Source organism: Caulobacter sp., from assembly GCF_017744445.1.
Classification (GTDB): Bacteria; Pseudomonadota; Alphaproteobacteria; order Caulobacterales; family Caulobacteraceae; genus Caulobacter.
The window spans coordinates 1-112,201 of record NZ_JAGIBH010000009.1 but is presented as its reverse complement, the minus strand read 5'-3'; the positions used below and the strand labels follow the sequence as shown (position 1 = coordinate 112,201).

The window sequence follows — 112,201 nt, the reverse complement described above, 5'->3', positions numbered from 1 at the left end:
AGACGGCGGAGATCGTGCGCCGGCGCGCGGCGGCGGCGATCGCGGCGTAACAGCCTTCAATCCCATCCAATAATCCTGCCTTCCTAGGCCTTGTGCCTAGGACCCATCGTTCCGCTGGCTTTGTGTGTCGGGGATGAGCGCCCACGCTGGCGGCGGTTTGCTGTCGACATCGCACCAAGTCGCGCCATGGGTCCTAGGCACAAGGCCTAGGAAGGCCGTGGAGGTTTAGTGTTGGAGCCACTGGACGAGCGCTGAATTCACCACCTCGGGCCGCTCCAGCGTGATCACGTGGCCGCATTGCTCGGCAACGACCAGCTTCGCGCCTGGGATCGCGGCGGCCATCTCCTCCGACAGCACCGCTGGCGTCAGCGGATCCGCATCACCCACGACGATCACCGTCGGGACCTTGATCTCGCTGAGCAGCGGCCGGCTGTCGGCCCGGGCGATCACCGCCTCGATCTGGCGCGCGAAACCTTCCAGCCCCACGGCGCGGCCCATGCGGATGCTGATCGCGTTGAGCTCGGGCTCGCCCTTGCGGCTGGGGTGGGTGAGGGCGTCGGCGCCCAAGGCGAGCAAGCGCTCGAAGCCGACGGCGCGGGCCTGGTCCAGCATCTTGCGGCGAGCGGCGGTCTGTTCGGGCGTATCCGGCCTCGCCGAGGTGCAGACCAGGGCCAGCTTCGCCACCCGTTCCGGCGCCTGGCGCATGATCTCCAGCGCCAGATAGCCACCCATCGAGACGCCGACGAGGGCGAAGCGCGGCGGGGCGGCGGCCAGGATCAGGGAGGCCATCTCGGGCAGGGTCTCGCCTTCCAGGGTGTTGGCGATCTGCACCGCGCCGCGCGGCCACAGGGCGGGCAGTTGCGGGGCGAAGATCTCTTCCGAGCACAGCAGCCCCGGAACCAGCACGATCGGCGTCATCGTCACTCCCTGCGCATCACGCGACATCTCCGTCCTTAAGCGCTTTTTCCGCTAACGGCGAAGGCCGGAACACGCTACCACGCGGCCATGATCGCTTTCTGGATCGCCGCGACGGGGCTGTCGGCCGTGACGGCCGGGCTGGTGCTGCGCGGAGCCGCGCGCGCCCGGCCCGTCGATGACGCCCAGGCGCGGCTGGAGCCGCATCGCCGCCGCCTGGCCGAGGTCGAGCGCCTGTCCATGGACGGCCTGCTGGCGGAAGGCGAGCTGAAGGCCGCCCGCGCCGAAGCCGCCCGGGGCCTGCTGGCCGCCGCCGACCAGACCCAGGTGTGGGAGCGTGACGGCGCCGGCCCGCGCAAGGCCGTGGTCGCCGCCGTGGGCGCGGCCTGCGTCGCCGCTGTCGGCCTGTATGTCGCCATCGGCCGCCCCGAATTCGCCGACCAGCCCTTCGCCAAGCGCGTCGCCGCCTGGAAGGCCGCCGATCCGGCCACCCTCGCCCCCGAGCAGATCGCCGCCGTGCTGGAAGGCGTCGTCGCCGAGCGTCCCAAGGATCCCGAGCCGCTGGTGTTCCTGGCCAAGGCGCGCGCCGCCGCCGGCGACCTGACCGGCGCCGAGGCCGCCCTGCGCAAGGCCGTCCACGTCGCCCCCAAGCGCGCCGACATCTGGAGCCTGCTGGGCGAGACCTTTGTGATGGAAGCCAAGGGGCAGGTCGGGACCGACGCCAAGCTGGCCTTCGGCGAGGCCCTGAAAGTCGATCCCGCCGACCTGCGCGCCCGCTACTATCTGGGCCGTGGCAAGATCGCCGACGGCGACGTCCAGGGCGGCCTGACCGACTGGCGCGCCTTGGTCGCCGGCCTGCCTGCCGCCGATCCGGGTCGCGCCGCGCTGGCGCAAGAGATCGCCCAGGTCGAGGCCAAGGGCGGCCTGCCCAGCGCCGAACCGGCCGCCCAGGCCAATCCGCAGGTCCAGGGCATGATCGCCGGCATGGTCGAGGGCCTGGCCGCGCGCCTGGCTCAATCGCCCGACGATCCCGACGGCTGGGTGCGCCTGGTCCGCGCCTATGCCGTGCTGGGCGAGACCGCCAAGCGCGACGCGGCGCTGGCCTCGGCGTCCGCCCGCTTCAAGGACCAGCCCAAGGTGCTGTCGGCCCTGCGCCAGGCCGCCGACACGCCAGCCCAAGCTAAGACACAATGAGTTTCTGGCCCAAATCCCGCAAGGCGCGCCGTCGCCTGACCATCCTGCTGGCCATCGCGCCGGTTCTGGCCCTGGCCGTGGGCCTGGCGCTCTATGGCCTGCGCGACAGCATCTCGCTGTTCTACACCCCCGCCCAGGCCAAGGCCGCCAATGTCGCGCCGGGCCGCAAGGTGCAGCTGGGCGGCCTGGTGCAGCACGGCAGCGTGGTCAAGCACCCCGGCGGCGACGTCGAGTTCGTGGTCGCCGACCAGCAGGCCACGGCGAAGGTCAGCTATCACGGCGACCTGCCCGACCTGTTCCGCGAAGGGCAGGGGATCGTGGCCGAAGGAACCTTCGATGCGAACGGGACCTTCGTCGCCAAGCAGGTGCTGGCCAAGCACGACGAGCGCTACATGCCGCGCGAAGTGGCCAAGGCGCTGAAGAAGCAAGGCGAGTGGCGTGGTGAGGGCTCTGCGCCTCCGGCCTACGGAAAGCCCACGACATGATCACCGAACTGGGCGCCTTCGCCCTGATCCTGTCGCTGGCCTTGTCCGTCGCCCAGACCGGTTTGTCGGCCGTCGGCGGTGCGCGGCGCTCGCCGGTGCTGGCCGGCGCCGGACGCGGCGCGGCGGTCGCGACGTTCCTGGCCGTGGCCGTGGCCTTCGCGGCGCTGATCCACGCCTTCGTCACCTCGGACTTCTCGGTCGCCAACGTGGCGGCCAACTCGCACACGGCCAAGCCGCTGTTCTACAAGGTGGCCGGCGCCTGGGGCAGCCACGAGGGCTCGATGCTGCTCTGGTGCCTGGTGCTGACCGGCTACGGCGCGGCCATGGCCTTCTTCGGCGACAGCCTGCCGCCGCGCCTGCGGGCCTATGCCATCGCCATCCAGGGCGCGCTGGGCGTGATGTTCCTGGCCTACACCGTCTTTGCCTCGAACCCCTTGGCGCGCCTGCTGGACGTTCCGGTCGAGGGCCGCTCGCTCAATCCGCTGCTGCAGGACTGGGCGCTGGCCGTGCACCCGCCGTTCCTCTACGCCGGCTATGTCGGCTTCTCGGTGGTCTATTCGCTGTCGCTGGCGGCGCTGATCGAGGGCCGGATCGACGCGGCCTGGGCGCGCTGGGTGCGGCCCTGGACCCTGGCGGCCTGGAGCCTGCTGACCATCGGCATCACCCTGGGCGCCTTCTGGGCCTATTACGAGCTGGGCTGGGGCGGCTGGTGGGCCTGGGATCCGGTCGAGAACGCCAGCTTCATGCCCTGGCTGATCGGCGCTGCTCTGCTGCACTCGGCCATCGTCACCGAGAAGCGCGGGGCGCTGCCGGGCTGGACGGCCTTTCTGGCCCTGGCGGCCTTCACCTTCTCGATGCTGGGCGCCTTCCTGGTGCGGTCGGGCGTGCTGACCAGCGTCCACGCCTTCGCCGTCGACCCGACGCGCGGCGTGCTGCTGCTGATGATGATGGGCCTGGCCGCCGGGGCGGGGTTCCTGCTGTTTGGCCTGCGCGCCGGCAGCCTCAATCCGGGCGGCCAGTTCCGGCCGATCAGCCGCGAGAGCGCCATCGTGCTCAACAACATCCTGCTGTCGACGGCGACGGCGGTGGTGCTGCTGGGCACGCTGTACCCCCTGATCCGCGAGGCCATGGATGGCGAGGCCGTCTCGGTCGGCGCGCCGTTCTTCAGCCTGACCTTCGTGCCGCTGATGTTGCTGGCCTTCGCCGTGTTGCCTGCCGGGCCGCTGCTGGCCTGGAAGCGCGGGGACGCCAAGGGCGTGGCCCGCAAGCTGTGGATCGTGCTGGCCGCCGCCGCCCTGCTGGGCCTGGTGGCCTATGGCCTGGTGCAGCCGCGCAAGGCCCTGGCCAGCGGCGGTCTCGTCATCGGCTTCTGGCTGCTGGGCGGCGCGCTGCTGGAGATGGCCGACCGCCTGAAGCTGTTCCGCGCTCCGGCCGGTGAGAGCGTCCGCCGGGCCCGTGGCCTGCCGCGTGGCGCCTGGGGCACGACCCTGGCCCATGCCGGCCTTGGCCTGTTCGTGCTGGGCGCGGCCTTCGAGACCGCCTGGAAGGTCGAGGCCGCCCAGGCGCTCAGCCTCAACGACACCCAGCAGTTGGGCGCCTACACCCTGACCCTGACAGATGTTGGCACGGTCGAGGGCCCGAACTACCTGGCCGAGCGCGGCATCGTGTCGGTGAAGAACAAGGCCGGGACCGAGGTCTGCCACGCCGAGCCCGAGCGCCGCTTCTATCCGACCGGCGGGCAGACCACCTCGGAAGTGGCCATCTGCCCCAGCCTGCTGGACGATATCTACATCGTGCTGGGCGAGCGTCGGGCGGGTGAGGGCGGCAAGCCGGCCTGGCTGGTCCGCGCCTATGTGAACCCGTGGGTGCGGCTGATCTTCCTGGGCCCGCTGATCATGGCCATCGGCGGCCTGATCTCGCTGTCGGACCGCCGCGTGCGCCTGGGCGTGGGCCGCCGGGCGCAGGAGGTGGTGTCGTGAGGCGCGCGCTGCTGATCGGCCTGGCCTCCGTCGCCCTGATGGCCGGCGCGGCCGAGCCGACCGAGCGCCTGCCCGATCCGGCCCAGGAGGCCCGCGCCCGCCACCTGTTCAAGGAAGTGCGCTGCCTGGTCTGCCAGAACGAGTCGATCGACGACTCCGAGGCCCAGCTGGCCGGCGACCTGCGACAGATTGTCCGCGAACAGGTCAAGGCCGGTCGCACCGACAGCCAGATCCGGGCGTTCCTGGTCGAGCGCTACGGCGAGTTCGTGCTGCTGAAACCGGCCTTCTCGGCCGGCAACGCCGTGCTGTGGCTGGCCCCGATCGGGGTTCTGCTGGTCGGCGGCGGTCTGATGTTCGGTCTGCTGCGTCGTCGCGAGGAGCAGCCCGTTGAGCTTTCGCAGGACGAAGAAGAGCGCGTGAAGCGCCTTCTGGAAGACGATTGACACGATTGCGCCGAAAAAGAGCCTCAAGAAGCGCCTTTCGGATGACGGAAAGATAATTCGAGAACCATTGCACCTTTTATTGTCGGGACTAGGTTCTCAGATCGACTGGGACGTCGCGCCGGGCGCGAGGTTGATGCGAAAGGGACCGCGCGCGGGTCGCGCGGGTGAGGAAGAGACGAATGACCGCTAGGAAGTCGGGATTCATTGTGGGCGCCGTCGCGGGCGCGGGCGTGGCCTGTGCGGCCTTGGCCGGCGTGGGCATGCGCATGGGCGGGGCAGACGCCGCCGAGGCGCCGGCCATCCGTCCGGTCAGCGCCGGGGCGCCGGCCTTCGCGCCGCCGCCGGGCGCGCCGATGTCGTTCGCCGACATCTTCGAGAAGGTCTCGCCCGCGGTCGTCCAGATCAACGTGACCTCCAAGGCTTCGCCGCCGTCGCTGCGCATCCCGGGCCTGGAAGGCTTCGACATCGTGCCGCGCGGACAAAAGGGCAAGCCGGGCCAGGGCCAGGGCCAGGGCCAGGACGGCGAGGACGGCGATTCGCCGGCCACGCCGAAACAGCAGTCGGCCGGTTCGGGCTTCTTCATCTCGGCCGACGGCTACATCGTCACCAACAACCACGTCGTGGCCGACGCCGACGACATCCAGGTGGTGCTGAAGGACGGCCGCGAGCTGAAGGCCACTCTGGTCGGCCGCGACGAAGGCACCGACCTGGCGGTGATCAAGGTCATCGACCCCAAGGCCAAGGGCGCCGACTTCCCGTATGTGAACTTCGAGAACCAGGCCAAGCCGCGCGTTGGTGACTGGGTCATCACCATCGGCAACCCGTTCGGCCTGGGCGGTACGGCCACGGCCGGCATCATCTCGGCCTATAACCGCGACCTGGGCGACAACACCTCGTCGTTCGTGAACTACATCCAGATCGACGCGCCGATTAACCGCGGCAACTCGGGCGGTCCGTCGTTCGACATCTATGGCCGCGTGATCGGCGTCAACAGCGCCATCTACTCGCCGTCGGGCGGCTCGGTCGGCATCGGCTTCGCCATCCCCGCCGACATCGCCGAGGACACCGCCAAGCAGCTGATCGCCGGCGGCAAGGTCGTGCGCGGCTATATCGGCGTGACCATCCAGGACTTCAGCGCCGAGTCGGCCGAGGCCCTGGGCCTGAAAGACGTGAAGGGCGCGATCATCGCCGAGGTCACGGCCGGTGGCCCCGCCAACAAGGCTGGCCTGCTGCCGGACGACATCCTGACCGCGGTCAACGGCGTGGCCGTGGCCAACCGTTCGGAACTGACCCGCGAAGTCGCCAAGGCCCGTCCGGGCGAAGGCGTCAAGCTGTCGATCATCCGCGACGGCAAGCCGCGCGTGGTCACCGTCGTGTCGGGCACCCGTCCGGCCGAAGGCTCGCTGCTGGGCAATGACGACCAGGATCAGGACAACGGCGCGCCGGCGACCCCGGACAAGCCGGCCAGCCAGCGCGTCGACGCCCTGGGCCTGACCCTGGGTCCGATCGATCCGGCCTCGCGCCAGACCTACAAGATCGACAGCGAGATCAAGGGCCTGCTGATCACCGGCGTGAAGGGCGACAGCGACGCGGGCGAGAAGGGCCTGGCCAAGGGCGACGTGCTCTCGACCATCAACGGCGCTCCCGTCGTCAGCGTGGCCGAGGTCAACAGCGCCATCGCCACCGCCAAGAAGGCCGGCCGCACCAGCGTGCTGGTCAAGGTGATCCGCCAGAACCGCCCGGTCTTCGTCCCGCTGAAGATCGCGCCGTAAGCTGACGGACTAGCGAACAGATGAGCCCCGTTCCGGACCTCCGGAGCGGGGCTTTTTCGTATCTGTCCAAGGTTTAAGTTACGCCGGTCGTCGAAACGGCTATCAACCTCACAACTGTCGCGCGATGGCAGGAATCGGGAGAACGTCGAGCGTTCCGCCATTCCGCCCGAGCGCATGAGGGGCTCTGACGATGCGTATTCTGATTATCGAGGACGACCTGGAAGCCGCCGCCGCCATGGCGCACGGCCTGAAGGAAGCTGGCTACGACGTCGAGCACGCGCCCGATGGCGAGGCTGGCCTGGGCGTGGCCCAGAAGGGCGGCTTCGACGTGCTGGTCGTCGACCGGATGATGCCCAAGATGGACGGCGTCACCGTCGTCGAGACCCTGCGCCGCGAGGGCGACCAGACGCCGGTGCTGTTCCTGTCGGCCCTGGGCGAGGTCAATGACCGCGTCGTGGGCCTGAAGGCCGGCGCCGACGACTACCTGGTCAAGCCGTACGCCTTCCCCGAGCTGATGGCCCGCGTCGAGGCCCTGTCGCGTCGCCGCGAGACCGGCGCCGTGGCGACTACCCTCAAGGTGGGCGAGCTGGAAATGAACCTGATCAACCGGACGGTCCATCGCCAGGGCAAGGAGATCGACCTGCAGCCGCGCGAATTCCAGCTGCTGGAGTTCATGATGCGCCACGCCGGCCAGTCGGTGACCCGCACCATGCTGCTGGAGAAGGTCTGGGAATACCACTTCGACCCCCAGACCAACGTCATCGACGTACACATCTCGCGCCTGCGTTCGAAGATCGACAAGGGCTTCGACCGTCCGATGCTGCAGACCGTGCGCGGCGCCGGCTACCGGCTGGATCCGTAGGCGGTTCGGCGCGGGCGTGGTAGGATCAGACCATGAACAAGCCTGCCAAGCCCGAGGCTGATGACGTCGACGACCTGTCGGACCTGTACGGCGGCCCGCCGCCGACGGAGGCCGAGTGGGACGCCTGGATGGAAGCCAACCGCGATGAGATCAATGCATCGCTGGTGCGTGCGCGTCAGGAGTTCGCGGAAGGCAAGGCTACGCCTTGGGATCCCGAGGCCATCATGAGCGAGGTCCGCGAGCAACTGCGCAAAGAAGGCCGATAGCGTCCGCATGACGGGGGCGAGGGTCGAATTCAGCGTCGATGCGCAGGCAGATGTTGCTCGGTTGGCGCTCTGGGTCGGCCTCGACTCGGGTGAGGCGCGGGCGCAAGCGGTCATCGACAGGATTGATGCGACCCTTGCTCGCCTTGCCCGGCGCCCGCGGTTAGGCCGCATTGAACTGAGTTTCAAAGGCGAGCCACGCGTGTTCAGTGTTTACCCTTGGAAAATTGTCTATGAGCCGCTTCCGGAGACGGACGGCATCTACGTTCTCCGTATCCTCGACAGTCGCCAGAACCTCTCGGCGCTGCTCGGCAAGAAGACCTGAACCATGCGTCTGCCGCGCCTTCTCCGCACCACGCCGTTCCGGCTGACCCTGCTGTTCCTGACCCTGTTCGCGGCGGCGGCCAGCGCCTTCCTGGGCTACATCTATGTGGCCACGGCGGGCGAGGTGAACCGCCGCTCGCAGGCCGAGATCAGCCGTGAGTTCGAGAGCCTGGAGGCCGCCTATCGCCAGGGTGGCGTCGACGCGCTGAACCAGACCATCGTCGAGCGGGCGACGGGCGAGCGACCGTTCCTGTATTTCCTGGCCGACAAGACCGGCAAGCGGATCTCGGGCTCGATCGAGGAGTCGCCGGTCAGCAATTTCACCGGCGACGGCCCCGAATGGGCCAGCTTCAAGGTCACCGAGACCGACCTGGACGGCGCCGAGGTCAAGGCCGCCGCGCGCGGGGTGCAGCAGCGGCTGGAGCGCGGCGAGATCCTGTTCGTCGGGGCCGATGTCGACGCCTCCGAGGCCTATGTCCGCAAGATCGTCCGGGCTCTTTGGGGCGCCGGGACCCTGGTCATTCTGCTGGGCCTGGCCGGTGGGGTCTTGATCAGCCGCAATGTCAGCCGCTCGATGCAGGGGCTGGTCGACGTGGTCAACGACGTGCGCGCCGGCGACCTGCATGCGCGGGCGAAAGTGCGGGGCACGCGCGACGAGTATGACGAGCTGGCCGAGGGCCTGAACGACATGCTCGACCGGATCGAGCGCCTGATGGGCGGCCTGCGCCACGCCGGCGACGCCATCGCCCACGACCTGCGCTCGCCGCTGACCCGTCTGCGCGCGCGCATGGAAGTCGCCCTGATCGACGCCGAGAACGGCAAGGGCGATCCGGTGGCGGCGCTGGAGACGGCCCTGTCCGACGCCGACGGGGTCTTGAAGACCTTCAACGCGGTGCTCGCCATCGCCCGCCTGCAGGCGGCCGGCTCGGCCCCCGACCAGCGCGCCTTCGACGCCTCGGAACTGGCCACCGACATGGCCGAGCTCTACGAGTTCTCGTGCGAGGACAAGGGCCTGGACTTCAAGGCCGAGATCACGCCCGCCCTGAACATCAAGGGCAACCGCGAGTTCCTGGCCCAGGCCCTGGCCAACATCCTGGACAACGCCATCAAATATACGCCCGAGGGCGGAGCGATCATGCTGCGCGCGCGCCGCACCTCGTCGGGCGAGCTGGAATTCTCGGTCACCGACACCGGTCCCGGCGTGCCCGAGGCCGACCGTCCTCGCGTCGTCCAGCGCTTCGTGCGCCTGGAAAACAGCCGCAGCGAGCCGGGCGCCGGTCTGGGCCTGTCCCTGGTCAGCGCCGTGGCGACCTCCCACGGCGGCCGGCTAGAGCTGGCCGAGGGGCCGGGCGAGTACAACGGCATGGGCCCGGGCCTGCGGGTCGCACTGGTGCTGCCGCGGGTGGAGTAGGGGTGACCTTCCGCCCCCTCCGGGGGCGGACGACCGCGCAGCGGTCAGGGTGAGTTCGCGCTTCACTTGCCCCCTCCGGGCTTTCAGCCCTCCTCGCCCGGAGGGGGAAGAAGGAGAAGAGATGCACCGCCGTCAATTTCTCGTCGGATCGCTGGCCTTGGCGCCTGCCGTCGCCTTCGCCCAAACCCCGCCGCCCGCCTTCCCGCCCGTCGACGCCCGCAGCGTCTGGCTGCTGGGCGACAGCGCGCCGCCCGATCCCGTGAAGACCGCCGCCCGTCTGGCCGAGCTGGTCCAGAAGGGCAAGCCGCGCGACAGCTACCTGGCCGGCGGCGCGGTGACCGAGCTGGAGCAGCGGTTCGCGACGATGCTGGGCAAGGAGGACTGCGCCTTCCTGCCGACCGGAACCCTGGCGAACCATGTCGCCGTGCGCATCCTGGCGGGCGAGGCCACGCGGGTGATCGTCCAGCACGAAAGCCACCTCTATCGCGACGAGAGCGACGCGACCCAGCTGCTGTCTGGCCTGAACCTGATCGACCTGGCCCCCGGCAAGGCCGCTCCCTCGCTGGACGAGATCAAGGCCGCCGTCGACGAGGCCGAGAACGGACCCTATCCGCTGAAGGTCGGGGCGATCTCGCTGGAAAGCCCGGTGCGCCGCGCCAAGGGCGAGATGCTGGATCCGGCCGCGCTGCAGGCCATCGCCGCCTACGCCAAAGGCAAGAACATCCGCCTGCACCTGGACGGTGCGCGGCTGCTGCTGGCCCCGCCCAGCTATGACATCGCCGGCACGACCGCCCTGTTCGATACGGTCTATGTCTCGCTCTACAAGTATCTGGACGCGCCGTTCGGGGCGGTGCTGGCGGGCAGCAAGGCCGACATCGCCAAGGCCCGCGCCCTGCGTCACCAGTTCGGCGGGACGATCTACCAGGCCTGGCCGTGCGCGGTGCTGGCCCTGGCGGCGCTGGACGACTTCCAGGCCCGCCACAAGGCCGCCTTCGCCACGGCGGAGCAGGTGTTCGCGGCGCTGGAGAAGGCCGGGGCGGCCAAGGTTGCGCCCGCGTCCAACGCCTCCAACATCCGTCAGCTCGTCTTGAAGCCCAAGGTCGCCGAGGGCGTCTTCGACCGCATGCGCGACGCCGGCGTGCGCCTGGCCAAGCCCGGTCCGGACGGCGCAATCGACTTCTGGGTCAACGACACCCTCAACCGTCGCCCGGTCGACGAGTACGTGAAGCTGTTTCTAGGCTAGGGCCTACTGTCCCTGAACCCAGGTGATCGCGCCGGTATAGGGGTCCATCTGGGCGGCCATGCCGGGGCGCAGGTCGCTGGCGTCGGGGCCGCGCGGCGAGACGCTCCAGACGATGACCATGGCCATGATCGCCAGAAAGGTCATCGTGAGAAAGCCGGCGATGTCGCGGTGCAGGCTGGGCTCGCGCCGGTTCAGCAGCGACACGCGCAGGATCAGCGGATGCGTGGCCCAGCCGCAGGCCAGGGGCGAGGTGGCGACGCTCATCTGCGCCTTCATCAGGGTCTTGGCGTAGTCGGCGCGGATGTCGCCGCGCAGGGCCACGACGGTGGCGTCGCAGGCCAGCTCCTGGTCGATGCGCACCAGGCGCGTGGCCAGAGCGATCATCGGGTTGCACCAGCCCAGGACGCCGGCCCCGGCGATGATCAGGTTGGCGATCGGGTCGCCGCGATGGATGTGGGTGCGCTCGTGCAGGGTGATCATCTCGCGCTCGCGGGCGTCGAAGCGCTGGTTGAAGTCGGAGGGCAGCACCACGCGCGGCCACAGGGCGCCCATGACGGCCGGGCCGGCCAGGCCTTGCTCGACCTTGTTGCGGAAAAGGCGCTCGCGCAGGACCAGGACGCCGGTGGCGACCGCGCAGCCGGCCAGCCACAGCAGGATCAGCTTGGAGGCCCACTCGCCCAGCGGCCGGGCGGGTGAGCCGAAGTCCATGGTCTCGGCCAGGCTGGGCAGGAAGGCGGCGGCGGCGGCGGCCGGCACGATGGCCCACAGGCCATAGGCCCGGCGCGGTCCGAACAGCTGGCGCGCGGACGGCCGCAGGATGATAACCAGCAGCACCGCGGCGGCGGCGGCGATCTGGGCCCGGATCAGGGCGAGGGCGAAGAGCTCGGTCATTCTTGAGCGGTTCCTGGCCGTTTCCTCGAATGCAATGGTTACAACTGTAATTTAGCGCGTCAAGCGGGCGTGACGGCTGTCGACGATCATTCTCCCAGGAAGCGAGCGGCGTAGAGGGCGTCCGGCGCGAAGGCGTGCTGGTCGAAACCGCGCGGCGCGGCGCTCCACACGGCGACGAAGGTCGCGACCGCCAGCGCGGTCAGGGCCAGGAAGCCGACGATCTCGCGGGCGCGGCTGGGCTCGGTCCTGCCCAGGAAGCCGACGCGCAGGATCAGCGGATGCGTGCCCCAGCCGCAGGCCAGCGGCGAACTGGTCCCGCTGGTCGACACCTTCAGCAGCGTTCTGGCGTAGTCGGCGCGCATGTCGCTCTTCAAGGCCAGCACGGTCGCGTCGCAGGCCAGTTCCTGGTCGACACGCAAGAAGGCCGCGCCGACGTGGACCAGCGGATTGAACCAGCTCAGCGCCCGGCAGCCGGCCACGACCAGGTTGGCCATCGGATCGCCGCGCCGGATGTGGGTGCGCTCGTGCAGCACGATCAGGTGGCGCTCGTGGGCGCTGAAGCGCTGTTCGAAGTCGGCCGGCGTCACCAGGCGTGGCCACAGCGCGCCCATCACGGCGGGACCGGCCAGGCCCAGGTCGGCGAGGCGGCGGAAGGCGCGCTCCTGCCGCACGATGAAGGCGGCGAACAGCGCCGCGCCGGCCAGCCAGACGCACAGCGCGACCAGAGCCGAGCCGAGAGCAGGCGGCGGGGTCGTCGCGCCGATCTCGAAGGTCTCGGACAGGCTGGGCATCAGGCTGGCGATCGCCGCGACCGGGGGCAGCGCCCACAGCCCGTAGGCCTGGCGCGGACCCAGCAGATGGCGGACCGGCAGACGCAGCAGTAGCACCAGGATCACACCCAGGGCGGCGGCGATCTGCGCGCGGACTACGGCAAGGACCAGCAGTTCGATCATGGAGCCTTCCCGTTGTCGTCCGGGTTGTGATCTGCAACAGTTACAAGTGTAAAATTCGACGTCAAGCTGCGACTTGTTCACGAACGCTAGGCAGGCCACGGTGCCCGCCATGACTCAGCTCGCCGACCGCCTCGTCCCCTGCGGCCCGATCCTCGACGCCAAGGCCGCCGAACGGGCGCATGAGGCGATCGCCAAGCGGGTAGGCGAGGCCATGGCCGGCGTCGACGCCGCCTGGGCCGCCCTGGCCCCGGTGTTCGCCGCCTCGCCGTACCTGGCCAGCCTCGCCCGCAAGGACGGCCAGCGCTTGCCCAGGATCCTGGGCGGCGATCCCGGCGAAAACTTGACCATGATCCTGGCCGCCGCCGAGGCCGTCGCCGCCGAGCCGGACTTCGAGACCGCCCGCAAGACCCTGCGCGAGCTGAAGGCCGACCTGCACCTGCTGACCGCCCTGTGCGACCTGTCCGGCGTCTGGGATCTGGACGCGGTGACCGGCGCCCTGACCCGCTTCGCCGACGCCACCCTGCGCGCCGCTCTGGCCCAGGCCGTGCGTCAGGAGGTCGATCGCGGCGCCCTGACCCATGTGGGGGCGGGCGAGGACGGCCCCGCGCCGGGCCTCTTCTGCATCGCCATGGGCAAGCACGGCGCGTTCGAGCTGAACTATTCCAGCGACATCGACTTCTCGATCTTCTACGCGCCCGAGAAGCTGCAGGTCGCCGACGGCGTCGAGCCCCAGGCCGTGGCGGTGCGCATCGCCAACCACCTGGGCCGGGTGCTGCAGGAGCGCACCGCCGACGGCTATGTCTTCCGCATCGACCTGCGCCTGCGCCCCGATCCGTCCTCGACGCCGCCCGCCATGCCGGTCGACGCGGCCATGGATTACTACGAGAGCGTCGGTCAGAACTGGGAGCGCGCCGCCCACATCAAGGCCCGGATCGCGGCCGGCGATTTCGCCGAGGGCCAGGCGTTCCTGGAGGGGTTGCAGCCCTTCATCTGGCGCAAGAACCTGGATTTCGCGGCCATCGCCGACATCCACTCGATCAAGCGTCAGATCCACACCTACAAGGTCGATGACCGCCTGACCGCCAAGGGCGCGGACCTGAAGCTGGGCCGGGGCGGGATCCGCGAGATCGAGTTCTTCGTCCAGACCCAGCAGCTGATCCTGGGCGGCCGCCAGCCCGACCTGCGCGGGCCGCGCACGCTGGACGCGCTGCTGGCGCTGGCGACGGCCGGCCACGTGACCCTGGAGGACGCCGGCTGGCTGTCCCAGGCCTATCAGGACCTGAGGGCGCTGGAGCACCGCGCCCAGATGATCGCCGACGACCAGACCCACAAGCTGCCGGAGTCCGATACCGACCGGAAGAAGGTCGCGGCCCTGTGGGGGCAGGACAATCTGCGCAGCTTCGACGCCGCCGTCGGTAAGATCCTCAAGGGCGTCAACGCCCGCTATGGCCGCCTGTTCGCCGGCGAGGAAGAGCTGTCCTCGCGCTTCGGCAGCCTGGTCTTCACCGGCGTCGAGGACGATCCCGAGACCCTGGCCACCCTCAAGCGCATGGGCTTTTCCAGCCCCGAGCGCGTGGCCGCCACCATCCGCGGCTGGCACCACGGCCACATCGCCGCGACCCGCACCGAACGGGGGCGCGAACTCTTCACCCGCCTGGCCCCGCGCCTGCTGGATGCCGCCAACGCCACGGGCGCGCCGGACCAGGCCTTCAACCGCTTCGCCGACTTCTTCGCGTCCTTGAGCTCAGGCGTGCAGATCCAGTCGTTGTTCCTGGCTCAGCCACGCCTGTTCGAGCTGATCGTCGAGGTCATGGCCTTCGCCCCGAGACTGGCGACCACCATGGCCAAGCGGCCGACGGCCCTGGACGCCCTGCTGGACCCCAGCTTCTTTGGCCCCATCGAGACGCCGGCCGTCGCCCCGTGGGATCCGGCCGACTTCGAGGGGGCGATGGACGCGGCCCGGCGGCTGTTCCGCGACCAGAGCTTCCGCATCGGCGTGCGGGTGATGAGCGGCAGCGCCGACGCCCGCGACATCGGCCGGGCCTTCGCAGAGCTGGGGGACCTGATCATCAGCGGCCTGGCCCCGGCGGCCCTGGCCGAGACCGAGCGCCTGGGCGGCGCCTTCCCTGGCCAGGTGGCGGTGGTCGCGCTGGGCAAGGCCGGCTCGCGCGAGATGACGGCCAAGTCGGATCTCGACCTGATGACGCTGTACGCGGCCGACGATCCGCGTGGCATGTCGGCCGTCAAGGAATGGGGCGCCGAAACCTTCTATGCCCGCTTCACCCAGCGCATGGCCTCGGCCCTGTCAGCGCCGACGGGCGAGGGGACGCTGTACGAGGTGGATCTCAAGCTCCGCCCCTCCGGCACCAAGGGGCCGGTGGCGGTCAGCTTCGGAGCGTTCGGCGAGTACTACGAGCGCGAGGCCGAGACCTGGGAGCTCTTGGCCCTGACCCGCGCCCGGGTGGTCTGGGCCAGCAGCCCCGCGTTCAAGGCTCGCGCCGAGGGGGCGATCGAGGCGGCCCTGCGCCGGCCGCGCGAATGGAAGAAGACCGCCGCCGACGTCATCGACATGCGCGAGCTGATGGAGCGCGAGCGGCCCGGCAAGGGCGACTGGGACCTGAAGCTGGAGCCCGGCGGCTTGGTCGATATCGAGTTCGCCGCCCAGTTCCTGCAACTGGCCCATGCGGCTAACGGCGGTCCCCTGCGTCAGAACACCGGCGAGGCCCTGGCGGCCCTGCGCGAGGCGGGCCTGGCCGATGAAGGGGCGCTTTCGCGGCTGGAGACGGCGTGGCGGCTGGAGCAGGACCTGTCGCAGCTGATCAAGGTGGCGCTGGAGGACGGCCTGGACGTCGAAGCCGAACCCAAGGCCTTCAAGGCGCTGCTTGCCAAGGCGGGTCATGTGAGCCAGTTCAAATCGCTGAAACCCAAGCTGGCCAAGGCGAAGGCCGAGGCGCGGGCGGCGTATAAGGCGATCGTGAAGGCGGCGGGATAGGTCTCCCTTCACCCGTTTCCCCGGCGAAAGCCGGGGCCCAGATCGAACCCGCGAGCTTCTGGTTCGTGGCCAGAGTGGTAGGCGAAAACACCCAAAACTCTCCGGATGTATCTGGGTCCCGGCTTTCGCCGGGAAAACGGATTTTTGGTGCGACGGAATCCCCACCGCCGCGCGTTCATCACTCCATGGGACGGGCCTTCCACCCTTGGAGACCTAAAGACCGATGATCGTACGCACCCTGATCGCCGCCGCCGTGCTCGCCGTCGCGGCGCCGGCTCTGGCGCAAAACGCCGCCCCTAGCGCGACGCCGCAGGGCATGACCCTGCAGCAGTTCCAGGCCTCGAACGGCGACAAGCTGTTCGCGCGGCTGGATGCCAACAAGGACGGCAAGATCTCGCCTGACGAGTTCACCGCCTTCCGCAAGGAGAACCCCGAGGTCGACGCTAAGGCGACCAAGGCCGGCAAGCGTGGCCAGCGGGTGTTCAACCGCTTCGACAAGGACAAGGACGGCTTCCTGTCGCGCGCCGAGGCCGACGACGTGCTGGCCTGGCGCTACAAGCGGATGGATACCAACAACGACGGCATCCTGACGCTCGAGGAGTTGCAGGCCAAGAAGGGCAAGGCCAAGGTCGGGGTCTAATGACGACGTGCGCGGCGGGTTGAAGCTTGGCGTCCGACGGGAACGATCCCGACGAAACCTTGCTGTCGGGGGTGGGACGGGGCGACCCGACCGCTGTGCGACAGCTATTGGATCGACGCCTGCCGCGCATTCTCGCCCTAGCCCGGCGCATGCTGAACGACGCCGGCGAGGCCGAGGACGTCGCCCAGGAGACCTTTCTGCGCGCCTGGAAGCAGGCGCGGTCGTGGACGCCGGGGCATGCCAGGTTCGACACCTGGCTGCACCGGGTGGCCCTGAACCTCTGCTACGACCGCCTGCGCCGCCGGCGCGAGGTGGTCACCGACACACCGCCCGAACAGGTCGACACCGGCCCGGCGCCGGACGCCGGCCTGATGCGGGCGGACCTCTCCAAACGCGTCGAGGCGGCCTTGGCGGCGCTGCCGGCGCGCCAGCGGGAGGCGATCGTGCTTTGCCATCACCAGGGCTTGGGCAATATCGAGGCCGCCCGATTGATGGAGATCAGCGTCGAGGCGCTGGAGAGTCTGCTGGGGCGGGGGCGTCGAGCGCTCAAGGCGTCGCTGGCGGATCTGCAGGGGGCAGGGGGATGAAGGAGTTTTGGTCATGATGGACTTCGAGAGGTTCGAGGACCTGGCCGAGATCTATGGCGGCGAGATCGCCCGCTGGCCGGAAGGCCAGCGCGAGGCCGCGCGCGCCCTGCTGGCCGCCAACCCCGAGCGCCTGTCGCCAGTGCTGGCCAGCGCCGCGCAGCTGGATCGCCTGCTGGACCTGGCGCCGGCCCAGAGCGTCGACGCCGCTCTGCTGGGCCGCCTGATCGCCGCCGCGCCGCAAGCGACAGGCGCCGCGCGTCGCTGGATCGCGGGCCTGGGCGCGGCGCTAGGCCTGTCGGCCGCCGCCTTCGCCGGCGTGCTGGTCGGCGTCTCGCTCGCGGGGCAGGCCCAGCCGCCGGTCGCCGCGCCCGCGGTGGTCACCGCCCGCGCCGATAGCCCGATCACCGCCGTCGACGTCTCCACCGACCTGCAGGACGCTCTCGAGGAGGCCTCGGAGCTATGAGCCTGTCTCGTCCGCTGCTGATCGGCCTGATCGCCTCGGCGGCCCTCAATGTGTTCCTGATCGGCGGTGTGGCCGGGGCGGTCTATGTGCGGATGTCCAGTCCGCCGCCGCTCGCGCCTCAGGCAGCGCCGCAACCGCAGACGGTCTATGTCCCGCAGGCGACGCCGCAGCCCACTGAGCCCGTCGAGACGCCGACCCGTCCGGCCAAGCCGGCTGCCACCACCCCGCCGCCCGTCGCGCCCGTCCAGGCGGTCGATCCCGAGCGCCAGGCTCGCCCGCCGCTGTGGACCGCCGGTGATCGCCTCTCGCCGGAGAGCCGCCGCGCCCTTCGTCAGGCCCTGCACGCGGCCAACCAGAAGAACAAGCCGATCACCCGCCAGGCCCGCGCCGAGCGGCAGGCGGCCCTGGACGCCCTGGCCTCGCCGGGCTTCGACCCCGCCGAGGTCTCGCGTCGCCTGAACACGGCCCGCACCCTGGACATCCAGGCGCGCGGCAATGTCGAGGCCGCGCTGTCCGCCTATGCCGCCACCCTGTCGCCGCAGGAGCGGGCGGTGCTGGCCCAGGGCCTGTCGCGCATCTACGCCCCGCGCAAGGCTTTGCGGCAGGGCCAGGAATAATCGCGGCCGGATGTAACCAATCGCGCCGCGCCGTCGTATCAGTCTGCGTAGCCCCGGAGCGTTCCCATGCTGATCCGCCAAGCGCCTGACCTGACCGACAACGACGTCACCGACCACGGCCTCTATTTGAAGCGCCGCACGCTGATGGCCGGACTGGCGGGGGCGGGGCTGTTCGGCGCGGCGAGCGAGGCGCGAGCCGGGCTGACCTACAGCAAGGGCTTCTCCACGCAGGAGAAGGCGACCTCGAAAGAGGACATCACGACCTACAACAACTTCTATGAGTTCGGCGTCGACAAGGGCGATCCGGCCGAGAACTCCGGCAAGTTCAAGCCGCGGCCCTGGACGGTGCGTATCGACGGCGCCTGCGAGGCCCCGCGCACGGTCGGCATCGAGGACCTGATCGGCAAGAACAAGCTGGAAGAGCGCATCTACCGCATGCGCTGCGTCGAGGGCTGGTCGATGGTGATCCCGTGGGTGGGCTTTCCGCTCAAGGACCTGATCGCCTCGGTCAAGCCGACCTCCAAGGCCAAGTACGTGGCGTTCGAGACGGTGATGCGGCCCTCGGAAATGCCGGGGCAGGGGTGGAACACCCTGGACTGGCCCTATCGCGAGGGCCTGCGCATGGACGAGGCCATGCACCCGCTGACCGTGATGGCGGTGGGCCTGTATGGCGACGTGCTGCCCAACCAGAACGGCGCGCCGCTGCGGCTGGTCGTGCCGTGGAAATATGGCTTCAAGGGCATCAAGTCGATCGTCCGCATCAGCCTGGTCGAGAACCAGCCGACCACCTCGTGGAACAAGCTGGCGGCGCGGGAGTACGGCTTCTTCGCCAACGTCAATCCGGCCGTGGACCACCCCCGCTGGTCGCAGGCCACCGAGCGCCGCATCGGCGAGTTCCGCCGTCGCGACACCCTGCCGTTCAACGGCTATGGCGAGTGGGTCGGCGACCTTTATCGCGGCATGGACCTGAAGCGGTTCTACTGATGGCTTTCCCAATCCCCACACGATCTTCCCGGCGAAAGCCGGGATCCAGCTGGAAGAGCGCTGGGGCGGCCGCTACGGGCTCAGCGCCTTTCCAATCAGCCTCCGCGCTCAGAGATCTGGGCCCCGGCTTTCGCTGGGGAGACGGGTTTGGGTTCGAGGTCGTTTGGTGAACAGTCCACCTCGCAAACGCCCGTCCAAAACACAGGACAACCTCGTCTACGCCCTGGTCTGGGCGGCCTGTTTCGCGCCGATCGTCTGGCTGGCCTGGAAGGGCTTCAACGGCGACCTGGGCGCCAATCCGATCGAGAAGCTGATCCGCCAGCTGGGCGTCTGGGGGCTGCGCCTGCTGCTGGTCGGTCTGGCCATCACGCCGGCCGCGCGGATCCTGAAGAAGCCGCGCCTGGTGCGTTTCCGGCGCACGATCGGCCTTTTCGCCTTCAGCTACATCCTGCTGCACCTGGCCAGCTATATCGGCGTCGACCTGTTCTTCGACTGGGGCCAGCTGTGGAAGGACATCCTCAAGCGGCCGTTCATCACGCTGGGCATGCTGGGTTTCGTGCTGTTGATCCCGCTGGCGGTGACCTCGACCAACGGCTGGATCATCCGCATGGGCCGCGCGGCCTGGAGCCGGCTGCACAAGCTGATCTACCTGATCGTGCCGCTGGGGGTCGTGCACTACTACCTTCTGGTCAAGGCCGACCACCGGCCGCCGCTGGTCTATGGCCTGGTGTTCGTCCTGCTGATGGGCTGGCGGCTGTGGGAAGCCAGGCGACAGACTGCCTCTAGACAACCATGAGGCGATAAAGCGTAATGCTCGCCTGGAGTCGAGGGCGGCATGGTCAGCGTCAAATCCCTGGGCGTCTCGGATGCCGAGCTCTTTGCGGTCGTCCCGGTCGAGGCTCCGAAGAAGCGCTCGGCCCACGCCCACCATGCCGGCCATCGCGAGCGTTTGCGCCAGCGGGCCAAGGTCGGCGGGTTCGTGGCCCTGCCGGACTATGAGCTGCTCGAACTCTACCTCTTCCGCACCTTCCCGCGCGGCGACGTCAAACCCCTGGCCAAGAGCCTGCTGACCCGCTTTGGCTCGCTGGGCGCGGTGCTTGGGGCGACGATCGAGGAGCTTGCCACGGTGCCGGGCGTCGGCGAGGCGGCGGCCATGGATATCAAGCTGCTGCACGAGGCCACCTTGCGGGCGGGCCGTGACAAGATCGTCAAGCGGCCGGTGATCAGCTCGTGGAGCGCCTTGCTGGGCTATGTCCGCGTCGCCCTGGCCAACGAGTCGCGCGAGCAGTTCCGGGTGCTGTTCCTGGACAAGAAGAACCAGCTGATCGCCGATGAGGTGATGAACCGCGGCACGGTCGACCACGCCCCGGTCTATCCGCGCGAGGTGATGCGGCGGGCGCTAGAGCTCTCCAGTTCCAACATCATCATCCTGCACAACCACCCGTCCGGCGACCCGACGCCCTCGCGCCCGGACATCGAGATGACCAAGCAGATCGTCGAGGCCGGCAAGGCGCTGAAGATCGCCGTCCACGACCACCTGGTGGTCGGCCGCGAGGGCGTGGCCAGCTTCAAGGCGCTGGGCCTGATGTAGATCGGATCAGGACGAGAATTTTCTCATCAGGACGAGCCGCCTCGGCTTGACGCCCCGCATTGAAACCTTGAGCGTCGCGGCCTTGGTTTCGTCCGGAGTCTGCTCATGCGTCGCCTGCTCACCGTTCTCCTCGGATCGGCCGCCCTGCTCGGCGGCATCGCTCATGCCGCCGACAAGAAGGCGACTGAGAAGCCGGGTGATGTCCCCAAGGCCATCAAGGCGCTGCACGACAGCTTCCTGGTGCTGGACACCCACCTGGACACGCCCGAGCACTTCTCGCGCCACGGTTGGTCGATGCTGGACGAGCACGGCGTGGCCAAGGACGGCAGCCAGGTCGACCTGCCGCGCATGAAGGCCGGCGGCCTGGATGGCGGCTTCTATGTGATCTACACCGGCCAGGGCGACCTGACCGCCGAGGGCTATCGCAAGGCCCGCGACTTCGCCCTGAACCGCGCGACCGAGATCCGCGAGATGGTCGCCGCCCACCCCGACCAGTTCGAGCTGGCCTATACCGCCGAGGACGCGGTGCGGATCAACAAGGCCGGCAAGAGCTTCGTCTTCCAGAGCATCGAGAACTCCTGGCCGATCGGCGAGGACCTGACCCTGCTCCAGACCTTCTACGCCACCGGCGTGCGCATGGCCGGGCCGGTCCACTTCCGCAACAACCAGTTCGCCGACAGCTCGACCGACCCCAAGGGCAAGATCTGGAATGGCTATTCGCCGCTGGGCCTGCGCTGGCTGGCCGAGGCCAACCGCCTGGGCATCCTGGTCGATGTCAGCCATGCCAGCGATGACATCGTCGACCAGTCGGTGGCCTTGTCCAAGGCGCCGATCATCGCCTCGCACTCGGGCGCCAAGGCGATCTTCGACCATCCGCGCAATCTGGACGACGCGCGCATCAAGAAGATCGCCGACAGCGGCGGCGCGATCTGCATCAACTCGGTCTATCTGCGCGCCAGCGCCGACAGCCCTGAGCGCAAGGCGGCCCTGGAGGCCATCGGCCGCCCGCCGCGCGACGAGGCCAGCCAGGCCGACGTCGTGGCGTGGATGGCCAAGAAGGTGGCGGTCGACAAGCAGTACCCGCCGGTGCGCGCCAATTTCGAGACCTTCATGGCCAGCATGCTGCACACGCTGAAGATCGCGGGGCCGAAGGGCGTCTGCGTCGGGGCCGACTGGGACGGCGGCGGCGGCGTCGAGGGCTTCGAGGACGTGGCCGACCTGCCCAAGATCACCGCGCGGCTCAAGGCCGAGGGCTATTCGGACGCGGATATCCAGAACATCTGGAGCGGGAATGTGCTGCGGCTGATCGCCGGCGCGCAAGCGTATGCCAAGAGCGTGGCGGGGAAGTAGGGGGCGGTTAGGTCGAATAGATCCTCCCCCGCGATGCGGGGGAGGTGGCCCAGAGGGCCGGAGGGGGCTCGTGCTGACTAGGCCGAGCTCGCCCCCTCAGTCGCTCCGCGACAGCTCCCCCGTATCACGGGGGAGCATCTTCAAGGCATCAGCCCAAGATCGCCGGCTGGAACAGCCCGGCCGGCGAGGCGGTGAAGACCTCATAGCCATCCTCGGTCACGCCGATCGAGTGTTCGCACTGGGCCGACAGCGACTTGTCGCGGGTCACGGCGGTCCAGCCGTCGTTCAGCACCTTCACGGCCGGCTTGCCCAGGTTCACCATCGGCTCGACGGTGAAGAACATGCCCGGCTTCAGCACCGCGCCCTGGCCGGGACGGCCAAAGTGCAGGATGTTCGGGGCGTCGTGGAACACCCGGCCCAGGCCGTGGCCGCAGAAGTCGCGGACCACCGAGCAGCGCTGGGCCTCGACGTAAGACTGGATGGCGTGGCCGATGTCGCCCAGCGTGGCGCCCGGCTTCACGGCTTCCAGGCCGCGCTTCATGCCTTCATAGGTGATCTCGACCAGGCGACGAGCGCGGGGGCCGACTTCGCCGACGCCGTACATGCGCGAGGTGTCGCCGTGCCAGCCGTCGACGATGGCGGTGACGTCGATATTGACGATGTCGCCTTCCTTCAGGTTCCAGTCGCCCGGGATGCCGTGGCAGACGACGTGGTTGCGCGAGATGCAGACCGTCTTGGGATAGCCGCGATAGTACAGGCAGGCGGGCAGGGCGCCGTGGTCCAGGATGAACTCGCGAGCCAGGGTGTCCAGGTGGTCGGACGAGACGCCCGGCTGCACGTGCGGGATCAGCATGTCCAGGCACTCGGCGGCCAGCTTGCCGGCCTTGCGCATGCCTTCGAAGTCCTCGGCCTTGTGGATCTTGATCTGACCCGTGCGGGTCTCGGCTTCGATCTCGAGGGTGTTGTCCAAGGTCATGCTCTACTCGGGCGGTCGCCGCCGCGTGCGCGCGACGATCAATCAGGAAGGGGCGTATCTCGCAATCCTAGCACGGATTTCAAGCCCTTGCCCCTCCTTCAACGCTCACTGGCCCGGGTTGATGCGTCGCACCGTGTCGGTCGCCGGGCGGATTTCCTTGATGAAGGTCGCGTCCAGGCTGGTGGGCTTGTCGCGGCGCACATGGCAGACGCCCTGGTAGCGCGTGACCCGGCCGCTCTCCTTCTCGGTGACGTCGGCGGTGAAGCTGACGTCCCACTCGCCCGGCTTGCCGGCGGGGGAGGGCTTCATGTCGTTGGAGGTGACGCTGCCGATCTCTTTCAGGCCGAAGCGGTCCTCCAGCTTGCCGGTGCAAGCCTTGAACGCGAACACGGCCCGCAGACCGGTCATGAAACCGTTCTCGGGCTTGCCCGGATCGGTCCGTCCGCAGGCGGACAGGCCAAGCGCCAGAACGGCGAGCACCAAAGCGGCCTTCCTCATGCGATCCCCTCAGTTCGCGTGCGGGCGAATGGGTAACCGAAGCCGCGACGATTGCAGCTTAAATCGCTGTTAGGTGGCGTGAGCCCACAGGACGCGGATAGAACACTTCCGTCTTTGGAGCGCGACGCAGTTCGCTCGTCTGACTACCTGATTGCTTCGGCAATGGTTTTAACCAACAGAAGCAAGGCAAATACGTAGATGGTAGTCAGAGCCACCCTCACCCCTGTGGTGCCAATTCCTTCGACTTTTAGGAAGAGAAACGACACCGTTAGGCGTTCCTTAGCGGACTCGCTTGGCGGTTTTGGTTCAAGATTTTTGGAGGTGGGCACCGACGGATTCCTTCATTGAATAAGAAGAAATCCCTTCGGGTATGGGGCTCAGATCGATGGAGGAGGTCAACCCCTCCGTCCACAGGAACCTTGTTCTAAATGCTGTTCGGATTGAACATCATTGAAAACGCTGAGAATTTTCGACGCGAAAAAATGCAGCTTCTTATTTTGTTGACAACGGGGCGGCCTGCCAGGTGATCCGCCGATCGATCCGCACCGCCTGCGTGCTCATCGCGCAAGCATAGACCAGCACCTCGACCCCCGCCGCGGCCGCCGCATCCAGGCCCGCCGCGAACTTCGGGTCCAGGTCGGCGCAGGCCTGGAAGGTCTCGCAATCCTCGCGCTGGACGACGAACAGGGCCACGGCGCGGTCGCCTTGCGCGACCTGGGCGGCGAGGTCGGAGAGGTGGCGGGTCGAGCGGTCGGCCTTGCAGTCGGGGAACTCGGCCAGACCTGGCGTGCGGGAGAAGTGCACGTTCTTGACCTCCAGCCAGCAGGGCGGGCGATCGGGGTGGGTCAGCAGGAAGTCGACGCGGCTGGCCTCGGCGTATTTCACCTCGGGCTTGATGGTGGCGTAGCCGGTCAGCTCCGGGATCGCGTCGGCCGCCAGGGCCTCGGCGACCAGCTTGTTGGGCAGCAGGGTGTTGATCCCCACCAGCGCGTTGCCCTGTTCCACGCATTGCAGGGTGTAGGCCAGCTTGCGCTTGGGATCGTCCGACCACGACACCCAGGCGCCCTGGCCGGCGTCCTTGACGCCCAGCATCGCGCCGGGATTGGGGCAGTGGGCGGTGATCGCCCGCCCGTCGTCCAGGATCAGGTCGGCGAAGAACCGCTTGTAGCGGCTGACCAGGCGGCCATGAACGAGCGGTTGCGGGAGCAGCATGCTGAGCCTAAGTCGGGAGCGTAAGACGCAAGCGACATAAGGGATCGAAACGATGACGACCAGCGAGCGCGTGACGGCTGCGGTGATGATCATCGGCGACGAGATCCTGTCGGGCCGGACCCAGGACGTGAACCTGTCGGCCATCGCCAAGTACCTGGCGACCTACGGCGTCGACCTGTGCGAGGCCCGCGTGGTGCCCGACATCGAGGAAGAGATCGTCGACGCGGTCAACGCCCTGCGCACGCGCTACGACTACGTCATCACCACGGGCGGCATCGGCCCGACCCACGACGACATCACCGCCGACTCGATCGCCAAGGCCTTTGGCGTCACGGCCCCCGAGCATCCCGAGATCATGGCCATGCTGCGCGAGCGCTGGGGCGAGCCCAATGCCGCTCGCCGCCGCATGGCGCACGTGCCCGAAGGCGGCAGCCTGGTGAAGAACCCGGTGCAGGGCCCGCCCGGCTTCCAGAAGGAGAACGTCTTCGTCCTGGCGGGTGTGCCGGCGATCATGCGCGGCATGCTGGAGGACGTGGGTCCGCGCCTGCGCACGGGCGCGGTGGTGCTGAGCAAGACGGTGCGGGTCACCGGCACGGGCGAGGGTACGATCGCCGCGCCGCTGGAGGCTGTCGCGAAAGCCCATCCGGACATGTCGCTGGGCAGCTATCCGTTCTTCAGCCCGCCGGACGTCTACGGCGCCAACCTGGTGCTGCGCGGTCGCGACGCGGCCGAGCTGGACGCGGCGGCAGCTGAGCTGATCACGGCGCTGACGGAGGCGGGGGCCAGCAACATCGAGCTGCTGGCCGACCCGACTTAAATCCTATTCCTCACCGGCGACGGCGCGGGCCAGGTCGACCAGGTGCTTGCGCATGCCGGCCGACTTGATGCCGGTGAAGGCGCGGGCCAGTTCGGGCGCGCCGGGCAGCGACCAGAAGTCGGCCATCTCGTTGGCCAGGTCGGCGGCGGTGGTGTCGGCGCCTTCCGGATCGTCCAGGCCCTCGAAGAAGAAGCCGATCGGCGTCTTCAGGAACATGGCCGTGGCCTGCAGCTTGCTGGCGCTGATGCGGTTGGAGCCGCCTTCATACTTCTGCACCTGCTGGAAGGTCAGGCCCAGCGCGTCGGCCAGGGCCTGCTGGGAATAGCCCAGGTCCTTGCGCCGCATGCGCAGGCGACGACCCACGTGGATGTCGACGGGATCGGGGGTCTTGTCTTCAGCCATGATCACTTACTCGAACGCGACGGATGGGAGGTAGCTCATCGAGCCGTCGCGCGCGAACGATCGTCCTGCGTGACGCGGGCGCGATCCTGGCGGGAGTCGAGGCGTGGAGAAACGTTTATTCCTGTGCGGAATGTTTATTCCCGAATGGCGGGAATTGCGGTCGCGCTTGCGCCCAAGGGTAGATCGCCCTGATTCCGAGGGTTTTGGTAGGGACGGTGGGACTCGAACCCACACGGATTGCTCCAACGGATTTTAAGTCCGGTTTATATTGTTGAATTTAAAGGAGGATTTCAGCTTTTGTGTTAGGCGATTGTGCTAAGCACGGCCTTGCTAACGATAGTCGCGCTTTCGGCGCAGACTGTCCAGATGTTACCGGGTTAGTTGTCAGGCGGGCCTAAGCTGCGATCGGCGACCTTGAAAGAGTCCGCTTACCGGGTGGCTATGCGCGTCCGAGGGCATCGGCCACACCTGGTACCGTTGAGTCACGCGCCCCTTTCACTCCAGGCGAGAACCGATCTATGGTCACGCTTCAGGGTGGCGGTGAGGCGACGCGTGTTTGAGACCATTTCGAAGTATTGGGCCGGGCCGATCTCGAACGCGGTGATGGTGCTGCTCGCCGTGCTAATCCTGCGCCCCATCATCAAGAAGGTAGCGCTGGAGCAACTATCGGCAGCCATCGCCGCAATGAACGAGGCCAAGAACCTGCCAAATCATATCGCTGGCCTAGTGAAGGCCGCCGAAGAGTTGCGCGGGGTCAATCGCGAACTGGTGTCGCTGAACGACCGGATTGGGCAATTCGATCTGATCACCGAGCAGCTCGATATCGTGAGCCGCCGGATCGACGATCTTCAGAAGATCACGGAGGAAAGGCCGGCGGAAGTGATCGTTGAAGCAGATGGAGCGGGCGAAAATCCGGTTGAAATCGACCGTTTTGAAGCCGCCGCTGAACTGTGGTTCTCCGCCAAAGCACATATTGAAGGATTGATCGAGGCTATCGTAGATGGACGAGTCCGGCGCAAATACAGCAGCATTCCGCGCTATCGTTACGACGACATCACCAGTCTCTTGGTTCGTGACCACTTGATCACAAGAGATCAGGCTGACGCAGTCAACGCAATGGACGCTGCATTCCGCTCGATCAGAAATCGCAAGCGAGCAGTTACCCAGGAGATGCTGGGTTCGTTTGGGGCGTGGCGCAATCGCATCTTGATCGAGGCGGCTCCAAATGTTCACGTGCCGGACGCAGACTGACCTAGTATAGTTAGGGCATGCCCGTCGGTTGCCGTGAGCCCCGGGACAAAGGCATCGAGGTGTTTTGCCTTAAGGCCAGCAGCATGGTCCAAGGACTCGCGAAACTTTGGGCGCAGAAAAAAGCCGAGGAGGAGCTGATCGGTGCCTATCGCCGGCTCCCCAATCACTGGAACGCGCTGCCGGACTTGATCTTGCGGGACTAAGTTGAGCTGGATCTCCGAGTTACTGACCGCGCGGCGCGAGACGCGCTCGAAATCGATGACGCCGCGGACTGATTGAGGGCGCCCGATCCGCACCCCCCGGGCAAGGCTCAACGCCACGGGCAACCGAAACAAGGCGACAAGCGAGGTTCGCTCACATGGCGGTGTTCATGACCAAAGTCTGGGGCTTCGGGGCCCCAGTGGGACCGCTACAGTTTAGTAGCACGGGCTGGCGGGAGAACGCGCTCGCGGCCCTTGAGCCTGGCGACGTTGTGGTCTTGGTCGGGACCCTTGGGGCTGAGACGCAGCCGCACGAGCAGGGCCGGATCCTCGGCATGATGGAGCCCACCGACAAGCGCGTGGCGGCGCTCGATTTCCTTAAGCCCGATCGCCCCGAGGATTTCGGTCCCGATGGCGAATACAAGTGGCCCTTCGCCCTTCTCAACCGGAGGGCCTGGACCTTCGACGAGCCGCGGGTTCGTCTGGCCGATGTCTCTTCGCGGACCTTCAGCATGGATTCCGCTCAAGGGATCGTGCCCCTGACGGACGATGAGGCCGCCACGATCCTGAAGTTACCTCGTACAGAGGTGGCGCTACGAACCTCCTTCAAGACCGAGCAACGCCTGGAAGGGTCCGAAGTCGTACGTCGTCGTGGTGCGCCCCCGCCCAGTACCATGCGCCGGGGCGTAATGCACATGCGGCGCGCGCCGGCCTATACCTACGCCTTCAAGCTAGCCGGAGCCCGCCCTAGCGGCTTCAAGATTGGTTGGGCGTTCGACTGGAGCGCCCGAATGGCGGGCTTCAACCAAGCGGCTATGCCCAGTCTCGGCGGGCTGGAATACAAGCAGCTCATCGTCGAGTTATGGCCGACAGCGATGGACGCCTTCCGGATGGAGCAGGCCATATTGAAAGCTTACAATGGCCGGCGTCATCCGCGGAACCGGGAGATCATCACCGGTCTGGGCGATGGCGACTTCCTGGCAAAATGGGCCGAGGTGCTGGCGGGCCAGATCAAGGCGCGACGACAGGCCTAACCTTGTTCTCGTGCGGGTAGGCCAGCTTGGCCAGTGCTACGCGGGCGCAGGCAATGACGAGTGCTTCCAGATCTCCATGGAACAACCGGGCGGTAGGCTGGTCACGGTCAAGGTCTAGGACGTCGAAACTCGCGACGACGCTGAGTTTCACCGAGCATGGCAGACCCAGGCAACCAATCCTCGACGTCACACTGGACGCAGCGTGGGAGCAAATCGCCGAGTGGTCCAGGAGACCTTGAAGCAGCGCTGTTGACTGGTGTCCGCTTTACCACCCAACCAGGAACTTGACGACGTCGGCTTACAGGACCTAGGTCGCCGCGGTCCCTACCGGATACGTTCTGAAGCCTAGCGCCCATCCGCTCATGACTCGAGAAGAACTCCACGAGCAGGTCTGGTTGAAACCGATGCGGACGGTTGCTGAGTCGATCGGAATTTCCGATGTGGCGTTAGCTAAGCGCTGCCGCGCCGCTGACATCCCGGTTCCGCCTCGCGGCTGGTGGGCCCGCAAGCAAGCGGGCAAGATGGTAAATGTGCAGCCGCTGCCTCGGGCACCTTTCGTCCTGGCCAATTATTTCCCAGCTATGGAAGTGAATCTCGCAGTTCCAGGGGATAGTTGCGGCGGCGGGCGTGCAGAACAAGCATCTTCGGGTGCGCCGCATTTCAGGGATATTGCGAAGGTTCGCGATGAGATCCGGGCTGCAGTCAAGCCGATCAAAGTCCCCAGCGACCTGAGCGCGCCGCATGCGGCAGTTGCAAGACTTCTCCGACAGGACGCTGAGCGCAAGACGACTGCGGAGCCGGACCTCTGCTACGAGCGGAACGCGAAGAAGTTTGCCTCGCCGATCCAACAGCGGCGGCTGCGGATCTTGTCGAGCATCTTTCGGGAGCTCGAGCGCCTCGGATGCAAGATCAGCGGCGCTACCCACGCAGGAGAGCGCTTCAGCATTAATGTCGGTGGTGCGTGGACCTACATACTTTTCGGGATCGAGGGCGGGCCGGCTTCGACCTACTTCTACCCCGACCGCAAAGGTCCCAAGGCTTCCGACCGGCCCCAGCTAAGGTTTGATCTTGTCGAGTTCGACGATCGAAGCCCTCCGCTGCAGACCTGGCGCGAAAGCCAAGAACCTCTCGAGCGACAAGCGTCCGAGATCGTGCGGGGGCTTCTGATACGGACCGAGGACGAGACTCGGCGTTTCGCCCTCCAGAAGCAGAAGTGGAAGCTAGAAGAGGACGAACACAAGCGAGCCGAGCCGGCTCGTCCTGCCAAGCCGATTGAAACCAAGTCGAGCGTGGTTGCTGCGCCCCCCGCCACACCAAGTCTGGAAGCGCTGCTCAATGGAGCCGATGCTTTCGAGAGGGCCGCTCGCATCCGACGCTACGTGGCGGCTGTGAAAGCTGCGTTCTCGGAAGAAGGCTCGGCCGAGCAAGTCGCAGAGCGCGAGAGGTGGGCCGAATGGGCGTTGCAGCAGGCAGATCGAATCGATCCTGTCGTCTCACGCATCTTCATGTCGGAGAGCAAGCTCTGAGAGGACGCTCAGTAAGCGTAGCCGTTTTAAGTCCGGTGTTGGCGTCGATTTTAAAGAGGAATTTCGATCTGTGTGCTAATCGCCAGCTTAAGCCCACTATCGCCCCTCTGCCCACGAGTGTTGATCACTTTGGTCACTGGACAGTAGGAATGGGTCCCCGTACCTCGGCGGCGCGCTTGTACATCAAGGCGCCCAGGCGCAACGCCATCTCCTGATCAGGTCCGGAATCGCTTCTGGCGAGGAAAACTGTCGCAAGCGCCTCCCACTGATCGGGGCTGCTCGCGTCGATCTCAGCGTCGCCGATTTCCAGAACGAACGTTTCCAATTCACGGCGATCCGGGCCAGGAATCTGAGCCACGATCGCCTCCCACCAAGTCAGGTTCGTGAGTTCGTCTGTCATGGATTTGGCTCCAGGCTTTCTATGAAGTCGACTATCCGGAAGAGCCGTAGGATCGCAGCAGCGAAGCGGGTTTCGACTTCCTCCGCCGTGAGGCCTAGGTGTCGACCGATTTGAAGGTAGTCCCACGCGCGAAACCTGTTCAGGACAAAAACGTCCCTTTCCGCCTCAGGCAGCCGGAGCAGGGCGTACTTGATCGTGCTGGCCTGATCCGCGCGGTCAAAGGAGCCGCCTGGCCAGAGATGCGGATGGCGCAGCCTCCACAGTTGAGACTGGTGCGTCCACCAAGGTCTACGTAAGCGGAGAGCTAGACCGGGCAAACCAAGTACTCTGGCCGCACCCGTGCCAACTCCCTGTGGACTTCGATGTGCACGTCCCCAAGCAGGATCGCGATCAGCGCATGGGCGACCGTCCAGTCGATCGACGCAGCCAGTTCAGTTGGCATGTCGGGGATAGAATGAGACTTGTAGTAGGGGCTGAGGACCGCCGCGACTTCCGCGAGCTTTGGTGAGCCTCCCTTGAACCCAGCGCGTGTCGCGCTTTTCAGCGCCTTGGACAGGTCGTGGCGCACGTGGATGCGATTCCAGTCATCGCTGATCCCTCGGCCTAGCAAGTACGCCTTCAGCGCCAATTCCGTGGCGATGGCCATGAAGTGCAGGGCATTGTCCGGAAACCGAGGAAGCAACTTGTCAGTACCGTGGAAAAAGCCCTCGGCATTGCGGAGGAACGGTCGAGCAAGAGCACGGTCGTCGCCCCGGTGCCGGCGGTGAATGGCGTCGATCCTCATGGCAGTCTTGCCAGTAGCTTAAGATCGCGGACCGCCCGTGTAACGAGGCCATGGACGCCGGGATAATCCTCCGGGAGGAGGATGGCTGCGGCTAGCGAGAGGCTGGCAATGACGGTGACGGTGTCGGTAGCCGGGGCTTCCGGGAGCGCATCGAAAAGAGCGGCCTGCTCATCGCCTATTTCTTCGAACCGCCTATCGATCTCGTCAAAGCGTTTGGCTTCCGGGATCGCGCGTTGCTGTTCGGGTGTCAGGTTGAGCCAATCGTAGTGCGCGACAAGCCAGCTCTCATGATCGCCCCACGCGGTGTGCAGGCTCTCGCGCTCGGCCTCGAGCATCATCCATCGCTGGATGATCTGAAGCGTGGAACCGTGGGTCATCTCGGAAAGCCCTCAGGCAGGTGTGTCGCGCCACATCCAGGGCAGCGACCTTCCGAGAGGTAGGACCAGGCCTTTTGAATGTAAGGCCAGGCATCGCCTTCTTCGAACTTGAGGATGTGATAGGCGATGGAGAGCAGGGCGACCGCATCCTGCACGCTATGCGGCTTCGCCTTTTTCAGCGGGCCAAGTGCGGTCTCACGAGCTGCATGCAGGCGCCTGCACTCGGCATCGACCACGGCCATTTCGCGACCGGTGGGGAAGGCTAGCCGATCCGTGTCCGAAAGATTGAAGTAGTCGAACTCGCGGATGGCCACCTTTTCGAGATCGGTCCACCGATTGCTCGATTGGTCGATTAAGCCCTCTAACCTGACGACCGCAGCGCACTGTGCGGGGATGTGGGCCGCGCTCGGCGCTGGCGATCCCCGCACAGGCCCCGCTAGCGGTAACCCTGCTACGCCGAGCAAAAGTCGGCGGGAAACGGCTGTCGAAGCTTCCTTGTGTGTAGGCATGCGGGGGCTCCCGGCGCAGGCGCTCGGTCCGATCAGCACGCTAATCGGTGGAGTTTTGGAGGTTTCTGCTTAGACTTCAGCGAATTTCTCCGACTGAGTCAACAGAAATTCGCAAGAACTCGGAGGATTTCTCTAAAAATGGTGTCGCCGGCTCAAATTCGAATGGCACGTGCAGCCCTTGGCATCAGTGTTCGAGAGTTGGCTGACCGCGCCGACGTCGCGGATTCGACCATTCATCGGTTTGAGTCGAATAAGGGAGGGATGCAGACTGGCACCCTCGAACGGATTCAATCCGCCTTAGAAGCGGAGGGCATCGTTTTCGTCAGCGCAGATTTCAGTGGCGGTCCTGGAGTGCGCTTCAAGGGCTGACTCAACGCTGACCTTGGGAATGTCCGCACCTATCTGGCGAAGGGCGTCCGCCTACGGCCTTGAAACTCGATTTTCATCGGCAGGAGACCGCTGACGCGGGCCCCATCCAGTGACGAAGAGCGAACCGTCCTTGCGGAGCTCGTTGGCCATTTGATTGATCTTGGCCTTTCCGACCACGTGCCGTTCCATCACGGCAGGCCACACATCGCGCCAGCGTATGCTGGACGGCGCCTTTGGGATCGCTTCTAGCAGCGTCGCCTTGGCCGAGCGCTCCTCTCCATCGAGGATCGCCTTTGAAGGGGCAGGCGCTAGGTCGCCCAACGACGACCAGAGCTCGGTCTGCTTAGTGGCTTTGACAGCCGCGTCGAGTTTAGCGACGCCGCGCGCCTCATCTTGCTTGGCCAGGGCTTTGATCTGGCTGTTTCGAAAAACCTCCAGGCCGATCGCGTTTCGCGTACCGTAGACGAGGCTATAGAGCGGCCGATCCATTGTCGGCCTCAAGACGGTCGTCTCGGCCACATGCCGATATCCGCCGATCTTACGTAGCGAGCTCGAGAATATATCGACGAGGACCGTCTTTCGATGGTCCGTAGGATCCATGCCAGGCGGCGGCACTTCGTCGAGCCTAATGCGCCATCCGTCATCGGCAAACAGCAAATCGAGACTGGCGGCGGTCTTGGGGTCCAGCGCTTTAGCAAACCGGTTGATGAAATCGAACATGAAGTTGAACACGACTTCGCTATCGGCCCGCTTCAGCAGGGGCGCGATGCGGCGCATGTCGACCTTCCAGCCCTTGGGGTCGATGAAGAAAAAGGCGAAGGCGCTTTTGGGGATATCGCGCAGGATCGTCGGTGCCTGATCGATAAAGGAGCCTAGGTAGGTTTTGATCTCGACTTCTGGAAAATGCGCCCGAACCTCTTGAAGCCGCTGATAGGAACCTGGGTCCTTCTCGACGAGGTAGGCCGAGACCTTTCGCGGCCGACCCAGGCCCGCCCAAGTCGCTTTCGCCCGCGTCAGGGCGCCCAAAGCAATACCGAACGAGGTGTCGGCGAACCCTTCGTCCGCGTTCTGCCAGGGACCGGAGAAGCCATCGACGTAGGCCAGCTCGGTCCATTGGCTTCCGACCTTGTGCGCCCACGTCTCGACGTATTCGCTGAGCAGGAAGTGCTTCACATAGGCCTGCTCGCGACCTCGGTAGAGCTCTAGATCGCCGATCATCACGTGCTCGTGGCAGCCCGCCGTCCACCTGCGGCGCGATTCACCATTGCAAAGCCGCGTGTGGGCGTCGAGAAAAACTCGCCAGGGTCGAGCGACCATGGCGTCCGCTCTTGACGTGGGGCTCTCCCACAGTGGTCGCCAGAAGAACTTGCGGTGCATAGTTATGCTTAACGAGTTCTTTCCGCTTGAAGTTGGAAGGTGGGCCACGGCAGCACGTCTCGTTTGAGGCGCGACACGAGAGTTTGACCTATGGCTGAGACGCAAATCGAGTGGACCGACGCCACCTGGAATCCCGTGGCGGGCTGCTCAATCGTCACCGCTGGGTGCACCAACTGCTACGCCATGCAGATGGCGCGACGCCTCGAAGCTATGGGCGTGCCGAAGTATGATGGACTAACCCGTAAGAGCGGTAAGCGCGCGATTTGGAACGGCGTCGTGCGTGAAGACCGCTCGGCGCTTGAGATCCCGTATAGCTGGCGCAAGCCCAGGAAGATCTTCGTCAACTCGATGAGCGATCTGTTCCATGACGCCGTCAGCGAAGAGTTCATCGTCGATGTCTGGCGCGTGATGCGCGAGACGCCGCATCACAACTACCAGATCTTGACCAAGCGACCCGAGCGCATGGCCGAGGTCGTTTCGCGCGCGATCCCGGAGGTCCTCCCTAACGTTTGGCTGGGTACCAGCGTGGAAAACGCCGACGTCGCCGGACGCATCGACCATCTGCGCGCCGTGCCGGCCGCCATCCGCTTCATCTCGTTTGAGCCCCTGATCGGCCCGGCCGGCCGGACGGATCTCACCGATATTCATTGGGCGATCGTCGGCGGCGAGAGCGGGCTCAATGCGCGTCCGATCCGGGAGGACTGGATCGACGAGATTTACGCGCAATGCGATATCTACGGCACAGCTTTCTTTTTTAAGCAGTGGGGCACTTGGGGCAAGGATAACAAGAAACGTTCCAAGAAGGCCAACGGCCGCGTGTATCGCGGGCAGACCTGGAACGAGATGCCAGCGGCGCCGGAGATCTAACTTCGCGCCCGCGTTCGACGGGGTTGGAGCTTGAAGACAGCGGGTTACGACGACTGGGTCGAAAAGGCCAATCTGGACGACCATTCCCGACGTAAGCATAAGATTCTGCGGGAGTACTTCCGCCAGTATCTGCTTGTCCGATGCCAGCTCCCCTCGCAAGAGCGTTTCCGCATCGCCATCGTCGATGGCTTCGCCGGCGGCGGTCGCTACAACTGCGGCGCTTCTGGATCACCACTAATCTTTCTCGAGGAACTCGAAAGCACTCTCGAACAGATCAGTATTCAGCGAGCCATTAAGGGCATGAAGCCCATCGAGATCGAGGCGATGCTCGTATTCAACGACGCATCGCCTGACGTCGTTGAGCTACTCCGATCACGATGTGAGCCTCTGGTGGCGGCCATCAAAGACAAGCCCTCCAAGCTTCACATTCGGACGCAGTACTTCTCCGACCCATTCGAGCTGGCCTATCCCGCCATGAAGGCGATCGTCGAGGGCGGCCGCTACCGAAGCGTCATCTTCAACCTAGATCAATACGGCCACGCTGATGTCCAGGTCGCCACCGTCCAGGACATCATGCGCATCACTGCGTCGACGGAGGTCTTCTACACCTTCGCGGTCCAGACGCTGATGACTTACCTCAGCAAACGTGACCCGGCGCTGCTCGAACGCCAACTTCGGCATTTGAGCATCACGTCAGAGCAATTGCGTCATCTGGACGAAAAGCTGATGTCCAAGAAGGAGTGGCTCGGAGCGGCGGAGAAGACGGTCTACGAGGCGCTCAAGGTGTGCGCGCCCTTCGTCAGCCCATTCTCGATCCGCAATCCCGACGGCTGGCGCTACTGGATGCTGCACCTGGCCAACAATTACCGAGCTCGCCAAGTCTATAACAACGTCCTGCACGACAATGGCGAACTAGACCATTTCGGCCGCTCTGGCTTACGGATGTTCAATTACAACCCCGCCAATGAAGGCCGTCTCTACCTGTTCGAGGAGAACGATCGGGTCGCCGCGCGTGATCAGTTGCACGCCGACATCCCTAATCTCGTAATGGAGGCCGGCGACGTTATGACGATGAGCGAGTTCTATGAAACCGCTTACAGCGCGACGCCTGCCCACAAGGACGATATTCATGCCGCCATGCTCGAGAATGAAGATCTCGAGGTCCTGACCCCCGAAGGCGGCGTCCGCCGCAAGGGCAACACCATTTCGGTCGAGGACACGCTTCGCCTCAAGAAGCAGCGGTCGTTTTTTCCGATGTTCGGCCCCAAGCCGAAAGTCTAGCCGCGCGCCCCGCCCCATCGCGCCACAGCGATATATCGCTCGTTCATGGATAAGGTCGAGCGCGAGCCCGGTTCGCCATCGCCGCGAGGCTTAAGCCCCAAGTCCTCGGACGGGCCAAGATAGAGGTCGGGCCGCAGTGTAAAGTCGGCGTCGGCCGTCGAGTGTGGCGGATGAACCCAGCGCTCCTCTTGCGAACATCGCGTTCCTGGGAGGGCGTCAACGTCCGTTCTTGGCGCTAGCGCGACGCACCCACCGGCCGCGTTGAAATCTTGCACGTGGCGCTTCCTTTGGCGCGGCACGCCTCCAAGGCGCTGCGATTGTCGTCAACCAGCCTCAGGTCGTCGACCATCGCACGCCAAGACTCGGGTTTCGCCTTCGCGACTAGCCGCTGACCTGCCGACCATCGATCTTGCTTCAGCGTGGCCGCCGCCATCCGCTCGGCCACCTGCCAGCGATCGGGTAGGGCGCGCGCGATCGGCCCTGACAGACCGATCCAAAGGACGATGCCCGCCATCACGCCACCGGCGCTTGCGGCGATCACCCACCTTCTTTGATCGTGCGCCGCACGGGGACGCGGAATGATCTCACCCAACGACCGCACGGCATCGTCCAACGCGCGCTGCGCCCGCGACCAGTCGCCCTGGGCCTCCTGCCTGGCCCGCGCTGTCACTGCCTGCACCTCTCCCGCGACTCTAGCCGGCGTCATGCTGAGCAACGGCGACTGCGCCAAGGCCTCCATCCGCTTGTCCACCGCCGCGAGCTGAACGGCCATCTTGCCCAACGTCGGACCGTAGTCGACCGGCTCGTGCCGCTCCTCGGCCGCCGCCAAGCCCTCGACCGCCCGCCGCAACAAGGCGACCTCGGTCCGCAGTTGGCCGAATGCTTCCTCGGCCGGATCGCCATACGCTTCGTTCGGCACGCCACACTACCTTTCCCAACCACGATCGCGGTCGCGGCTCTTGATCGGCTCATCGCCAAGGCTGCGCCCACGATCCTGATCCATGCCCTTTGAGAGCGACCGCGCCTGCTCAGGCGCCAGTCGCTCCACCTTCATGGCGGCCAGAGCCGCACCCGTGCGCCCCTGGGCTGCGGCTGCCAGCAGGCCGGGACTCTTCCCCACCGCACTGGCCAAGTGCTTGGCCGCGCCCGGCCACAGGCCCGCCACGGCTTGAGCACCGCGCTCCAGTCCCAGCTTCTGGTGCTCGAGCATCGGCAAGCCAGCCTGTTGCATCCGCTGCGCGTCCATCACCGCCGACGCGTAGCCGCGCACCGCGCGATGGGCGACCCGATCGTCTTGGACCCCGCCGAGCGGGGCGAGATCGGGCGCCTTGTTCTGATCTGGCTTCGGATTAAACCCGCCGAACCGGCCCCGACCGGCGCCATCGGCCGGTCCTTCGATCTGCCGCCGCGTCGCGAACTCTTTCGGGTAGTCGAGCGCCATCTCCTTCGGCCGATCGCGCCCCAAGGTCCGCACGAGATCGCGCCGCTCTGGGAAGTCCTGGCGGCTGTAGTGCAGCGCCACGCCGTCGCGGTGCCGGCTGAGCGCCACATAGGCCGCGTGCCGGTCCATATGGCCGCTGGCCAGAACGTGGGTGCGATCGACCGTGACGCCCTGCGACTTATGGATGGTGGCCGCATAGCCGTGATCGAGATCGTTGTAGGTCTTGAGATCAACGCTGACGCGCCGACCATCGTCGAGCCGGAGACCCATGGCGCCGCCGCCGATCGTTTCGACCGTCCCCAACGTGCCGTTCTTCACGCCCAGCGAACGCTCATTGCGCAGGAACATCACCCGATCTCGGGTGGCGAAGTCACGCATGCCACGTGTCGTCTTCACAGCATGATCTGGCCCAAGCTCGCCGTCGGCCTTCATCCGCTCGCGAGCCAGACTGTTGAGGGCACTGACGTCTTCGCGGGTGTAGGCCAGCATCATCCGCGACGCCTGCGGATCGGCGCGACGCTCGTTGGCCCAACCTTCGATCACGGCGCCGCGCGCGGCGTCCTTGCTGTCATGGCCTTGGACCATGCCTGCCGCCTCATAAGCGGCGAGCGCCTGGTCTGTTCGGCCTGTTGCTAGATGCCGCGTCGATTGCCGTTGCCAGTCCTCGCGCTGACGCCGGATCTGGCTGATCTCGGTGGCGCCGTGCCGCTCGGTCAGAGCGCGGAAGGCCGCGCCGGCTTCGATGGCTTGGAGCTGTTCGGCGTCGCCGACCATCACCACTTTGGCTCCGGCCTCTTCGGCATGATCCAGGACGCGCTGCATCTGCCGCGAGCCGACAAGGCCGGCCTCATCGATCACCAGCACGTCGTTGGCGGAGAGTTGATCGCGACCACGCGCCCAGCCGTATTCCAAGCTGGCGAGCGTGCGCGAGGGAATAGCCGATCCGCCCTCAAGGTTCTCGGCGGCGATGCCGGAAAGCGCCGCGCCCTGAACCCGGTAGCCCTGCGCTTCCCAAGCATCCCTGGCGACGCCCAGCATGGCGCTCTTGCCGCTGCCAGCGTAACCGACGACCATGGCTAGCCGCTCGCGGCCGGTGACATGCCTGAAAGCGTCCCGCTGCTCGCCGGACAGCGTCAGGCCCGCGGCCGCGCCCTTGGCCAAGGCCGCGTGTTGCCGGCCGGCGCTGACACCATGATCGCGACGCTCGGCCATCGCTTGGGCCGACTGCTCCAGCCGCCGCTCAACGTCGAGCATCTCGCGGCTGGTGAACCGCTGGCGCCCCTGACCATCGCGCCCCAGCGCCACCAACTCCGGCGATGTGCGGATCGCGCTTTTGACCCGGTCGAACTGGTCCTTGCCGTCGCTGTGGCGGTGAGCGAAGCGGGCCAGGTCGTGTTCGGTGAATGTCGCCTGCTGATGGGTGATTGCCGACAGCGCGACCTTTGGGTCAGCGATGATCCGTTCGCCATTGCGCCGCGCGATCCCGCGATGGTCCTGAGCGCGCTGCGCGGCTGCGCCACGCTCGTCGCGGCGCGACCCGGCTGGACCAATCTTGTCCTGCGGTTCCAGGGCGATGCCCTGGTCCTTGAAGGAACGATGGTCGATCCGCGCCTCAAGTCCGAGCTGCGCAAGCCGCTCGTTGACATGCTCGCTCCAGGCGCCACGCCAATGGGTCAAAAGCTCGGGGCTGTTCCAGTCGCGGACCTTGGCGCCGAACGCCGCCGATCCATCGTCGCGCTGAGCCACCTCGCGCATGGTCAGCATGACGTGGGCGTGCGGCTTAGGACTGCCGTCCTCAGCGACGTCCCAATGCACATTGAGGTCGGCGATCATGCCGCGATCGACAAACTCGCGCTGAACGAAGTCGCGGGCCAGAGCCACGCCCTGCTGCTGATCCATCTCGCGCGGAATGGAGAACTCGACCTCGCGGGCGAGTTGGGCGTCCTTACGCTTCTCGCCAGCTTCGACGGCGTTCCACAAACGCACCTGATCCGGCCAAGCAGCGCGTGCGGTCTCGTTGGGCGCCAGGATCTCGGAGTGAACGACGCCGGCCTTGTTGGTAAAGTCGTGCGGTCGGTCGAGTCGCTCGTCATGCAGGCGAGAGGCTGAGCGATATGCGGCGGCGGCCACCGCGCTGGAGCCGTTGGCGCGGCTGATCACTTTGGCTGAGAAGTGATAGATCGCCATCGCGGCGTTCCTTCAGCTTCGCTCCTTCGTGCACGTCGGAACGACGTATAAGCGCGCACTCCGATCGCAGATCGGCCTGACTTGCGGCACATGGCGAGTTTAAACAACTTGCGCGAAAGCTACAACCTTTGGTATTTACGGCGCGGGGCGGGCTCCATCGCAGGAGGCCATGAGCTATGCGCAAACCCCGCGACATCGACGCCGAGCTGACGGCTCTGGCGGCGAAGGCAAAGCAACTCAAAAGCCAGAAGATCAAGCAACTGGGCGAACTCGTCATCGCCACGGGGGCGGACGAGCTCGACCCAGAGGTTTTGGCCGGCGCGCTCCTGACGGCAAAGGCCTCCAAGGACGCCAAATCACGGGAGGCCTGGAAGTCGGAGGGCGAGGCCTTCTTTCGCAAGGGCGCGGGCCGCAAGCTGGCGGCGGCGTCTGCTGGTGACGGCGCGGGCGCTGGCCAAGAACCTGGCGCTGGTGCGACGGGCTGAGGCCGTAGCCGCGCGCCTCGATACGAGAGCCTGGGTCGTGCAGCGCCGCGAGCGCACTCACCACCTGGTCGAACTGGGCGGCCTCGTCACTAAGGCCGGCCTCGTCGATCTCACCGATGACGACCGCGCGGCTCTGCTGGGCGGGTTGCTCGAACTCGCCGATCAGCTCCATGACGCCGGCCGCGCCGACGTGCTGGCGCGGTGGCGACATCGCGGGCGGCATGTCTTTGAAGCCGATGCGGAGCGCGATCGGCTGAAGCATGAAGCGGCGAAATGATCCGCACCGTCACCCTGATCGGCGCGATCCTGCTCGGGCTCTTCGTCGGGCGGTTGGTCGGTGGCTTCGTGCTCACCATTATCGCCGCCGTCGGACCGGTTGGATCTCGCGTGAGTATTCCGGTGCTTGTCGTTACGAGTCTGCTCGGCGGTCTGATCGGTTTCCTGCGTTGGCGGCGCTGGTGGCCTGATGGCGCGGTCTCCGACGCGCACGGCTCGGCGCGGTTCAGTCGCGAGGACGAGATCGCCCGGACGCTCGGCGGCGACGAGGGTCTAATCGTCGGCCGCTCAATGCGGGGCAGGCTGCTTCGCTACAATGGTCCGGCGCATCTGCTGACCATCGCGCCGTCCCAGGCCGGCAAGGGCGTCGGGACGATCATCCCCAATATGCTCGATCTGCGCCGCTCGGTTCTCTGCGTCGATCCGAAGGGCGAGAACACGCGCATCACGGCGGCGACGCGCGCGCGCATGGGGCCGGTTTTCGTGCTCGATCCGTTCGACGTGTCGGGCCAGCCGTGCGCGGCGTTCAATCCGCTTTCAGCGCTGGACACTGATAGCCTCGACCTTGTCGATGACGTGGCGGCGATCGCCGAGGCGCTGGTCTACGATCCGCCCGGCCAATCCGGCGAAGCGCACTGGAACGAGGAAGCCAAGGCGCTGATCTCCGGCGTCATCCTCCACGTTGTGACGACAGCGCCCGAATACCTTCGCAGCCTGATCACGGTGCGGGATCTTCTCACCGCCGCGCCGGACGCCTTCACGAAGATGCTGAAGGCGATGCAGGACAGTGGCGCGGCCGGCGGTCTCGTCGCCCGGGCGGCCAATCGTCATCTTGGCAAGAGCGATCGGGAGGCCGCGGGCGTGTTATCTGCGGCGCAGCGGCACACGCACTTCCTCGACAGTCCGCGCATGGCGAGGGTGCTGGAGCGGTCGGACTTCTCGCTGAGCGAATTGCAAACCGGGCTGGTGAGCTTGTTTCTGGTCCTGCCGCCTGAGCGGTTGCGAACGCACGCCCGCTGGCTGCGGCTGATGGTGGTGCAGACGATCGGCGCCTTGGCGCGTGGGCCTGTAGGCGCGGAACGCGGCGGTCCTGACGTACTGCTCATGCTGGATGAGTTTTCCGCCCTCGGCTATCTGGAGCCGGTCGAGCGCGCATTTGGTCTGATGGCCGGGTACGGCCTTCAGATCTGGGCGATCCTGCAGGATCTTCATCAGCTCAAGAGCGCCTATGGCGATCACGCCGGGACCTTCCTGGCCAATGCGCGGGTCATTCAGGTTTTCAATGTCGCCGACATCGACACCGCGACCTGGGTGTCGCGGTCGATGGGCGTCACGACCGAGGTTTACAGCACCAGCGGCGAGTCAAAATCGCAGGCCGGAGACGAGCTCTTTTCGACGCATGGCAGCTCGACCAACGTCAATCTAGCGCGGAGGGATCTCCTCACGCCTGACGAGGTCATGCGCATTGATGCTGGTTCGCTGATCCTGCTCCGGCCGGGAGTGAACCCGACGCTGGCGCGGAAGGTTCGCTACTACGCAGATCCTGAATTCAAGGGGCTGTTCTGAAAGCCACGGGCCTTATCGGGCCCAAAAGACGTGCATCTCGTCGTGAGCCGTCCGGAGCGCGCACACATCGCCGCTGAGCTCCGCGTCCCGCGCCATCGCCTCATAGTCGATGTAGGGGCGTAGAGGCTCAGGGATCGTGGTCGTTTCCTCGGTCAGCTCCTGGAAGTAGTCAGCCAAGCTTTCGAAGGTGCCGCGATATCCGTCCTCAAGCGCCGCGGTTGCGTCGTCGATACTCCCGCCAAGATGCTCGAGAACCAGCGCGCCAAGCTGGCCGCGCTCGCGCAGGAACCCGGCAATCTCGACAACCCGGCCGATGGGCTCGTACTCGCCGATGCTCACACCGCCGAAACCGTCATAGTCGTGGATGGCGAATTCCTCTGCGCCGGCGACAGGGGAGGCGGTGAGCATCGCCTCAATGGCGTCTTTGACGGTCTCCTCGTCTTCGATGTCGATCCACGCCCCGTGGAGGCAGCCGGCGTTGTAGGCTGCGAGACATGCGACATAGATCCTGGGCGATAGCTGGTCTGCTGCGCTGGACATGGGGATCTCCTCTCGGTCGTTGGGTTGCGGACGCTAAAGGCGCGTCTGAAACCCGACGCCCGTCGGCGAGACCGGGGGGCAAGCGAAGGAGTGGCTTTGCGGGGAACCTGCTGCAGGTCCGTTGGCGCGCGAGCGACATCGGCCGAAGCTGGGCGGAAGCCGCTTCGCAGCGCGCTGGGGGCTGGCCCCAAGGGCCTTTTTCAATTTGAAGGACTTCGAAATGCCGGTCGAGATTTGACGTCTCGAGAGGAATGCAGACCTGCGGGTTTGGAACGCACGAGCCGTAGCCGCTCAGGGGCAAACCTAGCTTAAGGAGTTGGGGCCAAACACCTACCAAACCCCGATCTTGTTCGCTTCCGCATGGCTGATCGGATGGTGCGCGGCCTTGTGGTCTTCCTCGGCCAGGAAGCGCACCGCCTCCAGCGCCGCCATGCAGCCCATGCCGGCCGCGGTCACGGCCTGGCGGTAGACGTCATCGGTCACGTCGCCGGCGGCATAGACGCCCTCGATCGCGGTCGAGGCCGTGCCCGGCTTGACCTTCAGATAACCGCCCGGACCAACCTCCAGCTGGCCCGCGAACAGCTCCGACGACGGCGCGTGGCCGATGGCGATGAACACGCCGTCGGCGGCCACGTCCTGGGTCTCGCCGGTCTTGATGTTCTTCAGGCGCGCGCCGGTGACGCCCATCGGGTCGGTCTGGCCGGTGACCTCGTCGATGACGCTGTCCCAGATCACCTCGATCTTGGGGTGGGCCAGCAGGCGCTCCTGCAGGATCTTCTCGGCGCGCAGCTCGTCCTTGCGGTGGACCAGGGTCACCTTGCTGGCGAAGCTGGTCAGGAACAGCGCTTCCTCGACGGCGGTGTTGCCGCCGCCGACCACGATGACCTCTTTGTTGCGATAGAAGAAGCCGTCGCAGGTGGCGCAGGCGCTGACGCCAAAGCCCTGGAACTTGCTCTCGCTCTCGATGCCCAGCCACTTGGCCTGGGCGCCGGTGGCGATGATGATGGTCTCGGCGATCCAGTCCTGGCCGCTGTCGGTCTTCACCGTGAACGGACGCTTGGAGAGATCCACCGACGTGACGATGTCGCTGACGAACTCGGTGCCGACATGCTCGGCCTGGGCGCGCATCTGGTCCATCAACCAGGGACCCTGGATGACGTCGGCGAAGCCCGGATAGTTCTCGACATCGGTCGTGATGGTCAGCTGGCCACCGGGCTGGATGCCGGCGATCAGCGTCGGCTTCAGCAGCGCGCGGGCGGCATAGATGGCGGCGGTGTAGCCGGCGGGGCCCGAACCAATGATCAGGCAGCGGGTCTGGCGGGGAGCGGTCGTGGACATGGGCAGAGATATAGTGTCGATTCCAATCCTAGGCGACTGAATGCCATCAGCAGATCACTAAGAACCACGGGCCTATCAGCTACCTGCGGCGGGTTCGGAGGACATGGTTTTGGTGCGGGCGGCCGGGATCGAACCGGCATAGCCTTGCGGCTGACGGATTTTCATACCACTTCGGCTTTCGCCGCCGCGACGAGGTCGCGTTCGTGGTCTGGACTATCCCTTCGCCATGCCTCGAACCGAGGTTTAGGCGCCGCCCGTCTAGTCTCTACACCTTCCCCAGTGGGGCTTGGCTCGGGATCGCCATCTTACAGGGTTCCCCGAATTTGAGCGGTTCTACGTCCCGGATTTCCCCGAGCGCACTCAATCCTTGGCTTAAGTCCGTTGCGTCTACCAGTTTCGCCACGCCCGCCTAAACCGAGGCGAGCTATAGTCGGACTGGCGTTGAGCGTCGAGCCTTTCGAACTGGTTTGGATAGGGTCGCGTTGGCTGTCGTCAAACTTCTTCGACCCTTTCGGACGTTGATTGCTACAGCGTTGATCACATCCTTGATGTGCGCCGCATAATAGGTCTCGATCATCTCCACACTCGTTCGGCAGTTCTTGGCCACCTGGTAGATGTCCGCGCCTTCAATGAGGCGCATGCTGATATAGGTGTGGCGAAGGCTGTAGGCTGTGCGGCGCCTCCCTTCGCGATCGAACTTCAGGTCCAGTGCTTCAAGGACTACGTTCAACGGCGATCGAAGCGAGTTTGGAAAAAGCCGATCGGCGGGCTGATCGTTGTGCCGCTCTCGAAGCCGCTGGAAGGGCACAACGGCTCCCGGCATGCTCTTGCACCAGCCGACGCCGCGTTTGCCGCGAACCGAGATCTCGAGGATTTGGTCGCCTGTTGCCTCATCGGTCGCAATGGTGACGTCACGATACTCAAGGTGCGACGCCTCATCCGGGCGCAGACCGGTGTTGACCATGAAGAGCACATAGTCATGCAGGTCCTTCGCGGCGGACGAAGCACCTCGCGCCTGTGCGTGCTGGCGCGTCGCTGTGTAGAGGAGTTTATAGTCATCTGGCGACAGCCAGGCCCGGTGGGACACCTTCGTGGAACCGCGAAAGGGCGCTGACAGGTCTGGCAGCTGATCTAGCCAGCGTCGACGGTTCGCTGCCTTTAGAACCTGCCGTAGGCAGACAATCTCCTGATGCAGGGTGCTGGGGGCGGGGGGCGTGCCATCGCGGACAGCGCGCAAGCGGTGGATGCGATAGTCCTGGACCATGCCCGCGGTAATGTCGCCAAGCACGGTTTGGCCGAAGAATGGGACCAGGTAGTTGGTGAGCCTTGCGCGGTGGCCTTTGACGTAGATCGGACTTCGCGCGCCCTTTGTGATCACCTCGAACTCATCGATGAAGCGCTCGGCGGCATCGGCAAAGGTCTTTCCGGCTTTAAGATCTCCGACGCGGAGCTTTCCGAGCAAGCTTAGGTACCAATCCCGGGCGACATCCTTGGCGTGCGCCAAGCTTTCTACGCCGGTCGTCTTTCGTCGCTGTCGGCCGCCGACAGAGCATGAGCACTGCCAGTGGGGACTTCCTTCGCGCTGATAGAGTTGAACTCTGCCATCCATCAGGGCGTGACGTGCGGTTTCCGCCATAACGCTGACCCACGGTACTAGGTACTCTCCTTAGGGTAGCAAAGTCGCATCAAGCTGGCCAGTGCGTAGATGCGATGGATTATCCCGTCTCGCGGAAAGAGACGCTTCTGAGAGTATAGGCCATACCGATCGGTGGTCGGCTAAGCGATCGTAACCGGTCTGCTTTCCGAGCATCACGGCTTTCGCCTCCAGCCGCAATCGCGCGCAAGCTTCTTTGCCGAGCTTCATAGGTGGACTAGGACTAGTAGCCAAACCGCTTCATCAGGAAATCCAATCCCATGTTGTCCTGAATCTGGTCATGCGGAATCAAGGCGTAACGCCAGGGCTTGCCGCCATGTTTTGCGGAGTATTCGGTCGCTGTCTGACACCAGCGAACCGCAACATCCTTCTTGGCTAGCACATCAGCATCTTGCATTTGAGTTGCCATCTTGGGTTCTAGCATCAGGATTTCCGCGGCAGTCTCGGCCACGAAATCCGGCATATATTCTAAGTGATCGCTGCCCTTGCGATAAAACATCTGGAATTGACCCTTAGCCGGGCGAAACCACTTATCGGACTCACGCTCGAGGATCACGGCCAGCTTGCGCTCAGTATCTGATTGAAACCGCACCACGTTTGTGAGGCATTTGGAAAAGCCCCCAAACAGATACCGGGCCATGTTGCTCTTTTCGACGGGCGGGGCGCGATAATCAAGCGGTGCCTGCCGTTCCGCTGTGTGAGCCGAGGAGCGGATTTCGGTGAAGCCCTGCTTTACCTCCAGGTGATATTCGACACTATCGTCCATCCAGAAGTGATCGAGCATCTGTGCGTGAACTGCGCGAGCGATGTTTCGCTGCTCAAGTTGGAGAACTCGTAGGACGTCATCCTGTTGAAGGTAGCTCTCCAGGTGGCGGACGACTTGCTCTGCTAGATCGTAGAGTAGATCGGAATTGTCGTCGTAAGACACGTCGGGAAAGTCGACCAAACCGCTGACGACATAGTCCTCAGGCCTGCTTTCCAGGAAATTGGCCTGCGACATACCAATGGAATGGCCTTCGTTCCGATTGAGGAACTGAGCCCATAATATTTCCTCGGGGGGAGCGTAGCGCATCAGCGAAAGGTCAAGCGTAAACGGTCGGAACCCGGCGTTTACCTCGCCCTTCGGTGTGACTGAAATCCGCGGAATGCTGATTATGGACGAAACGACCTGCTTAGCCGTCTCAGCGATTATCTCAGCGAGATCTGGCCCCGTTGGCGCGATGCCTTTCAATTCCAGCTGGGCGGGTCGAAACTGGCTAGCCACTTCGTTCAGCAACTTCTGCTGGACCTCTGGACGCGAGATGTAGCTGACATCAGGCACCAGATCGGGCTGCCGCGACAGCTTGCGAATGGCGTCGTATGCGAGTTGCGCGGCACGCTGTTTTTCTGGGTCGGTGAACACTGGCTTTGGCGTTGCGCCGGCAAAGGCGGCGGCTTCCTCGCTCTGGCCAGTGTCGAAGCCCAATTTGCCTAGGATGTTCGGCGCGGCAACGACGGTTGTGGTCTTGCGTGTCAGGACCTCCTCATCGATTACCAACGCCTTTAGCCGGATCGGCGACTTAGGATTGTTCGCCTCGTCGACAATTTCCTGGAAACGGTCATGAGCGACAATATTCAGCCGATCGACCGCTACCACGCCGGTGCGCCGCCCATAGGGGAGGCGCAGTCCGCGCCCGATGCTCTGTTCAATCAACGTGCGTGCGTTGGCGGCGCGCAGCGGCACAATCGTATAGAGGTTGGTAACGTCCCAGCCCTCTTTCAGCATGTTGACGTGGATGACAATCTCGATCGGGTTATCTGCCTTTTCCACATTCAGCAGCAGTTGAACCGTCTCTTCCTCTTTCACGCTGGAATCGACTTGGATCACCTTGTCGGCATAGCGGCTGCTGAAGAACCGGTCTGACTGAATCAGTGTCATCAACTCGGCCGCGTGCGTAGTATCGCGAGCGATCACCAACACGAACGGCTTGACGATCAGCTGACCTGTCTCGCGGGCATAGGTTTCCAACTCCACCTTCACGCTCTCGTGCAGGCGTACGCCGTCTTCCAGCTTCATAAGCTGAATGGCCTCGGGGGTCTTGCCTGCCGCGATAAAGTTTCTGCGGGTTACGACCGCCGGGTCCTTAACGAAGCCATCGTCCATCGCGCGTGCCAGGGGATAGTCGTAAATCACGTTGCGGAACGCCACCGGCCCCTTAGTGCCTTCGACAAAGGGTGTTGCCGTCAATTCCAGCCCTAGGACCGGTTGCAATTCATTGATCGCTCGCATCCCTGCCGTAGCGCGATAACGATGTGATTCATCCATCAGCATGACGAGGTCTTGCTGCTTGGCCAGATAGTCGAAATAGCTGTCGCCCAGTTCCTCCTTGAATGAACGAATGCGCATTTGCTTGCCGCCGCGCACCTCGGAGGTGATCTTGGAGATGTTGAAGATATTAATCTTGCACCGCAGCACATCATCCAGCAGCGCGCCCCGGCTTTCATAGTTATCACCGGTAATTACTTCTGGATGTAGGACCGAAAACTCGGCAATACCCTTGAACACGTATTTGGGCGTGTTTGCCGTGAAGTCCTTAATTAATTTGTTGTAGATCGTGAGGTTCGGGGCCAGCACGAAGAAGTTGTTGATCCCATGCGCGATGTGTAGATAGGCAATGAACGCGCCCATTAGACGCGTTTTGCCTACGCCGGTCGCAAGAGCAAAGCAAAGCGAGGGAAATTCCCGCTCGAAATCGCCAACACTCGGATACTCACTGCGGATCGCCTCCAGCGCCGCACCGCGCTCGGCGCCCTTGCGCAGCGAAATGATCTCAGTGATGCGGTTCAGGATCTCTAGGCTGTCACGCTGGGGCTTGCGCAGGCTGAGGCGGCCCGCGATTGCGTTGACTTGCTTTGAGCCATTCGTGCGCGGATTCGACGTTGGGGAGTAGCTCATGCCAAATCCTCCCCGTCGAATAGGCCGCCTTGTGCAGGTTGCGGTAGAACAGACTCCGATTCCGCCATCGGCAGGTTGGCAACGTTCAGCGAATAATCGTCATGGCCCCACTCACATTTATCGCGAATATGATTGGGGATTTTGCGCAGGGTGAGGTTGGTGAAAGGCGTCTCGTCGCCGCGCCAAGCCGCGCAGAGGATTAGTAGGCTGCGATTTTCGCCAACCTCTTCGGACAGAGCTGCCAGCTCATCCGGCCCCACAATTTGCGTGGTGACATACAGGAAATCGTACTCAGTCGATTGCCCCTGCTGCCACCAAACCTCCGGGCTCGGCTCATAAGTGTAGCCCTCAAGCTTGCAAAGCGCCTGCGCCAGCATGGCGGCATCGTACTCTTTAGATATGACCTCACGGCCCCACTTATCCTTTTTCAATAGTGAGGGCGCGAGTTCGTAGTAGCGGAAACCGCCGCCGCCATTCCACTCGACCGCCTCGGTGATCCCGCCCTTGTCGGTGCCGTCGATCACTCGCTGCATGCGGGGCGCGATATGCGTGGCGCAATGATTGCCCAATTCAACCATGATCCAGCGTCGCCCCATTTTGTGGGCAACGGCACCGGTTGTTCCTGAGCCTGCGAACGAGTCGAGCACGAGGTCACCGGGGGCAGTAGCAAGTGAGAGAATTCGTTGAATCAGCCGCTCAGGTTTGGGAGTGTCGAAGACCTGTGAAGCACCGAAGATTGCGATGCTTTCTTTCTTTGCTTCATCGGTGTGTCCAACCTCGGCATGCGGCCACCAGTTGTGCGGCGTCATCCCGTCCCGAACCTCTGAAAGAAACAACTTCAAGGCGGGTACAGAATTTTCGCCCTTGAGGCCCCACCAAAGGCGTTGTTCATCCACGTGCTTCTGGTGGGTGTTGCGGTCGTATTTCCAAGCTTTAATTCGATTTTTGACCACGACACCAGTGAAAGGATTCACGATGTCATAAACAAGGTTTTTTCTCTGCTCTACAGTTGCTTGATTCAGATAATCGACAGCCTTCCATGGGCCGCGAGTATCGTTGTCGGGATTCGAATACCTACTCGATGAATCATCTGAGCGCGGAAGTAGATTGTTGGTGAAGTTGTCGCTTTTTCTATATACAAGAATGATATCGCAGATAGAGGCGATGCCTTTGAAATTATTGCTTACGCTATATTTTTTCTGCCAAGTGATATTTCGCACGAAGTTCGTTCTACCGAAAACTTCATCGCAAAGAACTTTCAGATAATGCCCTTCGTTCTCGTCGATGGTAATCCAGAGCGAGCCGTTATCAGCAAGCAAGCGGTGAATGATCTCCAGCCGATCGCGCATTAAGCCGAGCCAAATCGAGTGCTCCAGCCCGTCATCATAATGTGTAAAAGCACTGCCCGTGTTGTAAGGCGGATCGATAAAGACGCACTTCACTTTGCCGGAAAAATCCGCTTCCAGCGCCTTGAGCGCTAGAAGATTGTCGCCGTGGATCAGCATATTGTCGAAAATGTCCGCATCCGAAACACGCTTGGCGGCGTGGTGCGACTTGCACGCATCCTCCAGCAGAATCCGAGGCTCCAGCTTGGGCCGCTTGTCCTTGCCGATCCACGTTAGTTCCAGCTTTCCGTACTTCTTGGTCATGATTGTCCTGCCGCTTCCTCATCGATGACTTGCGGCGCATTCTGAGTTTGCCAAACTTCCGCCTTTAGTGCGGAAAACAGCGTCCTGCAGTCGTTCTGCGTTTTGAAAACCGACTGAAAATCGCGTTGTGTCGTGAGTACTTGCTGCCCAGCTAAGTCGCCATAGGCGGCAAAGCCCCTGCTCACTGCAAGGGCCAGCAGGCTTTCGGCATATTCCGAAACTCTGGCCGAAATATCCGCTTTCTCAGCATCAGTTAGGGCGAGGGCCTCCCCTTGTTCTGGCCTATGTCTCGCAAGGGTAACAGCCAGAACGATCCAGCGCCCATAAGTGTAGAATGCCTTGGTTGCGCCAGTCGCGGCCTTGGCGCTGTCGCCCATGGCCTTGAGCACGATCGTTTGCATTTGCACGGCTCTCCAGAGCGTGCGCGCGGAGAGGTCCGGTGGGAAAACCCGTTCATGCCGACTTCGAAGCACTGCGGTCTCAGGATAGACTAGATCGAGAGAGAGTAACGACGATCTATTCGCAGCTACGCGGGTGATGAAATCGCAGTCGTTGGTATTCTTCAGGCATGCACAGGCGCTAAGCGCGTCATCAATTGAAAAATTTTCACTGTCCGACTTAGGTGTGTCCTCATCAATCTTGAAATGATAGTAAATTCCATGCGGGCGAAGCGTATACGCTAATTGCTCATGAAGCGGATAAGCCGCCGCGAAATCTCTTAGCTCCACATGATTTTGAAAGTTGGCGGTGCGCGATATGCGCTCGGCGAAAGCGCGGTCATCTTCGCACCGCTCAAGTGAAACAATCTTTATGAACGCAAAGCCGCTGGGCACTGCATCATCAGCAGGTACAGCAACGCACTTGGCAATCGAACCAAGGGTTTGAGCGCCGTTAATAATCGCGAATCCTTTGGCTGCAACACGCTTCTTCTGAGCATTGAGACGGTCTAGATTGTGAATTTCGAAGCGATCGCAGTATGCGGTTAATCCATTGTTGAGATAGTGAAAGTGGTCAGCTTCTTCCCTGAGTGTCTTCTGGATGTCTTCGTTGACATCAGTCCGACCTTTGAAGCCGCGAATATTGGCGCGAACGAGCATCCGTCCATGCTCTTCGTAAAGCGCCTTTAGCCTTTCGAGTGGGACCAATCCATAGACTGTCTCGTAGGGCCTAGTCACCCAACCGGGATTGTGAATTTCGAGATCCACCGACTCAATACCTCGGCCATCGTCGCCGCCGGTGACCCAGTCATTCAGCGTGGTTAGGTTGACCGTCTGAAAGTCGAAGTAGTCGTCCTCTGGTTCTTTCGAGACTTGCTGCTTGAGCACCTCGAATAAGCGCTTGCGATCCTCGGAGATAAGCGCGAGGCCAGAATAGCAAAGCACGGCGCGAACCAGCATCCCTGAGCCGGCTAGCACTGCTTCGATCTGCGGGCGCAACGCGTTCCAGCGCTGATTGGCCGCGAAGGCGTCAAATCGACCTGCAAGAAGGTTGCTCAGTCCCGCCTGAAACTTCGTAACGTCGCCAAGATCAGGCTCTGAAAGCCCTGCATGGATGTATTTCGATTGAACCAGCCAAAGCGTGTTCGTCGCCGGTGAGTGATAGATGGCGTCGATGCCACCATCACCGCCGCCATCGATGATTCCCGCTCCGGCTTGTTCGATTGTTGCCCCTCCTGCCTTGTGGAGCACGAATGCGGCAAGTGCCCGACTGAGAAAGTCGCGCTCGTTCGCTTCGGCATTTCCACCAGTCTTGAGGGGGACGACCTGATCGAAAAGTTGATGAAGCTTAGGTGGAAGGGCAAGGATTTCGACAGGGCGATCAGCCATTACCGGACACTCCAGCGCACGGTGAATAGCTCGGTCTCGGAAACCTGCTGCTCAAGCTTGCCTTCGATACTTGCGATCAGATCTTCGCGTTGGAAGTCGATCCGGTCCTGAGCGTCGAACAGCGAACGGCGCTTAGTGTTACGCTCCGCCTCCAGCGCCTTTACGGCCTTCTGGCCCGCCAGCTTTTCATCGAGAGTTAGTGCGGCAGTCGCAGCGCGACGCGCTTCCTTGATCTGGCGATCGATCTCGCGGATCTCGCGTTCAAGCCCAACCTTGAGATCATCAGCCCAAGCATCGAGTTTGGTCGCCTCTTCTTCAAAGTAGCGGGCATTGCGCTCAGAAATGGTGCGGCGCACGTCGTCACGCTGCCTGGAGAGCCCATCATCGAACCGCAGCTCGATGGGGGTTGGGACACGAGCTAGCCTGCCGACACTACCAGGCAATGTCATCAGCCGGTTCAAGGCGTCGGTTTCGAGCGCCGCGCCATCGTCTGTGATACCCGTCAGGAGAATGTGGTCCTCACCGTGTTCCAGCGACGCCACGCTGAGTTGGATTGCGTGCAGCCAGCCAGACCGACCCACTAGGGGTTCAAGCACACTGATGCGTCCTTCATGCGATGCATAGTCCAAGATCAACTCTGCTACTGGCAGGTCGCGCGTGCGGGCACGATGAATTATCGCCTCGCCTAACGGGTGAGTAACGCGGAAGAAATGCGCCTCTCCACTCCGCCGCGGAAGCTCGTATAGTCCGGTCGGCACGCGACCAGCCCAGACCGGGGCCTCGTCCAGGCGGAATGACGAGCTGTCCAAGAACTCAGCGTCACCAGCTAGCTCATGTCTTGTAAGGCGCATCAACTGGCGCTCGAAATGGCCGAGGTAAACGTTAGTGTCAGCGTTGCGCAGCTTGAGCTTCTCACGAACTTCGTCATCGAAATTTTCGAGCAGCTTGCGGCGGGCGGAGGTCATTGCCTCGTTGATTTCCAGGCTCAGATCCTGCTGAAGCTGGTCGAAAGCGGCCTTGATGTCGTTGGGCTGGCGGCACTGCTGGTAGATCCCGGCAATCCGCTTTTCGAAATCGACACCGGACTCAATGGCACCCAGCACTTCATCGCTGGCGCCAAACACGCCTTCGAAAAGCTGGAACTTTTCTGACAGCAATTCATAGACGCGCTGGTCAGCCTGATTCCGCTCATTGAGGAAGTTGACCACGACCACATCATGCTTCTGACCATAGCGATGACAGCGACCGATCCGCTGCTCCACGCGCTGAGGATTCCACGGCAAGTCGTAATTTACGATCATCGAACAGAATTGCAGGTTGATGCCCTCTGCACCTGCTTCGGTTGCGATCATGATCCGGCCCGGGCCGCGGAAATAGTCCACCAGTGCCGAGCGCATGTCCGCCGTGCGCGATCCTGTGACGCGGTCAGAGTCTTTGTTTTGCTCTAACCAAGCATCATAGATCGCCTTGGACCCTGGATCGGTATTGGTGCCGTTGAACAGCACAATGCCCGCGGCATGGGGGCTATCGCCCAGCAGGCGAAGTAAATAGGCCTGAGTGCGCTTGGACTCGGTAAAGATAATCGCCTTCTCGGCCGCCCCGAGTTCGCGTGCCTTAGCGAAGCCCACGTCCAGTGCTTTCAGGAGCGCGCGCCCCTTGGCGTTCTGTTCGATCGAAGACGCTAGCGCGGCGAACTCTTTCAATTCGCAAATTTCGCTGGCCAGCGCTTTACGATCGGCTGCAGTAAGCTGTTCTTCGGGTTCGTTGCCTGCTTCCCACTCCTCGGCCGTCTCGTCGAGCGCCTCGTAGTCATGCTCTAGCTCGTCCAAAAAGCCCTCGCCCATCTGGCTCTGGTCGAGGCGCTCCTGAAGACGATTGGCGATAGAAGTCAGAGCGCCGGCGATCGCAAATGTCGACGATGCCAACAGCTTGCGAAGTACAAGGGTCATCAGGGCGCGTTGGCTTGCTGGCAAAGCTTGGAGATTTTCGCGCTGAAGGTACTGGGTTACGAGATCGTAGAGCCGGTCTTCTGCGGCGTCAGGGCTGAAGCTCTGTAGAATTGCGTGGCGCGCCGTGTAGGGGACGTAAGCTGTGACCTGCCTCCGCAAGGTACGATGGCAAATCGGCTTCAGCCGGTCTCGCAGAACCTCAAACGTTCGTTCCTGTGACAGATTGGAAAACTGTTCGCGGAAGCTCTTAATGTCACCAAAGCTGTGCTCGTCGATGAAGCTGACGAGGCCAAACAATTCCAGAAGCGAGTTTTGAAGTGGAGTCGCAGTCAGCAAAAGCTTATGGCGATCGGCCAAAGCTCTTTTGAGTGTGTTCGCGATGACGTTGGACGGTTTATAGACATTGCGTAGGCGATGCGCCTCGTCGACGATCACAAGGTCCCATGGTGTGGCCTCCACGTCTGAGGCCTTATTGCGGGCGAACTGGTATGAGCAGATCACGACGCTATCGGTCCGGTCGAACGGACGACAATTACCTGCTTTGGCGGCGGCGTTGTAAGATTTGGCTTCAAGAATTGCGGAGGGTATAAAGAACTTTTCCGCAAGCTCCTGATGCCACTGTTTGCGCAGGTTTGACGGCGCGATAATCAGGATACGTCTACGGTTCTCCGCCCAGCGTTGCGAGATAACGAGGCCTGCCTCGATAGTCTTTCCAAGCCCCACCTCGTCAGCCAGCAGGGCACCCTTGGAAAGAGGGGAGGCGAACGCAAACAATGCAGCATCAACCTGATGCGGGTTCATATCGACCTGCGCGCCCGCGACGGCCACGGCCAGCCGCTCGCTGCTGTCGGGCGGACGTCGGCGCACCAGATCGAAAGCTATCAGTTTGGCCTGATAATCGGTTATGGACGCAGCTACGGTCATTTAGCTGGGCTTATACCTTGTTTTAAAGTGCTGCTTCTGTTTGTCGGCAGTTCCAGCTGCCTCTGAATTTTTACCCGATGGCGATCGGAGCCTTAGGGTTGGTTACGCCGGCTCGCGCGGTGGATGCAAGGCACCTTTGGGTAGCTCGCCTAGGCAACAGTCAGGGGGCGGATCGCCTTCAATTCAACTCCGCTCTCAATCGCCGCCTTTGACAGATCATGCTGGGCTTGAAGGTTCATCCAGAACTGCGCATTGGCCCCAAACACGCGTTCTAGCCGCAGAGCAGTGTCGGAGGTTATCGGCTGCAATTCGCGCGTGATCCGCTCTATGCGCGTGCGATCTTTCAGGCCCATCGCCTTGGCGAGCGCGCCAGCGCTCATGTTGAGCGGTGCCAGAAAGTCTTCGCGCAGGACCTCGCCAGGGTGGGGAAGGGGCGAGACAAAATCGTAGTCCATAAACGTGGCCATTACCGTTCCTCCGTGAACTGGCCGAATTAGGTGTACGCGGCTCGTTTAGTGGTAGTCGCCAAACCAAACTTCTTCCGGACCCTCTGCCCCCCACACAAAGACCAGCCGGAACTGATCGTTGACACTGAGGGACCAGCGACCAGCCAAGTCGCCGCTGAGCTGGTGCAGGCGATTGCCGGGTGGAAACCGCAATTGCTCGACATCGGTCGCGGCATTGAGTTGGGCTAACAGTCGCCGCGTCTTTCTAACCAGATCGGCAGGAAAGCCTTTGGGGGCCTTGCCTTCAAACACCTGCTTCGCCAGCTCGCTCTTCCAGCTCTGGATCATGGCGTATCCTCGAACAGCTCACATGTAGCGCGTGGCGCTACGCAAGGCAAGGTCTATGTAGCGTGCTGCGCTACGCTATTGAGTGCGATGGCTGCGCACCGTGCGGCGCGCGGTCGCCAGCGGGCTGAGCCGTTCGGCCCATCCCTTCGCGCTTGGCCGCGTCGGCCGGTTCCGGCCTTGGGCGACCAAGATCACGGCGCGGGTGTCGCGCCGACAGGCGAGGGGCGGGCCTTGCGGACATTGATCGCCGAGGCGTCGATGACGTTCTTGATGTGGGCGGCGTAGTACGTCTCGACCATCTCGACGCTGGTGCGGCAGTTCTTGGCGACCTGGTAGATATCTGCCCCAGCCATCAGGCGGGTGCTGATGTAGGTGTGGCGCAGGCTGTAGGCGGTGCGCCGCCGGCCCTCGCGGTCGGTCTTCATGCGCAGCTCGTCGAGGATGGCGTTAAAGAGCTCGCGCTGAAATGACGGGAACAGGCGATCGAGCGGCTGCCCGTCATTTCGCGCCTTCAGACTGAGGAAGGGCTCCACGGCTTCGGGCATGCTCTTGCACCAGCCGACGCCGCGCTTGCCGCGCACGGCGATCTCCAGAAGGCGCTCGCCGGTGGCCTCGTCGACGATCACCGCGACATCCCGGTACTCCAAGCGCAACGCCTCGTCTGGGCGAAGGCCGGTGTTGATCATGATCAGCGCGTAGTCACGCAGGTTCTCGCCGGCTTCGCGCCAGCGCTCTTTTCGCGGATACGCGACCCGGTCGTGCAACGCCGCCTCGAAAAGCGCCCATTCCTCGGGCGAGAACCAGGCGCGGTGAGAGATTTTGCCAGAGCGCCCATAGGGCGCGGAGAGGTCGGGAAGGTGGTCTATCCAGCGCAGCCGGATCGCCGTCTTCAGAACCTGGCGCAGGCAGACGATCTCCTGATGCAGCGTGCTTCGGGCGGGTGGTGCGCCGCGATGGCGCTGGCCCATGCGCATGACACGATACTCGGCGATCACGCCGGCATCGATCTCGCGCACGCTCATCGCGCCGAAGAACGGGATCAGGTAGTTGATCAACCGCGCGCGATGGCCCGCGACATAGATCGGGTTGCGCTGGCCATGGGTCAGGGCTTCGAACTCGACCATGAAGCGGCTGGCCGCTTCGCGGAAGGTTTGACGGGGTGCGTTAGCCGCCGCTCGCGGACCGCGCCGGCCCGGGAGTGGCGCGGCGCGCGGAATTGGGCTGCTGGCGCCATCGTCATTGGCCAGCGCCAGATACCAGTCGTGGGCAAAGACTGCGGCGCGGGTGAGGCCGTCCTCACCGGTATTGGCGCGGTGCTGGCGCCCTCTGACCGAGCAGGCGCACTGCCAGTTGGGACTGCCGCTACGCAGATAGAGCTGGATCTTGCCATCAAGGATCGCGTGTCGGCCGTCGCGGGGCGGCGAAAGTCCGATGGACCGGGATTGTGCTAGAGCCCCGGCGGAATGTGCTAGCTCTGTGCTAAGCGTTGCCTTGGGGCGATCATAAGAAGTTGTTGTTTCTAGGGTTTTTCTAGCTTTGGCGGTGGAGCGCATAGGATTTTAAGTCCGGCGCGTCTACCGATTCCGCCACGTCCCCGTCACCTCGACCCCATAAGCCATCGATCGGCCGGGGTCGAGGCGGGAGGTGGCGGCAGGCCGTGGTCTAGCGGCTGGCGCGGGCTTGGCGGTCCAGGGCGCGAGCCTGTTCGTCGGTGACTTCGGCGTCGCCGTTGCCGCCGATCGTGGCCGAAACATTGGTCGCCGCTTCGCCGGCCGCGACCGCGCCCGAGCGGCGCGACGCGCCGTTCTGCAGCCAGTCGATATAGAGCAGGCGGTCGGCCGAGGTCATGGCGACGTCGAAGTTGCGGCTGCGCCAGCCTTGCTCCATCCCGACGCCTTCGCCTTCGACGGCCAGGGTCTGGTAGTAGCCCTTGGCCGTTTCGAGACGACCGGTGCGTTGATAGCCGGTGGCCAGGTTGAAGCGGTTCGGAATGGTCGGGGCGGCGGCCACGACCTTCTTTTGCAGGTTGGTGGCGATCCAATTGTTGTCGGCCGCGAACTCGTATTGCGCCTGATCGGACAAGGCTTGGGGACTGGACTGAGCCAGTGCTGCCGAAGCGCTGCCAATCGAAATTGCGGCAACAGTCGTCGTGATCAGAATAGCTTTGCTATTCATGCTAAATCTCCAGAGATGTCGAAGGCGTTTGGGGAGGTTAATGGTCAAGTTACGCGCAGCGAAAGCTGGAGAATTAGCGAAGTTCTACTGTGTCGGTTCCTCGACCCTTTAACATTTTGGGCAGAAAAATTTACAATCTCGACGGTTGAGCTTTTGAGCCTGCCGTCGACGCTGGGCGAGCCGAAGGCCGGTTTCGTCGCAGATGGAGGGTTCGTGACTTGACCGGGTGGACGCGGGCCCGCCCTATCCGGCGTCTGCTGATCCAGAGGAAGTCATGCGTCTTTTCGCGTCCGCCGCGGTGCTCGCCGCGCTCCTGTCCGTCCCGGCCCTGGCCCAGGAGGCGCCCGTCGCGCCGGCCGAGCCCACGGCGACTCAGCCAGCTCCGGACACCGGCAAGAAGGACGCCAAGAAGGATGAGGGCGTGATCTGCCGTCGTGAAATCCCGACCGGCAGTCTGTTCGCGGTGAAGGTCTGCACCACGGCCGAGCAGCGCAAGGCCCAGAGCGGCGCGGCTCGCAGCGCCCAGGGCGCGATGCAGGGCGGCTCGCAGCAGGTTCCGCACTAGGTCTCGACGCCCTCCAATGCCGTGATAGCGTCGCCTTGCTCAGAATTTGGACGGGGACGGAACGCTTATGGGTAAGGGGATGCAAGCCGCCGTGGCGGCCGCGGTGATGCTGGCGGCCGGCGCGGCGAACGCCGCCGAGGTGGAGGCGGTCAGCGCCGCCCGCCTGCTGGACGTGGCGACCGGCAAGTATGTCGACAATCCGCTGGTGATCGTCACCGACGGCCGTATCACCAGCATCGGCAAGAAGGGCGACGCCGTGCCGGCGGGCGCCAAGGTCGTCGACCTGCCGGGCGCGACTCTGCTGCCCGGCCTGATCGACATGCACACCCACATCGACGGCCTGGCCGAGATCGGCGGCTACAACAGCCTGCAGTACGGCGACCGCTTCTGGAGCGTGGTCCAGGTGGCCAACGCCAAGAAGACGCTGGAGGCGGGCTTCACCACCATCCGCAATGTCGGCTCGGCCGACTTCGACGACGTGGGCCTGCGCGAGGCGATCGACGCAGGCTACGTGATCGGCCCGCGCGTGGTCACCGCGACCTACGCCATCGGGGCCACGGGCGGCCACTGCGACTCGACCTTCTTCCCGCCGTCGATGGACGAGAAGAGCCCCTACAATATCGACAGCCCCGACGAGGCGCGGAAGGTCGTCCGCACCCTCAAGAAGTACGGCGCCCAGGTGATCAAGATCTGCGCGACGGGCGGCGTCTTCTCGCGCGGCGACGAGCCGGGCCAGCAGCAGCTCACTCAAGAAGAGATGCACGCCGTGGCGGACGAGGCTCACATGGCCGGCATGAAGGTCGCCGCCCACGCCCACGGCGCCACCGGCATCCGCGAGGCCATCAAGGCCGGCATCGACACCATCGAGCACGCCAGCCTGGTCGACGACGAGGGCATCAAGCTTGCGGTCCAGCACGGGACCTACTTCTCGATGGACATCTACAACACCGACTACACCCAGGCCGAGGGCAAGAAGAACGGCGTCCTGGAAGACAACCTGCGCAAGGACCGCGACATCGGCGAGATCCAGCGCCAGAACTTCAAGAAGGCGCTCAAGGCCGGCGTGAAGATGATCTACGGCACCGACGCCGGGGTCTATCCGCATGGCGACAACGCCAAGCAGTTCGCGGTCATGGTGCGCTATGGCGCGACGCCGCTGCAGGCGATCCAGGCCGCGACCCTCACGGCGGCCGAGGCCCTGGGCCAGACCAAGGACGTCGGCCAGGTCGCCGTCGGGCGCTTTGGCGACATCATCGCCGTCTCGGGCGACCCGCTGGCCGACGTGACGGTGCTGGAAAAGCCGGTGTTCGTGATGAAGGGCGGGGCGGTCGTCAAACAGCCCTGACACCCCCAAGCCTCGACTATCGGGCGGGGAGCGCCTAGATGCAGCGCTCCCCAATCCACAGGACCTTCGACGTGATCGCCTTCGAGGCTGTTTCCAAGACCTATTCCGCCAAAGGGGCCGCAATAAGCGGGCGCCCAGCCCTCAGTGAGGTCTCGCTGTCGGTGAAGGCCGGCGAGGTGTTCGGCGTGATCGGCGCCTCGGGCGCGGGCAAGTCGACCCTGATCCGGCTGATCAACGGCCTGGAGACGCCGAGCGGCGGCAAGGTGATCGTCGACGGTGACGACGTGGCGGCTCTGGGCGTCGAGGGGCTGCGCGCCCTGCGTCGCCGGGTCGGGATGATCTTCCAGCACTTCAACCTGCTGTCGGGCAAGACGGTCGCCCAGAACGTCGCCTTCCCGCTGAAGCTGGCCGGGCGTCCGGCCGCCGAGGTCAAGGCGCGCACCGCCGAACTGCTGGAGCGCGTAGGCCTCTCCGAACACGCCAACAAGTTCCCCGCCCAGCTGTCGGGCGGCCAGAAGCAGCGGGTTGGCATCGCCCGCGCCCTGGCGACCAATCCCAAGGTCCTGCTGTGCGACGAGGCCACCAGCGCGCTCGACCCCGAGACCACCGAGCAGATCCTGGAGCTGATCTCGGGCCTGAACCGCGAGCTGGGCCTCACGATCGTGCTCATCACCCACGAGATGGATGTGGTCCGCCGCGTCTGTGACCGCGTCGCCGTGCTCGAGGCTGGCCGCGTGGTGGAAGAGGGCGCGGTCGAGGACGTCTTCCTGCATCCCGCCAGCGACACGGCCCGCCGCTTCGTGCGCGAGGCGGATGGCGAGGTCTCTGCCGCCGGCATCGATGGGCGCCTGGTGCGCCTGACCTTCCGGGGCGAGGCCACTTACAAGCCGGTGCTGGGCGAGGTCGCCCGCACCACCGGCGTCGACTATTCGATCCTGGGCGGGCGCATCCATCGCCTGCGCGAAACGCCCTACGGCCAGCTGACCCTGGCCCTGACCGGCGGCGATGTGACGGCCGCGATCGCCAAGTTCAAGGACGCCGGCGTTCGCGTCGAAGACCTTTCGGCCGGGGAGGGCGCGTGATGGAAAACATCGATTGGGCCGAGATCGGCCAGGCGACCCTCGACACCCTGGCCATGCTGGGCGGCTCGATGATCCTGACGGTCATCCTGGGCCTGCCGCTGGGCGTGATCCTGTTCCTGACGGGCAAGGGCCAGATGCTGGAGAACAAACTGGCCAACGGCGTGCTGTCGCTGCTGGTCAACATCCTGCGCTCGGTGCCGTTCGTGATCCTGCTGATCGTGATGATCCCGCTGACCGTGGTGCTGGTCGGCACCTCGCTGGGCGTGGCCGGGGCCATTCCGCCGCTGGTCGCGGGCGCCGCGCCGTTCTTCGCCCGCCTGGTCGAGACGGCCCTGCGCGAGGTCGACAAGGGCGTGATCGAGGCCAGCTTCGCCATGGGCGCCAAGCGGCGGCAGGTGGTGCTGGGCGCGCTGCTGCCCGAGGCGCTGCCGGGCCTGGTCGCCGCCGCGACCGTGACCGCCGTGGCCCTGGTGTCCTACACCGCCATGGCCGGCGTGGTCGGCGCGGGCGGCCTGGGCGACCTGGCCATCCGCTTCGGCTACCAGCGTTTCCAGACCGACGTGATGGTCGTGACCGTGGTGCTGATGCTGGTGCTGGTCCAGGTGCTGCAGATGATCGGCGACACGGTGGTGCGAAAGGTGTCCCACAAATGACCGACGAACACGAAGACCTCCACTGGGACGCCGCCTTCGCCGAGACGCTGATCGGCAAGACCCTGCTGATGAACCTGACCTTCCTAGACGACGACGGCGAGGTGCAGGAGCGCCAGCAGTTCTTCGGCGTGGTCATCGACGCTACCGAGGCCGAGGGCATCGTGCTGGACCTGATGGGCGAGCACGACGGCGACACCTACACCCTGCCGCCCCAGACCTCGGCCATCCAGCCCGCCGAAGCCGGCGTGACCACCCTGGAAGGCGACAAGCCCGACTTCGTGGCCAACTGGATCATCCACGGCCTGCCCGACGTTCCTGACGCGGCCAACGACGACGATTGATCCTTACTTGTTTTCCTAGGCCTTGTGCCTAGGACCCATGGCGCGGCTTGGCTCCGTGTGGAGGGCGTGCCCGGCATCGTGGTCGCCAATCCTGCTCCTCACTGCGCGTGGACGCATGGGTCCTAGGCACAAGGCCTAGGAAGGCAGGATGCTGGGAAATATTCGGAGTCTTCTCGACCATCCCCCAGGAAATCTGATTTCCTCTGACGCGCCTGAACGGGCAAAACCCTACCCGTCAGATCGCCTTATGGAGCCGTTCATGGTCGCCCGCCGCGCTATTCTCGTTCTCGGCCTCGCCGCCATGACTCTGGCTGCTTGCGGGCCCAAGGAGCCCAAGGCCGACGCCGCCAATACCCTGATCGTGGCCGCCACCGCCGTGCCGCATGCCGAGGTGCTGGAGTTCATCAAGCCGAAGCTGGCGGCCGAGGGGCTGAACATCGAGATCAAGGTGTTCAACGACTACGTCCAGCCCAACACCCAGGTCGCCGAGAAGCGCATCGACGTCAGCTACTTCCAGACCCTGCCGTATCTGGAGGACTTCAATCGCGACCATGGCACCAACCTGGTGACCATCACCGGCGTGCACGTCGAGCCGATCGGCGCCTATTCGACCAAGTGGAAGTCGATCGCCGAAGTCCCGAACGGCGCCACCGTCGCCATCCCCAATGACGCCAGCACCGAAGCTCGCAGCCTGCTGCTGCTGGCCCGCAACAACATCATCACCCTGAAGAACGCCAGCGACCTGTCGACCCTGAAGGACATCACCAGCAACCCCAAGAACCTGAAGTTCAAGGAGCTGGAAGCGCCGGCCCTGCCGCGGATCCTCAACCAGGTCGACCTGGCGGTGATCAACACCAACTACGCTCTGGACGCCAAGCTGAACCCGTCCAAGGACGCCTTGATCGCCGAGGACAAGACCAGCCCGTACGTGAACTACCTGGTCGGCCGCCCGGACAACAAGGACGACCCGCGCGTCCAGAAACTGGCCGCCGCCCTGACCTCGCCGGACGTGAAGGCGTTCCTGGAGAAGAAGTACGCCGGGGCGGTGGTGCCGGCGTTCTGATCCGGACTCGCCACTTCTGAAATTTCACACTACCTATCAGCGACCGCTTTTCACGGATCGCTCATGGCCTCGCCTTCGCTGAACCGCACCCTGGTGCTGGACGTCGCCAACTCCTCGGGTCTCGAGGACTGGTCGCCCGACCTGCAGAAGACCAAGGTCTATGAGCGGATCCTGCTGGACCTGATCCTGGGCGTTCTGCCGGCGGGCGCGCGGCTGGACGAGCAGTCGCTGGCCGCCCACTACGACACCGGCCTGGCCGGGGTGCGTGACGCCCTGGGGCGTCTGGCGCTGGAAGGCCTGGTCATCCGCCGCGCCCGCTCTGGCACCATGGTCGCGCCGCTGGACCTGGTCGAGCTGCGCCAGGGTTATGACGCTCGCGTGCTGATCGAGCCGCACTGCGCCCAGCTGGCCGCCCGCAACGCCTCCAAGGCCGAGGCCCAGGCCATGTACGACGTCTTCGCCGAAGGCGAGGCGGCGGCCAGGACCTGCGATCTGCCGGCCCTGGTGGCGATGGACCTGCGCTTTCACGCCCTGGTGGCGCGGGCCTCGGGCAACCTGGCCCTGGCTCGGATCCTGATCCCCCTGCAGCACAAGGCCGCCCGCTTCTGGGTGTTCTCGTTCAACGGCGCCACCGAGCAGGAGCTGATGGACGAGATCGAGGAGCACCGCCAGGTCGCCCGCGTCATCGCCGGCGGCGACGCCGAGGCCTCGCGCCTGGCCATGCTGCGCATCCTGAATGTCCAGCCCGAAGCCCAGACCCGGCCGCACGTCGGCGCCGCCTAGCCGCCCTTACGGAAGCTGAGGCATTGGCGCCACAGCGCCTTCGCAATCTAAACTAAAATGTCAGAAGGCATTTTGACGAAGGTCATGGCGTTCCCAGATATCGGGGCGTGAACCGCCGGAACCCGGTGGCGTGAAGGCTATGCTCCCGATGTTCAAGACCGCGCTTCTGTCCGCTTCCGCCCTGGCCCTGCTGGCGTCGCCCGTGCTGGCGGAGACCCAGGTCGCCGATCAGGTCGACGCCGTGATCATCGTGGCGCGGGACAAGGCGGGCCTGCTGGAGAAGCAGCCCAGCCAGACGGTTTTCGGCATCGCCAAGCCGCTGATCGAGACGCCGCGTTCGGCCAGCCTAGTCAGCGACCTGACGCTCGAGCGCTACGGCGTGCTGACCCTGGACGGCGCGACCAAGGTCTCGCCGGGGACCCATACCGCCAGCTTCTACGGCGTGCCCGGTGCGCTCAACATCCGCGGCACCCTGGCCGAGAACTACTTCCGCGGCTTCAAGCGGGTGGAGAACCGCGGGACCTATTCCACCCCGATCGGCGGGGCCTCGCGCATCGAGATCCTGCGCGGCCCGCCGACCCCGGTCTATGGCGCCGGCAAGGTCGGCGGCCTGGTCAACTTCATCCCGAAGTCCGCCCGCGACGAGGGCCGCTTCCTGGCCGGGCCGGAAGGGGAGGTGACAGCCACCTTCGGCAGCTACAACAAGAAGCTGGTCACTGGCCAGTTCGGCGCGCCGGTGTCGCTGGGCCGCGCTGAGGGTGGCGTGTGGGTCTATGGCGAGGCCGAGGACAGTCACAGCTATTACAAGGGGATCTATCCGCGTCACCAGACGCTGGAAGTCTCGTCCGACTTCGACCTTGGGAACGGCTGGAGCACGGCCTTCGGCGGCATGGTGTTCCACTCGGAAGGCGACGTACAGACGCCGGGCTGGAACCGCCTGACCCAGGACCTGATCGACAATCGCACCTACATCACCGGCCGCGACACGACGCTGAAGGACCTGGACGGCAACGGCAAGCTCACCCCCAACGAGATCGGGGCCTATCCCTATGCCAGCGCCCTGTACCTGCCGTACTACGGCTTCCCGACCAGCGACGCGGCCCACGCCCTGGATGTCGGCGTCGGCACAACGAAGCTGGATCGTCGCACGGTCTATATCAGCCCGGCCGACTTCTCGAAGACCAACACCCAGACGCTGTACTTCGATCTAGCCAAGGACCTTGGGAACGACCGCTCGATCAAGCTGCAGCTGTTCCACGACCGCCAGGACAACAAGCGGTTCGTTTCGTACGGCTACCCTTCGGCGGTCGACGCCAAGGTCAGCGAGATCCGCCTGACCTACGCCTTCCTGACCGATGTCGGCGCGGTGCGCGCCCACACCCTGGTCGGCGGCTCGCACCGCTGGTTCGAGGGCCGTCGGCGCGAGAGCTACAACAGCGGCCTGATCGCCCTGGACCGTCGCGACATCAGCTTTGGCGCGACCGCCACGGACACCATCGACAGCCCGTTCGACACCGAGCCGGGCGGCATCGGCGTGCAGTGGGAGAACGACAACCGCTCCAAGTGGAAGCAGACGGGCGTCTTCGTCACCTCCGACATCGACGTCGGCCGGCTGAACCTCGTTTTGGGCGGTCGCTGGGACCACTACAGCGTCGAGAGCCAGGACACCGGCATCCTGTCCTATGTGCCCGCCGGCCTGCAGAAGGGCGACCGCGACAAGGCCACCTACAGCGCCAGCCTGACCTACAAGCTGCCGATCGGCCTGATGCCCTATGTCAGCTACGCCAAGGCCGCCGCGCTGGAGATGAGTCAGGCCGGCGACGTCGCCCCGAACCTGGTGGCCGACGGCTCGTGGCTGTCGAGCTCGGACCTGACCGAGGCCGGCGTGAAGTTCCAGTTGCTGCGCGGGACCCTGATCGGCTCGCTGGCCGCCTACGAGCAGAACCGCACCCAGATCGCCGGCGCCATCTCGCCGCCCACCGTGCAGGGCACGCGGGCCAAGGGCGTGGAGCTGGAAGTCCGCTGGCTGGCGTCCGAGCGCCTGTCCTTCACCTTCGCCGGCAACAGCCAGCGCACGACGGTGAAGGGGCCCGATACGTCGTTCCAGTATATCCCGGCCTATGCCGCCGGCGTGCCGGGCGCGCAGGGCTATGGCGGCTCATACGTGGTGTGGGCCTTCAACAGCCTGCCGGGACGGAGCGGCGACTACGCCTACACCCTGACGCCCAAGTCGGTGGTCAGCCTGTACGGGACCTATACCAGCAAGGGCTATGGCTGGGGCCAGGCGGGCGCGACCGTCGGGGTCAGCCATGTCAGCCGCACGGCGGGCACAGTGCAGAACGCGGTGCGCTATCCGGCCTACAGCCTGGTCAATGCTTCAGCTTTCGTGAACCGTGGCCCGTACACCCTGTCGGTCAACATCGATAACCTCTTCGACAAGTTCTATTTCACCCCGGACGCCGACACCTACGCCAACCTCGGCGCCTTGCCGGGGAAGGGGCGCGAGTGGCGGGCCACCCTGAAGCGGACGTTCTGATCGTGACGAAGACCGAAGAAGACCGCTTCCGTCCGTGGCTGCTGCTGGCGGGGTTCAGCCTGCTGCTGTTCCTGATCACCGCCTCGACCTACGGCTCGCTGGGCGTCGTTTTGCCGGCGATGATCGGCGAGCTGAAGTGGAGCTTCGAGAAGGCCTTTCTGGGCTTTTCCGTGCTGGGCGTCTTCACCGGCGCCTCGTCGTGGCTGCCTGCGATCCTGATCCGCAAGATCGGCGTGCGCGGCACCCTGCTGGCGGGGGCGGCGGTGCTGGCGGGCGGGTTCCTGGGGCTGGCCAATTCCGAGAGCCTGCTCAGCTACTATGTCGGCGCGGCCGCGTGCGGCGTCGGCTTCCAGATGGCGGCCCTGATCCCCGGCACGCACGTGCTGTCGTCGTTGTTCCGCAAGCGCGCCCTGCCGTTCGGGATCTATTTCACCTTCGGTTCGCTGGGGGGAGCGGCCGGGCCGTGGATGGCCCTGACCCTGATGGGCGGCAGCGGCAATGACTGGCGGCTGTACTGGATCGTCCAGGCGGCGCTGGCCGCGGCTGTAGGTCTGGTCTGCGCCTTAATGGTCGGCGGCTCCAAGTGGCTCGCCGAAGCCGCCCACGAAGTCGACCTGGAAGTCGAGCAGGAGGCCCGCGAGGCGCCCGCCGACGCCCGCGTCTATCGGACGTCGCACGAGTGGACGGTTCAGCAGGCCCTGCGCACGCCGCAGTTCTACATCCTGGTCGCCGCCTACTTCTCGCACCTGCTGGTCGGGGTGACCGTGGCCAGCGTCTCGGTCAGCCACCTGACGGAGCTGGGTGTCGCCGCCGGTGTCGCGGCCGTGGCCGCCGCCGCCCTGGCCGCCAAGATGCTGAGCCTGGAATCCCTGATGCAGACCCTGGCCCGACTGGCCGGCGGCGCTCTAGGCGACCGTGTCGACCCGCGTTGGCTGCTGGTCTTCGCGCAGGGGATGCTGGTTGTCGGCCTGCTGGCCCTGGCCCATGCGGCGAGCCCGGTCTTGATGCTGGTCTACGCCATCGGCACGGGCGTCGGCTTTGGCCTGACCGTGCTGGCCGTGACCGTACTGCTGCTGAACTACTACGGCCGCCAGTCGAACCTGGAGCTGTTCTCGCTGACCTGCCTGGTCGGCGCGGTCTCGGCGGCGGGACCGTTCATCGCCGGGGCCATGCGCGACCGGCTGGGCGGCTTCGCGCCGACCTTCCAGCTGTTCGCTGCGGTGACGGCGGTGGTGTTCGTCGCCGTGCTGGCGATGCGGCCGCCGCAAGCGCCACAGGCATAGAGAGCCGCCTGACTAGGCAAAGAAAAAGCTGCCCCGGGGGAACCAGGGCGGCTTCGTCTTCGATCCTAAACCTTAAGGCTTAGAACGCGGCCTTCAGGCTGACGGCCACGCGGCTGTCGTAGATCTTGCCGTAGCTGTGCTCGTCGGTGTCCGAGTAACGGATGTCCAGGCCCAGCTTTTCGGTCACGGCGTAGGTGACGCCCAGGTTCCAGGTGGCGTAGTCGCCAGCGTGGTTGATTTCCTGGTGGCCCAGGGCGCCGCTCATCGTCAGCTTGTCCATCAGCGGGACCGAGCCGTTGACTTCGTAGTACACGGCGCTGCCGGTCTTGCCCGGGAATTCCGGCGAGTAGTAGACGGCCAGGCCGAAGGTGGCCGGACCGACCGGACGCGAGGCGGCGGCCTTGAACTCGGTGTAGCTGTACGAACCGGGCGTCAGGCCCTTGTCCTTAGCGTAGCCGTAGTACAGCACGCCCAGGTCCAGCGAGGTGTCGCCGATGGTCGGGCGGACGCCGGCGTAGAAGTCGATCTCGGCGGTCGGGTCATCGGCGCCGAAGTCGACGTTCGAGGCCCAGACGCCCGCGTAGCCGATGCCGTAGGTGGCGTCGACGCCACCCTGGATGGCCGGGTCTTCCTGGGTCTGGCTGACGCCGCGGAACACGTAGTCGCTGGTCACGCCGAGGTTGTACGAGAGCTTCAGCTCCTCGGCCATCGCGGCGCCCGACAGGGCGACGGTGGCGGCGGCGGCGGCCAGCGCGATCTTCATGGCTTTCATAGTTCTATCCCCTTTTCTGTGTCGTCTCCCGGGTTGGTTCCCGGACCCCGACGGCGCCTGCAAGCGCCTTGCTTCCCCGTCAAATCTGTCGGGGTCGCGCCTTTAAGTGCAATCACAGGGAGGGTGAACGCCAGCAAGAAGGGCAGCTGTCGCCTAAAGTTTGGGCTGTGTGTGACGATTTTGCTTCAGAATGTACGCAGCGAAGCCACAGCTAACGGAAAACCGAATGCAGCTTGTCTGTGGCTTTTACCGCATAGAAAGACTCGCTCCGCCGAGATGCAGGCCCGCATCAACTAACAGAGTCTCGCCGGTGACGTGCCGCGAGGCGGGCGAGGCCAGGAACACGGCCGCGCCGGCGATGTCCTCGGCGGTCGAGGCGACCTTCAGCGGCGTGGCCGCCGCGGCGCCGGCCCGCAGGCGCTCCAGCGACTCGTCGGGCATGTTCTTGAACCACGGCGTATCGATGAAACCCGGATTGACGGCGTTGACGCGAATGCGCGGACCCAACGCTCGGGCCAGGGACAGGGTCATGGTCGTCATCGCGCCCTTGGACGCGGCATAGGGCACCGAGGAGCCGTTGCCGACCACGCCGGCGATCGAGGCGGTGTTGACCACGGCGCCCGGCGCGGGCGCGGCCTCCAGCAGGGCGCGTGCGGCGCGGACCATCTGGAAGGCGCCGACCACATTGACCGAATAGAGCTTGAGGAAGTCCTCGGCATTCACCGCGTCCAGGTCGGCGTGATTGGGCGCGAACTTGGTCATGCCGGCGTTGTTGAACAGGGCGTCGATGCGGCCCGTCGGCTCGGCGGCGGCGACGATCTTCTTGCAGTCCTCGTCATTGGCGACGTCGCCCTGGACCAGCACGGCCTTGCTGCCCTCGGCCTCGACCAGGCGGGCGGTCTCGGCGGCTTCGTCCGCGCTGCGAGCGTAGTTGACGACCACCAGGCCAGCGCCGCGGCGGGCCACCTCGACCGCGATCGCGCGGCCCAGGCCCGTGGACGCGCCCGTGATCACCACCGTGAAACTGTCGAAGTCCCGCATGATCATCTCCCGAACATCTGTTTGCGACGTTGTAGCGAGCCCCGCGCGGCTTGTCTCTTGGGCTCGTGAGGCCTAAATCGCGGCGATGACCGATCTGAACGTCACCCAGCTGGGCCGCGTCGTCGACGCTCCCGAAAGCCCCGAGGCCGCCGTCCTCGAGCGCGTGCCCAATCCGCAGAGCGACACGCTGTACCTGGCCCGCTTCGTCGCGCCGGAGTTCACCTCCTTGTGCCCCGTGACGGGGCAACCTGACTTCGCCCACCTCGTGATCGACTACGCGCCGGGCGACTGGCTGATCGAAAGCAAGTCGCTGAAGCTCTACCTGACCAGCTTCCGCAACCACGGCTCGTTCCACGAGGACTGCACCGTCAAGATCGGCCGCAAGATCGTCGAGATCGCGCAGCCGCGCTGGCTGCGCATCGGCGGCTACTGGTATCCGCGCGGCGGCATCCCGATCGACGTGTTCTGGCAGACGGGCGCGCCGCCCGAAGGCCTGTGGCTGCCCGACCAGGGCGTGCCGGCCTATCGCGGCCGCGGCTGATCTCGAAAAATCAAAGGCGCGCCCTGAGCCTGGCGCGCCTTCTTTTTTAGTTCGGGAGTGTCCTCCCAGACGGGGCCAGGGCGTACTGAGGGTTCGACGTCTCGCTTCGCCCGGAAGGACCTCTCATTGGTTGCGCCATCCTCGCGCAATGTCAGCTGGCCTGCGACGGGGCTATGTGAACCGACGCCGGAGCGACGAAACCGGACGCCGGCGCGTCGGACGAGGGCTACGGACGGCGCGGCTTCGGCTAGACTGCGCCCATGAAAGATATCGACGTCGGGCTGAAGTCGGAGCTTTTCAGACAAGCGTTGTTCCTGACCCTGGCCGTCTGGGGTCTGGACACGCTGCTGTTCGCTTTGCCGTACATCGCCACCGGCAAGCCGCCCCTGCCGGGCGTGCTGGCCAGCCATTTCCTGTTCATGAGCCTGGGGGCGGTGCTCTCGGGCCTGGTCTATGTCCGCGCCGCACGGACCGCGCGTGACGACGACCGGCCGGTGCGCTTCGCGGTCCTGGTCCCGAGCGTGGTCGGGCTGGGACTGGTGATGGCGGCCTGCGACCTTGTCATAGGCGGCCATATGCGGGCGGTGCTGGATGGCGCTCATCCGGCCGTGCGCGCGATCGCGGCGCGCGGCGTCAGCCAGTTCATGGTCGGCGCCTGGATGTTCGCCCTGCTGGGGGCGCTGTATCTGATGATGATCGCCGTGCGGGTCACCCGCGAGCGCGACCAGCAGCTGGCCGACGCCCGCGCCCAGGCCCTGGCGGCCGAGGGGCAGGCCAGCGCCGCGCGGCTGGCGGCCTTGCGCTACCAGCTCAACCCGCACTTCCTGTTCAACACCCTGAACGCGGTCAGCGCCTCGGTGATCACCGGCCGCAACGAGGAGGCGGAGTCGATGCTGGCCCGGCTGGCTGAGTTCCTGCGCCTGACCCTGGCGGCCGATCCCCAGGCGATGATCACGTTGGACGACGAACTGGCCACCCTGCAGGCCTATCTGGAGATCGAGAGCGTCCGCTTCCGCGACCGGCTGGGGCTGGAGTTTTCGTGCCCGGCCGAGCTGCGCGGGGCGCTGGTCCCCAGCTTCATCCTGCAGCCGCTGATCGAGAACGCTGTCAAGCACGGCGTCGCCCCGACCAGCCGGCCGGTGACCATCCGCTTGGAGGCCTCGCGTGATGGCGACGACCTGGTGGTGATCGTCGAGGATGACGGAGAGGCGGCTGTCCAGCATGTCGGCGGAATGGGCGTGGGCCTGACCAATGTGCGCCAGCGGCTGGAGGTTCTGTATGGCCCGCGCGGCGTCTTGCAGGCGGCCCCGCGCGAGCGTGGTTTCCTGGTGCTGATCCGCATTCCCCTGAAACTGGAAACCCTGTCGCGAGCGAGGGCGGCGTGATGGAGCTGAAGGTCCTTCTAGTCGACGACGAGCCGGCCGCTTTGGAGAGACTCTCGGCCCTGTTCGCTCAGATCCCCGACACCCGGCTGGTCGGCGTGGCCCGCAACGGCCGCGAGGCCGGGCAGGCGATCGCCGAGTTGGCCCCCGATCTCGTCATGCTGGACATTCAGATGCCCGAGCTGTCGGGCCTGGCCCTGGCGTCCGAACTGACGCCCGAGACACGGCCCGAGATCGTCTTCGTCACGGCTTTCGAGGTCTATGCCGCCGACGCCTTCGCCGTGGAGGCCGCCGACTATCTGCTCAAGCCCGTGCGCTTCGACCGCCTGCGCCAAGCCGTCGAGCGGGCGCGTCGCCGCCGGACTTTGCAGCGGGCCTACGAGCAGCAGGTCGAGGCCGCCGCGCCGGCGCGCGAGAACGACCTGGACGGCATCTGGGTCGCGACCCGGCAAGGGCACATCCGCGTGGCGGTCAGCGAGATCGACTGGATCGAAGCGGCCAAGGACTACGTCCTGCTGCACACCGCCACCCGCAGCCACATCCACCGCATCACCATGAGCGCCCTGGAGCAGGGCCTGGACCCGAGCAAGATGATCCGAGTCCACCGTTCGGCCTTCGTCAGCCCGGATCGGGTCGAAGCCATCAACCGTCTGGGCAAGGGCCTGATCGCCCTGGTGCTGCGCGACGGGGTCTCGGTGCCGGTGGGGCCGACCTATGTGAAGGCGGTGCAGGGCCGGCTGGGGCTGCTCGAAGAAATCCCTCTCTCATAGAGAGAGGGCGGGGCCCGCCGCGAAGCGGTGGGAGGGTGAGAGGTTTCACCGCTGGCCGGAAAGACCCGGATCGTCCCGCCGTGTGTTTCGTCAGTAACTTGTTCGGAGAGGGTGTAACCTCTCACCCTCCCATGCTGCGCATGGGCCCCTCCCTCTCTCTAAGAGAGAGGGGTTTCACCCCTTCGCCAACCGTCTCCGGTTGGCCCGCACCTTCTTGCGCAGGTGGGCCAGCGAACCCGACGCGATCGCCGGCCCCGAAGCGCCCAGCTGGCCGGTCATGGCCAGCATCGGCAGGGTCAGGCTGGCGGCGACTTTTTCGCCGACCATCAGCTGGGCCTCGGCCTGAGCGGCGGCGCCGCCGGCGGCCAGTTTCATCATGCGCAGGCCGATGACCGAAGAGGCCTCCAGCCCGAGCGCCCAGCTGTCGAAGGCCAAGGAAGTCCAGGGATCCTTGCGTCGCGCCATAGCCGCTCTCCTCGTCGAGAAGCGAACGCCCGAGCTCTAGGCCGGGCTCCATTCCGTCGTGATCGCCGCCACGTCCGGGCGCACGCGCTCCTGAGGCTGCTCCGTCGAGGTCCCGAGATACAGATAGCCTGCCACCTGCTCGCCCTCGGCCAGGCCCAGGACCGCCGTGGCGCGCGGGTCGTAGCTGTACCAGTCGGTGATCCAGTTGGCGCCCCAGCCCAGCGCGGCGGCGGCCAATAGCATTTGATGGCAGACGGCCGAGGCGCTCTGGCGCTGTTCCCACTCCGGGATCTCGCCCGGAATGAAGCGGGAGATCACGGCCACGCACACCGGCGGGCGGGTCAGCTTGCGCAGGGCGGCGTTGGCCTTAGTCGGATTGGCCTGGCTGTCGGCCAGCTTGGTGATCTCGGCGGCGAAGGCGTCCTTGGCCGCGCCTTGCAGGATCACGAACCGCCAAGGAGCCAGCTTGCCGTGGTCGGGGACGCGGGCGGCCAGGCGCAGGATGTCGGCCAGCTGGGTCTTGTCCGGACCCGGCGCGGCCAGGGTCATGGCCGAGGCCGAGCGGCGCTTGGCCAGGAAGGCCACGACCTCGGGCGACGCCTCGATCGGCAGCGTTTCGGCAAATTCGGGGGCGGGGGGAACGGAAGCTGCCAAGACGTCTACTCCGAAGCGTTATAGACCGCACACCTATGGCCGCCCGTCGGCCGCCACAAGTCGCGAGCATCGTATGACTGAGAAGCCCGCCTGGCTGAAGCCGCACGGAAAGCCCTGGGGCGTCTCGTCCAGTCAAGTCGTATACGACAACCCCTGGATCACCCTGACCGAGTACCAGGCCATCGCCCCGACGGGCCGGCCGGCGCTGTACGGCAAGGTCGGCTTCAAGAACCAGGCGATCGGCGTGGTGCCCCTGCACGCCGACGGCACGGTGACCCTGGTCGGCCAGAACCGCTTCTCGCTGGCCAACTACAGCTGGGAACTGCCCGAGGGCGGCGCGCCGATGGGCGAGGATCCGCTGGACGGCGCCAAGCGCGAGCTGGCCGAGGAGGTGGGGCTGCAAGCCGCCGACTGGCGCCAGATCCTGCGCATGGAGCTGTCGAACTCGGTCACCGACGAGATCTGCCACGGCTTCCTGGCCATGGACCTGTCGCCCACGGAAGGCGAGCCGGACGAGACCGAGGACTTCGCCGTCGCCCGTGTGCCGTTCCGCGAGGCGCTGGAGGCGGCGGTCGCCGGTCATATGCCTGACGCAATCACGGTGGCGCTATTGCTCCGGACGCACCATATGGCCGTTCGAGGGGAACTGCCGGCCGACCTGGCGGCTCTCATCGTCTGAGTAGGAGCATCTTTAATCGAGATGCTCTATGAGTATGCCTGCAGGGAAGGGAGAGCCCCGATGGCCAAGCCTCTGGAAGTGGTGACATCCGAGACGGAAATCTCCGTCTGGGCCGCGCTGCGCAATCAAGCCGAACACGCCGCCAAGGACGAACCGGCCCTGGCCTCGCTGCTGAACGCGGTGATCCTGAGCCACGACAACCTGGCCGACGCCCTGACCTTCCAGCTTGCCCGCAAGCTGGGCGACCAGGAGATGCGGGCCATGACGGCGCGCGAGTTCGCCGCCGACGCCTTCGAGAGCGATCCCAGCCTGGTCCTGGCCGCCGAGGCCGACCTGAAGGCGGTGTTCGAGCGCGACCCGGCCTGCAAGGGCTATGTCCAGCCGTTCCTGTTCTTCAAGGGCTTCCTGGCGCTGCAGACCCATCGCGTGTCGCACTGGCTGTGGAACCAGGGCCGCGAGACCCTGGCCTTCTATCTGCAAAGCCGCGCCAGCGAGATCTTCCAGGTCGACATCAACCCGGCCGCCAAGATCGGCAAGGGCGTGTTCATCGACCACGGCACCGGCATCGTCATCGGCGAGACCGCGGTGGTCGGCGACGATGTCTCGATGCTGCACGGCGTGACCCTGGGCGGCACCGGCGCCGACCGCGGCGATCGCCACCCCAAGATCGGCCAGGGCGTCCTCTTGGGCGCCGGGGCCAAGGTGCTGGGCAACATCACCGTCGGCGACTACGCCAAGATCGCCTCGGGCTCGGTGGTGCTGCGCCCGGTGCCGCCGCACTGCACGGCCGCCGGCGTTCCGGCCCGCCTGGTCAACTGCCCGACCTGCGAGGAGCCGGCCCGGACCATGGACCACACCCTGGCCGAGACCGTCTACTCGTACGAAATCTGATCTGGCGAGATCTGAGTGAACCTTCTCCGTAGTCTGAGCGGCGTTGTGCTGGCGGCTGTCCTGGCCGCCTGCGCGCCCGCGCCGACCTCGGCCGCCACCGCGCCGGTCGGCGGCTACACGGTCGTGAAGGCCTATCCGCACGACGCCAACGCCTTCACCGAGGGCCTGTTCTACCGAGATGGCTTCATCTTCGAGAGCACGGGCCTGAAGGGCCGGTCGTTCATTCGCAAGTGGAACCTCGAGACGGGTGTCTCCGAGCAGGAGCGCATCGTCGACAGCCGCTACTTCGGCGAGGGCATCGTCGACTGGAAGAACCGGCTGTACGAGCTGACCTGGACCGACGAGACCGGCTTCATCTACGACATCGACACGTTCGAGCGGATCGGCGAGTTCAGCTATCCGGGCGAGGGTTGGGCCCTGACCCGCGACGACAAGCGGATCATCATGAGCGACGGCACCTCGTTCATCCGCTTCCTGGATCCCGACACCTTGAAGGAGACGGGCCGCATCGAGGTGACCGACCACGGCGTGCCGGTGCGAAACCTCAACGAGCTGGAATATGTGAAGGGCGAGCTGCTGGCCAATGTCTGGCAGACCACCCGCATCGCCCGCATCGATCTCAAGACCGGGCAGGTCACCGGCTGGATCGAACTGGCGGGCCTGCTGAAGGAAGCCGGGGTCACCGGGACCCAGGACGACGTGCTGAACGGCATCGCCTATGACGCGGCCAAGGACCGGTTGTTCGTCACCGGCAAGCTGTGGCCCAAGCTGTTCGAAATAAAACTCACGCCGGCGAAGTGAGGCGCGGAACCGCGTTCGGGGAGTGGCGTTTATCTCACGTCCGCCCCTCTACGCCCCCCCGACCTAGTGGGCGGACCTGGGCCCCGGCCGCGAGACGCCGCCGGGGCCCAACCCTTATCTGGGGCCTAGCTGTCCTTTGACGCGCAGGCCGGGGTCTTGGTCTTCAGTGAGATTTGCTCGAGATCCGGCGACGGCTTGACCGTCAGGCCGTAGATCACGGCGGTCCAGATTGCCATCAGGGCCAGGACCTGCGGCAGCGTGATGCGGGAAGGGGCGGCGGACATGCGCGCGACTATCCCCTGGTTGCGCTTCCCCGGATAACGACTTATCGGTCGGCCTTCTGTGAGGTTTCTTCACATGGCCCGCCGCCACCTGCCATCGCTGAACGCCCTGCGCGCCTTCGAGGCGTTCGGCCGGCATGGGCGCATGACCCTGGCCGCCGACGAGCTGTGCGTCACCCACGGCGCGGTCAGCCGCCAGATCCGCCAGCTGGAAGAGCATCTGGGGGTGCCCCTGACCGAAGGGCCGCGCTCGCGCCTGCGCATGACCGAAGCGGGCTTGAAGCTGGCCCAGGCCCTGTCGCCGGCCTTCGACCAGATCGAGGCCGCCGTGCCGCGTCCGGCCGAGGTGGGGCCCAGGCCGCTGGTCGTCTCGTGCCTGCCGACCTTCGCCATGAAGTGGCTGATCCCGCGCCTGCCGGGCTTCCAGGCCGCCCATCCCGACATCCCGGTGCGGGTGGCCGAATCCAACGGGCCGTTCGACTTCAAGGCCGACGGCATCGACCTGGCCATCCGCATGCGCACGCCCGAGACGGTGGTGACCTACGACAGCGTGGTCACGCCGTTCATGGAGCACTTCCACGGGCCGGTGATGTCGCCCGAACGCGCCGCCGCCGAGCCGATGACCCTGGAGCGGGTCTGCGCCATGCCGCGCCTCCTGACCCGCACCTTCATGGAGAGCTGGTCGGACTGGGCGCGGAACTTCGAGCTCGACCACCTGCCGCCGCCGGTCAGCGAGCAGGAGTTCGACCACTATTTCTACATGCTGGAGGCTGCGGCGGCGGGGATGGGCGTGGCCATCGGGCCGTGGGCCTTCGTGCAGCGGGATCTGGCCAGCGGACGGCTGGTCGCGCCGCTGGGCTTCACCCCCGGCCGGGCCAGGATCGTGGCCGTCACCCCGCCCGATGGGGCCACCGAAGCGGCCGTCCTGTTCCGCGATTGGCTGCTGGCCGAAGGAGCGTCCACACCTCTTCCGCCCGAAGCGGCTTGCGAACCGCGCGCTGGGCGCTAGTTTCGCGCGGATAACGCGCTCCCGGGCGCTCCCCCCAGACTCGAGAGGCCCCCCGTGGACGCCAACGATATCGCCAAGATCGAAAAGCACCTGAAGCGCACCTTCGGCAACCCGCACATCGCCGTGAAGGCCCGTCCGAAGCAGAAGGACTCGGCCGAGGTCGAAGTCGCCGGCGAATTCATCGGCGTGGTCTTCCAGGACGAGGACGAGGACGGCTCGTTCATGTTCGAAATGGCCATCCTGGGCGAAGACCTGGACTAAGGGCTCCTGATCGCCGCGCGCTCCCTCAGGCCATAGCGACCTTGGGAACCGCGCGGCGGATCATCAGCGACGCCACGCCGGCGATCAGGCCCGCCGAGCCGGCGATGATGAAGGCCTCGACATATTGGCCTTGGGCCGCGCGGATGACGCCCGCGCCGATGGCCGCGGTGGCCGCGCCCAGCTGGTGGCCGGCCGCGATCCAGCCGAACACGATGGGGCCGTCGCGCTCGCCGAAGGCCTCGGTGGACAGGCGCACGGTCGGCGGCACGGTCGCCAGCCAGTCCAGCCCATAGAACACCGCGAACGCCGACAGGCTGACCACCGAGAAGTCGGAGAACGGCAGGTAGATCAGCGAGAGCCCGCGCAGCACGTAGTAGACGAAGAGCAGCTTGCGCGCGTCGTAGCGGTCGGTCAGCCAGCCAGACGCGGTGGTGCCGAAGAGATCGAACAAACCCATCAGCGCCAAGAGACCGGCGGCCTTGACCTCGGGCATGCCGCGGTCGCCGCAGAAGGCGATCATGTGCACGCCGACCAGGCCGTTGGTGGTCAGGCCGCAGATGAAGAAGCCTAGGAACAGCAGCCAGAAGGTCCGGGTCTTGGCCGCGCGGGCCAGGGCGCCGAACGCATAGGCCAGGGCGTTGCCAGCGTTGACGCGCTCGGGCTCCTGGTAGTCGTCGCCGGCGCCATAGGGCTTGAGGCCCACGTCGGAGGGGCGCTCGGGGATCAGCAGCCACATCAGCGGCGCCAGCGCCAGGGTGACCAGCGAGACGGTCAGCACCACCGGTTTCCAGCCGCCGTGGTCGGCGATCAGCGCCATGCCGGGCAGGAAGATCAGCGAGCCAGTCGCGGTCGAAGCCGCCAGCAGGCCCATCATCATCCCGCGCCGCGCGACGAACCAGCGGTTCACCACGGTCGCGCCCAGCACCATGGCCACCGCGCCGCTGCCGACCCCGGCCAGGACGCCCCACGTGGCCACGTACTGCCAGGAGGCGCTCATGAAGGCCGAAAGTCCCGTCGAGACCGACATCAGCAGCAACGCCAGGGTCACTGTCCGGCGCAGGCCGAACGAGTTCATCAGCGCCGCCGCGAAGGGACCGGTCAGGCCGTACAGGAAAATGCCGATGCCGGCGGCCACCGAGATCGAGGCCCGATCCCAGCCGAAAGCCTTCTCCAGCGGCAGGATCAGCACGCCCGGCGCGGCCCGGAGGCCAGCGGCGGCCAGCAGGGCCAGGAAAATCGCTCCGGCGACCACGAAGGCGTAGTTCTGGCCGAAGGGGCGGCGGCTTGCGGTTTGCATGTCGTCTCTCGATGTAACCGATCGGTACGGGCTTGAGTCAATGCATACGTACCGGTAAGTAACATCGTCAAGCGCTATGTCAGATCGAACGCCAGAAGAAATCCTGAAAGGGCCCTACGGTCCCGCCCCGCGCGCCGCCGAACGCATCTTCGACACGGCGCGGGAGCTGTTCTATCGCGAGGGAATCCGCGCGGTCGGGGTCGACGAGATCGTCACCAAGGCGGGCGTGACCAAGCCCAGCCTGTACCGCAGCTACAAGTCCAAGGACGAGCTGGTCGCCGCCGTGCTGCGCGAGGTCGAGGCCGGCTTCTGGGACCGCTTCGAGGCGGCCGAAGCCCTGTACCCCAACGACGCCAAGGCCCAGATGATCGCCTATTTCCAGGTGTTGGCCGACCGCTCGGGCGGCGACGACTATCGCGGCTGCAACCTCTCCAACGCCGTGGTCGAGTACCCCGACCGCCAGCATGCCGGCCGCCAGGTCTCCCAGGTCCACAAGCAGGAACTGCGCGAGCGCCTGCACGCCAAGGCCGCGCAGATGGGCGCGTCGGACCCCAAGGCCATGGGCGACGCCTTGATGTTGCTGATCGAGGGTGTCTTCACCTCCAGCCAGATGTTCGACGGCGACGACAAGCCCGCCAAGGCGGTGGTCGGCGCCGTGAAGGCGTTGATCGCGGCGTACTGTCCCGCTTGAATGGAGCTATGACCGCTCACATCCTCGATCGTCCCGTCTTCGCCACCCTGAACGGCCGCCAGGGCCATCTGGCCGTGCGCCGGGAGGGCGCGGTGCGGATGCATCCGGACTACGGTCTGTTCGCCGCCACCGAAGACCGCAGCCCCGGAAGCCTGGCCGCCCTGGGCGAGTTGGTGCGCGAGATGGGCACGGTGGGCCTGGTCGAGCTCGATACGCCGCCGGCTCCGCCTGGGACTCAGATCGTTTCCAACGCCCTGTGCCTGCAGATGGTGGCCGAGACGGTCGCGCCGGCCTGGGACGTGGCCTTCGACATGCTGCCATTGAACGACGCCGATGCGGCCGAGATGCTGGCCCTGGCGACCCTGACCAAGCCGGGGCCGTTCTTCACCCGCACCCACCAGCTGGGCGACTTCATCGGCGTGCGGGTCGACGGCCACCTGGTCGCCATGGCGGGCCAGCGGATGCGCCCCGACGGCTTCACCGAGGCCAGCGGCGTCTGCGTCCACCCCGACCATCGCGGCAAGGGCTACGCCGCCCGCCTGCTGCGCGAGGTGACGGGCACGATCCTGGCGACGGGCGAGAAAGCCTTCCTGCACAGCTACGCCGACAACGCCACGGCGATCGGGCTGTACGAGTCGCTGGGCTATCGCGGGCGGGCGGAGGTGCGGTTCACGATCCTGAAGGCAGCGGATCAGTAGGTCAGCCGGCTCACCAAAGCCCTCTCTCATAGAGAGAGGGAGGGACCCAGCGCCGCAGGCGATGGGAGGGTGAGAGGTTTCACCCTTGGCGGGCAAGTCTCGGGTCTTTCCATGGACCTTTTGCAGTCCGCGCTGCGGATACCGCCACCCGCCCGGTCAGAGTTTCATTCGAAAAGAATGTAACCTCTCACCCTCCCGCCGCTTCGCGGCGGGCCCCTCCCTCTCTCTATGAGAGAGGGTTTCGGGAGCGACCTCTTCCCACGCACAACCCAAAAGAAAAACCCCGGAAGGCGGACCTTCCGGGGCTCTCGTTTCCAAGCCGTAGGAACCCCTACGCCTCCAGCGCCTTCGCGCCGGCCTTGCGGGCCCAGCGGTAGAGGCCGATGACCACGATCGCCGCGGCGATCAGCGACAGGATCATGCCGACGTGCTCGGGCGGGGCGAAGGGCAGGGCCAGGGGCTCGCCCTTCTTGGTGGTGACGATCAGCAGGGCCAGGGCCACGTTGAACAGGCTCTCGCCGACGATGAAGCCCGAGGCGATCAGGACGCCGATGCGCTTGGCTGGTTCGGCGGCGCGGTCCTTGGCGACGATCTTCTCGAACAGCCAGCCGGCCAGGGCGCCGACCACGACCGGCGCGGTGACGCCGCTGGGCAGGTAGATGGCCAGGCCCACGCCCAGGGGCGGCAGGCTATAGCGGTCCTTGCTGGTCTTGCGCAGCACGGTGTCGACCACGACCAGGGCCAGGCCGATCAGGGCCCCGACGCCCAGCAGGGTCCAGTTCAGGTCGCCGCCCAGCACGCCCTTCGCCAGGGTCGAGATCAGGGTGGCCTGCGGCGCGGCCAGGGGCTGGTCCGAGATGGCCTCGAGGTTGGGCGCGCCGGCAAAGCCGTTCGAACGGTTCAGCAGTTCCAGCACGAACGGGATCACGACGGCGCCCGAGATGACGCCGATGATCAGGCCGACCTGCTGCTTCCACGGGGTGGCGTCGACCAGCTGACCGGTTTTGAGGTCCTGCAGGTTGTCGTTGGCGACGACGGCCACGGCCAGTACGCAGGTGGTGGCGTAGAGCGCGAAGGCGACCAGGGCCTTGGTCACGTCCGGACCGACCACGCCGCGGCCGACCATGCCGACCATCAGCGAGGCGCCCAGCACGGTCAGGATAGCGATGCCCGAGACCGGGCTGTTGGACGAGCCGATCAGGCCGGCCATGTAGCCGCAGACGGCGGCGGCCAGCAGGCCGGCGACGATCAGGTAGCCGATGCCGATGGCGACCAGCGGGGCGGTCAGGCTGACGATCGGGCCGCCGGCCAGGAAGTGCGCCAGGAACCAGCCGGCGGGCGCCATCAGGATCAGCGAGACGATGCCGACGATGCCGATCGGGATGTCCTGCTCGACGCGGGGCAGGTTACCGCCGCCGCTCTTGCGGGCCTTGGCGGCGTCCAGGGCCGACTTCAGGCCGGCGGTGATCGGGCCGACCAGCTTGGCCAGGGTCCAGATGGCGGCGGCGCCGATGACGCCCGCGCCCAGGAAGCGCACCTGGGTCTTCCAGACGGTCAGGGCGTGGGTGGCGGCGTCCGCGCCCGGCATCGGGGTGGCGACGGTCAGGATCGGCACCAGGATCGCCCAGGCGATGAACAGGCCGGCGAACATGGCGATGCCGACGGTGATGCCCATCAGGTGGCCCGCGCCCATCAGGGCCAGCGAGCTGGAGGCGCCCAGGCCCGACGCGCCCGCGCCGGCCTTGAACTTGAAGTAGCCCGCGACCTCGGCGGCGAACAGCTTGGCGGCGGCCAGGGCGCCGAACAGGGCCGAGGCGATCGCGCCCATGCTGACGGCGGCCAGGCCAGCCTTACCCTCGGCGGCGCCTTCGCGCGAGCCGGTGCCGACCTTCAGCACCTCGGCGGCGGCGACGCCTTCGGGGTAGGGGAGGTTGGAGTTGGTCACCAGGGCCCGGCGCAGGGGGATGGTGTACATGACGCCCAGGATGCCGCCGACGGCGCAGGCGCCGAAGGTGGGCAGGAACGGCACGTTCGACCACCAGCCGATCATCAGCAGGCCCGGCAGGACGAAGATCACCGACGACAGCGTGCCGGCGGCCGATGCGATCGTCTGGACGATGTTGTTTTCCTGGATGGTCGAGGTCTTGAACGCCCGCAGCAGGGCCATCGAGATGACGGCGGCGGGGATCGAGGTGGCGAAGGTCAGGCCGACCTTGAGGCCCAGATAGACCTGGGCTGCCGTGAAGACGAGGGTGATGGCGACGCCGAGGAGGACCCCTCTGAGGGTCAATTCCGTGCGCGGCGCGGTTTGGTCGGCCATGAACGTGTCCAAAAAAGTATTAAGGCGGCCGGACCTTGCACGTCCGACCGCCCCAAACTCAAGTGCTCAGTTCAAACCGCTGTTACTAAATTACAGAACGCCGAGCATCTCGGCGACCAGTGGGTGCCGGACGATGTCGCGGTCGGCCAGGCGGACCACGGCGATGTTGGAGACCTCGTCGAACCGCGCGGCGACGTCGGCCAGGCCCGAAATGCCCGGCAGCAGGTCGGACTGGTTCGGGTCGCCGGTGACGACCATGGTCGAGTGCCAGCCCAGGCGGGTCAGCAGCATCTTCAGCTGCATGTAGGTGCAGTTCTGGGCCTCGTCGATCACCACGAAGGCGTTGTTGAGGGTGCGGCCGCGCATGAAGCCGACGGGAGCGATCTCGATCGCGCCCTCGGCCATCAGGGCCCGCATGCGCTTGACCGACAGGCGATCGGTCAGGGCGTCGTAGAGCGGGCGCAGATACGGCGCCAGCTTGTCCTCCATGTCGCCCGGCAGGTAGCCGATCGACTCGCCGGCCTCGACGGCGGGGCGGGAGAGGACGATGCGGCTGACGCGGCCGGCCTCAAGCGCTTCCACGGCCTTGGAGATGGCGATGTAGGTCTTGCCGGTGCCGGCCGGACCCAGGGCCATGATCAGGTTCTTCTCGTCGATGGCTTCCATCAACTGGGCCTGGCCCGGCGATTTCGGTTTTATCGTTTTGAGGTAGCTCTGATCGCGCTCGGGATTATTGGGCGCGCCGTCATGACCAAGGGGATTCCAGCTGTTGCCACGGTCGCGAACATCGATCGGCAGGCGACGCACCTTGGCGTCATCACCATAGTGGCCGGTCTCATACGCGCCTTCGCGCGCCATCCGCTTCAGGGCTCGCTTGGTCATCAAAGCCTCCATTCGGGCATGAAAAAGGACGAGGCCAAAAGGCGTCGTCCTTGTCGGTGAGCTGGATAGAAACAACGAAGTCGCGTGCGCGTCGCGGCGGCTCGGGAGAGCTTCCGCGAGGGGAAGTCCCAGGAGACGGTGCTGTACGCCGAAACGCCAAGAGCCACACCTCGTCTTCGTAGCGGGCAGGCCGATGGCGGCAGTCGCCCCCGACCCGTACGAGAGAAGAATCATCCCGCTGGAGGAATGTTCCCTCTCGAATCGCACGACTACAATGGGGCATCATGGTTTCCGGGTGGTTAACCGAGAAATCGCGCCCAAGAAAACGAGGCATACGGATGACTGTCTATTCGCTGGGCGCCCTTGTGCCCACGCTTCCGGCACAGGATGAATACTGGATCGCGCCGACCGCCAGCGTGATGGGCAATGTGATCCTCAAGAAGAATGCCAGTATTTGGTGGGGCAGCGTCGTGCGCGGGGACAACGATCCGATCACCATCGGCGAGAACAGCAACGTCCAGGACGGATCTGTTCTTCACACGGATGCTGGCGTACCTCTGACCATCGGCGCCAACGTGACCATCGGTCACATGGTGATGCTTCACGGCTGCACGATCGGCGACGGCTCGCTGATCGGCATCGGGGCGGTGGTGCTGAACGGGGCCAGGATCGGGAAGAACTGCCTGATCGGCGCGGGCGCCCTGATCACCGAGGGCAAGGAGATCCCGGACAACGCGATGGTCATGGGCGCGCCGGGCAAGGTGGTGCGCGAGGTCAGCGAGCACCACACCATGATCCTGCAGGGCTCGGCCCTGCACTATGTCGAGAACTGGAAGCGGTATGTGCGCGATCTGAGGGTGGTGGCGGAAGGAAAGTAGGTCCGTTCTTCCCAAGCACCGCTCATCCCCGCGAAAGCGGGGATCCAAGCCGGGTCAGCGGGTATGGCTCGGCCTCACCCAATTCATGAACGCCGTTTGGGTCCCCGCTTTCGCGGGGATGAGCGGATTGAGTGTAGGGAAACCAGGGAGCGCCACCCGCTGCTTGGGGGGATGCGAGGCGGCGCTCCCACTTCCCGCGCGGGCAACAGCGCGAGAAGGGCCCGCCGCGAGGAGGCGTCCAGACGCGGCGAGACGGTGCGGCCTTTGCCGCGTTCCGTACGTCTATAGGTAGTATTAGCGCTTTTCGGGTTGAGTGAAAACGTAGAACTATCGTTTTCCGACATTCAAACTTTACTGGCGATCTCTGCTGTCCGCTGGGGAACCTTGCGCGTCGCCGAAAGCCGGATCACTGTCTGCCTTAACAATGATAACCTTCGAGGGAGGGCGTCGGGGCCATGGCCAGCGAACGCTATGATTACGTCGTCATCGGCGCGGGTTCGGCCGGCTGCGTGCTCGCCGCCCGATTGACCGAGGATCCCAACATCAAGGTCCTGCTGCTGGAGGCCGGTGGCAAGAACAGCTCGATCCTTGTCAAGATGCCGGCGGGCGTGGGCCAGCTGATCAAGGACAAGGGCGAGCAGAACTGGGGCTTCTGGACCGAGGCCGAGCCGCACCTCGACAATCGCAAGCTCTGGTGGCCGCGCGGCAAGGGCCTGGGCGGCAGCTCAGCCATCAACGGCATGATCTATATCCGCGGCCACGCGCGCGACTATGACCAGTGGCGGCAGATGGGCCTGGCCGGCTGGTCGTATTCGGAGGTGCTGCCGTACTTCAAGCGGTCGGAGCATCACCACGCCGGTGGCGATGCCTATCACGGCGGGGCTGGTCCGCTGCGGGTGTCCAAGGGCGAGAGCGACAGCCCGTTCTACGGCGCCCTGGTCGAGGCCGGCCGGCAGGCGGGCTACAAGACCACCAAGGACTTCAACGGTTTCCAGCAGGAGGGCTTCGGACCCTACGACCTGACCATCCACGACGGCAAGCGCTGGAGCGCGGCCATGGCCTATCTGACCCAGGCCCTGGCGCGTCCGAACCTGACCGTCGCGACCGAGGCTCGCACGACCCGGATCATCGTCGAGAAGGGCCGCGCGGTCGGAGTCGACTACGTGGTCGGCAAGGGCGCCGAGAAGGTCACGGCCTATGCCGACGCCGAGGTGCTGCTGAGCGCTGGCGCGGTGCAGTCGCCGCACATCCTGCAACTGTCGGGTATCGGCGCGCCCGAGGACCTGAAGGCCCATGGCATCGCCGTGGTCCATGAGTCCAAGGGTGTCGGCGCGAATCTGCAGGACCACCTGGACGTCTGTGTCTCGTGGACCAGCAAGAACCTCAAGACCGCCTTCTCGGCCAATAAGGGCCTGAACAAGCTGGGCGTCGGCCTGAACTACATGTTCTTTGGCAAGGGGCTGGGCCGGCAGCAGTTCCTGGAGAGCGGGGCGTTCCTGAAGTCGCGGCCCGACCTGGACCGCCCTGACCTGCAGATCCACGGCGTGCTGGCCATCATGCAGGACCACGGCAAGGTCGTGGTCGAGAAGGACGGCTTCACCCTGCACGTCTGCCAGCTGCGGCCCGAGAGCCGGGGCAAGGTTGGCCTGCGCTCGGCCGATCCGTTCGCGGATCCGACCATCCTGGCCAACTACCTGGCCACGGACGAGGACCGCCGCGCCATTCGCGAAGGCGTGCGCATCGCCCGCGAGACGGTGGCCCAGGCCGCTTTCGATCCCTATCGCGACGCCGAATACGCGCCGGGCGCGGATGTCCGCACTGATGCCGACCTGGACGCCTGGATCCGCGCCAAGGCCGAGACGATCTATCACCCGGTCGGCACCTGCCGCATGGGCGTGGCCGGCGATCCGCTGGCGGTGGTCGACGACCAGCTGCGGGTGCAAGGGCTCTCGGGCCTGCGGGTCATCGACGCCTCGGTCATGCCGACGCTGGTGGGCGGTAACACCAACGCGCCCACGCTGATGATCGCCGAGAAGGCCGCGGACCTCATCCTTGGTAAGGCTGCGCTGGGCGCGCTAGACGTTCCGGTGTTCGAGGACGGCCGCGCCGTGGCGGCCGAGTAGGGAGTTCGCATGCGCCACCGTCCCCTCGGCCGTTCCGGCCTTTCGACCGCGCCGCTGGTGTTCGGCGGCAACGTGTTCGGCTGGACGGCGGACGAGGCGACCTCGCACCGCCTGCTGGATGCTTTCGTCGATGGCGGCTTCAACGCCGTCGATACCGCCGACGTCTATTCGGCCTGGGTCCCGGGCCATGAGGGCGGTGAGTCCGAAGGCGTGATCGGCCGCTGGCTGAAAGCGTCGGGAAAGCGCGACAAGGTGCTGATCCTGACCAAGGTCGCCATGTGGCCCAAGCAGCTGGGCCTGTCGGCCGCCAATATCGAGGCGGCGGTCGAGGGTTCGCTGAAGCGGCTGCAGACCGACTACATCGACCTCTACCAGTCGCACCAGGACGATGCCGACACGCCCATCGACGAGACGCTGGAGGCCTTCGACCGCCTGGTGAAAGCGGGCAAGGTGCGGGCGATCGGGGCCTCGAACTTCTCGCCCGAGCGGCTGAAGGCCAATCTCGACACGTCCAGGGCCAAGGGCCTGGCGCGCTACGAGACCATCCAGCCCAAGTTCAACCTGTTCGATCGCGACCAGGTCGAGGGCGCGCTGGCGGACCTGACCAAGGCCGAGGAGCTGGGGATCATCCCGTTCTACGGCCTGGCCGCCGGCTTCCTGACGGGCAAGTACCGGACCGAGGCCGACTTCGAGGGCAAGGCGCGGGCTTCGACGATCCGGCGCGAATATTGGAATGACAAGGGCCGGGCGGTGCTGGCGGCCCTGGACGAAGCCGCCGCGACGGTCGGCGCGTCCCAGGCCCAGGTCGCTCTGGCCTGGATCATGGCCCATCCGGCGATCACCGCGCCCTTGGCCAGCGCGACCTCGGTCGCGCAGCTGGAAGACTTGATGGGCGCGGCCCGGCTGGAATTGCCGGGTGACGTTTGGAAACGGCTGGACGAGGCGGGGCGCTAACCCCTTATCCGATCTTCCCGGCGAAAGCCGGGACCCAGATCGAACCCACTAGCGCTTGTCGAGCTGCTAGACCGTATCTCGGATCAGGCCAAACCGTTCCGGATGGATCTGGGCCCCGGCTTTCGCCGGGGAAACGGTGGGTGTTCTAAGCGATCGCCCGCCCGTCCAAGGTCGCCAGGCGCAGGCGCGGCATGTCCGTATTGCCTTCGCCCAGCGGCTTGATTTCGCGCAGGCCCAGCTCGTAGGCGGGGCGACCCATCAGGCGGGCCATCATGGCCTTGGGCTGGTAGAGGCCGAGGAAACGGTCGGTCTCGCCCGAGGCGCCTTGCAGCGGGGCGAACAGCACTTCCATGCCCACCGACGGTACGCCATGGGCGCGGATATCGGCCGTGACCACCACCGGCGTGCGGCGTTTGCGCGCGACGTCCAGGGCGCTCTTCAGCTCCAGCCGGTGCGCCAAGGCCCACAAGGACAGGGCGTCCTGGCCGCGCAGGTCGCGGGCGTGCAGGTCGGAGACAAAGCCGCCGGCCAGGCGGAACGGCAGTTTGCCGCCGTCGCGGCCCAGGATGAACACCTGCGGCAGCAGCTCCAGGAAGTCCCCCGGATTGACGTCCGTGCGGCGGGGCAGGGCGGCGTCGCCCTTTTTGTCTCGCCAATAGTCTATCAACCGTTCCGTGCTTGGATGGAACATCGTCGTCCCCTGGCGGGTCACTCGCGGCTGGTTTTCGACCGCACGAGCCTTGCTAGGAGAACCGGGCCAAGCCCCTGACCGTCCCATTCTGGCGCAATCCAGCGGGGCGGCGGGTCTCGGCCCGTTTCTTGCTTAACCATAAGCGGACCGACCCGATGCGAAGGGAACCGCCGATGAAGGCGCCGAAACTGAACACGCGAAGCTGGGTGATCGCCCTGGGCGCGCTCCTGGGCGGGCTGCTGATCGGCGGCGCGGCTTGGGCGCAGTGCAACAGCGGCTGCCCGCCGACGCCGCCTTCGTGCTGCAAGCCGCCTCCCGCGCCGCCGAAACCGCCCGCGCCGCCGACCGGCTGCTGCGGCGGCGGTCACAACGTCAACATTCCCGGCGTGAACGTGAACATCGGCGCGACCGTGATCGTGAACGCCAATGCGTCGGCGACCGCCAATGCGGGCTCGAGCGCGGGGTCGAGCGCCGGCGCCGGTTCGCTGGCCGGCTCGGCCGCGGGCACCGTCAACTATTACGGCGGCGGCGGTCACGGCGGCTACTATTCCGGCCCGATGGCCAGCGGCTACATCCAGGGCCTGAACGTCGAGGGCGGCGAGGCCCGCCGTCGCCAGGCCTATGAAGCCACCCGCACCCGCACGCGCCGCGTGATCATCCGCGCCGTCTGCCTGGACGACCGCGACGTGCCGCACCCGGCCTCGCAGGTCACCCCCGACCGCGACATCGACGACCTGTACGACGGCGAACTCTATCGCTGCATCGCCGGCTCGCGCATGCAGTACGTGATCGCCGACTATTCGGGCCAGATCGACATCTCGACGGGTGGCGGCGGCCAGACCTACATCTGTCAGAAGAACGAGGCGCTTTATCACGTGCCCGGCGCTGGCCAGGGCCAAGGCACGCTGACCTGCCGCCCGCAACGTCCGGCCCGCGACTGCAACGAGCGCTCGCTGCTGCGCCGCTTCGGCGCGGGCGTGAAGATCCTGACGATCATCACCACCGAGAAGTACACCGCCTACCGTGAGGAGACGGTGCAGGAACGCCAGAGCCTGACCACCAGCTTCAGCCTGGACGGTGGCGTGGGCGGGGTCGTTTATTGATCTAGACCACTCCCAACTCCGATCTTCCCGGCGAAAGCCGGGATCCAGATCTCGGAGCGCTGGGATGATGGGAAGGGCGCGGCGCTCTTAGAGCCCACTCCAGCGCTCTTCCATCTGGGCCCCGGCTTTCGCCGGGGAGACGGATAGAAAGAAAGGCCCCGGTTTCCGCCGGGGCCTTTCTCTTTTTGCCTTACTTCGCCGCTTCCGGCTTCACCAGCAACAGCCACGACTTGTCGTCGCCGAGGTAGGTCCTGGCGGCCTTCTGCACGTCGGCCGGGGTGACGCGGGTTAGGCCGGCGATCACCGAGCGAGTGGCGTCCAGCAGGCGCGGGTCGTCCTGGGCGCCCGACAGGGTTCCCAGCCAGTACTCGTTGGTCACGCGGGCCTTCTCGATCGAGTCGATGCGCGGCTTCTTGGCCCGCTCCAGCTCGTCCTCGGTGATCGGCTTGTCGCGCAGGTCGGCGGCGATCTTGCGGATCGAGGCCACCACGCCGTCCAGCTTTTCGGGCGGCACCTCCATGCTGACGCCGAGATAGCCCCAATTCTTGAAGGTGACGCTGGCCGTCGACGAGGCGTTCGGCGAATAGGTCGCGCCCTGCTTCTCGCGCAGTTCGTCGATCAGGCGCAGCTGCACCACCTGGCCCAGGATCGAGACGTCGCGCGAGCGCTGCAGGTTCGAGAACAGGTCGTCCGTGCGCCAGGCCATGAACAGCGCCGCCTGGTCGGGCCGGCCCTTGTGCGTGCGCAGCACCGGCTCGGCGGCCGGCGCGGGGAACGGCGCCTTCTCGGCCCCGGCCAGGGCCGGATCGCCCGGACGCTTGGGCAGGGCGCCGAAGGTGTCGGCCACGGCGGTGATGGCCTTGTCGACCGTGGTGTCGCCCACCACGATGATCTCCAGGTCGCCCTTGGTCAGCGGGTTGTCGACCACTGTGCGCAGCTCGCCCAGCGAGGCGCCGGCGATCTGTTCGCGCGAGGGGAAGGTCCAGCGCTGGTCGCCATTGTGCATCAGCCCGCCCAGGTCGCGGCTGATGACGCCGCCGGTCGTGCTCTGCAGCTGATCGTGGGCCGTGCCGTAGGCGGTCTTGACGCGGCTGAAGGCTTCCGGACGCCAGCCGGGCTCGGTGGCGAAGGCGGCCAGGACCTGCAGCTCGGTCGACAGGTCTTCCGGACGCGTGCGGCCGCTCAGCACGAAGGCGTCGTCCTCGACGCCGAGGTTGGCGTTCCAGATCTTGCCGGTCAGCACGCGTTCCATGTCCTGGGACGAGATCTGCTTGAGGCCGCCTTCGATGAAGGCGCTGGCCGACCATAGCGAGCTTTGCTTGTCGGAGGGCATGTCCAGCAGGCCGTGGCCGGCGCGGACCTTCACCAGCACCTGGTCGTCGCGGAACTTGGTCGGCTTGACCGTCAGCTTCACGCCGTTCTCGAAACGGACGAAGACCGTATCCAGGTCGGTGACGTCCTTCTGCTCGGCGACCTTGCCGGTCGGTCCGAAGGTCGAATACGGCCACACGGTCACGCCCGGCGCGGCCGGCGGGGTCACCGGCTGGCTCTTCAGCTCGTCATAGGCCTTGAGCACGGCCTGATCGCCGCCCTCGATGGCGGTGGGCGAGGCGATGGTGATCAGCGGGCCCGAGCCGGCGAAGGACGACTTCAGCACGGCCGAGACGCGCTCGGCGGTCAGGCCCTTCACCAGCTGGTCGAAGAAGGCCAGGTTCTGGCTGGGCGAGGTGATCACCTCGCCGTCGCCCAGGGTGCCGACCAGCTGGTTGGCCAGGGCCGGGGTGCGCTGAGTGGCCTCGCCGGCGACGGCGGCGACCAGGGCCGCGCGCAGGGAGGCGATCTCGCGGTCCAGCTCATCCTGGCGCACGCCGTACTGCACGGCCCGGCGCTGTTCGGCGTCGAGCGAGGTCATGGCCTCGCGCCAGTTGCTCGGCTGGGCCGTGGCGCCGAAGGTCGTCACCCGCACCGCGCCGTACTGGTCGCCCTTGAAGGCGCCGCCGGCGATGAAGGGAGGCTCGGCCGAGCGGCCGATGGCCTGCAGGCGGCGGTTCAACACCGCGAAGGCCAGGTTCTCCAGCATGTCGCGCTCGTCGACGGCCTTGGTCTCCAAGAGGCCGTCGGGCTTGCGCATCCAGGTCATCTGCACCGACCACGGCGCGCCGGCCTCGACCAGCAGCTTGGCGGTCGGGCCGCGCTTGGCCACCGGGCCGACGTCGGGGTTCTTGCCGTTGGCGCCCTTGCCGGCCCAGTCGCCGAACTTGGTCTTGATCTTAGCTTCCATGGCGTCGACGTCGAAGTCGCCGACGGCCACCAGCACCGCCCGTTCGGGACGGTAATAGGCTTCGTAGAAGTCGCGGATGCGCTGGGCGGGGGCGGTCTTGAGGATCTCGGTCTTGCCGATCGGGATGCGCTTGGGCGGCAGCTGGCCTTCCATCTGGGCCGACAGGGTGCCGATGGCGACGCGGTAGCCGGGGGTGTCGCGGGTGCGCTGCTCGGACATCACCACGCCGCGCTCGCGATCCACCGCGTCCGGGGCGATGGTCAGCTCGCCGGCCGCTTCACGCAGCAGCATCAGCGAGGTGTCGACCGTGGCGTCGTCCGACTTCGGCAGGTCCAGCTGGTAGGTGGTCTCGTCGAAGCTGGTCGAGGCGTTGGTGTCGGCCCCGAACGCCAGGCCGTGGCGCTCCAGGATCTTGATCATCTCGCCTTCGGGCACGTTCTTGGAGCCGTTGAAGGCCATGTGCTCGAGGAAGTGGGCCAGGCCCTGCTGGTCGTCGGCCTCCATCAGCGAGCCGGCGTCGAACCACATGCGCAAGGACGCTTGGCCCGGCGGGGTGGCGTTCTTGCGGATCGCGTAGCGCATGCCGTTGGACAGGGTCCCGAAGCGCCAGGACGGATCCACCGCGACGTCCGACAGCTCCTGCGCCCACTGGCCGGTCTTCAGGTCCGTGATCTTCGGGCCCGACAGGGGCGGGGCTTCCGGGATCTTGGGCGCCGGCGCGGAGGCCTCGCCCTTCTTGACGAACGGCAGCGAGGGTTTGGGAACATGCGAGCAGGCGGCGACGGAAAGACCGGCGGCGGCGACGAGCGCCAAGCGCGAAGCGCTGATCATCGAGAATCCAGGGTGGCTAGAAGCGAAGGCGGCACCTTGGCTGTCCGGCATGGCGCAAGCAAGGCGCGAGAAGGGCTGAAATTCACCAGACCCTACCAACACCCGACCTTCCCGGCGAAAGCCGGGACCCAGATCTCATGGCGCTTGGGTTGATTGGAAAGGCGTGGCGCTCATAGAGCCCGCGCAAGAGCTCTTCCATCTGGGCCCCGGCTTTCGCCGGGGAGACGGAATCTCTTAAGCCGCCGCCACGTCGCCCGTCTGCCGGCGCAGGCGCCAGAAGCGGATCGTGCGCAGGGCCGACTCGCGGGGCAGGGCGGCGTACAGCTCGCCATAGGTCTTGGCCTTGAGCATGACGTCGTCGGTCGGCTCGAGGATCAGCAGGGCGAAGGTCAGGAACAGCGAGCGGTCGAAATCGGCCGCCTTGCAGATCACCGACAGGGCGTCCATCTCGCGCCGGTCCAGGATGCGGCGGGCGGTATGGAAGTCGACCTCGGCCATGTCCGCCAGGGCCACCAGAAACAGAGTGGTCTTCTTGCCGCGCAGCATGTTGGCCAGGATCTGCGGCGAGACCTGGGCGCGGGCGCGGAGGGTGCGGAACTCGGCCTCGGCCTCGGCGTGGTCGGCCGGCAGCGCGCCGTCCTCGACCGCGACCTTCTTGCGGCCGGCGGCCAGGGCGGCTTCCAGCACGGCCGGATCGACGCCGGCGTTCTTTTCCATGATCCGGTCGCGCAGGCGCGCCTCGACCACGAAATACATCTCGTTCAGCAGGTCGACCGGCAGGCTGTGGCGGTCGACGACGGCGTCGTGCAGGGCCGGGTTGGCGGCGGCGCGGTCGACGACGGTCTCGTGGGCGGCGCGAGACAGCACCGCGCCCTCGTTGCGCAGCAGGACGCCCAGGGTGTCGTCATCGCCGCGCTGGACAATGGCGTCCGACACGGCGCTGGACACGCTGGAGCGCTGCGAGATCGCCCGCAGGTGGTCCTGGCCCTGGGTGCGGGCCACGTGCAGCAGGTCTTCGTCGGTCAGGGCCGTCGAGCTGCGCAGGATCGGCTCGGCCACGGCGATCGAGCCCGAGGCCAGGGTGCGCGACACGCCGCGCGGCGCGGCCGGAGCCTCGCCCAGGCGTTCGGCCAGCTCGATCTGGACGGCCTCTTCCATCTCGCCGGCCAGTTGGCCCAGCACCTGGTCGAACAGGGCCATCTCGACGCCGTTCGAACCGTCGGCAGCGAACAGCATGTCGGTGACGCCGCGCAGCAGCTCGCGGCGCTTGGCGCTGGAGGGCTCGTTGGCGAGGGCGATCAGGTCGTGAAGCGACTGGCTCACTGGCCGTCCTTGTCGGGTTTGGCGGACCATTCGCCGTCTTCGCGCGGTTTGTCCTCGTCGTCCGGCGCGCTGGCCGGGGGAGCGATCAGGACCATGCGCGGCGGACCGGCGGCGGGGATGGCGTCGGGGGCCATGCCGAACTGGCGGCCGACCGAATAGGTGCGGGCGCCGACCTGGCCGTTCGGCAGGCTGGCCTGCTGCTGGGGCTGGTACAGCGGAGCCTGGGCCACGGGCGCGACCGGCGCCGGCGGGGCGTCATAGATGCTCTGCGGCAGCTCGCGGGCCTGGGGCGCCTGCGGGGCGTAGGCCGGGGTCTGCGGGTGGAAGGCTTGGCGGGCTTGCGGGGCCTGCTGGGGTTGAGGCGCCTGCGGGGCCGAGCGCGCCCACCAGGGCTGGGTCTGGACGGCGGTCTGGGCGGTGGGCGCGACCATCTCGCGCTTGCCGCTCCAGCCCAGGCTGCGGCCGGTATAGGCCTGGCCGGTATAGCCGGGCGCGCGGCCGTTCATCGGCTTGGCGGCCCGTTCCGGCGCGGGGCCGTAGCGGCTCTCGCGCGAGCCTTCGGCGTGCGCAGTGGTCGCGCAGGCGAGGACAGCGATGAGGACGGCGGCGCGCATGGGCGGAGTCCGGACGAAAGGTTCGAGCTTCCGTCCTAGGCCGCGCCGCTTAATCTTGCGCTAACGACCACGCCAAACGGCGAGAAGTCGACTCTCCAGCACTTCCATCAGGGCATGTAGCACGACGCCCAATATGGCCAGGGTCACCAGCGCCGCGAATACCTTGGCCGTCTGCAAGCGGTTGTAAGCTTCCAGGATTCTCCAAGCCAGGCCTTGGGCCCCGCCCGAGCCGGCCACGAACTCGGCGACCACGGCGCCGATGACGGCCAAGCCCACTGCGACCTTATGTCCTTCCAGCAGGGCGGGCACGGCCGAGGGCAGGCGCAGGCGGATCAGGCGCTGCCACGGGCTGGCGCCATAGAGGTCGAACAGGCGGGCGAGGTCCGGATCGACGGACTTCAGCCCGGTCAGCGCGCCCGAGAAGATTGGGAAGAAGGCCACGACGGCGGCCAGGCCGATCACCGCCCGCTCGGGGTGGTCGATGCCGGCCCAGATGGTGACCAGCGGCGCGATGGCGACCAGCGGGGTGACCTGCAGGGTTACGGCAATCGGACGGACGGCGTCTTCCAAGAGGCCGTTCAGGCTGACGGCGAAGGCCAGGGCGCAGGCGATCAGGCTGGAGATGACCAGGGCCAGCAGCGCCGTCGACAGCGTCGCCCAGGCCGAGCCCAGCAGCAGCGGCCAGCTGCCCAGGAACGCGGTCCAGATCCCGCTGGGCGCGGGCAGCAGATAGGCCGGGACCGCCAGCACGCGGCAGGCGATCTCCCAGCCGGCCAGCAGGGCGGTGATCAGGATCAGCGGAGCCAGGACGCGCTTCACGCGGCTCGCTCCGTGGCTTGCGCCAGCAGGGTTGAGACCACCTCGGCGGCGGCGCGGAAGGGCTCGGTGGTGCGGAAACCTGGCGGCCGCACGACCGGACCGTCGATGGCCACTTCGCCGGCCACGAGGCCGGGCCCGGGGGTCATGACCACGACGCGGCGGGCCATATAGACGGCCTCTTCGACATTGTGGGTCACGAAGACGACGGCGGGCTTCAACTCGTCCGCCAGGGCCAGGACATCATCGGCGAGGGTGCGACGGGTGATCTCGTCCAACGCGGCGAAGGGCTCGTCCAGCAGTAGCAGGCGTGGGCGGGTGACGAGGGCTCTCGCGAGAGAGGCGCGCATGGCCATGCCGCCCGACAGCTGGGCCGGACGAGCGGTCAGCGCCGCGGCGAGGCCGACCTTGCGCAGCGCCTCGTCGGCGGCGGCTTGCGCCTCTCGCTTGGACGTCCCGGCCAGTTCCAGCGGCAGGGCGACGTTGTCCCGCGCCGACAGCCACGGCGCCAGGGTGTGCGACTGGAAGACCACCGAAGTCTCGCCCTTGCCGGCGGCGCGGGTCACGGTACCGCGCGTGGGCTGCTCCAGTCCGGCCAGCAGCCGCAGCGCCGTGGACTTGCCGCAGCCCGACGGTCCGACCAGGGCGACGATCTCGCCGGCCGCCAGCGACAGGTCGACCGGCCCTAGCGCAAGGCCTCGGGCGTAGTCGACCTCGACGCCGGACAGGCTGGCGATGGGCAGGGTCATCCGTGCGTGATCAGTCTGAACGCCGCCTGCGCCATCAGGGCGGTGAGCGCCAGCAGCACGCCACAGGCGACCCAGAAGACCGGTGCGCTCTGCACGCGGGTCACCCAGCCTAGGGGCTTCAGATAGATCTTGCCCGTCTTCAGCGAGATCCCGGCCCAGGCGAGGGCGGCCAGGGCGATCGCCAGATCAATCAGGCCCTCTTCGATGTGCGGCGTCATCATTGACCCTTTGGCAGGAACTGCAGCGTGTAGGCCTTCTTGAAGTCCATGTCCTTGGGATAGACGCCCTGCTCGGAGGCGACCTTGAAGAACTCCGCCCAGCGGGCGTCGCTCATCTGGCCGATCTCGCCATCCTTGCCGACGATGCCGTAGGACCGCATCTTCTCGCGCGCCTGGTCGAGGACGTCCTGGGTCATCTCCGGATTGTCCTTGAGGATCGCCGCGTCGCCCGGCTTGGCGTCGCCGTAGAGGTAGGATTTCCAGCCCGCCGCCGTGGCCTCGATGAAGGCCTGCACGGCCGCCGGGTTCTTGGCGATCAGGCTGTCGGGGACCAGGGCCATCGAGGCGTAGGCCGGATAGCCGCTATCGGCCAGCAGGAAGACCGCCGGCTTGATCTTGCCTTCCTTCTCGATGAGGTACGGCTCGCTCGTCGCATAGCCCTGCTGGATCACCCGCTTGTCGGCCAGGAACGGCGCGGACGAGTAGTTATACTTGCGCACCTGGGCGTCGGTGAACTGGTACTTGGCCTTCAGCCAGATCCAGAAGGCGGTGATCGAGGCGTCCGACAGCAGGATCGGCCGGCCCTTCATGTCGGCGATGCCGTTGATGCCTTGATCCGGGTGCGCGATCAGGACCTGCGGGTCCTTCTGCATGAAGGCCGCCACGGCTTTGACCGGCGTGCCTTCCTTGGCCAGGTTCATGACGATGAAGCTGTTGGAGCCGACGCCGACATCGACCGCGTTGGTGGCCAGGAGCTGGGGCACGTTCACGGCCGGCCCGCCCTGGATCAGGGTCACCTCCAGGCCGCGCTTCTTGTACTCGCCGGTCGCCAGCGCCTGATAGTAGCCGCCCAGCTCGGCCTCGGCCCGCCAGTCGGTGGCCAGTTTCAGCTTGGTCACGCCGGCGGGGGCGGCGTCTTCCTTCTTGGCGGGAGAGCAGGCGGCGAGAAGGGCCATCAGGCCCAGGGCGGCACATGAGGCGGCAAAGGCGCGACGCTGCATCGGAAAGGTCTCCCCCGTGATCGCGGTCAAGTTAGGGGCGTCGGGTCGGAGTTCCAAGCCTCCATCATCCGCCTCCCCGGCGAAGCCGGGGCCCAGATGGAAAGGCGCTGGGGTGAGTTCCAGGAGCGCTGAGCTGATCCAATCAGGCCAAGCACCATGGGATCTGGGTCCCGGCTTTCGCCGGGAAGACGGGATTTCTTTGAGGTCTAGGCCTCAGCTCCAGCCTTGCCGTGGTTCAGCCACCGCTCGACCTTGGCGTACAGCACCTCGCGCTGGATGGGCTTGGCGATGTGGTCGACCATGCCGGCGGCGTAGCAGCGCTCGACCTGGCGGGGCAGGGCGTCGGCGCTCATGGCGATGATCGGGGCCTTGCCGCGCACGCCGGGCAGGGCCTTGATCGCCCGGGTCGCCTGCAGCCCGTCCATCTGCGGCATGTGGATGTCCATCAGGATGACGTCGTAGTCGCCCATCATGGCCTTCTCGACGGCCTGCTTGCCGTTCTCGGCCACCTCGACCTCGCAACCGACCAGCGTCAGCAAGGCCTCGCCGATCTCGAGATTGATCGGATGGTCGTCGACGATCAGGACTCGCGCCGCGCCGGGTGTCGAGACCTTGGGCCGTTCGGGCGCCTCGATCGCATCGGCGATGGGGGCGCTCAGTTCGACCCAGAAGCACGAGCCGCGGCCCGGCACGCTGTCGACGCCGATCTTGCCGCCCATCACGTCCACGAGGGCGCGGCAGATGGCCAGGCCCAGGCCGGCCCCGCCATGCAGCCGGCTCATCGAGCTATCGGCTTGGCTGAAGCGCTGGAACAGCAGGGCTTGCTTGTCCAGTTCGATGCCGACGCCGGTGTCGATGATCTCGAACTTCAGGCGGTCCTCGATAACGCCTTGCTCGACGATCAGGCGGGCGTCGATGCGGCCCTCGTCGGTGAACTTCACGGCGTTGTTGAGCAGGTTGATCAGCACCTGGCGCAGGCGGTCGGCGTCCAGGTCGTGCAGGGCGTCGACCGGGTCGATGATCTCCAGCTCCAGCGACAGGCCCTTGGCGCGGGCCTCCGGCGCCATGATCGCCACGGTGTCGCGCATCAGTTGTGCGGCCGAGGTCGGGGCGGGCAGCAGCTCGATCAGGCCGGCCTCGACGCGCGAGAAGTCCAGGATGTCGTTGACCACGGTCAGCAGCGCCGCGCCGGCGCTATCGATCAAGTTGACCTGGCGGCGCACCTCCGGCGGCAGGTCCTCGCGGGTGGCCAGCAGCTGAGCGAAGCCGAGCACGCTGTTCAAGGGCGTACGGATCTCGTGGCTCATGGTGGCCAGGAACTCGGTCTTGGCCTCGGTGGCGGCCAGCGCCCGGCTGCGGGCGGCGCGGGTCAGGAGTTCGCGGCGTAGGAGCAGGCGCTTGAGGCGGTCCTGCTGGGCCAAGGCCAGGCCGGCGGCCAGGCTGGTGTAGAACAGCACCGCGATGAACACCTGGATGGTCCGGGCCTGGGCGACGGGACCGAGCACGGCGTTGAAGCGCGGCGAGGCGCCCGACATGGCGATCGGCAGGGTGATCACGGCCACGATCACACAGGCCATGGCCGCGCCGCGCGCGCCCAGGCGATAGGCGGCGGCCAGGGCGACGGGGAAGATCAGGAACGGCGGCGCGCCCGAGGCCGGGTGCGCGCACAGCAAGGTGACGGCCGCCACGGCGAACATCAGCAGCAGCTGCTCGCGCCAGTCGCGCTGGAACGAGCGGCGGTGTTCGGCGTCGATCAGCACCAGGGTGGCGGGCAAGGCGACGGCCAGGCCCAGGCCGCAACGCAGGAACCAGTCCGTGACGCCGCGCACGAAGGGCTCGCCGTAGCCCAGGGTCAGGATCCCCGCGACCAGCAGGCTCGCGGCGGCGGCGACCGGGGTAGTGACGGCGGGCAGGAGGATCAGCGAGCGCAGGCTGCGGATGCGCGGCGCGCCGCGCCACAGCTTCTGGCAGATGGCCCAGATCGCCACGGCCTCGCTGGTATCGATGACAACGTAGAGCAGGGCGCGCAACAGGGTGTCGCCGACCAGCAGGCCGATGATCAGGTGGAAGGCGACGAAGACCACGCTCAGCGACAGGCCGCGCGAGCCGGTCAGGGTCAGCAGGCCAGCGGCCAGCAGGGCGTTGGCGGGCCAGAAGGCCGCGACGCCCAGCGGCGTGCGGGTCAGGTATTCGCTGAAGGCCAGGCTGACGACGGTCGCGACCGCCAAGGCCAGCAGCAAGGCGGCCTGACGTCTACGTTCCTGCGCGGCCAGCCTGTGCGGCATACCGTTTCCGTCCCCCAAAGCAGCCCGCGTCGTTACACGGGGGTCCAGCGTAGGACAGCCGAACGGTTCGGGCGCCACGCCAAACACGCGCCGCCCCGCCGCCTCGCGGGTACGACGCTGACATCAATACGCCTGAGCGTTACGGAGTTGCCGGGTTATCGCCTTGTGTGTCGTTTGGCCGCAGGACGCCTCCGACCCGCGTCGACCTCTAAGCGATTGTATTTCCCCAGGCTTGCATTCTTGGACTGACGTTCAGGCGCGCTGACAATGCATGGCCGGCGGCACAATTCAAGAGGGCGAACTCCCGGCATGCGTGCGGGCTACGCCGCCGCCTTGTTCCTGGTCAGCCAGTGGTCGACCACGCGGTATAGGGTCTCGCGGTCGATCGGCTTGGCGATGTGGTCGACCATGCCGGCGCGACGGTAGCGCTCGACCTGCTGGGGCAGGACGTCGGCGGTGACGGCGATGATCGGCGCCTTGCCGTGGTCGCCGGGCAGGGCGCGGATGGCTTCGGAAGCGGCCAGCCCGTCCATGCGCGGCATGTGGATGTCCATCAGGATGACGTCGAAGCGCTGTTCCCCGGCCAGGCGCACGGCCTCGTCGCCGTCCTCGGCCACGGTCACGTCGCAGCCGGCCAGCACCAGCATGGCCTGGCCCAGTTCGCGGTTCATCGGGTGGTCGTCGACCAGCAGGATGCGGGCGGCGCAGGCGGTGTCGTTGCCATCGGCGAGGGCGGGCGCCTCGGCCGGCTGAGCGGGCAGGGTCACCCAGAAGGTCGAACCTTCGCCCGGCGCGCTGGTGAGGCCGATCTCGCCGTCCATCAGCCCGACCAGCGCCTTGCAGATCGCCAGGCCCAGGCCCACCCCGCCGAAGGTGCGACGGATCGAGCCGTCGGCCTGCGAGAAGCGTTGGAACAGGCGCGCCTGCTGCTCGGCCGAGACGCCGATGCCGGTGTCGGTGACCTCGATACGCAGCGTGTCGCCATTTGCCGACAGCCGCGCCGTGACCGCGCCCTCTGGCGTGAACTTCACGGCGTTGTTGAGCAGGTTCAGCAGCACCTGGCGCAGACGGCTGCGGTCCAGGCCGTACAGCGCCGCCTCGTCGGTCTGGATCTCGACGACCAGCTCAAGGCCTTTGGCGACCGCATCGGGCGCGACGATGGCCACGGTCTCGCGCAGCAGGGCGGCGGGCGAGACGGGGGCCAGGTCCAGCTGGATGCGCCCGGCCTCCAGGCGCGAGAAGTCCAGGATGTCGTCGACCAGGGTGACCAGGCTGTCGCCGGCCCCGGCGATCAGATCCAGCTTGCGACGACCGTCGGCCGACAGCGGCTCGGTGGCGCGCAACAGCTCGGAGAAACCCAGGATGCTGTTAAGGGGCGTGCGGATCTCGTGGCTCATGGTGGCCAGGAACTCGCTCTTAGCCTGGCTGGCGGCCTGGGCGCGGGCGCGGGCGGCGCGGGCCACGGCGCTGCGGCGGGCCATCAGGATCTTCAGCCGATCTTCGCGATGCAGCGACAGGGCCGAGGCCAGGCAGGTCATGAACATCGCCGTGACGAAGACCTGGACCAGGCGGATGCGGTCGGGCTGGGTCCAGCCGACCGTGAAGACGAAGTCGTTGGCGGCCCACAGGCTCATTGGCGCGGCGAAGGCCACGACGATCACCGCGCTCCAGGCCGCGCCGCGCGGCCCCATCTGGAACGCCGCCAGCATCGCCGCCGGGAAGATCAGGAACGGCATGGCCGGACCGCTGCGGGCGAAGGCCAGGATCGTGCAGCCGGCGACCAGCAGATAGAGGCCGGCCTGGACGTGTTTCGGGCGCAGGCGCGGATCGCCGGCGCGCCGAGGCTCCAGGATCACCAGGGTGGCGGGCAGGGCGATGGCCATGCCCAGCGAGGTGCAGGCCGCCCAGTCGCGGAAGAACGGCCAGAAGCTCAGGTCCAGCACGATGCTGGCAAGGCCCGCGCCGACGAAGGCCATGCCGATGGTGATGGGCAGCGCCGCCCCGATCAGGCTCAGGGCCTGTCGCACGCTGCGCAGGGCGGCGCGGCCTCGGGTGACGCGGTAGGCGACGAGCGCCATCAGCAGCGTCTCGACGGTGTCGACGGCGCCGTAGATACCGACCAAGGCCCAGTGATCACCGGCCAGGCGGTGGTTGACGGCGATGGTGATCAGACTGGCGATCAACAGGATCGCCTGGCGGCCGGGCGTCAGGCGCAGCAGGCCGGCGGCGACCAGCGCATTGACCGGCCACAGCGACGGCATGCCGTTGCTGTCGCGGGTCATGTGGTCGCTGAACATGAACAGGGCGACATAGGCCAGGATCAGGCCTAGCAGAACGCGGTTCTGCCGGCTGTCGTCCCGGTCGGCGACATGCGCCACGCCAATCGTCAAAGCCATGTGCCCGCCCGCCCCAAGCGTCCAAACTATGAACCAAAGGCGTGCAAGGGGTTAAGGATGCGACGGGAGGTCCGCATGCGGCATTGCGACGCATACGGAAAGATATTCGGTCAGCCGTTGGCCAGGGCTTCCTTCTTCTCCTCCAGCTCCAGCCACTCCATCTCGGCCTGCTCCAGGTCGGCGCGGGCCTTGTCCAGGGCCTTCATGGTTTTGTCGAAGGCGGCCGGGTCGCGGGTGTAGAGGTTCGGATCGGCCAAGGTCTTCTCGAAGCCCGCGATGATGGCCGGGCTCTTGGCGATCAGGGCCTCGCACTCTTCCAGGCGGCGCTGGTCCTTGAAGGTCAGTTTGCCGGCCTTCTTGGGCGGCGCGGCGGGGGCGACCGGCGCGGGCGCCTTGGTGGCGCGTCCCACCGGCGTGAACGACGCGCCGAGGGACGCGCCGCGCGCGCCTTTGAAGAAGTCGGGGCTCTGGTCGATCAGGTCGGTCCAGCCGCCGGGAGTCTCCAGCACCTTGCCGTGACCGTTCATGGCGATGGTCGAGGTGGCCAGGCGATCGATGAAGTCACGGTCGTGGCTGACCAGGATCAGCGTGCCGTCGAAGTCGGCCAGCAGGTCCTCCAGGAGGTCCAGCGTGTCCATGTCCAGGTCGTTGGTCGGTTCGTCCAGCACCATCAGGTTGGTGGGATTGGCCAACGCTCTGGCGAGGAGCAGGCGGTTGCGCTCGCCGCCCGACAGGCTGGTGACCGGCTGGCGCAGCTGGGCCTCGGTGAACAGGAACTCCTTGGCGTAGCCGGCCACGTGCTTGGGCTGGCCGCGCACGATGATGCTGTCGCCGCCGCCGGGGGTCAGGAAGTCCCACAGGGTGATCTTGTCCGACAGCGCCATGCGGCCCTGGTCGATGTACGAGACCTCCAGATTGGTGCCCAGGGTCACCGTGCCGGCGTCCAGTTCCAGTTCGCCCAGCAGCAGGCGGACCAGCGTGGTCTTGCCCGCGCCGTTGGGACCGACCAGCGCCACGCGGTCGCCGCGCAGGATGCGGGTCGAGAAATCCTCGACGATCACGCGGTCGCCGAATTTCTTGGTCAGGTGCTTGGCCTCGACGACCTTCTTGCCCGAGGTCTGGGCGCTCTCGATGGCCATGTACATCGCGCCGCGCTTGTCGGCCTGCAGGTCCTTCTTCTGGGCGCGCAGGTCCATCAGGGCGCGGCGGCGGCCTTCGTTGCGGGCGCGACGGCCTTGGACGCCGCGAGCCAGCCAGGCGTTCTCGCGCTCCAGCACCTTGTTGAGGCGGCGCTCCTCGTCCGCCTCGGCGGCCAACACCTGCTCGCTCCAGGTCTCGAACTCGCCAAAGCCCTTGTCCAGGCGGCGCACCTTGCGGTGCTCCAGCCAGAAGGTGCGCTGGGTGACGCGGTTCAGGAAGGCGCGGTCGTGGCTGACGATCAGCGCGGCGCACTTCGAATTGGCCAGTTCTTCTTCCAGGGTCTGGATGGCGAAGATGTCCAGGTGGTTGGTCGGCTCGTCCAGCAGCAGCACGTCGGGCTGCTCGGCGAAGGCGCGGGCGAGGGCCGCGCGGCGCTTCTCGCCGCCCGACAGGCCTTGCGAGCTCTTGTCCGGATCCAGGCCGAAGTCGGCCAGCGCCGCTTGGGCCTCATAGTCCTCGGCGCCGCCGGCGGTGCAGTAGTCCAGCAGGGTGTCGCCGGTGATGTCCGGCTCCTGGCTGACGAAGATGATCTTGGCGCCCGGCTGCACGGCGCGCTCGCCGCTGTCAGGCTCGATGCCCTGGTTGGCCAGGATCTTCAGCAGCGTGCTCTTGCCCGCGCCGTTGCGGCCGACCAGGCAGGCGCGCACGCGCGGCTCCAGGGCCAGGTCGACGCCGTCGAACAGGGGCTTGGCGCCGTCGGCGAGACGAACGTCCTTGAGGGCGAGAACGGGCGCGCGGGTGGGGGAGGCCATACGTCTTCAAAACTTTGGGGGCGGCGGAATGCCGCGGAGGTGAGGGGCGTATAGCAGGCTCAGCGCCGAGGAAACGCCAAAATCACGGCCCAGTTTGCAGTTGATCCAGGTCAAGGAACGTCGGTTCGCGAATGCGACAAATTGGCCTGTTAACGGCTCGCCAAGCGTGAGCTTGCTACGAACCTGGCCTTACGGAGCACAAGTATTCGCCTTGACGTTGAACTCGGAGAAGATTGCTGCTTCTGATCTCCCCGGCCTGCTCGGCCTGGGTTTCGATCAGCTGCGCCGTCCGATCTGGGTGTTCGACGACGTCAGGAAGCGAAAGGTCTACGCCAACCGCGCGGCGCTGGACCTCTGGGGCGCGGCGACGCTGGACGACCTCTTGGCCCGCGACTTCTCCGACCAGTCCCCTGCCGTGCGCACCCGCATGGAGGACATCGCCGCCCGTATCGAGGGCGGGGCGGCCGTCGAGGAGCGCTGGACCTTCTATCCCAACGGCGTCCCGGTGGCGGTGGCGACCACCATCTCGCGTATCGCTCTGCCGGGCGGCGGCCACGGCATGCTGCTGGAAGGGGCGACGGTCGAGATCGACGCCGAGCAGCAGCGGGCCATCGAGGCCCTGCGACACACCAGCGCCCTGGTGTCGCTGTACGACGCCGACGGCTTCCGCATCTTCGGCAACCCCGCCTCGCTGGCCAGCTATCCGGGCAGCGGCGTGCGCTTCGCCGAGATCTTCGCCAATGGCGACGCCGGTGGCGCGCTGTGGAGCTCGGCCCTGGACGGCGAGGCCGTCGAGGGCGCCTATCGCGTAATCACCGCCCAAGGCGAGCGCTGGCACGGCCTGGCCGCCCGCCGCACGCCCGATCCGGTGACCGGCGAGCTGTGCGTCCTGGTCAACGAAACCGACATCACGGAAGAGGTCGAGGCCCAGTCCGCCCTGGCCGACGCCCGCGAGCTGGCGGAAGCCGCCATGGCCGCGCGCCAGGATTTCCTGGCCAACATGTCCCACGAGCTGCGCACGCCGCTGACCAGCATCCTGGGCTTCACCGACCTCCTGGCTGCCTCGCCGCTGACCGGCGAGCAGCAGCGCCGCCTGGGCCGCATACACGACGCCGGCACGGTGCTGCTGGACACGCTGAACGACGTCCTGGACTTCGCCAAGCTGGAGGCCGGCGGCGTCAATCTGGAGACCCGGCCGTTCGAGCTGCGCGCGCTGCTGAACAAGGTGGCCGGCATCTTCGAGGCCCAAGCCCTGGCCAAGGGGCTGGACCTGGCGCTGCAGGTTGATCCGGCCTGTCCCGACTGGCTGGAAGGCGACCCCGATCGCCTGCGCCAGGTGCTGGTCAATTTCCTGGGCAACGCCATCAAGTTCACGGGCGCGGGCTCGGTCACGCTCAGCGCCAAATATCGGGTTGGGGCCTCGGCGGGTTCGGCCCGCATTGAGCTGGCCGTATCTGACACCGGTGTCGGCGTGCCGGCGGCGATGCTGGAGACCGTCTTCGAGCGCTTCGCCCAGGCGGGGCCCGAGGTGGCGCGCAAGTTTGGCGGCACCGGGCTGGGCCTGGCGATCAGCAAGGAGATCGTCCAGCTGATGGGCGGCGAGATCGGCGTCGACAGCATCGCGGGGCAGGGCGCGCGTTTCTGGTGCGTGCTGGACCTGCCCATCGTCGCCGCGCCCGAGCGCCTTGAGACCGAGGCCGCGCAGGACACGATGCGGCCGTTGAACCTGCTGGTCGCCGACGACAACGAGGCCAATCGCGAGCTGATCGGAACCCTGGTCCGCGCCATGGGCCACGCGGTCGATGTCGTGGCCGACGGCTGCGCGGCGGTCGAGGCCGCGGCCTCGGGCGGCTACGACCTGATCCTGATGGACGTGCAGATGCCGCGCATGGACGGCCTGACCGCCACGCGGGCCATCCGCGGTCTGGGCGGGGAGGCGGCCGCGACGCCGATCATCGCCCTGACCGCCAACGTCCTGCCCGACCAGGTCGCCTTCTATCGGGCCAGCGGCATGGACGATCACGTCGGCAAGCCGATCAATCCGCGAGAGTTGCTGCTGAAAATCGCGCTCTGGGGCGAGGCCCGCGACGATGGACAGGCGGCGTCCGCCGGACGCGCGACGGACGGCGGCCAGGCCTAGCCAATTGTTATAGAATGTTGCGAAAAACCCTTGCGGCGCTTGGGTTTCACGTCTGAGGGGCATGTTGTCGCAGGCGGGTCATTTCGCACGTCTACGTCTCGACAGACGACGGTGTTCGATCAATACATCGCGCACGATATAAAACGTTTGCACGAATCCGGAGCCTCGATCCCATGTCGCGTTACCGCACCGCTCTGATCATCGCGGCGACCGCCGCCCTGACCGCCGCCGGCGCGCAGGCCGCCCCGTTCCCACAAGGCCTGGCTCAGCTGGCCTCGACGGCCGGCAAGAGCGCGCCGTGCGCGTCGGGCAACGCCGCCATGGGCGCGGCGGTCGGCGCGGGCGCCACGGCGCTGGCCAAGAAGACCGGCGTCAAGAATGCCGAGATCGTCGGCGTCGTGATCGGCGCCCTGCTGACCGACAAGATCGCATGCCTGCTGAATCCGGGCGAGCAGACCGCCGCCGCCACCGCGACCCAGAGCGCCATCACCCAGGGCGTCGGCTCGAACGTGAAGTGGACCTCGACCAGCCGTCCCGATGTCAGCGGCACGTCGTCGGTGCTGAGCGAGACCAAGCGCCCCGACGGCGCCCTGTGCCGCGCCGTCCGCGACGTGGTGATCGTCGGCGGTGAGGAGACCAAGGTGACCAAGACGCTCTGCCGCGCCGCCGGCGCCACGGGCTTCACCCTGGCCCAGGGCTAGCATGACGCGCGCCGCCCTCCTGGCCGCCTGCGCGGTCCTGCTGTTCAGCGCGGGGGCGGCCAACGCCCTGGGCGCTGACGCCGACAACCCGACCTGCCCAAGCATCCAGAAGGTGTTCGGCCCGCTCTCGGGCCCGGTGCAGGTGCAGTCGGCCAAGGTCGGCGGTCGCCGCGTGGTCAAGTTCAGCGGCGCTATCGTCCCCGGCGCCGCCGACAGGCTGGAAAAGGCCCTGGAAGGCGGTGAGCCGGTCGAGGAGATCTGGATCGGCTCCAGCGGCGGCGACGCGGCCGAGGGGCTGAAGATCGGCAAGCTGATCCGGTCGATAGGCGTGCCCACCCGCGTGCCGTCCGGCTGGGGTTGCGCCAGCGCCTGCAACTTCGCCTTCATGGGCGGGGCGATCCGCATGATCGACCCCAACGCGACCTTCGCCGTGCACATGTTCACGATCACCAGCAGCGCCGACTACCAGGCGTTTGTCGACGTCACCCGCAAGGGCGGCGATTCCAACATGACCCTGAACAATATCGCTCGCCGCGAGCAGGCCTCGGCCTTGCTGGCGTCCGACGAGAACGACTTCCTGATCCGCATGGGCGTGTCGCGCAAGCTGTTGACGGAGGTGATGTACCTGCAGAAGGCAGACACCTTCCAAGGGACCGACAAGTCGACCCTGCGCTGCCTGACCCCCGACGAAATGCAGCGCTATAACGTCGTCAACGCGGACTAGCGGGCGCTCTTCGTCGCCCAGAAAAACGGCATCTGGGTCGGCCGCGCATGGGCGTGAACCGGCTCAGCTTGGCGAACCGCCAGGCGTTGCGACTTCATCAGGTCATCCGCGTCCTTGAGAGAGATGCCATGACTGCTGTTCGTCACGTCGCGCTCGCCGCGATCCTGGCCCTTGCGGCCGGGAACACCGCCCTGGCCCAGTCGGCGCCGGCCTCGCCGCCGCCCGCCGCCGCGCCTGCTCCCGCCCTTGGTCTGGACACGCCCATCGAGGTGCTGGTCGCCATGCCCGCCGCCAAGGCGGCGCTGGACGCCGACATCCCGGGCCTGACGACCCACCAGATGTACGAGAAGTTCAAGCACGAGAACCTGCGCACCCTGGCGCCGAAGTTCGGCGGCGCGATCACCGACAAGGACCTGGCCAAGGTGCAGGCCGACCTGGCGGCGCTGCCGCAGGCTAGGACTGGGGGCTAGGGAAGGGCGGCGGGCGCTAGTTCGGCGCGCTGATGTTGAAGCTGGCGTTGTTGCCGATCGCCGTCGACACGCCGGTCACTTGACGGCCGCTGGACGTGATCGTGGTGCTGGACTTGGCGCCGATGTCGGCGCTGTTGGTCTGGTTGTTGGTTACGGTCATGCGGCCGCTGCACTTGGCGCAGACATAGCCCGTCACCGCATTGCCCATGGCCGTGGCGGTGGTCACTGCGTCGTAGCCGTCGTTACCCTCGAAGCTGGCCGTCGCCTCGACCCCGCCGCCGTTGTTGGTCTGCAGGTTGTCGAGCACCAGCTCGGTCCCGACATTGTTGACCTGCGAGGAGTTGCCGGCGGCGTAGGCCTGGGTCTGGGCCGCGCCGAACTGGTACGAAGTGCCCTCGGCCTGGCCGCGCACGTACGAGGTGTTCCACTGGTTGGACGTCACGTCCATCAGCGGGCCTTCGTTTGTGGCCGACAGGTTGTTGCCGGTGGCCGTGGCGGTCGTCGCCGTCAGGTAGCTGTTGCCGTAGGCGGTGAACTTGCTGGCCTGGGTCACCTCGGCCGTATTGGCCTGGTCGGTGATCGCCCGGGCGGCCGACTGGTTGCCACCCTGGATGTTGATGTTGTTGCCGGTCGTGGTCGAGGTGACCGCGCTGGTCCCCGAGACGTACTGCACGATGGCCCCGCCATCGGCGAGCGTGTTGGCGCTGTTGTTCTGGCTGATGCGCAGGCCGGCCGAGCCGTTGTCCAGGTTGACGCCGGCGGTGTTGCCCATGGCCAGGGTCGAGACCGTCAGGTCGGCGGCTTGGGCGTTGGCCGCTTCGACCTGGCCGCGTGCCGTGACCTCGCCCGAGTTCACCTGGACCGCGAAGGCCGAGATCGTGCCGTTCGAGGCCGAGAGCGACGTCGAGTTGCCGGCCGCGGTGCTGCGCACGGCGCTGGCCGCGCCGGCGTTGGCGCCGACATCGACAATGGTGTGACCGTAGACGGCGCCCTGGTTTTCCTGGTTCGAGGTGACCGCCACGTCGGCATTGGTCACGCCGCCGGACAGGCCGTTGGCCTGGGCGACCGTGCTGGCGGTCACGCCGTCCGACACTGTCTGGACGTTGAGGGTCTGCTCCGAGAAGATCTCGCCCAGGTTCAGCTGGTTGTTGAGAACCGGGCTGGGCGAGCTCTGGGCGAACGCGGGGCTAGTAACGGCCCCGCTTAGAATCGCGCACATCGGGATCGCGGCGAGCGTTCCAGCGAGACGGGTCATCGCGGGTTTGCGCATTGTTCGTTCCCAGATTGTCATAGGCCGGCACGAAGGCGCCCGTCTGGCCGACCGTGGCGTCGCCGAACGGGTCGTAGCGTAGGCAGCTTTGCGGGCCGGGCATGCCGTAGAGATTAGCCGCCATCTCGACGGTGGCGCGCTCGATCAGGGCGCGCACCGCCAGCTGCATGGGCTCGAGAGCGCCACGGCCGGCCGAGATGTCGAACAGGTTGCCGTTCAGGAAGTCGAAGATGCCGGCGCTGACTTCGCGGCCGACCACCTGCTTCTGATACGAGATGACGTCCACCACCTCGAGCGTGCGGGTGTTCACCATCCGCAGGTCCAGGGCGATGTTCATGATAAAGACGCGGCGGCGGAAGTTGCCCTTCAGCCCGTCGGTGTCCTTGTCGCCGGCATAGGCGTCGATGCCCGCCGAGCGGATGTTGTAGTTCAGCTCGGTGATGCCGCCGACCACATAGAAGTCCGAGCCCGGCACCTGGCCGGCCAGGATCTTGCGGTAGTCCGCCGGCGCGTCTGGCGCGCTGTTGGGGCGATCCGAGATCAGCTTGTTGTTGGCGTACTTCAGTTCGAACTCCGACACCGAGGTGTCGAAACGCTCGACCATGGGCATGCCGGCCTTGGCGAAGGCCGAGAAGGCCATCAGCGAGGCGCCTTGCGTGACCTTGCGGCCCGAGCCGTCGGACTCTTCCTTGCCGGTATAGTCGGCGATGCGGCCGATCGCGATGCGGGGCGCGGCCACGCGATTGGCGCGGGCGTACTGGTTCAGGCACACCAGGGCGGCCGAATAGTCGGTCGGGTTGGCGGTGACCGGGGCGGTGCCGATCGGCTTGGCGTAGTTGCCGGCCGTCGAAGCCACCGGCACGCTGCCGCAGCCGGCCAGGGCCGTCGCGCCCATCAGGGCCAGCACCAGAGCTGTGCGCTTCAGACTCATTGAGCGGTCCCCGCCTTCACCACGTTCGAGCCGGCGGTAACGTTGCCGTTGTTCACCTGGCTGGAATTGACGATGACCGTGTTGTTGTTGCCCTGGGTGATGACCGTCAGGTTGTTGCCGATAGCGGTCGAGCCGGCATAGCCGCCGATGCCGCCCACGCCCGAATAGGCGTCCAGCGACCCGTTGCTGCGGCTCGACGAATAGACGCTCTGGTCCGAGCCGGTCAGCATGACGCCGTCGACGATCACCCGATTGCCGTTCACGTCGCGGGTCGAATACTCGACCATGCGGTTTTCCTGGCCCGAGCTACGGCCGTAGCCGGCGTTGAACGAGGCCGAGTTCGTCGTCATCGTCTGGGCGGCGGCGACGCCACACGCGCACAGGCCGGCGAGGGCGGCGGCCGTCGCGACGCTGATCTGCTTTTTCCGATGCCTGGCCATACGCGGCTCCGCGAACTGTCGACACGGAAAGGGCAAGCAACCCTCGTGCCAAAAAGATACAGCCTGAGGGATAGCCCCAAGACCGAGAAAAAATGGTTAAGCGCCGGCTCATGGTCGGCAGGTGGTTCGAATCGTCGCGGGACGCCCTAGATAGAAAGCCATGAGCGACCCGCAGCCGCGCCCCGAGCCGATCTTCAACGCGCCCTGGCCGGCCCTGCTGGCGGCGGCCGCCGTGATCGTCCCGCATATCCTGCTACTGAGGGCCGACGACGCGACCCTTCAGTCCCTGGCCTTGGTCCCGCAAGAGTTCTGGGAGGGCCGCTGGACCGGCGCGATCACCATGATGTTCGTGCACGCTAATTGGATCCACGCGATCCTGAACGCAGCCTTCGCCCTGGCCTTCGGGGCGCCCGTCGCCCGGCTACTGGGACTAAATGGCCGGGGAGGGGGCATCTTCTGCCTGTTCTATTTGGCGTGCGGCGCGCTATCCAGCGTGGGCTACGCCGCGATCCATCCGGACTCGATGGCGGTGGTGGTCGGCGCCTCGGGCGCGATCTCCGGCCTGATGGGCGCGGCGGCCCGGACCATGGACTACCAGGGAGCCGTCGGGCCGGTTCTGGGGCCGCGTGTCATTTCGCTGGGCCTGGGCTGGTTGGTGGTGAACCTGGTCATGGCCGTCGTCGGCGGCTTTCCAGGCATGGGCGGCGCGGTCGCCTGGGAGGCGCACCTGGTCGGCTTCGCCGTCGGGGTCCTGCTGATCGGCCCTTTCGCGCAGTGGGCCGGACCGCGGGCTGAACCCGAAGCGTAAGCAGTTCCTGTTACAGCCGTAAGAGATAGAAGCGGCTGATCCCCATTGATCATGGGAGCTTATTGCGAGACCCTTGTTCCCTAAAGAACATAGGGAGACGCGCAGTGCTGGTTTCTCAGATCCTCAAGGACAAGGGTGATCTCGTGTTCACGGCCTCCCCACAGGAGACCGTCGGCGCCGCGGCGGCGCTACTTCATACAAGGCGGGTCGGGGCCATGGTGGTGGTCGACGACAAGGAGGCCGTGGTCGGCATCCTTTCCGAGCGCGACATCGTCCGGGTGATCGCCAAGGAAGGGGCCGGCGCGCTGACCAAGCCGATCGCCAGCTGCATGACCTCCAGCGTGGTCTTCGCCCAGCCGGACGAGTCGATCGACATTCTCCTGGAGCGCATGACCGACCGCCGCATCCGCCATCTGCCGGTGGTGAGGGGCGAGCGCCTGGCCGGCATTATCTCGATCGGCGATCTGGTGAAGTACAAGATCAGCGAGACTCAGGCCGAGGCCGACGGCCTCAAGGCCTACATCTCGGCGGGCTGAAGCCTTCACTGTGATCCTCGCTCAAGCAGCGAAGCGGTAGCGAGGATCACGAAGAGACGCGCTCCTTATATAGAGAGCGCTCTATATAGAGAGAGTAGGGCGCTAGCCCTCGATCAGCTCGGCGCCGACGCCCCTGGCGGCGTCGGCCACGCTGTAGCCTTCCAGCACCGCGGCTGTCGCGTCGCGTGCGCGCAGCAGCGCCTCGCGCAGGGCGCAGGTCGCCAGGTCGCGGCAATCCTCGCAACGCCGGAAGGCCGTGCGGCTGACGCACGGGGTCAGGGCCAGGGGGCCGTCGACTAGGCGGATGATCTCGGCGAAGTTGATCTGCTCGGCGGGACGGCCCAGCACATAGCCGCCGAACTTGCCGCGCCGGCTGACCACCAGGCCCTCGCGCGAGAGAGACAGAAGAATGGCTTCCAGGAACTTGCGCGGCGCATCGGCGCGTTCGGCCAGCTCACCAGCCGTGACCTGCCCGTCTTCACGAGCCAGTTCGATCATCGCGCGCAGGGCGTAACGCGCCTTCTGAGACAACATGGACGCCGACTACCTTATATAAGCGCGCGCCTACGAAGGCCGCGCTTGCAGAGTGTTCAGCCTTCTGAGGGAGGCGAGGCCCCAGTGCAAGTCCCGCGTGACGGCGTTCATGCACAGGGGAATGGCCTGTCTGGGGATGGAATCGCGATTCCCTGCTTGCCGGGTGGGAAATCGACCTCTAGAAGCCGCCCCTCGCTTCGGGGCCACGGCCCGCCGGACGAAACCTTGGCCTTCGGGGCTTGCGTTTCGGAAAGTGGATCGCTAAGTTCCGCAGCCTCAATCGAATCCCTTCGGACTTACGGCGCTCCCAAGCGGCGCGCCTCGGTCACCTTTTGCGCTCTGAAACGGCTCCGGCCTCGAAGAAAACAAAAGTGAAAAGGTTGGTTGACCCGGAGGTTTTGCTTCTGTAGAAGCCGCCCTCCAAGAAATGCTGAAGAGGTTCGCAAGAGCTTCCAAGTATTTCGACCCAGGAATGAGCTTCTTTCTTTTGAAAAAAGTTCTTGACTGGTTCCGGTGACTTCTTTAGAAGCTGCCGGCTCTGCCGAAGACCTCCGGGTCGGTTGGCGGTGAGGTCAGAAAGTTTTGAAAAAAACGATTTGACACGGAATTCGAGGTTCGCTAGATAGCCGCCTCCGCCGACATCGGGCGCTAAACGGATGGGGCCGCTGAGGCGGTTCGGGTCTTTGACATTGTTGATTTGGAAAGAGAAACGCAGGCGTCGGCGTCGCCAGGCAGCAGCTTCAGGGCTTCGCGCGCGTCTCGCTCCGC

The 112,201-nt window shown here is 66.1% G+C and carries 108 protein-coding genes, 1 tRNA gene and 2 pseudogenes (1 of these 111 cut by a window edge); 59 read left to right on the top strand and 52 right to left on the bottom strand.

Features of this window, described 5'->3' with window-relative positions; translation table 11 throughout:
- Window positions 1–50: the 3' end of a hypothetical protein gene (locus tag J7528_RS14500; RefSeq protein WP_291875613.1), read on the top strand. The gene continues 1,321 nt to the left of window position 1, outside the view; only the last 50 of its 1,371 coding nucleotides appear in the window; its start codon lies off the left edge, out of view; it ends in the stop codon at window positions 48–50.
- 175 nt (window positions 51–225) lie between these two features.
- Here the strand turns inward: J7528_RS14500 and J7528_RS14495 are convergent, their stop codons facing one another.
- Entirely contained in the window at window positions 226–918 is a 693-nt protein-coding gene (locus J7528_RS14495) for an alpha/beta fold hydrolase (RefSeq protein WP_291875611.1), read from the bottom strand.
- A gap of 87 nt (window positions 919–1,005) precedes the next feature.
- Between J7528_RS14495 and ccmI the strand changes: the two genes are divergently transcribed.
- The 10 genes from ccmI (at window position 1,006) to J7528_RS14445 (ending at window position 10,891) form a co-directional block, all read left to right on the top strand.
- Window positions 1,006–2,109: a c-type cytochrome biogenesis protein CcmI gene (gene ccmI, locus J7528_RS14490; protein WP_291875608.1), complete on the top strand. Its 1,104-nt coding sequence runs from the start codon at window positions 1,006–1,008 to the stop codon at window positions 2,107–2,109.
- Entirely contained in the window at window positions 2,106–2,594 is a 489-nt protein-coding gene (gene ccmE / locus J7528_RS14485; protein WP_291875605.1) for a cytochrome c maturation protein CcmE, read from the top strand. The genes ccmI and ccmE overlap by 4 nt, the downstream gene beginning before the upstream one ends.
- Window positions 2,591–4,573 carry a heme lyase CcmF/NrfE family subunit gene (locus J7528_RS14480; protein WP_291875603.1) on the top strand — a complete coding sequence of 661 codons (1,983 nt, stop codon included), beginning with the start codon at window positions 2,591–2,593 and terminating at the stop codon, window positions 4,571–4,573. The genes ccmE and J7528_RS14480 overlap by 4 nt, the downstream gene beginning before the upstream one ends.
- Entirely contained in the window at window positions 4,570–5,016 is a 447-nt protein-coding gene (locus J7528_RS14475; protein WP_291875600.1) for a cytochrome c-type biogenesis protein, read from the top strand. The genes J7528_RS14480 and J7528_RS14475 overlap by 4 nt, the downstream gene beginning before the upstream one ends.
- A 179-nt stretch (window positions 5,017–5,195) precedes the next feature.
- Window positions 5,196–6,788, top strand: a complete 1,593-nt coding sequence (locus J7528_RS14470) for a Do family serine endopeptidase (RefSeq protein WP_291875598.1) — start codon at window positions 5,196–5,198, stop codon at window positions 6,786–6,788.
- Window positions 6,789–6,978: 190 nt separating this feature from the next.
- On the top strand, window positions 6,979–7,650 hold the full coding sequence (gene uczR, locus J7528_RS14465) for a two-component system response regulator UczR (RefSeq protein ID WP_291875595.1): 672 nt from the start codon (window positions 6,979–6,981) through the stop codon (window positions 7,648–7,650).
- 32 nt (window positions 7,651–7,682) lie between these two features.
- Window positions 7,683–7,916 carry a hypothetical protein gene (locus J7528_RS14460; RefSeq protein ID WP_291875592.1) on the top strand — a complete coding sequence of 78 codons (234 nt, stop codon included), beginning with the start codon at window positions 7,683–7,685 and terminating at the stop codon, window positions 7,914–7,916.
- Between the two features lie 7 nt (window positions 7,917–7,923).
- Window positions 7,924–8,238, top strand: coding sequence for a type II toxin-antitoxin system RelE/ParE family toxin (locus tag J7528_RS14455; RefSeq protein ID WP_291875590.1), 315 nt, complete (start codon window positions 7,924–7,926; stop codon window positions 8,236–8,238).
- Window positions 8,239–8,241: 3 nt separating this feature from the next.
- The gene (gene uczS, locus J7528_RS14450) at window positions 8,242–9,648 is read left to right on the top strand and encodes a two-component system sensor histidine kinase UczS (RefSeq protein ID WP_291875586.1); all 1,407 of its coding nucleotides are present in this window, start codon (window positions 8,242–8,244) and stop codon (window positions 9,646–9,648) included.
- A gap of 121 nt (window positions 9,649–9,769) precedes the next feature.
- The gene (locus J7528_RS14445) at window positions 9,770–10,891 is read left to right on the top strand and encodes a beta-eliminating lyase-related protein (RefSeq protein WP_291875585.1); all 1,122 of its coding nucleotides are present in this window, start codon (window positions 9,770–9,772) and stop codon (window positions 10,889–10,891) included.
- A gap of 3 nt (window positions 10,892–10,894) precedes the next feature.
- Here J7528_RS14445 and J7528_RS14440 read toward each other — a convergent pair whose 3' ends face one another.
- Both J7528_RS14440 and J7528_RS14435 read right to left on the bottom strand, forming a co-directional pair.
- The gene (locus J7528_RS14440) at window positions 10,895–11,782 is read right to left on the bottom strand and encodes a M56 family metallopeptidase (protein ID WP_291875583.1); all 888 of its coding nucleotides are present in this window, start codon (window positions 11,780–11,782) and stop codon (window positions 10,895–10,897) included.
- A gap of 86 nt (window positions 11,783–11,868) precedes the next feature.
- Window positions 11,869–12,735 (bottom strand): M56 family metallopeptidase, encoded by an 867-nt coding sequence (locus J7528_RS14435; RefSeq protein WP_291875581.1) that lies wholly within the window; start codon window positions 12,733–12,735, stop codon window positions 11,869–11,871.
- A gap of 109 nt (window positions 12,736–12,844) precedes the next feature.
- Between J7528_RS14435 and J7528_RS14430 the strand changes: the two genes are divergently transcribed.
- The 9 genes from J7528_RS14430 (at window position 12,845) to J7528_RS14390 (ending at window position 21,959) form a co-directional block, all read left to right on the top strand.
- Window positions 12,845–15,727 (top strand): bifunctional [glutamine synthetase] adenylyltransferase/[glutamine synthetase]-adenylyl-L-tyrosine phosphorylase, encoded by a 2,883-nt coding sequence (locus tag J7528_RS14430; protein WP_291875579.1) that lies wholly within the window; start codon window positions 12,845–12,847, stop codon window positions 15,725–15,727.
- Window positions 15,728–15,950: 223 nt separating this feature from the next.
- Entirely contained in the window at window positions 15,951–16,367 is a 417-nt protein-coding gene (locus tag J7528_RS14425) for an EF-hand domain-containing protein (protein WP_291875577.1), read from the top strand.
- 26 nt (window positions 16,368–16,393) lie between these two features.
- Complete coding sequence (locus J7528_RS14420; RefSeq protein ID WP_291875575.1) at window positions 16,394–16,954, top strand: RNA polymerase sigma factor; 561 nt, start codon at window positions 16,394–16,396, stop codon at window positions 16,952–16,954.
- Between the two features lie 13 nt (window positions 16,955–16,967).
- On the top strand, window positions 16,968–17,417 hold the full coding sequence (locus J7528_RS14415) for a hypothetical protein (protein WP_291875573.1): 450 nt from the start codon (window positions 16,968–16,970) through the stop codon (window positions 17,415–17,417).
- A complete protein-coding gene (locus tag J7528_RS14410) occupies window positions 17,414–18,034 on the top strand; it encodes a periplasmic heavy metal sensor (RefSeq protein ID WP_291875570.1) in 621 nt (206 codons plus the stop codon). The genes J7528_RS14415 and J7528_RS14410 overlap by 4 nt, the downstream gene beginning before the upstream one ends.
- 66 nt (window positions 18,035–18,100) lie before the next feature.
- A complete protein-coding gene (gene msrP / locus J7528_RS14405) occupies window positions 18,101–19,018 on the top strand; it encodes a protein-methionine-sulfoxide reductase catalytic subunit MsrP (RefSeq protein ID WP_291875566.1) in 918 nt (305 codons plus the stop codon).
- 166 nt (window positions 19,019–19,184) lie between these two features.
- Entirely contained in the window at window positions 19,185–19,814 is a 630-nt protein-coding gene (gene msrQ / locus J7528_RS14400) for a protein-methionine-sulfoxide reductase heme-binding subunit MsrQ (protein WP_291875563.1), read from the top strand.
- Window positions 19,815–19,853: 39 nt separating this feature from the next.
- Complete coding sequence (radC, locus tag J7528_RS14395; RefSeq protein WP_291875560.1) at window positions 19,854–20,609, top strand: DNA repair protein RadC; 756 nt, start codon at window positions 19,854–19,856, stop codon at window positions 20,607–20,609.
- Between the two features lie 105 nt (window positions 20,610–20,714).
- On the top strand, window positions 20,715–21,959 hold the full coding sequence (locus J7528_RS14390) for a dipeptidase (protein ID WP_291875559.1): 1,245 nt from the start codon (window positions 20,715–20,717) through the stop codon (window positions 21,957–21,959).
- A gap of 148 nt (window positions 21,960–22,107) precedes the next feature.
- Here the strand turns inward: J7528_RS14390 and map are convergent, their stop codons facing one another.
- From map to sfsA, 3 genes are all read right to left on the bottom strand, one after another.
- Window positions 22,108–22,935 (bottom strand): type I methionyl aminopeptidase, encoded by an 828-nt coding sequence (gene map / locus J7528_RS14385; protein ID WP_291875557.1) that lies wholly within the window; start codon window positions 22,933–22,935, stop codon window positions 22,108–22,110.
- Window positions 22,936–23,040: 105 nt separating this feature from the next.
- Window positions 23,041–23,433 carry a hypothetical protein gene (locus J7528_RS14380; RefSeq protein ID WP_291875555.1) on the bottom strand — a complete coding sequence of 131 codons (393 nt, stop codon included), beginning with the start codon at window positions 23,431–23,433 and terminating at the stop codon, window positions 23,041–23,043.
- A gap of 492 nt (window positions 23,434–23,925) precedes the next feature.
- Window positions 23,926–24,645 carry a DNA/RNA nuclease SfsA gene (sfsA, locus tag J7528_RS14375; RefSeq protein WP_291875552.1) on the bottom strand — a complete coding sequence of 240 codons (720 nt, stop codon included), beginning with the start codon at window positions 24,643–24,645 and terminating at the stop codon, window positions 23,926–23,928.
- 52 nt (window positions 24,646–24,697) lie between these two features.
- On the opposite strand from sfsA, the gene J7528_RS14370 reads away from it, so the two are divergent.
- Window positions 24,698–25,462: a competence/damage-inducible protein A gene (locus J7528_RS14370; protein ID WP_291875548.1), complete on the top strand. Its 765-nt coding sequence runs from the start codon at window positions 24,698–24,700 to the stop codon at window positions 25,460–25,462.
- Window positions 25,463–25,465: 3 nt separating this feature from the next.
- Here J7528_RS14370 and J7528_RS14365 read toward each other — a convergent pair whose 3' ends face one another.
- On the bottom strand, window positions 25,466–25,864 hold the full coding sequence (locus J7528_RS14365) for a helix-turn-helix domain-containing protein (protein ID WP_291875545.1): 399 nt from the start codon (window positions 25,862–25,864) through the stop codon (window positions 25,466–25,468).
- A 204-nt stretch (window positions 25,865–26,068) separates the two neighbouring features.
- Window positions 26,069–26,193 (bottom strand) — tRNA-OTHER (locus J7528_RS14360).
- A 223-nt stretch (window positions 26,194–26,416) separates the two neighbouring features.
- Here J7528_RS14360 and J7528_RS14355 point away from each other — a divergent pair.
- The 3 genes from J7528_RS14355 to J7528_RS14345 all read left to right on the top strand — a co-directional run bounded on the left by J7528_RS14355 (window position 26,417) and on the right by J7528_RS14345 (window position 29,875).
- A complete protein-coding gene (locus J7528_RS14355; RefSeq protein ID WP_291875542.1) occupies window positions 26,417–27,115 on the top strand; it encodes a hypothetical protein in 699 nt (232 codons plus the stop codon).
- A 370-nt stretch (window positions 27,116–27,485) separates the two neighbouring features.
- Window positions 27,486–28,349, top strand: a complete 864-nt coding sequence (locus tag J7528_RS14350) for a hypothetical protein (RefSeq protein ID WP_291875539.1) — start codon at window positions 27,486–27,488, stop codon at window positions 28,347–28,349.
- Window positions 28,350–28,711: 362 nt separating this feature from the next.
- Entirely contained in the window at window positions 28,712–29,875 is a 1,164-nt protein-coding gene (locus tag J7528_RS14345) for a hypothetical protein (protein WP_291875535.1), read from the top strand.
- A gap of 133 nt (window positions 29,876–30,008) precedes the next feature.
- Here J7528_RS14345 and J7528_RS14340 read toward each other — a convergent pair whose 3' ends face one another.
- Genes J7528_RS14340 through J7528_RS14325 form a run of 5 tightly spaced genes read right to left on the bottom strand, consistent with a single transcriptional unit; the run spans window position 30,009 to window position 31,750 of the window.
- On the bottom strand, window positions 30,009–30,275 hold the full coding sequence (locus J7528_RS14340) for a hypothetical protein (protein WP_291875532.1): 267 nt from the start codon (window positions 30,273–30,275) through the stop codon (window positions 30,009–30,011).
- On the bottom strand, window positions 30,272–30,592 hold the full coding sequence (locus J7528_RS25590) for a sigma factor-like helix-turn-helix DNA-binding protein (RefSeq protein ID WP_363269896.1): 321 nt from the start codon (window positions 30,590–30,592) through the stop codon (window positions 30,272–30,274). Before J7528_RS25590 ends, J7528_RS14340 begins: the two co-directional genes overlap by 4 nt.
- Window positions 30,580–31,059 (bottom strand): hypothetical protein, encoded by a 480-nt coding sequence (locus J7528_RS14335; protein WP_291875529.1) that lies wholly within the window; start codon window positions 31,057–31,059, stop codon window positions 30,580–30,582. Before J7528_RS14335 ends, J7528_RS25590 begins: the two co-directional genes overlap by 13 nt.
- Window positions 31,056–31,436 (bottom strand): hypothetical protein, encoded by a 381-nt coding sequence (locus J7528_RS14330; protein ID WP_291875526.1) that lies wholly within the window; start codon window positions 31,434–31,436, stop codon window positions 31,056–31,058. Before J7528_RS14330 ends, J7528_RS14335 begins: the two co-directional genes overlap by 4 nt.
- Entirely contained in the window at window positions 31,433–31,750 is a 318-nt protein-coding gene (locus J7528_RS14325; protein WP_291875524.1) for a hypothetical protein, read from the bottom strand. Before J7528_RS14325 ends, J7528_RS14330 begins: the two co-directional genes overlap by 4 nt.
- Window positions 31,751–32,083: 333 nt before the next feature.
- On the opposite strand from J7528_RS14325, the gene J7528_RS14320 reads away from it, so the two are divergent.
- Window positions 32,084–32,314: a helix-turn-helix transcriptional regulator gene (locus J7528_RS14320; RefSeq protein WP_363269893.1), complete on the top strand. Its 231-nt coding sequence runs from the start codon at window positions 32,084–32,086 to the stop codon at window positions 32,312–32,314.
- Between the two features lie 51 nt (window positions 32,315–32,365).
- Here J7528_RS14320 and tcmP read toward each other — a convergent pair whose 3' ends face one another.
- Window positions 32,366–33,631, bottom strand: a complete 1,266-nt coding sequence (gene tcmP / locus J7528_RS14315) for a three-Cys-motif partner protein TcmP (RefSeq protein WP_291875522.1) — start codon at window positions 33,629–33,631, stop codon at window positions 32,366–32,368.
- Between the two features lie 150 nt (window positions 33,632–33,781).
- Between tcmP and J7528_RS14310 the strand changes: the two genes are divergently transcribed.
- Window positions 33,782–34,558 carry a DUF5131 family protein gene (locus J7528_RS14310; RefSeq protein WP_291875520.1) on the top strand — a complete coding sequence of 259 codons (777 nt, stop codon included), beginning with the start codon at window positions 33,782–33,784 and terminating at the stop codon, window positions 34,556–34,558.
- Window positions 34,559–34,588: 30 nt separating this feature from the next.
- Window positions 34,589–35,839 carry a three-Cys-motif partner protein TcmP gene (locus J7528_RS14305; RefSeq protein WP_291875518.1) on the top strand — a complete coding sequence of 417 codons (1,251 nt, stop codon included), beginning with the start codon at window positions 34,589–34,591 and terminating at the stop codon, window positions 35,837–35,839.
- 235 nt (window positions 35,840–36,074) lie between these two features.
- Here the strand turns inward: J7528_RS14305 and J7528_RS14300 are convergent, their stop codons facing one another.
- Together J7528_RS14300 and traA are read right to left on the bottom strand one after the other, a co-directional pair.
- Window positions 36,075–36,758: a DUF6118 family protein gene (locus J7528_RS14300; RefSeq protein ID WP_291875516.1), complete on the bottom strand. Its 684-nt coding sequence runs from the start codon at window positions 36,756–36,758 to the stop codon at window positions 36,075–36,077.
- 6 nt (window positions 36,759–36,764) lie between these two features.
- Complete coding sequence (gene traA, locus J7528_RS14295; RefSeq protein WP_291875514.1) at window positions 36,765–39,467, bottom strand: Ti-type conjugative transfer relaxase TraA; 2,703 nt, start codon at window positions 39,465–39,467, stop codon at window positions 36,765–36,767.
- Between the two features lie 176 nt (window positions 39,468–39,643).
- Between traA and J7528_RS14290 the strand changes: the two genes are divergently transcribed.
- From J7528_RS14290 to J7528_RS14280, 3 genes are read left to right on the top strand one after another with little or no spacing between them, the layout of a single operon-like run.
- Window positions 39,644–39,952 (top strand): conjugal transfer protein TraD, encoded by a 309-nt coding sequence (locus J7528_RS14290; protein ID WP_291875512.1) that lies wholly within the window; start codon window positions 39,644–39,646, stop codon window positions 39,950–39,952.
- A 37-nt stretch (window positions 39,953–39,989) separates the two neighbouring features.
- On the top strand, window positions 39,990–40,229 hold the full coding sequence (traD, locus tag J7528_RS14285; RefSeq protein ID WP_291875510.1) for a conjugal transfer protein TraD: 240 nt from the start codon (window positions 39,990–39,992) through the stop codon (window positions 40,227–40,229).
- Window positions 40,226–41,794, top strand: coding sequence for a type IV secretory system conjugative DNA transfer family protein (locus tag J7528_RS14280; protein ID WP_291875508.1), 1,569 nt, complete (start codon window positions 40,226–40,228; stop codon window positions 41,792–41,794). Before traD ends, J7528_RS14280 begins: the two co-directional genes overlap by 4 nt.
- A 12-nt stretch (window positions 41,795–41,806) precedes the next feature.
- On the opposite strand, the gene J7528_RS14275 is transcribed toward J7528_RS14280, so the two are convergent.
- The 11 genes from J7528_RS14275 to J7528_RS14225 all read right to left on the bottom strand — a co-directional run bounded on the left by J7528_RS14275 (window position 41,807) and on the right by J7528_RS14225 (window position 57,578).
- Complete coding sequence (locus J7528_RS14275) at window positions 41,807–42,334, bottom strand: antirestriction protein ArdA (protein WP_291875503.1); 528 nt, start codon at window positions 42,332–42,334, stop codon at window positions 41,807–41,809.
- A 330-nt stretch (window positions 42,335–42,664) separates the two neighbouring features.
- Entirely contained in the window at window positions 42,665–43,672 is a 1,008-nt protein-coding gene (gene trxB / locus J7528_RS14270) for a thioredoxin-disulfide reductase (protein WP_291875501.1), read from the bottom strand.
- 424 nt (window positions 43,673–44,096) lie between these two features.
- The gene (locus tag J7528_RS14265) at window positions 44,097–45,176 is read right to left on the bottom strand and encodes a site-specific integrase (protein WP_291875500.1); all 1,080 of its coding nucleotides are present in this window, start codon (window positions 45,174–45,176) and stop codon (window positions 44,097–44,099) included.
- Window positions 45,177–45,549: 373 nt separating this feature from the next.
- A complete protein-coding gene (locus J7528_RS14260) occupies window positions 45,550–48,261 on the bottom strand; it encodes a DEAD/DEAH box helicase family protein (protein ID WP_291875497.1) in 2,712 nt (903 codons plus the stop codon).
- Entirely contained in the window at window positions 48,258–49,910 is a 1,653-nt protein-coding gene (locus J7528_RS14255) for a site-specific DNA-methyltransferase (protein WP_291875495.1), read from the bottom strand. Before J7528_RS14255 ends, J7528_RS14260 begins: the two co-directional genes overlap by 4 nt.
- Window positions 49,907–51,736 carry an AIPR family protein gene (locus J7528_RS14250; protein ID WP_291875492.1) on the bottom strand — a complete coding sequence of 610 codons (1,830 nt, stop codon included), beginning with the start codon at window positions 51,734–51,736 and terminating at the stop codon, window positions 49,907–49,909. Before J7528_RS14250 ends, J7528_RS14255 begins: the two co-directional genes overlap by 4 nt.
- Entirely contained in the window at window positions 51,736–54,609 is a 2,874-nt protein-coding gene (locus tag J7528_RS14245) for an SNF2-related protein (protein WP_291875489.1), read from the bottom strand. The genes J7528_RS14250 and J7528_RS14245 overlap by 1 nt, the downstream gene beginning before the upstream one ends.
- A 149-nt stretch (window positions 54,610–54,758) precedes the next feature.
- Window positions 54,759–55,076, bottom strand: a complete 318-nt coding sequence (locus J7528_RS14240; protein WP_291875486.1) for a HigA family addiction module antitoxin — start codon at window positions 55,074–55,076, stop codon at window positions 54,759–54,761.
- Between the two features lie 45 nt (window positions 55,077–55,121).
- Window positions 55,122–55,403 (bottom strand): type II toxin-antitoxin system RelE/ParE family toxin, encoded by a 282-nt coding sequence (locus tag J7528_RS14235; protein WP_291875483.1) that lies wholly within the window; start codon window positions 55,401–55,403, stop codon window positions 55,122–55,124.
- Between the two features lie 191 nt (window positions 55,404–55,594).
- Entirely contained in the window at window positions 55,595–56,956 is a 1,362-nt protein-coding gene (locus J7528_RS14230; protein ID WP_291875480.1) for a site-specific integrase, read from the bottom strand.
- A gap of 109 nt (window positions 56,957–57,065) precedes the next feature.
- Window positions 57,066–57,578 carry a hypothetical protein gene (locus J7528_RS14225; RefSeq protein ID WP_291875477.1) on the bottom strand — a complete coding sequence of 171 codons (513 nt, stop codon included), beginning with the start codon at window positions 57,576–57,578 and terminating at the stop codon, window positions 57,066–57,068.
- Between the two features lie 274 nt (window positions 57,579–57,852).
- Between J7528_RS14225 and J7528_RS14220 the strand changes: the two genes are divergently transcribed.
- The 9 genes from J7528_RS14220 to J7528_RS14180 all read left to right on the top strand — a co-directional run bounded on the left by J7528_RS14220 (window position 57,853) and on the right by J7528_RS14180 (window position 67,229).
- Window positions 57,853–58,143 carry a hypothetical protein gene (locus tag J7528_RS14220; protein ID WP_291875474.1) on the top strand — a complete coding sequence of 97 codons (291 nt, stop codon included), beginning with the start codon at window positions 57,853–57,855 and terminating at the stop codon, window positions 58,141–58,143.
- A 67-nt stretch (window positions 58,144–58,210) separates the two neighbouring features.
- Window positions 58,211–59,488, top strand: a complete 1,278-nt coding sequence (locus tag J7528_RS14215; protein ID WP_291875471.1) for an amidohydrolase family protein — start codon at window positions 58,211–58,213, stop codon at window positions 59,486–59,488.
- 71 nt (window positions 59,489–59,559) lie between these two features.
- Complete coding sequence (locus J7528_RS14210; RefSeq protein WP_291875878.1) at window positions 59,560–60,570, top strand: methionine ABC transporter ATP-binding protein; 1,011 nt, start codon at window positions 59,560–59,562, stop codon at window positions 60,568–60,570.
- Window positions 60,570–61,223 carry a methionine ABC transporter permease gene (locus J7528_RS14205; RefSeq protein ID WP_291875468.1) on the top strand — a complete coding sequence of 218 codons (654 nt, stop codon included), beginning with the start codon at window positions 60,570–60,572 and terminating at the stop codon, window positions 61,221–61,223. Before J7528_RS14210 ends, J7528_RS14205 begins: the two co-directional genes overlap by 1 nt.
- Window positions 61,220–61,564 carry a hypothetical protein gene (locus tag J7528_RS14200; protein ID WP_291875466.1) on the top strand — a complete coding sequence of 115 codons (345 nt, stop codon included), beginning with the start codon at window positions 61,220–61,222 and terminating at the stop codon, window positions 61,562–61,564. The genes J7528_RS14205 and J7528_RS14200 overlap by 4 nt, the downstream gene beginning before the upstream one ends.
- Before the next feature lie 247 nt (window positions 61,565–61,811).
- Window positions 61,812–62,627 carry a MetQ/NlpA family ABC transporter substrate-binding protein gene (locus tag J7528_RS14195; RefSeq protein ID WP_291875464.1) on the top strand — a complete coding sequence of 272 codons (816 nt, stop codon included), beginning with the start codon at window positions 61,812–61,814 and terminating at the stop codon, window positions 62,625–62,627.
- 63 nt (window positions 62,628–62,690) lie between these two features.
- Entirely contained in the window at window positions 62,691–63,410 is a 720-nt protein-coding gene (locus J7528_RS14190) for a GntR family transcriptional regulator (protein WP_291875461.1), read from the top strand.
- Between the two features lie 139 nt (window positions 63,411–63,549).
- Window positions 63,550–65,946, top strand: a complete 2,397-nt coding sequence (locus J7528_RS14185; protein ID WP_291875877.1) for a TonB-dependent receptor — start codon at window positions 63,550–63,552, stop codon at window positions 65,944–65,946.
- 2 nt (window positions 65,947–65,948) lie between these two features.
- Window positions 65,949–67,229, top strand: coding sequence for an MFS transporter (locus tag J7528_RS14180; RefSeq protein WP_291875458.1), 1,281 nt, complete (start codon window positions 65,949–65,951; stop codon window positions 67,227–67,229).
- Window positions 67,230–67,308: 79 nt separating this feature from the next.
- Here J7528_RS14180 and J7528_RS14175 read toward each other — a convergent pair whose 3' ends face one another.
- Together J7528_RS14175 and J7528_RS14170 are read right to left on the bottom strand one after the other, a co-directional pair.
- Window positions 67,309–68,001 (bottom strand): TorF family putative porin, encoded by a 693-nt coding sequence (locus J7528_RS14175; protein WP_291875456.1) that lies wholly within the window; start codon window positions 67,999–68,001, stop codon window positions 67,309–67,311.
- A gap of 246 nt (window positions 68,002–68,247) precedes the next feature.
- Entirely contained in the window at window positions 68,248–69,048 is an 801-nt protein-coding gene (locus tag J7528_RS14170; RefSeq protein ID WP_291875453.1) for an SDR family NAD(P)-dependent oxidoreductase, read from the bottom strand.
- Between the two features lie 79 nt (window positions 69,049–69,127).
- Between J7528_RS14170 and queF the strand changes: the two genes are divergently transcribed.
- The 3 genes from queF to J7528_RS14155 all read left to right on the top strand — a co-directional run bounded on the left by queF (window position 69,128) and on the right by J7528_RS14155 (window position 71,735).
- Entirely contained in the window at window positions 69,128–69,583 is a 456-nt protein-coding gene (queF, locus tag J7528_RS14165) for a preQ(1) synthase (RefSeq protein WP_291875451.1), read from the top strand.
- Window positions 69,584–69,843: 260 nt separating this feature from the next.
- Window positions 69,844–70,968 carry a histidine kinase gene (locus tag J7528_RS14160; RefSeq protein ID WP_291875449.1) on the top strand — a complete coding sequence of 375 codons (1,125 nt, stop codon included), beginning with the start codon at window positions 69,844–69,846 and terminating at the stop codon, window positions 70,966–70,968.
- Window positions 70,968–71,735, top strand: a complete 768-nt coding sequence (locus J7528_RS14155) for a LytTR family DNA-binding domain-containing protein (RefSeq protein ID WP_291875447.1) — start codon at window positions 70,968–70,970, stop codon at window positions 71,733–71,735. Before J7528_RS14160 ends, J7528_RS14155 begins: the two co-directional genes overlap by 1 nt.
- Before the next feature lie 174 nt (window positions 71,736–71,909).
- Here J7528_RS14155 and J7528_RS14150 read toward each other — a convergent pair whose 3' ends face one another.
- Window positions 71,910–72,200, bottom strand: coding sequence for a hypothetical protein (locus J7528_RS14150; RefSeq protein ID WP_291875445.1), 291 nt, complete (start codon window positions 72,198–72,200; stop codon window positions 71,910–71,912).
- 36 nt (window positions 72,201–72,236) lie between these two features.
- Entirely contained in the window at window positions 72,237–72,854 is a 618-nt protein-coding gene (locus J7528_RS14145; RefSeq protein WP_291875443.1) for a nitroreductase, read from the bottom strand.
- Window positions 72,855–72,927: 73 nt separating this feature from the next.
- On the opposite strand from J7528_RS14145, the gene J7528_RS14140 reads away from it, so the two are divergent.
- From J7528_RS14140 to J7528_RS14130, 3 genes are read left to right on the top strand one after another with little or no spacing between them, the layout of a single operon-like run.
- A complete protein-coding gene (locus tag J7528_RS14140) occupies window positions 72,928–73,533 on the top strand; it encodes an NUDIX hydrolase (RefSeq protein WP_291875442.1) in 606 nt (201 codons plus the stop codon).
- A gap of 60 nt (window positions 73,534–73,593) precedes the next feature.
- A complete protein-coding gene (cysE, locus tag J7528_RS14135) occupies window positions 73,594–74,424 on the top strand; it encodes a serine O-acetyltransferase (RefSeq protein WP_291875440.1) in 831 nt (276 codons plus the stop codon).
- A gap of 15 nt (window positions 74,425–74,439) precedes the next feature.
- The gene (locus tag J7528_RS14130) at window positions 74,440–75,225 is read left to right on the top strand and encodes a glutaminyl-peptide cyclotransferase (protein WP_291875438.1); all 786 of its coding nucleotides are present in this window, start codon (window positions 74,440–74,442) and stop codon (window positions 75,223–75,225) included.
- A gap of 125 nt (window positions 75,226–75,350) precedes the next feature.
- On the opposite strand, the gene J7528_RS14125 is transcribed toward J7528_RS14130, so the two are convergent.
- Complete coding sequence (locus tag J7528_RS14125; RefSeq protein WP_291875436.1) at window positions 75,351–75,509, bottom strand: hypothetical protein; 159 nt, start codon at window positions 75,507–75,509, stop codon at window positions 75,351–75,353.
- Window positions 75,510–75,582: 73 nt separating this feature from the next.
- Here J7528_RS14125 and J7528_RS14120 point away from each other — a divergent pair, with 73 nt between their 5' ends.
- Window positions 75,583–76,515, top strand: a complete 933-nt coding sequence (locus J7528_RS14120) for a LysR substrate-binding domain-containing protein (RefSeq protein ID WP_291875433.1) — start codon at window positions 75,583–75,585, stop codon at window positions 76,513–76,515.
- Between the two features lie 54 nt (window positions 76,516–76,569).
- Window positions 76,570–76,776 carry a DUF3126 family protein gene (locus tag J7528_RS14115; protein ID WP_291875432.1) on the top strand — a complete coding sequence of 69 codons (207 nt, stop codon included), beginning with the start codon at window positions 76,570–76,572 and terminating at the stop codon, window positions 76,774–76,776.
- 25 nt (window positions 76,777–76,801) lie between these two features.
- Here the strand turns inward: J7528_RS14115 and J7528_RS14110 are convergent, their stop codons facing one another.
- On the bottom strand, window positions 76,802–78,073 hold the full coding sequence (locus tag J7528_RS14110; RefSeq protein ID WP_291875429.1) for an MFS transporter: 1,272 nt from the start codon (window positions 78,071–78,073) through the stop codon (window positions 76,802–76,804).
- A gap of 76 nt (window positions 78,074–78,149) precedes the next feature.
- Here J7528_RS14110 and J7528_RS14105 point away from each other — a divergent pair, with 76 nt between their 5' ends.
- Together J7528_RS14105 and J7528_RS14100 are read left to right on the top strand one after the other, a co-directional pair.
- Window positions 78,150–78,764: a TetR/AcrR family transcriptional regulator gene (locus J7528_RS14105; protein WP_291875427.1), complete on the top strand. Its 615-nt coding sequence runs from the start codon at window positions 78,150–78,152 to the stop codon at window positions 78,762–78,764.
- Between the two features lie 8 nt (window positions 78,765–78,772).
- Entirely contained in the window at window positions 78,773–79,462 is a 690-nt protein-coding gene (locus tag J7528_RS14100; protein ID WP_291875425.1) for a GNAT family N-acetyltransferase, read from the top strand.
- 331 nt (window positions 79,463–79,793) lie between these two features.
- Here the strand turns inward: J7528_RS14100 and J7528_RS14095 are convergent, their stop codons facing one another.
- The 3 genes and pseudogenes from J7528_RS14095 to J7528_RS14085 form a co-directional block, all read right to left on the bottom strand.
- Complete coding sequence (locus J7528_RS14095; RefSeq protein WP_291875423.1) at window positions 79,794–81,782, bottom strand: oligopeptide transporter, OPT family; 1,989 nt, start codon at window positions 81,780–81,782, stop codon at window positions 79,794–79,796.
- Window positions 81,783–81,872: 90 nt separating this feature from the next.
- Entirely contained in the window at window positions 81,873–82,676 is an 804-nt protein-coding gene (locus J7528_RS14090; RefSeq protein ID WP_291875420.1) for a PhoH family protein, read from the bottom strand.
- Window positions 82,664–82,824 (bottom strand): annotated as a pseudogene (locus J7528_RS14085) (hypothetical protein). The gene J7528_RS14090 and the pseudogene J7528_RS14085 overlap by 13 nt, the downstream one beginning before the upstream one ends.
- Window positions 82,825–83,002: 178 nt before the next feature.
- Between J7528_RS14085 and J7528_RS14080 the strand changes: the two are divergent.
- The 3 genes from J7528_RS14080 to J7528_RS14070 all read left to right on the top strand — a co-directional run bounded on the left by J7528_RS14080 (window position 83,003) and on the right by J7528_RS14070 (window position 86,619).
- Window positions 83,003–83,542, top strand: a complete 540-nt coding sequence (locus J7528_RS14080) for a gamma carbonic anhydrase family protein (protein ID WP_291875418.1) — start codon at window positions 83,003–83,005, stop codon at window positions 83,540–83,542.
- A gap of 455 nt (window positions 83,543–83,997) precedes the next feature.
- Complete coding sequence (locus tag J7528_RS14075) at window positions 83,998–85,665, top strand: choline dehydrogenase (protein ID WP_291875416.1); 1,668 nt, start codon at window positions 83,998–84,000, stop codon at window positions 85,663–85,665.
- A 9-nt stretch (window positions 85,666–85,674) separates the two neighbouring features.
- Entirely contained in the window at window positions 85,675–86,619 is a 945-nt protein-coding gene (locus tag J7528_RS14070) for an aldo/keto reductase (protein ID WP_291875414.1), read from the top strand.
- Between the two features lie 145 nt (window positions 86,620–86,764).
- Here the strand turns inward: J7528_RS14070 and J7528_RS14065 are convergent, their stop codons facing one another.
- The gene (locus tag J7528_RS14065; protein ID WP_291875413.1) at window positions 86,765–87,310 is read right to left on the bottom strand and encodes a PAS domain-containing protein; all 546 of its coding nucleotides are present in this window, start codon (window positions 87,308–87,310) and stop codon (window positions 86,765–86,767) included.
- Between the two features lie 173 nt (window positions 87,311–87,483).
- On the opposite strand from J7528_RS14065, the gene J7528_RS14060 reads away from it, so the two are divergent.
- Window positions 87,484–88,413, top strand: a complete 930-nt coding sequence (locus J7528_RS14060) for a hypothetical protein (protein ID WP_291875409.1) — start codon at window positions 87,484–87,486, stop codon at window positions 88,411–88,413.
- 190 nt (window positions 88,414–88,603) lie between these two features.
- Here the strand turns inward: J7528_RS14060 and J7528_RS14055 are convergent, their stop codons facing one another.
- The 10 genes from J7528_RS14055 to J7528_RS14010 all read right to left on the bottom strand — a co-directional run bounded on the left by J7528_RS14055 (window position 88,604) and on the right by J7528_RS14010 (window position 102,879).
- Window positions 88,604–91,525, bottom strand: coding sequence for an insulinase family protein (locus J7528_RS14055; RefSeq protein WP_291875406.1), 2,922 nt, complete (start codon window positions 91,523–91,525; stop codon window positions 88,604–88,606).
- A gap of 234 nt (window positions 91,526–91,759) precedes the next feature.
- On the bottom strand, window positions 91,760–92,848 hold the full coding sequence (locus J7528_RS14050) for a DUF2336 domain-containing protein (protein ID WP_291875404.1): 1,089 nt from the start codon (window positions 92,846–92,848) through the stop codon (window positions 91,760–91,762).
- Complete coding sequence (locus J7528_RS14045) at window positions 92,845–93,462, bottom strand: hypothetical protein (protein WP_291875401.1); 618 nt, start codon at window positions 93,460–93,462, stop codon at window positions 92,845–92,847. Before J7528_RS14045 ends, J7528_RS14050 begins: the two co-directional genes overlap by 4 nt.
- A gap of 60 nt (window positions 93,463–93,522) precedes the next feature.
- Window positions 93,523–94,281 (bottom strand): ABC transporter permease, encoded by a 759-nt coding sequence (locus J7528_RS14040; protein WP_291875399.1) that lies wholly within the window; start codon window positions 94,279–94,281, stop codon window positions 93,523–93,525.
- Window positions 94,278–95,027, bottom strand: a complete 750-nt coding sequence (locus tag J7528_RS14035) for an ABC transporter ATP-binding protein (RefSeq protein ID WP_291875396.1) — start codon at window positions 95,025–95,027, stop codon at window positions 94,278–94,280. Before J7528_RS14035 ends, J7528_RS14040 begins: the two co-directional genes overlap by 4 nt.
- Complete coding sequence (locus J7528_RS14030; protein WP_291875393.1) at window positions 95,024–95,245, bottom strand: hypothetical protein; 222 nt, start codon at window positions 95,243–95,245, stop codon at window positions 95,024–95,026. Before J7528_RS14030 ends, J7528_RS14035 begins: the two co-directional genes overlap by 4 nt.
- On the bottom strand, window positions 95,245–96,246 hold the full coding sequence (locus J7528_RS14025) for an ABC transporter substrate-binding protein (protein ID WP_291875391.1): 1,002 nt from the start codon (window positions 96,244–96,246) through the stop codon (window positions 95,245–95,247). Before J7528_RS14025 ends, J7528_RS14030 begins: the two co-directional genes overlap by 1 nt.
- A 206-nt stretch (window positions 96,247–96,452) precedes the next feature.
- On the bottom strand, window positions 96,453–98,531 hold the full coding sequence (locus J7528_RS14020; RefSeq protein ID WP_291875388.1) for an MASE1 domain-containing protein: 2,079 nt from the start codon (window positions 98,529–98,531) through the stop codon (window positions 96,453–96,455).
- A gap of 320 nt (window positions 98,532–98,851) precedes the next feature.
- Entirely contained in the window at window positions 98,852–100,927 is a 2,076-nt protein-coding gene (locus J7528_RS14015) for an ATP-binding protein (RefSeq protein ID WP_291875385.1), read from the bottom strand.
- 110 nt (window positions 100,928–101,037) lie between these two features.
- On the bottom strand, window positions 101,038–102,879 hold the full coding sequence (locus J7528_RS14010) for an ABC-F family ATP-binding cassette domain-containing protein (RefSeq protein WP_291875382.1): 1,842 nt from the start codon (window positions 102,877–102,879) through the stop codon (window positions 101,038–101,040).
- A gap of 211 nt (window positions 102,880–103,090) precedes the next feature.
- Between J7528_RS14010 and J7528_RS14005 the strand changes: the two genes are divergently transcribed.
- The 4 genes from J7528_RS14005 (at window position 103,091) to J7528_RS13990 (ending at window position 106,914) form a co-directional block, all read left to right on the top strand.
- Window positions 103,091–105,019, top strand: a complete 1,929-nt coding sequence (locus tag J7528_RS14005; protein ID WP_291875379.1) for a PAS domain-containing hybrid sensor histidine kinase/response regulator — start codon at window positions 103,091–103,093, stop codon at window positions 105,017–105,019.
- A gap of 173 nt (window positions 105,020–105,192) precedes the next feature.
- A complete protein-coding gene (locus tag J7528_RS14000; RefSeq protein ID WP_291875377.1) occupies window positions 105,193–105,720 on the top strand; it encodes a hypothetical protein in 528 nt (175 codons plus the stop codon).
- A gap of 1 nt (window position 105,721) precedes the next feature.
- Window positions 105,722–106,444, top strand: a complete 723-nt coding sequence (locus J7528_RS13995; protein ID WP_291875374.1) for a hypothetical protein — start codon at window positions 105,722–105,724, stop codon at window positions 106,442–106,444.
- Window positions 106,445–106,572: 128 nt separating this feature from the next.
- Window positions 106,573–106,914 (top strand): hypothetical protein, encoded by a 342-nt coding sequence (locus tag J7528_RS13990; protein WP_291875372.1) that lies wholly within the window; start codon window positions 106,573–106,575, stop codon window positions 106,912–106,914.
- A gap of 16 nt (window positions 106,915–106,930) precedes the next feature.
- Here the strand turns inward: J7528_RS13990 and hfaD are convergent, their stop codons facing one another.
- The 3 genes from hfaD to hfaA are packed head-to-tail and all read right to left on the bottom strand — an operon-like array spanning window position 106,931 to window position 109,555.
- The gene (gene hfaD / locus J7528_RS13985; RefSeq protein WP_291875370.1) at window positions 106,931–108,184 is read right to left on the bottom strand and encodes a holdfast anchor protein HfaD; all 1,254 of its coding nucleotides are present in this window, start codon (window positions 108,182–108,184) and stop codon (window positions 106,931–106,933) included.
- Window positions 108,102–109,115 carry a holdfast anchoring protein HfaB gene (gene hfaB / locus J7528_RS13980; protein WP_291875367.1) on the bottom strand — a complete coding sequence of 338 codons (1,014 nt, stop codon included), beginning with the start codon at window positions 109,113–109,115 and terminating at the stop codon, window positions 108,102–108,104. The genes hfaD and hfaB overlap by 83 nt, the downstream gene beginning before the upstream one ends.
- A complete protein-coding gene (gene hfaA, locus J7528_RS13975) occupies window positions 109,112–109,555 on the bottom strand; it encodes a holdfast anchoring protein HfaA (protein WP_291875364.1) in 444 nt (147 codons plus the stop codon). The genes hfaB and hfaA overlap by 4 nt, the downstream gene beginning before the upstream one ends.
- 160 nt (window positions 109,556–109,715) lie before the next feature.
- Between hfaA and J7528_RS13970 the strand changes: the two genes are divergently transcribed.
- Both J7528_RS13970 and J7528_RS13965 read left to right on the top strand, forming a co-directional pair.
- Window positions 109,716–110,363, top strand: a complete 648-nt coding sequence (locus tag J7528_RS13970) for a rhomboid family intramembrane serine protease (protein ID WP_291875362.1) — start codon at window positions 109,716–109,718, stop codon at window positions 110,361–110,363.
- Window positions 110,364–110,467: 104 nt separating this feature from the next.
- On the top strand, window positions 110,468–110,899 hold the full coding sequence (locus tag J7528_RS13965; protein ID WP_291875359.1) for a CBS domain-containing protein: 432 nt from the start codon (window positions 110,468–110,470) through the stop codon (window positions 110,897–110,899).
- Between the two features lie 102 nt (window positions 110,900–111,001).
- Here J7528_RS13965 and J7528_RS13960 read toward each other — a convergent pair whose 3' ends face one another.
- Window positions 111,002–111,433, bottom strand: a complete 432-nt coding sequence (locus J7528_RS13960; protein ID WP_291875356.1) for an Rrf2 family transcriptional regulator — start codon at window positions 111,431–111,433, stop codon at window positions 111,002–111,004.
- A 325-nt stretch (window positions 111,434–111,758) separates the two neighbouring features.
- A pseudogene (locus tag J7528_RS13955) lies at window positions 111,759–112,201 on the bottom strand (hypothetical protein); the annotation flags it as partial.

Coding starts and splice junctions, on each gene's coding strand:
- J7528_RS14495 (WP_291875611.1), bottom strand. CDS start 918: ATGACGCCGATCGTGCTGGTTCCGGGGCTGCTGTGCTCGGAAGAGATC.
- ccmI (WP_291875608.1), top strand. CDS start 1,006: ATGATCGCTTTCTGGATCGCCGCGACGGGGCTGTCGGCCGTGACGGCC.
- ccmE (WP_291875605.1), top strand. CDS start 2,106: ATGAGTTTCTGGCCCAAATCCCGCAAGGCGCGCCGTCGCCTGACCATC.
- J7528_RS14480 (WP_291875603.1), top strand. CDS start 2,591: ATGATCACCGAACTGGGCGCCTTCGCCCTGATCCTGTCGCTGGCCTTG.
- J7528_RS14470 (WP_291875598.1), top strand. CDS start 5,196: ATGACCGCTAGGAAGTCGGGATTCATTGTGGGCGCCGTCGCGGGCGCG.
- uczR (WP_291875595.1), top strand. CDS start 6,979: ATGCGTATTCTGATTATCGAGGACGACCTGGAAGCCGCCGCCGCCATG.
- J7528_RS14460 (WP_291875592.1), top strand. CDS start 7,683: ATGAACAAGCCTGCCAAGCCCGAGGCTGATGACGTCGACGACCTGTCG.
- J7528_RS14455 (WP_291875590.1), top strand. CDS start 7,924: ATGACGGGGGCGAGGGTCGAATTCAGCGTCGATGCGCAGGCAGATGTT.
- uczS (WP_291875586.1), top strand. CDS start 8,242: ATGCGTCTGCCGCGCCTTCTCCGCACCACGCCGTTCCGGCTGACCCTG.
- J7528_RS14445 (WP_291875585.1), top strand. CDS start 9,770: ATGCACCGCCGTCAATTTCTCGTCGGATCGCTGGCCTTGGCGCCTGCC.
- J7528_RS14440 (WP_291875583.1), bottom strand. CDS start 11,782: ATGACCGAGCTCTTCGCCCTCGCCCTGATCCGGGCCCAGATCGCCGCC.
- J7528_RS14435 (WP_291875581.1), bottom strand. CDS start 12,735: ATGATCGAACTGCTGGTCCTTGCCGTAGTCCGCGCGCAGATCGCCGCC.
- J7528_RS14430 (WP_291875579.1), top strand. CDS start 12,845: ATGACTCAGCTCGCCGACCGCCTCGTCCCCTGCGGCCCGATCCTCGAC.
- J7528_RS14425 (WP_291875577.1), top strand. CDS start 15,951: ATGATCGTACGCACCCTGATCGCCGCCGCCGTGCTCGCCGTCGCGGCG.
- J7528_RS14415 (WP_291875573.1), top strand. CDS start 16,968: ATGATGGACTTCGAGAGGTTCGAGGACCTGGCCGAGATCTATGGCGGC.
- J7528_RS14410 (WP_291875570.1), top strand. CDS start 17,414: ATGAGCCTGTCTCGTCCGCTGCTGATCGGCCTGATCGCCTCGGCGGCC.
- msrP (WP_291875566.1), top strand. CDS start 18,101: ATGCTGATCCGCCAAGCGCCTGACCTGACCGACAACGACGTCACCGAC.
- radC (WP_291875560.1), top strand. CDS start 19,854: ATGGTCAGCGTCAAATCCCTGGGCGTCTCGGATGCCGAGCTCTTTGCG.
- J7528_RS14390 (WP_291875559.1), top strand. CDS start 20,715: ATGCGTCGCCTGCTCACCGTTCTCCTCGGATCGGCCGCCCTGCTCGGC.
- map (WP_291875557.1), bottom strand. CDS start 22,935: ATGACCTTGGACAACACCCTCGAGATCGAAGCCGAGACCCGCACGGGT.
- J7528_RS14380 (WP_291875555.1), bottom strand. CDS start 23,433: ATGAGGAAGGCCGCTTTGGTGCTCGCCGTTCTGGCGCTTGGCCTGTCC.
- sfsA (WP_291875552.1), bottom strand. CDS start 24,645: ATGCTGCTCCCGCAACCGCTCGTTCATGGCCGCCTGGTCAGCCGCTAC.
- J7528_RS14370 (WP_291875548.1), top strand. CDS start 24,698: ATGACGACCAGCGAGCGCGTGACGGCTGCGGTGATGATCATCGGCGAC.
- J7528_RS14365 (WP_291875545.1), bottom strand. CDS start 25,864: ATGGCTGAAGACAAGACCCCCGATCCCGTCGACATCCACGTGGGTCGT.
- J7528_RS14350 (WP_291875539.1), top strand. CDS start 27,486: ATGACCAAAGTCTGGGGCTTCGGGGCCCCAGTGGGACCGCTACAGTTT.
- J7528_RS14345 (WP_291875535.1), top strand. CDS start 28,712: ATGACTCGAGAAGAACTCCACGAGCAGGTCTGGTTGAAACCGATGCGG.
- J7528_RS14340 (WP_291875532.1), bottom strand. CDS start 30,275: ATGACAGACGAACTCACGAACCTGACTTGGTGGGAGGCGATCGTGGCT.
- J7528_RS14335 (WP_291875529.1), bottom strand. CDS start 31,059: ATGAGGATCGACGCCATTCACCGCCGGCACCGGGGCGACGACCGTGCT.
- J7528_RS14330 (WP_291875526.1), bottom strand. CDS start 31,436: ATGACCCACGGTTCCACGCTTCAGATCATCCAGCGATGGATGATGCTC.
- J7528_RS14320 (WP_363269893.1), top strand. CDS start 32,084: ATGGTGTCGCCGGCTCAAATTCGAATGGCACGTGCAGCCCTTGGCATC.
- tcmP (WP_291875522.1), bottom strand. CDS start 33,631: ATGGTCGCTCGACCCTGGCGAGTTTTTCTCGACGCCCACACGCGGCTT.
- J7528_RS14310 (WP_291875520.1), top strand. CDS start 33,782: ATGGCTGAGACGCAAATCGAGTGGACCGACGCCACCTGGAATCCCGTG.
- traA (WP_291875514.1), bottom strand. CDS start 39,467: ATGGCGATCTATCACTTCTCAGCCAAAGTGATCAGCCGCGCCAACGGC.
- J7528_RS14290 (WP_291875512.1), top strand. CDS start 39,644: ATGCGCAAACCCCGCGACATCGACGCCGAGCTGACGGCTCTGGCGGCG.
- J7528_RS14280 (WP_291875508.1), top strand. CDS start 40,226: ATGATCCGCACCGTCACCCTGATCGGCGCGATCCTGCTCGGGCTCTTC.
- J7528_RS14275 (WP_291875503.1), bottom strand. CDS start 42,334: ATGTCCAGCGCAGCAGACCAGCTATCGCCCAGGATCTATGTCGCATGT.
- trxB (WP_291875501.1), bottom strand. CDS start 43,672: ATGTCCACGACCGCTCCCCGCCAGACCCGCTGCCTGATCATTGGTTCG.
- J7528_RS14260 (WP_291875497.1), bottom strand. CDS start 48,261: ATGAGCTACTCCCCAACGTCGAATCCGCGCACGAATGGCTCAAAGCAA.
- J7528_RS14255 (WP_291875495.1), bottom strand. CDS start 49,910: ATGACCAAGAAGTACGGAAAGCTGGAACTAACGTGGATCGGCAAGGAC.
- J7528_RS14250 (WP_291875492.1), bottom strand. CDS start 51,736: ATGGCTGATCGCCCTGTCGAAATCCTTGCCCTTCCACCTAAGCTTCAT.
- J7528_RS14245 (WP_291875489.1), bottom strand. CDS start 54,609: ATGACCGTAGCTGCGTCCATAACCGATTATCAGGCCAAACTGATAGCT.
- J7528_RS14240 (WP_291875486.1), bottom strand. CDS start 55,076: ATGGCCACGTTTATGGACTACGATTTTGTCTCGCCCCTTCCCCACCCT.
- J7528_RS14235 (WP_291875483.1), bottom strand. CDS start 55,403: ATGATCCAGAGCTGGAAGAGCGAGCTGGCGAAGCAGGTGTTTGAAGGC.
- J7528_RS14230 (WP_291875480.1), bottom strand. CDS start 56,956: ATGCGCTCCACCGCCAAAGCTAGAAAAACCCTAGAAACAACAACTTCT.
- J7528_RS14225 (WP_291875477.1), bottom strand. CDS start 57,578: ATGAATAGCAAAGCTATTCTGATCACGACGACTGTTGCCGCAATTTCG.
- J7528_RS14220 (WP_291875474.1), top strand. CDS start 57,853: ATGCGTCTTTTCGCGTCCGCCGCGGTGCTCGCCGCGCTCCTGTCCGTC.
- J7528_RS14215 (WP_291875471.1), top strand. CDS start 58,211: ATGGGTAAGGGGATGCAAGCCGCCGTGGCGGCCGCGGTGATGCTGGCG.
- J7528_RS14205 (WP_291875468.1), top strand. CDS start 60,570: ATGGAAAACATCGATTGGGCCGAGATCGGCCAGGCGACCCTCGACACC.
- J7528_RS14200 (WP_291875466.1), top strand. CDS start 61,220: ATGACCGACGAACACGAAGACCTCCACTGGGACGCCGCCTTCGCCGAG.
- J7528_RS14195 (WP_291875464.1), top strand. CDS start 61,812: ATGGAGCCGTTCATGGTCGCCCGCCGCGCTATTCTCGTTCTCGGCCTC.
- J7528_RS14190 (WP_291875461.1), top strand. CDS start 62,691: ATGGCCTCGCCTTCGCTGAACCGCACCCTGGTGCTGGACGTCGCCAAC.
- J7528_RS14185 (WP_291875877.1), top strand. CDS start 63,550: ATGCTCCCGATGTTCAAGACCGCGCTTCTGTCCGCTTCCGCCCTGGCC.
- J7528_RS14175 (WP_291875456.1), bottom strand. CDS start 68,001: ATGAAAGCCATGAAGATCGCGCTGGCCGCCGCCGCCGCCACCGTCGCC.
- J7528_RS14170 (WP_291875453.1), bottom strand. CDS start 69,048: ATGATCATGCGGGACTTCGACAGTTTCACGGTGGTGATCACGGGCGCG.
- queF (WP_291875451.1), top strand. CDS start 69,128: ATGACCGATCTGAACGTCACCCAGCTGGGCCGCGTCGTCGACGCTCCC.
- J7528_RS14160 (WP_291875449.1), top strand. CDS start 69,844: ATGAAAGATATCGACGTCGGGCTGAAGTCGGAGCTTTTCAGACAAGCG.
- J7528_RS14155 (WP_291875447.1), top strand. CDS start 70,968: ATGGAGCTGAAGGTCCTTCTAGTCGACGACGAGCCGGCCGCTTTGGAG.
- J7528_RS14150 (WP_291875445.1), bottom strand. CDS start 72,200: ATGGCGCGACGCAAGGATCCCTGGACTTCCTTGGCCTTCGACAGCTGG.
- J7528_RS14140 (WP_291875442.1), top strand. CDS start 72,928: ATGACTGAGAAGCCCGCCTGGCTGAAGCCGCACGGAAAGCCCTGGGGC.
- cysE (WP_291875440.1), top strand. CDS start 73,594: ATGGCCAAGCCTCTGGAAGTGGTGACATCCGAGACGGAAATCTCCGTC.
- J7528_RS14125 (WP_291875436.1), bottom strand. CDS start 75,509: ATGTCCGCCGCCCCTTCCCGCATCACGCTGCCGCAGGTCCTGGCCCTG.
- J7528_RS14120 (WP_291875433.1), top strand. CDS start 75,583: ATGGCCCGCCGCCACCTGCCATCGCTGAACGCCCTGCGCGCCTTCGAG.
- J7528_RS14110 (WP_291875429.1), bottom strand. CDS start 78,073: ATGCAAACCGCAAGCCGCCGCCCCTTCGGCCAGAACTACGCCTTCGTG.
- J7528_RS14105 (WP_291875427.1), top strand. CDS start 78,150: ATGTCAGATCGAACGCCAGAAGAAATCCTGAAAGGGCCCTACGGTCCC.
- J7528_RS14100 (WP_291875425.1), top strand. CDS start 78,773: ATGACCGCTCACATCCTCGATCGTCCCGTCTTCGCCACCCTGAACGGC.
- J7528_RS14095 (WP_291875423.1), bottom strand. CDS start 81,782: ATGGCCGACCAAACCGCGCCGCGCACGGAATTGACCCTCAGAGGGGTC.
- J7528_RS14090 (WP_291875420.1), bottom strand. CDS start 82,676: ATGGAGGCTTTGATGACCAAGCGAGCCCTGAAGCGGATGGCGCGCGAA.
- J7528_RS14080 (WP_291875418.1), top strand. CDS start 83,003: ATGACTGTCTATTCGCTGGGCGCCCTTGTGCCCACGCTTCCGGCACAG.
- J7528_RS14075 (WP_291875416.1), top strand. CDS start 83,998: ATGGCCAGCGAACGCTATGATTACGTCGTCATCGGCGCGGGTTCGGCC.
- J7528_RS14070 (WP_291875414.1), top strand. CDS start 85,675: ATGCGCCACCGTCCCCTCGGCCGTTCCGGCCTTTCGACCGCGCCGCTG.
- J7528_RS14065 (WP_291875413.1), bottom strand. CDS start 87,310: ATGTTCCATCCAAGCACGGAACGGTTGATAGACTATTGGCGAGACAAA.
- J7528_RS14060 (WP_291875409.1), top strand. CDS start 87,484: ATGAAGGCGCCGAAACTGAACACGCGAAGCTGGGTGATCGCCCTGGGC.
- J7528_RS14055 (WP_291875406.1), bottom strand. CDS start 91,525: ATGATCAGCGCTTCGCGCTTGGCGCTCGTCGCCGCCGCCGGTCTTTCC.
- J7528_RS14045 (WP_291875401.1), bottom strand. CDS start 93,462: ATGCGCGCCGCCGTCCTCATCGCTGTCCTCGCCTGCGCGACCACTGCG.
- J7528_RS14035 (WP_291875396.1), bottom strand. CDS start 95,027: ATGACCCTGCCCATCGCCAGCCTGTCCGGCGTCGAGGTCGACTACGCC.
- J7528_RS14030 (WP_291875393.1), bottom strand. CDS start 95,245: ATGACGCCGCACATCGAAGAGGGCCTGATTGATCTGGCGATCGCCCTG.
- J7528_RS14025 (WP_291875391.1), bottom strand. CDS start 96,246: ATGCAGCGTCGCGCCTTTGCCGCCTCATGTGCCGCCCTGGGCCTGATG.
- J7528_RS14020 (WP_291875388.1), bottom strand. CDS start 98,531: ATGCCGCACAGGCTGGCCGCGCAGGAACGTAGACGTCAGGCCGCCTTG.
- J7528_RS14015 (WP_291875385.1), bottom strand. CDS start 100,927: ATGGCTTTGACGATTGGCGTGGCGCATGTCGCCGACCGGGACGACAGC.
- J7528_RS14010 (WP_291875382.1), bottom strand. CDS start 102,879: ATGGCCTCCCCCACCCGCGCGCCCGTTCTCGCCCTCAAGGACGTTCGT.
- J7528_RS14000 (WP_291875377.1), top strand. CDS start 105,193: ATGTCGCGTTACCGCACCGCTCTGATCATCGCGGCGACCGCCGCCCTG.
- J7528_RS13995 (WP_291875374.1), top strand. CDS start 105,722: ATGACGCGCGCCGCCCTCCTGGCCGCCTGCGCGGTCCTGCTGTTCAGC.
- J7528_RS13990 (WP_291875372.1), top strand. CDS start 106,573: ATGACTGCTGTTCGTCACGTCGCGCTCGCCGCGATCCTGGCCCTTGCG.
- hfaD (WP_291875370.1), bottom strand. CDS start 108,184: ATGCGCAAACCCGCGATGACCCGTCTCGCTGGAACGCTCGCCGCGATC.
- hfaB (WP_291875367.1), bottom strand. CDS start 109,115: ATGAGTCTGAAGCGCACAGCTCTGGTGCTGGCCCTGATGGGCGCGACG.
- hfaA (WP_291875364.1), bottom strand. CDS start 109,555: ATGGCCAGGCATCGGAAAAAGCAGATCAGCGTCGCGACGGCCGCCGCC.
- J7528_RS13970 (WP_291875362.1), top strand. CDS start 109,716: ATGAGCGACCCGCAGCCGCGCCCCGAGCCGATCTTCAACGCGCCCTGG.
- J7528_RS13960 (WP_291875356.1), bottom strand. CDS start 111,433: ATGTTGTCTCAGAAGGCGCGTTACGCCCTGCGCGCGATGATCGAACTG.